At 46.8% G+C, this 115,343-nt stretch carries 94 protein-coding genes and 1 tRNA gene (2 of these 95 cut by a window edge); 44 read left to right on the top strand and 51 right to left on the bottom strand.

Annotated elements, in window-relative coordinates; translation table 11 throughout:
- Nucleotides 1-346 carry the 5' portion of a DUF983 domain-containing protein gene (locus D9Y29_RS18520; RefSeq protein WP_241237979.1) on the bottom strand. The gene continues 2 nt to the left of window position 1, outside the view, so the window shows 346 of its 348 coding nt (coding positions 1-346); it begins with the start codon at nt 344-346; only part of the stop codon is in view: it crosses the left edge, with 1 base visible at nt 1.
- A 245-nt stretch (nt 347-591) separates the two neighbouring features.
- The gene (locus tag D9Y29_RS18525) at nt 592-2,397 is read right to left on the bottom strand and encodes an ABC transporter ATP-binding protein (protein WP_127130983.1); all 1,806 of its coding nucleotides are present in this window, start codon (nt 2,395-2,397) and stop codon (nt 592-594) included.
- Between the two features lie 625 nt (nt 2,398-3,022).
- Here D9Y29_RS18525 and D9Y29_RS18530 point away from each other — a divergent pair.
- Both D9Y29_RS18530 and D9Y29_RS18535 read left to right on the top strand, forming a co-directional pair.
- Entirely contained in the window at nt 3,023-3,685 is a 663-nt protein-coding gene (locus D9Y29_RS18530; RefSeq protein WP_164735473.1) for a sugar transferase, read from the top strand.
- Nucleotides 3,686-3,716: 31 nt separating this feature from the next.
- Nucleotides 3,717-5,009 (top strand): O-antigen ligase family protein, encoded by a 1,293-nt coding sequence (locus D9Y29_RS18535; protein WP_127130987.1) that lies wholly within the window; start codon nt 3,717-3,719, stop codon nt 5,007-5,009.
- Here the strand turns inward: D9Y29_RS18535 and D9Y29_RS18540 are convergent.
- From D9Y29_RS18540 to D9Y29_RS18555, 4 genes are all read right to left on the bottom strand, one after another.
- On the bottom strand, nt 5,003-5,740 hold the full coding sequence (locus tag D9Y29_RS18540) for an ABC transporter ATP-binding protein (RefSeq protein ID WP_127130989.1): 738 nt from the start codon (nt 5,738-5,740) through the stop codon (nt 5,003-5,005). The two genes, D9Y29_RS18535 and D9Y29_RS18540, sit on opposite strands and share 7 nt — an antisense overlap.
- 2 nt (nt 5,741-5,742) lie before the next feature.
- On the bottom strand, nt 5,743-6,540 hold the full coding sequence (locus D9Y29_RS18545; protein WP_127130991.1) for an ABC transporter permease: 798 nt from the start codon (nt 6,538-6,540) through the stop codon (nt 5,743-5,745).
- 1 nt (nt 6,541) lies between these two features.
- Entirely contained in the window at nt 6,542-8,716 is a 2,175-nt protein-coding gene (locus D9Y29_RS18550) for a glycosyltransferase (protein WP_127130993.1), read from the bottom strand.
- Nucleotides 8,717-9,339: 623 nt separating this feature from the next.
- A complete protein-coding gene (locus D9Y29_RS18555; RefSeq protein WP_127130995.1) occupies nt 9,340-11,547 on the bottom strand; it encodes a glycosyltransferase in 2,208 nt (735 codons plus the stop codon).
- 117 nt (nt 11,548-11,664) lie between these two features.
- Between D9Y29_RS18555 and D9Y29_RS18560 the strand changes: the two genes are divergently transcribed.
- Both D9Y29_RS18560 and D9Y29_RS18565 read left to right on the top strand, forming a co-directional pair.
- Nucleotides 11,665-12,573, top strand: a complete 909-nt coding sequence (locus tag D9Y29_RS18560; protein ID WP_127130997.1) for a hypothetical protein — start codon at nt 11,665-11,667, stop codon at nt 12,571-12,573.
- 273 nt (nt 12,574-12,846) lie between these two features.
- Nucleotides 12,847-14,115: a DUF6020 family protein gene (locus D9Y29_RS18565; RefSeq protein ID WP_277601134.1), complete on the top strand. Its 1,269-nt coding sequence runs from the start codon at nt 12,847-12,849 to the stop codon at nt 14,113-14,115.
- 12 nt (nt 14,116-14,127) lie between these two features.
- On the opposite strand, the gene D9Y29_RS18570 is transcribed toward D9Y29_RS18565, so the two are convergent.
- Together D9Y29_RS18570 and D9Y29_RS18575 are read right to left on the bottom strand one after the other, a co-directional pair.
- A complete protein-coding gene (locus tag D9Y29_RS18570) occupies nt 14,128-15,231 on the bottom strand; it encodes a glycosyltransferase (protein ID WP_127131001.1) in 1,104 nt (367 codons plus the stop codon).
- A gap of 98 nt (nt 15,232-15,329) precedes the next feature.
- Nucleotides 15,330-16,127, bottom strand: coding sequence for a glycosyltransferase (locus D9Y29_RS18575; protein ID WP_127131003.1), 798 nt, complete (start codon nt 16,125-16,127; stop codon nt 15,330-15,332).
- Between the two features lie 331 nt (nt 16,128-16,458).
- Between D9Y29_RS18575 and D9Y29_RS26930 the strand changes: the two genes are divergently transcribed.
- On the top strand, nt 16,459-16,593 hold the full coding sequence (locus D9Y29_RS26930) for a hypothetical protein (protein WP_277601132.1): 135 nt from the start codon (nt 16,459-16,461) through the stop codon (nt 16,591-16,593).
- 30 nt (nt 16,594-16,623) lie between these two features.
- Here D9Y29_RS26930 and D9Y29_RS18580 read toward each other — a convergent pair whose 3' ends face one another.
- The 4 genes from D9Y29_RS18580 to D9Y29_RS18595 form a co-directional block, all read right to left on the bottom strand.
- Nucleotides 16,624-18,165, bottom strand: coding sequence for a YifB family Mg chelatase-like AAA ATPase (locus D9Y29_RS18580; protein WP_127131005.1), 1,542 nt, complete (start codon nt 18,163-18,165; stop codon nt 16,624-16,626).
- Nucleotides 18,166-18,474: 309 nt separating this feature from the next.
- Entirely contained in the window at nt 18,475-20,079 is a 1,605-nt protein-coding gene (locus D9Y29_RS18585) for a M1 family metallopeptidase (RefSeq protein WP_127131008.1), read from the bottom strand.
- A 21-nt stretch (nt 20,080-20,100) separates the two neighbouring features.
- Nucleotides 20,101-21,411 carry a MutS-related protein gene (locus D9Y29_RS18590; protein WP_127131010.1) on the bottom strand — a complete coding sequence of 437 codons (1,311 nt, stop codon included), beginning with the start codon at nt 21,409-21,411 and terminating at the stop codon, nt 20,101-20,103.
- A 24-nt stretch (nt 21,412-21,435) separates the two neighbouring features.
- Nucleotides 21,436-22,776 carry a dihydroorotase gene (locus D9Y29_RS18595; protein ID WP_127131012.1) on the bottom strand — a complete coding sequence of 447 codons (1,341 nt, stop codon included), beginning with the start codon at nt 22,774-22,776 and terminating at the stop codon, nt 21,436-21,438.
- A 38-nt stretch (nt 22,777-22,814) separates the two neighbouring features.
- Between D9Y29_RS18595 and D9Y29_RS18600 the strand changes: the two genes are divergently transcribed.
- Nucleotides 22,815-24,506 carry a hypothetical protein gene (locus D9Y29_RS18600; protein ID WP_127131014.1) on the top strand — a complete coding sequence of 564 codons (1,692 nt, stop codon included), beginning with the start codon at nt 22,815-22,817 and terminating at the stop codon, nt 24,504-24,506.
- 677 nt (nt 24,507-25,183) lie between these two features.
- Here the strand turns inward: D9Y29_RS18600 and porT are convergent.
- Together porT and ubiE are read right to left on the bottom strand one after the other, a co-directional pair.
- Nucleotides 25,184-25,927, bottom strand: coding sequence for a type IX secretion/gliding motility protein PorT/SprT (gene porT, locus D9Y29_RS18605; RefSeq protein WP_127131016.1), 744 nt, complete (start codon nt 25,925-25,927; stop codon nt 25,184-25,186).
- On the bottom strand, nt 25,891-26,643 hold the full coding sequence (ubiE, locus tag D9Y29_RS18610; protein ID WP_127131018.1) for a bifunctional demethylmenaquinone methyltransferase/2-methoxy-6-polyprenyl-1,4-benzoquinol methylase UbiE: 753 nt from the start codon (nt 26,641-26,643) through the stop codon (nt 25,891-25,893). Before ubiE ends, porT begins: the two co-directional genes overlap by 37 nt.
- 84 nt (nt 26,644-26,727) lie before the next feature.
- Between ubiE and D9Y29_RS18615 the strand changes: the two genes are divergently transcribed.
- A complete protein-coding gene (locus tag D9Y29_RS18615; RefSeq protein WP_127131020.1) occupies nt 26,728-27,405 on the top strand; it encodes a GTP-binding protein in 678 nt (225 codons plus the stop codon).
- A gap of 177 nt (nt 27,406-27,582) precedes the next feature.
- On the opposite strand, the gene D9Y29_RS18620 is transcribed toward D9Y29_RS18615, so the two are convergent.
- The 7 genes from D9Y29_RS18620 to D9Y29_RS18650 all read right to left on the bottom strand — a co-directional run bounded on the left by D9Y29_RS18620 (nt 27,583) and on the right by D9Y29_RS18650 (nt 32,981).
- Nucleotides 27,583-28,056, bottom strand: a complete 474-nt coding sequence (locus D9Y29_RS18620) for a ribonuclease H-like YkuK family protein (RefSeq protein ID WP_127131022.1) — start codon at nt 28,054-28,056, stop codon at nt 27,583-27,585.
- A gap of 59 nt (nt 28,057-28,115) precedes the next feature.
- Nucleotides 28,116-29,693, bottom strand: coding sequence for a T9SS type A sorting domain-containing protein (locus D9Y29_RS18625; RefSeq protein ID WP_127131024.1), 1,578 nt, complete (start codon nt 29,691-29,693; stop codon nt 28,116-28,118).
- A 78-nt stretch (nt 29,694-29,771) separates the two neighbouring features.
- The gene (locus tag D9Y29_RS18630; RefSeq protein ID WP_127131026.1) at nt 29,772-30,227 is read right to left on the bottom strand and encodes a hypothetical protein; all 456 of its coding nucleotides are present in this window, start codon (nt 30,225-30,227) and stop codon (nt 29,772-29,774) included.
- 219 nt (nt 30,228-30,446) lie between these two features.
- On the bottom strand, nt 30,447-30,815 hold the full coding sequence (locus tag D9Y29_RS18635; RefSeq protein WP_127131028.1) for a CoA-binding protein: 369 nt from the start codon (nt 30,813-30,815) through the stop codon (nt 30,447-30,449).
- 9 nt (nt 30,816-30,824) lie between these two features.
- Entirely contained in the window at nt 30,825-31,955 is a 1,131-nt protein-coding gene (locus tag D9Y29_RS18640; protein ID WP_127131030.1) for an epimerase, read from the bottom strand.
- Between the two features lie 75 nt (nt 31,956-32,030).
- Entirely contained in the window at nt 32,031-32,459 is a 429-nt protein-coding gene (locus D9Y29_RS18645; protein WP_127131032.1) for a hypothetical protein, read from the bottom strand.
- A 15-nt stretch (nt 32,460-32,474) separates the two neighbouring features.
- A complete protein-coding gene (locus tag D9Y29_RS18650) occupies nt 32,475-32,981 on the bottom strand; it encodes a GbsR/MarR family transcriptional regulator (RefSeq protein WP_127131034.1) in 507 nt (168 codons plus the stop codon).
- 132 nt (nt 32,982-33,113) lie between these two features.
- On the opposite strand from D9Y29_RS18650, the gene D9Y29_RS18655 reads away from it, so the two are divergent.
- Nucleotides 33,114-33,608 carry an SRPBCC family protein gene (locus D9Y29_RS18655; RefSeq protein WP_127131036.1) on the top strand — a complete coding sequence of 165 codons (495 nt, stop codon included), beginning with the start codon at nt 33,114-33,116 and terminating at the stop codon, nt 33,606-33,608.
- 10 nt (nt 33,609-33,618) lie between these two features.
- On the opposite strand, the gene D9Y29_RS18660 is transcribed toward D9Y29_RS18655, so the two are convergent.
- The 5 genes from D9Y29_RS18660 to D9Y29_RS18680 are packed head-to-tail and all read right to left on the bottom strand — an operon-like array spanning nt 33,619 to nt 38,919.
- Complete coding sequence (locus D9Y29_RS18660; protein WP_127131038.1) at nt 33,619-35,079, bottom strand: hypothetical protein; 1,461 nt, start codon at nt 35,077-35,079, stop codon at nt 33,619-33,621.
- 5 nt (nt 35,080-35,084) lie between these two features.
- Nucleotides 35,085-36,224 (bottom strand): NAD(P)/FAD-dependent oxidoreductase, encoded by a 1,140-nt coding sequence (locus D9Y29_RS18665; protein ID WP_127131043.1) that lies wholly within the window; start codon nt 36,222-36,224, stop codon nt 35,085-35,087.
- A 47-nt stretch (nt 36,225-36,271) separates the two neighbouring features.
- Nucleotides 36,272-36,970, bottom strand: coding sequence for a methyltransferase domain-containing protein (locus D9Y29_RS18670; RefSeq protein ID WP_127131045.1), 699 nt, complete (start codon nt 36,968-36,970; stop codon nt 36,272-36,274).
- Nucleotides 36,971-38,062: a type III polyketide synthase gene (locus D9Y29_RS18675; RefSeq protein WP_127131047.1), complete on the bottom strand. Its 1,092-nt coding sequence runs from the start codon at nt 38,060-38,062 to the stop codon at nt 36,971-36,973.
- Entirely contained in the window at nt 38,059-38,919 is an 861-nt protein-coding gene (locus tag D9Y29_RS18680) for a UbiA family prenyltransferase (RefSeq protein WP_127131049.1), read from the bottom strand. Before D9Y29_RS18680 ends, D9Y29_RS18675 begins: the two co-directional genes overlap by 4 nt.
- 209 nt (nt 38,920-39,128) lie before the next feature.
- Between D9Y29_RS18680 and D9Y29_RS18685 the strand changes: the two genes are divergently transcribed.
- The gene (locus D9Y29_RS18685; protein ID WP_127131051.1) at nt 39,129-40,118 is read left to right on the top strand and encodes an alpha/beta hydrolase family protein; all 990 of its coding nucleotides are present in this window, start codon (nt 39,129-39,131) and stop codon (nt 40,116-40,118) included.
- A gap of 204 nt (nt 40,119-40,322) precedes the next feature.
- Here D9Y29_RS18685 and D9Y29_RS18690 read toward each other — a convergent pair whose 3' ends face one another.
- Both D9Y29_RS18690 and D9Y29_RS18695 read right to left on the bottom strand, forming a co-directional pair.
- Nucleotides 40,323-41,993, bottom strand: coding sequence for a pyruvate dehydrogenase complex dihydrolipoamide acetyltransferase (locus tag D9Y29_RS18690; protein ID WP_127131053.1), 1,671 nt, complete (start codon nt 41,991-41,993; stop codon nt 40,323-40,325).
- Between the two features lie 146 nt (nt 41,994-42,139).
- Nucleotides 42,140-43,936, bottom strand: coding sequence for a DNA polymerase III subunit gamma/tau (locus D9Y29_RS18695; protein ID WP_127131055.1), 1,797 nt, complete (start codon nt 43,934-43,936; stop codon nt 42,140-42,142).
- A 92-nt stretch (nt 43,937-44,028) separates the two neighbouring features.
- Here D9Y29_RS18695 and D9Y29_RS18700 point away from each other — a divergent pair, with 92 nt between their 5' ends.
- A complete protein-coding gene (locus tag D9Y29_RS18700) occupies nt 44,029-45,204 on the top strand; it encodes a class I SAM-dependent rRNA methyltransferase (RefSeq protein ID WP_127131057.1) in 1,176 nt (391 codons plus the stop codon).
- 42 nt (nt 45,205-45,246) lie between these two features.
- On the opposite strand, the gene D9Y29_RS18705 is transcribed toward D9Y29_RS18700, so the two are convergent.
- The 6 genes from D9Y29_RS18705 to D9Y29_RS18730 form a co-directional block, all read right to left on the bottom strand.
- Nucleotides 45,247-45,585, bottom strand: a complete 339-nt coding sequence (locus tag D9Y29_RS18705; RefSeq protein WP_127131060.1) for a T9SS type A sorting domain-containing protein — start codon at nt 45,583-45,585, stop codon at nt 45,247-45,249.
- Between the two features lie 217 nt (nt 45,586-45,802).
- The gene (locus D9Y29_RS18710) at nt 45,803-46,273 is read right to left on the bottom strand and encodes a peroxiredoxin (protein WP_127131062.1); all 471 of its coding nucleotides are present in this window, start codon (nt 46,271-46,273) and stop codon (nt 45,803-45,805) included.
- A 35-nt stretch (nt 46,274-46,308) separates the two neighbouring features.
- Nucleotides 46,309-47,349, bottom strand: a complete 1,041-nt coding sequence (locus D9Y29_RS18715; RefSeq protein WP_127131064.1) for a PorP/SprF family type IX secretion system membrane protein — start codon at nt 47,347-47,349, stop codon at nt 46,309-46,311.
- A gap of 57 nt (nt 47,350-47,406) precedes the next feature.
- A complete protein-coding gene (locus tag D9Y29_RS18720) occupies nt 47,407-51,723 on the bottom strand; it encodes a PKD domain-containing protein (protein WP_127131066.1) in 4,317 nt (1,438 codons plus the stop codon).
- A 77-nt stretch (nt 51,724-51,800) separates the two neighbouring features.
- Entirely contained in the window at nt 51,801-56,600 is a 4,800-nt protein-coding gene (locus tag D9Y29_RS18725; RefSeq protein ID WP_127131068.1) for a PKD domain-containing protein, read from the bottom strand.
- 259 nt (nt 56,601-56,859) lie between these two features.
- Nucleotides 56,860-58,368, bottom strand: a complete 1,509-nt coding sequence (locus tag D9Y29_RS18730; RefSeq protein ID WP_241237981.1) for a carboxypeptidase M32 — start codon at nt 58,366-58,368, stop codon at nt 56,860-56,862.
- Between the two features lie 148 nt (nt 58,369-58,516).
- Here D9Y29_RS18730 and D9Y29_RS18735 point away from each other — a divergent pair, with 148 nt between their 5' ends.
- The 10 genes from D9Y29_RS18735 to D9Y29_RS18780 all read left to right on the top strand — a co-directional run bounded on the left by D9Y29_RS18735 (nt 58,517) and on the right by D9Y29_RS18780 (nt 74,998).
- A complete protein-coding gene (locus tag D9Y29_RS18735) occupies nt 58,517-60,934 on the top strand; it encodes a hypothetical protein (protein WP_127131070.1) in 2,418 nt (805 codons plus the stop codon).
- Between the two features lie 198 nt (nt 60,935-61,132).
- Complete coding sequence (locus D9Y29_RS18740; protein ID WP_164735475.1) at nt 61,133-61,729, top strand: RNA polymerase sigma factor; 597 nt, start codon at nt 61,133-61,135, stop codon at nt 61,727-61,729.
- Between the two features lie 203 nt (nt 61,730-61,932).
- A complete protein-coding gene (locus tag D9Y29_RS18745) occupies nt 61,933-63,027 on the top strand; it encodes a FecR family protein (protein ID WP_164735476.1) in 1,095 nt (364 codons plus the stop codon).
- A 160-nt stretch (nt 63,028-63,187) separates the two neighbouring features.
- On the top strand, nt 63,188-66,592 hold the full coding sequence (locus tag D9Y29_RS18750; protein WP_127131076.1) for a SusC/RagA family TonB-linked outer membrane protein: 3,405 nt from the start codon (nt 63,188-63,190) through the stop codon (nt 66,590-66,592).
- A gap of 10 nt (nt 66,593-66,602) precedes the next feature.
- Nucleotides 66,603-68,099 carry a RagB/SusD family nutrient uptake outer membrane protein gene (locus D9Y29_RS18755; protein ID WP_127131078.1) on the top strand — a complete coding sequence of 499 codons (1,497 nt, stop codon included), beginning with the start codon at nt 66,603-66,605 and terminating at the stop codon, nt 68,097-68,099.
- A 45-nt stretch (nt 68,100-68,144) separates the two neighbouring features.
- Nucleotides 68,145-68,954 carry a DUF4397 domain-containing protein gene (locus D9Y29_RS18760; protein WP_127131080.1) on the top strand — a complete coding sequence of 270 codons (810 nt, stop codon included), beginning with the start codon at nt 68,145-68,147 and terminating at the stop codon, nt 68,952-68,954.
- Nucleotides 68,955-68,996: 42 nt separating this feature from the next.
- A complete protein-coding gene (locus tag D9Y29_RS18765) occupies nt 68,997-69,920 on the top strand; it encodes an ABC transporter ATP-binding protein (protein ID WP_127131082.1) in 924 nt (307 codons plus the stop codon).
- A 12-nt stretch (nt 69,921-69,932) separates the two neighbouring features.
- A complete protein-coding gene (locus tag D9Y29_RS18770) occupies nt 69,933-72,260 on the top strand; it encodes an ABC transporter permease subunit (RefSeq protein ID WP_127131084.1) in 2,328 nt (775 codons plus the stop codon).
- A gap of 8 nt (nt 72,261-72,268) precedes the next feature.
- A complete protein-coding gene (locus D9Y29_RS18775) occupies nt 72,269-73,594 on the top strand; it encodes a MutS-related protein (protein ID WP_127131086.1) in 1,326 nt (441 codons plus the stop codon).
- Between the two features lie 75 nt (nt 73,595-73,669).
- A complete protein-coding gene (locus D9Y29_RS18780; protein ID WP_127131088.1) occupies nt 73,670-74,998 on the top strand; it encodes a MutS-related protein in 1,329 nt (442 codons plus the stop codon).
- Between the two features lie 72 nt (nt 74,999-75,070).
- Here D9Y29_RS18780 and D9Y29_RS18785 read toward each other — a convergent pair whose 3' ends face one another.
- The gene (locus tag D9Y29_RS18785) at nt 75,071-75,637 is read right to left on the bottom strand and encodes a hypothetical protein (protein ID WP_127131090.1); all 567 of its coding nucleotides are present in this window, start codon (nt 75,635-75,637) and stop codon (nt 75,071-75,073) included.
- A gap of 193 nt (nt 75,638-75,830) precedes the next feature.
- Between D9Y29_RS18785 and D9Y29_RS18790 the strand changes: the two genes are divergently transcribed.
- The 3 genes from D9Y29_RS18790 (at nt 75,831) to D9Y29_RS18800 (ending at nt 76,928) form a co-directional block, all read left to right on the top strand.
- The gene (locus tag D9Y29_RS18790; protein WP_127131092.1) at nt 75,831-76,022 is read left to right on the top strand and encodes a hypothetical protein; all 192 of its coding nucleotides are present in this window, start codon (nt 75,831-75,833) and stop codon (nt 76,020-76,022) included.
- Between the two features lie 170 nt (nt 76,023-76,192).
- Nucleotides 76,193-76,423, top strand: a complete 231-nt coding sequence (locus tag D9Y29_RS18795) for a hypothetical protein (protein ID WP_127131094.1) — start codon at nt 76,193-76,195, stop codon at nt 76,421-76,423.
- Nucleotides 76,424-76,697: 274 nt separating this feature from the next.
- Entirely contained in the window at nt 76,698-76,928 is a 231-nt protein-coding gene (locus D9Y29_RS18800; protein WP_127131096.1) for a hypothetical protein, read from the top strand.
- A 204-nt stretch (nt 76,929-77,132) separates the two neighbouring features.
- On the opposite strand, the gene D9Y29_RS18805 is transcribed toward D9Y29_RS18800, so the two are convergent.
- The 4 genes from D9Y29_RS18805 to D9Y29_RS18820 all read right to left on the bottom strand — a co-directional run bounded on the left by D9Y29_RS18805 (nt 77,133) and on the right by D9Y29_RS18820 (nt 83,255).
- The gene (locus D9Y29_RS18805) at nt 77,133-77,396 is read right to left on the bottom strand and encodes a helix-turn-helix domain-containing protein (protein ID WP_164735477.1); all 264 of its coding nucleotides are present in this window, start codon (nt 77,394-77,396) and stop codon (nt 77,133-77,135) included.
- Between the two features lie 65 nt (nt 77,397-77,461).
- The gene (locus D9Y29_RS18810; protein ID WP_127131100.1) at nt 77,462-79,639 is read right to left on the bottom strand and encodes a peptidase domain-containing ABC transporter; all 2,178 of its coding nucleotides are present in this window, start codon (nt 79,637-79,639) and stop codon (nt 77,462-77,464) included.
- A 17-nt stretch (nt 79,640-79,656) separates the two neighbouring features.
- Nucleotides 79,657-80,820 carry an HlyD family secretion protein gene (locus tag D9Y29_RS18815; protein ID WP_127131102.1) on the bottom strand — a complete coding sequence of 388 codons (1,164 nt, stop codon included), beginning with the start codon at nt 80,818-80,820 and terminating at the stop codon, nt 79,657-79,659.
- 689 nt (nt 80,821-81,509) lie between these two features.
- Complete coding sequence (locus D9Y29_RS18820; RefSeq protein WP_127131104.1) at nt 81,510-83,255, bottom strand: tetratricopeptide repeat protein; 1,746 nt, start codon at nt 83,253-83,255, stop codon at nt 81,510-81,512.
- A gap of 111 nt (nt 83,256-83,366) precedes the next feature.
- On the opposite strand from D9Y29_RS18820, the gene D9Y29_RS18825 reads away from it, so the two are divergent.
- The 5 genes from D9Y29_RS18825 to D9Y29_RS18845 all read left to right on the top strand — a co-directional run bounded on the left by D9Y29_RS18825 (nt 83,367) and on the right by D9Y29_RS18845 (nt 89,621).
- A complete protein-coding gene (locus D9Y29_RS18825; protein ID WP_127131106.1) occupies nt 83,367-84,464 on the top strand; it encodes a Nif3-like dinuclear metal center hexameric protein in 1,098 nt (365 codons plus the stop codon).
- Nucleotides 84,465-84,509: 45 nt separating this feature from the next.
- Nucleotides 84,510-85,265, top strand: coding sequence for a zinc ribbon domain-containing protein (locus tag D9Y29_RS18830; RefSeq protein WP_127131108.1), 756 nt, complete (start codon nt 84,510-84,512; stop codon nt 85,263-85,265).
- A gap of 101 nt (nt 85,266-85,366) precedes the next feature.
- Complete coding sequence (locus tag D9Y29_RS18835; RefSeq protein WP_241237982.1) at nt 85,367-86,890, top strand: tetratricopeptide repeat protein; 1,524 nt, start codon at nt 85,367-85,369, stop codon at nt 86,888-86,890.
- A gap of 195 nt (nt 86,891-87,085) precedes the next feature.
- Complete coding sequence (gene recN / locus D9Y29_RS18840) at nt 87,086-88,744, top strand: DNA repair protein RecN (protein ID WP_127131110.1); 1,659 nt, start codon at nt 87,086-87,088, stop codon at nt 88,742-88,744.
- A gap of 64 nt (nt 88,745-88,808) precedes the next feature.
- Complete coding sequence (locus D9Y29_RS18845) at nt 88,809-89,621, top strand: enoyl-ACP reductase FabI (RefSeq protein WP_127131112.1); 813 nt, start codon at nt 88,809-88,811, stop codon at nt 89,619-89,621.
- A 272-nt stretch (nt 89,622-89,893) separates the two neighbouring features.
- Here the strand turns inward: D9Y29_RS18845 and D9Y29_RS18850 are convergent, their stop codons facing one another.
- Nucleotides 89,894-90,115, bottom strand: coding sequence for a DUF2795 domain-containing protein (locus tag D9Y29_RS18850; RefSeq protein WP_014221625.1), 222 nt, complete (start codon nt 90,113-90,115; stop codon nt 89,894-89,896).
- Between the two features lie 228 nt (nt 90,116-90,343).
- Here D9Y29_RS18850 and D9Y29_RS18855 point away from each other — a divergent pair, with 228 nt between their 5' ends.
- The gene (locus tag D9Y29_RS18855; RefSeq protein WP_127131114.1) at nt 90,344-90,994 is read left to right on the top strand and encodes an ABC transporter ATP-binding protein; all 651 of its coding nucleotides are present in this window, start codon (nt 90,344-90,346) and stop codon (nt 90,992-90,994) included.
- Here D9Y29_RS18855 and D9Y29_RS18860 read toward each other — a convergent pair.
- The 3 genes from D9Y29_RS18860 to gatC are packed head-to-tail and all read right to left on the bottom strand — an operon-like array spanning nt 90,991 to nt 92,589.
- Nucleotides 90,991-91,551: a cob(I)yrinic acid a,c-diamide adenosyltransferase gene (locus tag D9Y29_RS18860; RefSeq protein WP_127131116.1), complete on the bottom strand. Its 561-nt coding sequence runs from the start codon at nt 91,549-91,551 to the stop codon at nt 90,991-90,993. The genes D9Y29_RS18855 and D9Y29_RS18860 overlap by 4 nt on opposite strands.
- Before the next feature lie 26 nt (nt 91,552-91,577).
- Complete coding sequence (locus tag D9Y29_RS18865; RefSeq protein WP_127131118.1) at nt 91,578-92,282, bottom strand: ABC transporter ATP-binding protein; 705 nt, start codon at nt 92,280-92,282, stop codon at nt 91,578-91,580.
- Between the two features lie 10 nt (nt 92,283-92,292).
- Entirely contained in the window at nt 92,293-92,589 is a 297-nt protein-coding gene (gatC, locus tag D9Y29_RS18870) for an Asp-tRNA(Asn)/Glu-tRNA(Gln) amidotransferase subunit GatC (protein ID WP_127131120.1), read from the bottom strand.
- Nucleotides 92,590-92,689: 100 nt separating this feature from the next.
- Between gatC and trpS the strand changes: the two genes are divergently transcribed.
- Both trpS and D9Y29_RS18880 read left to right on the top strand, forming a co-directional pair.
- On the top strand, nt 92,690-93,700 hold the full coding sequence (gene trpS, locus D9Y29_RS18875; RefSeq protein WP_241237983.1) for a tryptophan--tRNA ligase: 1,011 nt from the start codon (nt 92,690-92,692) through the stop codon (nt 93,698-93,700).
- Between the two features lie 124 nt (nt 93,701-93,824).
- Nucleotides 93,825-94,460: a deoxynucleoside kinase gene (locus D9Y29_RS18880; protein WP_127131122.1), complete on the top strand. Its 636-nt coding sequence runs from the start codon at nt 93,825-93,827 to the stop codon at nt 94,458-94,460.
- Between the two features lies 1 nt (nt 94,461).
- Here D9Y29_RS18880 and D9Y29_RS18885 read toward each other — a convergent pair whose 3' ends face one another.
- Together D9Y29_RS18885 and pckA are read right to left on the bottom strand one after the other, a co-directional pair.
- A complete protein-coding gene (locus D9Y29_RS18885) occupies nt 94,462-95,013 on the bottom strand; it encodes a DUF922 domain-containing protein (RefSeq protein ID WP_127131124.1) in 552 nt (183 codons plus the stop codon).
- Between the two features lie 143 nt (nt 95,014-95,156).
- Entirely contained in the window at nt 95,157-96,761 is a 1,605-nt protein-coding gene (pckA, locus tag D9Y29_RS18890; RefSeq protein WP_127131126.1) for a phosphoenolpyruvate carboxykinase (ATP), read from the bottom strand.
- A 227-nt stretch (nt 96,762-96,988) separates the two neighbouring features.
- Here pckA and D9Y29_RS18895 point away from each other — a divergent pair, with 227 nt between their 5' ends.
- From D9Y29_RS18895 to D9Y29_RS18930, 8 genes are all read left to right on the top strand, one after another.
- Complete coding sequence (locus D9Y29_RS18895) at nt 96,989-98,281, top strand: aminopeptidase P family protein (RefSeq protein ID WP_127131128.1); 1,293 nt, start codon at nt 96,989-96,991, stop codon at nt 98,279-98,281.
- Nucleotides 98,282-98,296: 15 nt separating this feature from the next.
- Nucleotides 98,297-99,070 carry a CDP-alcohol phosphatidyltransferase family protein gene (locus D9Y29_RS18900; protein ID WP_127131130.1) on the top strand — a complete coding sequence of 258 codons (774 nt, stop codon included), beginning with the start codon at nt 98,297-98,299 and terminating at the stop codon, nt 99,068-99,070.
- A 45-nt stretch (nt 99,071-99,115) separates the two neighbouring features.
- A complete protein-coding gene (gene purS / locus D9Y29_RS18905; protein ID WP_127131132.1) occupies nt 99,116-99,364 on the top strand; it encodes a phosphoribosylformylglycinamidine synthase subunit PurS in 249 nt (82 codons plus the stop codon).
- Nucleotides 99,364-100,029, top strand: a complete 666-nt coding sequence (gene rsmI / locus D9Y29_RS18910; protein WP_127131134.1) for a 16S rRNA (cytidine(1402)-2'-O)-methyltransferase — start codon at nt 99,364-99,366, stop codon at nt 100,027-100,029. Before purS ends, rsmI begins: the two co-directional genes overlap by 1 nt.
- A gap of 59 nt (nt 100,030-100,088) precedes the next feature.
- The gene (locus D9Y29_RS18915; protein WP_127131136.1) at nt 100,089-100,541 is read left to right on the top strand and encodes a PepSY-like domain-containing protein; all 453 of its coding nucleotides are present in this window, start codon (nt 100,089-100,091) and stop codon (nt 100,539-100,541) included.
- 115 nt (nt 100,542-100,656) lie between these two features.
- Nucleotides 100,657-101,577: a ketopantoate reductase family protein gene (locus D9Y29_RS18920; protein ID WP_206513827.1), complete on the top strand. Its 921-nt coding sequence runs from the start codon at nt 100,657-100,659 to the stop codon at nt 101,575-101,577.
- Nucleotides 101,574-102,317, top strand: coding sequence for an SDR family oxidoreductase (locus D9Y29_RS18925; RefSeq protein ID WP_127131140.1), 744 nt, complete (start codon nt 101,574-101,576; stop codon nt 102,315-102,317). Before D9Y29_RS18920 ends, D9Y29_RS18925 begins: the two co-directional genes overlap by 4 nt.
- Nucleotides 102,318-102,405: 88 nt before the next feature.
- Nucleotides 102,406-104,430: a M1 family metallopeptidase gene (locus D9Y29_RS18930; protein WP_127131142.1), complete on the top strand. Its 2,025-nt coding sequence runs from the start codon at nt 102,406-102,408 to the stop codon at nt 104,428-104,430.
- Between the two features lie 388 nt (nt 104,431-104,818).
- On the opposite strand, the gene D9Y29_RS18935 is transcribed toward D9Y29_RS18930, so the two are convergent.
- The 3 genes from D9Y29_RS18935 to D9Y29_RS18945 all read right to left on the bottom strand — a co-directional run bounded on the left by D9Y29_RS18935 (nt 104,819) and on the right by D9Y29_RS18945 (nt 107,301).
- Entirely contained in the window at nt 104,819-105,466 is a 648-nt protein-coding gene (locus D9Y29_RS18935; RefSeq protein ID WP_127131144.1) for a response regulator, read from the bottom strand.
- A gap of 84 nt (nt 105,467-105,550) precedes the next feature.
- Nucleotides 105,551-106,198 (bottom strand): 16S rRNA (guanine(527)-N(7))-methyltransferase RsmG, encoded by a 648-nt coding sequence (gene rsmG / locus D9Y29_RS18940; RefSeq protein ID WP_241237984.1) that lies wholly within the window; start codon nt 106,196-106,198, stop codon nt 105,551-105,553.
- Complete coding sequence (locus D9Y29_RS18945) at nt 106,168-107,301, bottom strand: glycosyltransferase (protein WP_241237985.1); 1,134 nt, start codon at nt 107,299-107,301, stop codon at nt 106,168-106,170. The genes rsmG and D9Y29_RS18945 overlap by 31 nt, the downstream gene beginning before the upstream one ends.
- Before the next feature lie 208 nt (nt 107,302-107,509).
- Here D9Y29_RS18945 and tgt point away from each other — a divergent pair, with 208 nt between their 5' ends.
- The 5 genes from tgt (at nt 107,510) to D9Y29_RS18970 (ending at nt 112,321) form a co-directional block, all read left to right on the top strand.
- Nucleotides 107,510-108,649, top strand: coding sequence for a tRNA guanosine(34) transglycosylase Tgt (tgt, locus tag D9Y29_RS18950; protein ID WP_127131146.1), 1,140 nt, complete (start codon nt 107,510-107,512; stop codon nt 108,647-108,649).
- Between the two features lie 103 nt (nt 108,650-108,752).
- Nucleotides 108,753-109,853, top strand: a complete 1,101-nt coding sequence (locus D9Y29_RS18955) for an LptF/LptG family permease (protein WP_127131148.1) — start codon at nt 108,753-108,755, stop codon at nt 109,851-109,853.
- A 149-nt stretch (nt 109,854-110,002) separates the two neighbouring features.
- Entirely contained in the window at nt 110,003-111,328 is a 1,326-nt protein-coding gene (locus D9Y29_RS18960) for a citrate (Si)-synthase, eukaryotic (protein ID WP_127131150.1), read from the top strand.
- Nucleotides 111,329-111,595: 267 nt separating this feature from the next.
- Nucleotides 111,596-112,123 (top strand): YceI family protein, encoded by a 528-nt coding sequence (locus D9Y29_RS18965; protein WP_127131152.1) that lies wholly within the window; start codon nt 111,596-111,598, stop codon nt 112,121-112,123.
- Between the two features lie 124 nt (nt 112,124-112,247).
- A tRNA-Ala gene (locus D9Y29_RS18970) sits at nt 112,248-112,321 on the top strand.
- Between the two features lie 222 nt (nt 112,322-112,543).
- On the opposite strand, the gene D9Y29_RS18975 is transcribed toward D9Y29_RS18970, so the two are convergent.
- From D9Y29_RS18975 to D9Y29_RS18985, 3 genes are all read right to left on the bottom strand, one after another.
- Nucleotides 112,544-114,211 (bottom strand): recombinase family protein, encoded by a 1,668-nt coding sequence (locus D9Y29_RS18975; RefSeq protein ID WP_127131154.1) that lies wholly within the window; start codon nt 114,209-114,211, stop codon nt 112,544-112,546.
- Nucleotides 114,212-114,313: 102 nt separating this feature from the next.
- Nucleotides 114,314-114,850 (bottom strand): restriction endonuclease, encoded by a 537-nt coding sequence (locus D9Y29_RS18980; RefSeq protein WP_127131156.1) that lies wholly within the window; start codon nt 114,848-114,850, stop codon nt 114,314-114,316.
- A gap of 3 nt (nt 114,851-114,853) precedes the next feature.
- Nucleotides 114,854-115,343: the 3' portion of a TIR domain-containing protein gene (locus tag D9Y29_RS18985; protein WP_127131158.1), read on the bottom strand. 398 nt of this gene lie beyond the right edge of the window; 490 of the gene's 888 nt are visible here — the last part of the coding sequence; its start codon lies beyond the right edge, outside the window — the gene reads right to left on this strand; the stop codon is at nt 114,854-114,856.

Consider the following 115,343-nt stretch of genomic DNA (forward strand, 5'->3'; position numbering starts at 1 on the left):
AGAGCTCGTTCACCGGCTCTTCGGTCTCGTAATTGGGATTGTATTTCACAAAGAAATAGAGATAGATAACACGGCTCAATCGCATCAGCCAGGGCTGCAAAAAGACCAGTAAAAAGATATTGATCCCCAGCCACCAGAAGAAGCGCGTATCATGGGCAGACATGCCAATCAATACGATCCAGGCTACGAAGGTAGCTACAGAAAGAGCCACAGACAAAGCATAACTCACATAGCCTGTTCCATACCAGAAGCCCACTTCAATTTCATACCGCTGTGCACAAACCGGACAGGTTTCCGGCATATCGAAAACCTTCTTCAGGTTCCAGGGATTTTTATTATTGAACATATTGCCGCGTCGGCAACGTGGGCATTTCATAGTGAGGATGCTCCAAAAAAAATTTGGCCTGGATACTTGATTGCTCATAATCCGGCAAAGATAATCACTTTATTTCTACAGGAAATTGACCTTTGTCACGCTCGCCTCCGGCGACGCTGAGTTCGCCGGAGGCGAACAAATATAAGTCACTCTCCGGGAGGGGGAGCGACTGGCGGCCCTCCGCCCTTTTTAGTCAGCCTCTGGCAACACGCTGTTTAAGCAGTAATACCGTTCTCTGAGGCCGCAACCGGCTTCTTGCGTTCACCGATCTGCTGGCGCCACATGGCGTAGTACAGACCCTTCTCTTCCAGAAGGCTCTCGTGTGTGCCCGTTTCTACCACATCACCACGCTCCAGCACATAAATGCGGTCTGCATGCATGATTGTACTCAGCCTGTGTGCGATCAGGATCGTGATCTGACTGCCTTTGGATGAAACATCCTTGATGGTATTGGTGATCTCGTCTTCGGTCAGGCTATCCAGTGAGGAAGTGGCTTCATCGAAGATCAGGAGATGGGGATTACGGAGCAATGCACGGGCAATGGACAATCGCTGTTTCTCTCCACCGGACAATTTCAATCCACCTTCCCCGATCATGGTGTCCAATCCTTTTTCTGCTCTTTCAAGCAGACGTGTTACAGCTGCTTTCTTCAGGGCATTGAGCAGGTCTTCATCCGATGCTGATGGATTTACAAAGAGCAGGTTCTCGCGGATGGTGCCGGAAAACAACTGCGTGTCCTGCGTTACAAACCCGATCTGGTTACGCAGGTCTTCAAAATCTATATTGTTCTCGTCGATGCCATTGTAAAGGATCCGTCCTTCCTGTGGGCGATACAGTCCCACCAGCATCTTCATCAGGGTAGACTTACCGGAACCCGATGGTCCTACAAATGCGATGGTCTCACCGGTCCTTGCAGTAAAGCTGATATTTTCAATGGCGCGGGTTTGCGCGCTCTGGTGTTTGAAAGCCACCTGCTGGAATTCGAGCGTCTGGATATTACCCAGGTGTTTGGGATTGGCAGGTTGCGATTCTGGTTTCTTGTTCATCAGGTCCCTGAAATTATTCAGCGATGCTTCCGCCACACGGTAGGAGAGCAGGATGCTGCCGATATCCTGTAAGGGACCAAAGATGAAGAAGGAATAGATCTGCATGGTCACCAGTTGTCCGCCTGTTATGCCATGCTGATGGTACACCAGGTACATCAGGATGAAAAGGATCACCTGTCGAAGCGTATTCACGAGGGTGCCTTGCACAAAGCTGATACTTCTTACTTTTTTCACTTTCGTGAGCTCAAGGCCGAGGATCTTGTAGGTATTCTTGTTCAGTCTTTCCACTTCCTGGTTGGTGAGGCCGAGGCTTTTCACCAGTTCGATATTTCTTAGCGACTCCGTGGTGGAGCCCGCCAGGCTGGTAGTTTGACTGACGATCGTTTTCTGGATAGCCTTGATCTTCTTACTCAATAAATTGGTGATGGTTGTCAGTAAGAAGATGCCGGCCAGGTACACAATGGGAACGGTCCAGTGGATGTTGATGGCAGCATACACCATTACGATCACAATGCCCACCAATACGCCAAACAGGATATTGATGAAATTGGTGATGAACCTTTCCGTATCGGTCCTCACGTTCTGCAATACACTAAGCGTTTCCCCGCTGCGCTGGTCTTCAAACTCCTGGTAGGGAAGTTTCATGGCATGCTTCAATCCATCGGTAAAGACCTTTGCACCGAATTTCTGGATCACCACATTGAGGAAATAGTCCTGGATATTCTTGGCGATGCGGCTGATCATGGCAATAGTGATGCTGGCCAGTAATAGCCAGAGCACACCATTATATGCCTGTGTGAAGAATTGGTTCCAGGTATAGTTGCCCGTGTTTTTATGATAATCGTTGGTAAGGTCAACCAGTTTTCCAAAGATGATCGGGTCCATTAATGCAAAACCTGAGTTGATGGCTGCCAGAACAAGGGTTAAGGCCACCAGCCATTTATATGGTTTGAGGTAGGTAAAAAGAATTTTCATATTCTGTCAAAGCTTGGGGAAATTTTTGAGTATAACTTCAGGATGTATCAACAATTCTACAATATTGTACAAATATATCATGGATAATATGAATGTCCGAACAATACGCTACATCATAACAAGCAAGGGGCAGTCTTGTTTAGCCAAAGTTTTATGAATCTTTTCGGACGATGGTCAATGTGTAATCAATACTTATTGAGAACCAGCTATTTTGGAGGCATTAAAATGGTATTAACAGAATTTGGGCACGTATGTTGCTTTTATACACACAATCCTGGGCAAAGAGGATGTTAAAAGCTAAGCAGTTTAAAAATAAATACCGGCAAGCAACGTTTAGATTGCGCGCTTTGTCACACGAAGAGTGAGTTTCCAGGTTGGAAAACATTGTTTTAAATATATCTTAGAACTGTTTAGTCTTATGGTTATAAATAAAATTTGTTTACTTTGCTGCCTCAAGGCGTAAGTAGGAAATTTTTTGAATGACCCTCTGATTTGAGGAAAAGCCTTAATTACGATGATGATAACGTCCTTTTCGCCGGTCCATTCCTTTGAAAGAAAAACCGGATTTAATAGTAATACTGTCGCCTTCAGGACTTACGTAGAAGAAAAGCGTAACTACCTTATTGTGAAAAGGGTATTTGATATTGTGCTTTCCCTGCTGGTGATTGTTGGAATTCTTAGCTGGCTGATCCCCATTATTGCAATATTGATCAGGCTGGACTCTCCCGGGCCCGTATTTTTTGTACAGCGCAGGGTTGGTCGTTTCGGAAGAAGCTTCCGCTGTTTGAAATTCCGCACTATGGTTGTGAATGAATATGCCAACACGCGTCAGGCTTCTGAAGATGATATTCGCATTACCAGGGTAGGTAATTTTCTCCGGATCTCTAATCTTGATGAATTTCCCCAGTTCCTTAATGTGTTCTTAGGACAGATGAGTGTGGTTGGCCCAAGGCCGCATATGCATGCCGATTGTAATGTTTTTTCATCCGTGATCACTCATTACAAATTCAGGAACATGATGAAACCTGGTATTACCGGTCTGGCACAAGTGAAAGGGTTCAGAGGACCTACAAAGAATTTCGAGAGCATCTTCCATCGTTATCAGTTCGATGCCTTTTATATCCGTAATGCCAATTTTTGGTTAGACATGCGTATTGTGCGTAAGACGGCGGCTCAGACTGCCAGTACTTTCTGGCATAAGTTCTCCGGTAAAGATGCTTCTCAACCAGCGCTGCCCGCGCCCAAATCAAACTGGGCCGCTACTGTTCAGGTAAAAAACCTGAATTAGTAAAGGCTCCTATCTGTTTTCAATCTTCTTTATGCGATCCATATTTCTGACAGATCCGGAAGGACTGCAAATCCCCGTCAAAGAAAAGGGATTGTATGCCCTGTTTGCCGGATTCATGATCAGTTTCTTTTTACCTGGCATGCCTGTGGTAAACAATATATTATTCGGGCTGCTCTTCGTTTATAGTTTCCTGTTCAATTCTATGGCCGAGAAAGGTGCGTTGCTACGTCGCCGGTTTGCCATCATTGGGATGCTCCTGTTTTTCCTTTTGCAGATTTTAAGTATTGTGTATTCTGATAATAAATCTGAAGCAATAGAAATGTTGGTGATGCGATTACCAATACTCATGTTTCCAATTGCATTAGGAACAATCAGCATTGGGAGTCTTTTAAGGAAAAGAATAATGGTCCTATGGGTCATGGTGATCTTGCTGGCATCCATCGTTAGTACCATTGTTGGGATTATGAATGTTGCCAAAACCGGTGAAACCTCCTGGCTTTACAATGATTCGTTAACGGGACCTGCTCTTGCATGGCAATCGTCATATTTTGCCATGCTGCTTACTGTTACTTTTTTTATGCTCGCCTATCTGATAAATACCGGGGCGTGGCCAGTACGTCGGACTGGCACTTATATTATCTGTATTTTCCTGTTGATCTTTCATTTTTTACTGGCAAGCAGGGCCTCTATTCTGTTATTGTATTCTTCTATCCTTCTCTATGCTATTTATATCATAGTCCTCCGCAAAAAAATCAAATTGGGTTTATTGGTCATTGGAGGCTTAGTAATGGGAGGAGTATTGCTTGTAAGTGTATTCCCAAAAACGATCAATCGATTTAGAGAGCTGGGATATCGTCACTATGAATATTCAAATAAGGGTGCAGAAAGCCATTACAATATGGAAGTAAAGGAAGGTCAATGGAACGGAGCAAATATCAGGTTGGCCGTATGGCAATGCGGTTGGGAACTGGTTCAGCTTAATCCTATACTGGGCACGGGACTTGGTGATAAAATGGACGACCTACTGGAAGTGTATAAAAGAAATGGATTTGTAATGGGAGTTGAAACAAGGCGAAACTTGCATAATACTTATTTGGACGTGCTGGTGTCTACTGGTTTTGTTGGCTTGCTGCTATTCCTGCTATCCTGGGTATTCCTGCCATTGACCTACTGTTTTAAGAACAGGGATTGGGTAGGAGCCTGCATTATTGGTGCTATTGCATTCGGCTGTATCACTGAAACTTATATTGACCGCAGTCAGGGTAATTATATGTTTAGTTTCCTGATCACTTTCATAATTAGTACGCGCAAACAGGATCAATGATTGTCTGAAATATACATGTCTATGGCTGTTTGCGTATCTCCATAGAATTCAAGAGTACCATTTTTCATGAATGCGCAGCGGTTGCAGTACTGTTTGATCACATCCATCGAATGGCTTACAAGGATAACGGTTTTTCCTGCGATCCAACTACTTTCGAAAACTTTTACTGCTTTTTCCTGGAACCTCATATCGCCCACAGCGAAGATCTCATCCAGGAACATAATATCCGCACCAGCATTCACTGCTATGGAGAAACCAAGTCTGGCAACCATTCCGGATGAAAAGAATCGGATCTTTGTATCAACAAATTCCCGCAGTTCTGCAAAGTCGATGATCTTATCGAAGATCTTATCGATCTCCTTAATTGTAAGCCCGAGTACCGATGCTGATACGTAAACATTTTCGCGAGCTGTCAATTGGTGGCTCATTCCTACTCCCAGGTTCATCAGTAAGGTAGTGCCGTTGATATTGATCTCTCCGGTATCTATAGGGTAAACACCTGCGAGCAACCTGATCAGTGTTGATTTTCCACAGCCGTTCCTTCCCAGGATACCGATGCACTCTCCTTTGTAAATATCGAAGTTCATCGGTTTGATCGCCTCCACGCGTTTGGCCCGCATTGGCGTGAAGAGATTGAATAATCTGTGCTTAACCGTATTGTGACTATCTTCCGTTATGCGGAATGTCTTACTAATATTCCTGGCTTCTATTGCGAGTTCTTTGTTCAGCATAATTATAATTTTTCGGCTGCCTTAACACCCAGTTTATTCAATAATGAAAGACCTATCAAAAGCAATAGGAGCGCGTATCCAAAATCAACCAGCAGCAACTTGAAGTCCGGGGTCTGCCCTTCCATCATCACTCTTCTTGCATTGATTATGATACCGGCAATAGGGTTCGCAAATTCTAAAGCAGGCAAAGATGTTTTGAAGGTGGTCAGCTTATAAAAAATGGGGGAAAGAAAGAAAAGGAAGGTGGTGAACGCAACCCAGATTTGAGAAATGTCCTTGGCAACAATGTAAATATTGGAAAGTATCAGGGAAACGCCTAACGACAAAATGAAAAGATTTATGAACAGGAATAGCATCCACAGATTGGATAGTGAAAACGCCAGGGTCTGCAATTCAATCAGGTTGTAAAACAGCAGGAACATTACGAAATTGAAAAGGAAGCCGATGGAATTAGCCATCAAAGTAGAGAGGTAGATCTCAAACTTATTCATGTTGCTATATTCATACAGGTATTTTTTCGTGTATAGAAGTTGTATAGTACCTGTAGTACATTCCATAAAAAAGTTCCAGATGATCAAACCTATGAAAAGATAAGATGCGAAATTGGGTACATCTGTTTTCAGGATAGTTTTGAAAGCAATGTAATACACCGCCATATCCATCATCGGTTTGAAAAGCGCCCATAAGAGACCGAGCCTGTTCTCGTAATATCTTAGTTTGAACTCAATCTTCGCCAGTAACCAGATCCTTTCAATTTTATTTTTGCTTTTGGCCCAGTCTTTTATGAGTTTTTGAAACATGCTATTCTATTAGTCTTTTTACTTTTAAAGCGAACTTTTTTAAATAATAGTTTTTGGCAACAATTTTCCTGAGCCTTCTATTTATGAAACTTCTCGTAACTGCCGGCACAGATCCATTCCAGGGTTCAAGGGTCGGATTATCTATATTCACTCCTGAACCATTTGTGTTCAGGATATTCATTATATCAGCCGTATATTTCGAATAGAAGTCATTGTGTTTATTAGTAATGTATGAATGTAGAAAATATGTTTGAGTCTTTGAAATACTCCTAAACAAAGAATCCTTTCTTACCCTGTAATTAAACAAAGCCTCCGGTAATGACGCTCCAGTTAAGCCTTTTGCAGTCATATGCACAATACATTCCCAATCTTCCATACCCTGAAATGACATATTGGGATCATTACCAGCCTGCAGATAAGAGGCTTTTTTGAATACCAATGCGCTGCTATTCATTGTATTATGAATAAGAAAGTAAGGTGGCTCAGGCATAAATGACGCCCAATATCCTGTATTACCTTCAAAATATTTAAACCAGCAACCTACAAAGTGTACATTATCATAATGCTTTAATACTCTCAGGGCCTTTTCATAATAGGTCTCGTCAATAGTATCGTCTGCATCCAGAAAGGCCAGGTACTCTCCATTGGCAAAGCCTGCACCGTAATTTCTGGCAGCCGCCAGGCCCCCGTTGGGCTTGTGCACCACCTGAACCTTCGGATAATTCTTTTTCAACAGTTCCAGCGCTTCAATACTTTCAGGATTGGTTGACCCGTCATCGATTACCAGTATCTCCAGATTTTTGTAAGTCGACTGCAGAATTGAATCTACTGTTTCAATTACAAGATTGCCAAGATTGTAATAAGGTATAACAACAGAGACGAGCTCCTTCTTGCTTCCATTTATACTCAGGCTTTCCGGCTGTACAGTAAGGGGAATAGGCCTGATATAAGGAAAGGTTCTGGAATTTGCAGGGAGCTGGTTCCTGTATTTTTCAATTACCCGCATTTTTTGCGTGTAAATGGTTGCGAAATTATAACCATTTACGATCTTTTCATAGGCTTTTTTGCCTATAGCTACAATTTCTTCATTTGTCAAGGAAATGATGTGCTGAAGCTTATTGTAGAAGGTCTGTGGGCTATTATGGTCAAACAAAAAGCCGTCTATACCATCTTCAATCACTTCAATATGGCCCCCCTGGCTAGACGCCAGTACCAATTTCCCTTCCTGCATAGTTTCCAATACAGTATAAGGAAGATTGTCTACCAGACTTGGAATGATCACAACATGAGCCTTTTCAAGATACTTCTTGATCTCAGGAGATCTTAACTTGCCAGTTAATATGAGTAAACCTTTTTCTATGTATTTCCTGTACTTCTTATATATATACTCTCTTGCCGGCATGTCTTCTGCATGCAAAATAAAATCTGTTTCACCTATGATGGTAAGGGGATGTGGAAATCCCTGATCCCACAAGGTTTTGAAGTACTCTATCAACTGGAACCCGCCTTTCATATAAACCATCTTACCGAAAAACACGATCTTATTCCTCTCGAAGTGAGGACGGGGCGGTTGAGAGCTTGTGTGAATTGGATTTGGAACAACAATTACTTCTTTATCGTTGATCCGGAAATCCTCGGCCAGCCTGTCTACAAGGTACTGACTGGGAGAGATCAGTATGTCACTGGCGAGAATGGAAAACTTTTCCATCTCTCCGGTCCAGAAAGTGGGCAATTTATAAATGGCTTCCCTGTTCACACGCTGGTAAAGATAGGAAGTGGAATGTAGCGTTGTAAGTATACACAGATCGCGGAAATGTTCATATTGGAGCGTTTTGAAAAGCTGCAGGTAATAACCGATACCCTGATAGTCCTGAACTTCTACTATATCCGGCTTTGGCTCCTTCTGCAAATATTCTCCGATTGTATAAGCAAACTCATAGCTTAGGTACGCCTGTCTGCCAAGAACAGAAACTTTATCGGTCCTGTTGGTTGCAAAGCGGATCAGTTTGATATTATCAGAGTTGCTGATAACATCTTCAATAAGTGTTGAGTCAGGAACAAAAACAGTAACATTGTGCCCCTTTTCCGATAACATCCTTGCTGTAAAAAAACAATAAGTGCTGATGCCTCCTCCAAAGAATGGTGGGTACTCGGTAGTTAAGATCCAATACTTCATGGATTAAGTTTTTCAGGTTTTCTTGAACATTCTAGTGAAATAGATTTCTCATGAGAATAGAATTAATTCTCAGATGCAGCAGAATTTTCAATTGATAGGTGCAGATTACAGCTTTATGATTTTCTGCAGGGGCTGAAAGCAGAGCATAAGAGCGAAATAGCAACAATTGAACAAGTAAATTAAGAGGTTCAGTCTCTCAAAAAGCTTGGATAAGGTATTGTTTACTTCATATTGGTCTTTCATAATTTCGGATTACTCATTTTATCTCATCATTAATATGAAAAGTATTTTCTTCTTTCTGCATGCTTGATATATTTTATTTCAGAAGCGCTGCATCAGTATGGAAAATCTTGGCAAAATTTATACCCGAATGCCAGGCATATAGCTTACTGTATCAATTCTCTCTTCTGCGGTTAAACATTAAGGAAACTTTAGTGACATGAAATGTCACTACAATGCAGATCACAATTATGCAATAAGTGTACAGCTACAGGATTAGATTAAAATTCGATGAAAATTTGGGTTGTAAATAAATTGAAACAAACAATCTGTTGGTAGTACTTGTTCCGGGTCAGGAAGGATGCGAACTATCGCCGTTCATATCGTGAACGTATAAACGAAAATTACTTCCCGAGCAATTTTTTTAATTTTAACGCATACTTTTTCAAGTAGTAATTCCTGGAGATGATCCTTTTCAATTTGGCAACTATTCTTGAGGAGAAGCTACCAAAAGCTTCACGGGTTGGATTGTCAAGATTGATCCCTGAACCATTTGAGTTTAGAATATTTACGATGTCTGCAGTGTATTTTGAATAGAAGGCAGCATGTTTATTGACTATATATGAATGAAGAAAAAAAGATTGCACTTTGGATATTTGTCTAAACATTGAATTCTTCCTAACCCTATAATTGAAAAGGGGCTCCGGGAGAGAGGCGCCGGTAAGTCCTTTGGAAGTCATATTCACAATACATTCCCAATCCTCCAAGCCCTGAAAAGACATTTCTGTATCATTACCGGCCTGAAGGAAGGAGGCTTTCCTGAAAATAAGTGCACTGCTGTTCATCGTATTATGGATCAGGAAAAATGGAGGTTCGGGCATGTTAGATACCCAGTATCCTTTGTTGCCTTCAAAATATTTACACCAACAACCAACAAAGTGTACATTTTCATATTGCTCCAAAACCCTTACAGCTTTTTCATAATAGCTTGGGTGGATAGTATCATCTGCGTCTAGAATTGCAAGATATTCACCAGAAGCATGAGCCGCCCCATAATTTCTTGTATGTCCAAGTCCTCCATTGGGTTTATGTAATACACGCACCGTTGGATAAGCCTTTTTCAGGTTATCCAAAGTTGCAATACTTACAGGATCGGTGGAGCCATCATCAACTACGAGTATTTCAAGCTTCTCATATGTTGACTGCAATACTGATTCAATTGTTTCTTCCACCAGCTTGCCAAGATTGTAATAAGGAATTACAACGGAAACCAACCCTCTTTTATCATTATTCAATGCCAGCGATTCAGTAGGCGCCGTGAGTGGAATTGGTCTGATATAAGGAAAGATATCAGACGCAACAGCAGGCTGGCTTTTGTAATTTTCGATAACCTGCATTTTTTGTGCATAGATGGTTTCAAAATTGTAGCCATTAATGATCTTACTGTGTGCATTCCTGCCTATCGTATAAATCTCTTCATCAGATAAAGAGAGTACTTTTTCTAATTGTTCAAAGAAAGTTGAAGGTTGGTTATGATCGAACAAAAATCCGTCCACTCCATTCTCAATTACTTCCACATGACCACCCTGTTTGGAGGCAAGGACCAGCTTTCCCTCCAGCATTGTTTCAAGCACTGTGTATGGTAGATTATCCACTAAGCTTGGAATAACCACTACATGTGCTTTTTCAAGGTACTTCCTGATTTCCTGTGATTTCAATTTGCCGGTGAGTACAAGCAGTCCACTTTCAACAAATTTGCCATACTTTTTATTGATGAAATCTCTCGCTAACATATCCTCAGTGTGCAGGGCGAAGTCTGCATCACCAATAATGGTCAGAGGGTGGGCAAATCCCTGATTCCACAACTTTTTGAAATATTCTATCAATTGGAACCCTCCCTTCGTATATACCATTTTGCCGAAAAAAACGATATTGTTCCTTTCAAAACTTGTATCCTTCAGGGGAGAAGTTGACAGGATGGGATTGGGTATCACAATAACTTCCCTGTCGTTAATGCGGAAATCTTCAGCCAGCCTGTCTACCAGGTATTGGCTGGGGGAGATCAGTATATCGCTGGCGAGGATGGCAAACTTTTCCATTTCACCCACCCAGAAAGTTGGAAATTTGTAGATCGCTTCCCTGTTAACTCTTTGGTATAATAATGCAGTTGAATGTAATGTAGTTAGGGTGCAAAGGTCCCGGAAATTTTCGTAACCCAGCTTTTTGAAAAGGTGCAAATAATAACCGAGGCCCTGGTAGTCCTGCACTTCAACTATGTCAGGCTTTGCTTCATTGTTAAGATATTCCCGTATCGTAATTGCCAGCTCATAACTTACCAGCGCATTGTAACCAAGATTTGAGTCCATGCCAGACTTGTTAATAGCAAACCGTACCAGTCTGATATGGTCAGATTCACTGATAACATCAGCAGAAAGAGTATTGTCTGGCACAAATACTGTTACAGAATGCCCTTTTTCTGACAACATTTTCGCAGTGAAGAAACAATAGGTACTAATGCCGCCTCCATAAAACGGAGGATATTCTGTTGTTAAAAGCCAATATTTCACAATCTTGATATATTCTGCAAATGTATGGTTTGTGGGGCATTGCATCAAGCCTGTACTAAGCAGGGCAACGATGCAGGGGACTGGCAAACATGTAAAAAATGCCTATTTTAGGAGCTTTAAATGCTATCTGCGCAATTTCAAATCCAATTCATTCAACAATTCATGAAATTCTTACTGCGTGCTGCAATCTACCTGACCGCATCCGCTTTCTGTGTTATTGCAGCGAAAAGCCGTTTTGGGGGCTCAGTTTGGTTGGCGCTATTGATTGGAGTAGCTACCTTTTCCTTCCTGTGGTATGCATACAAGGATTTCCAGTTTTCACAACTTAAGGTAAATAGTCGCAAGACAGGAAAGGCAATCGTGTTTTCTACAATAGTTTTTGCTGCCGCCTGGAATTGTTTTGCTCCGAAACCTGCTACAGGGAAGGCATATGCGAAAGTAACATTATCAGGACTTGCTGAAAAATCGCCTATTTCCCAGGCTAGCGAAGTTTGGGTGCTGGAAATTATCAATAAGGATTCAGGTTATGATCTGAGTAAAATTAAAACAGAAGGTACAGAATGGGAAATGAAAGATGGGAAACTTCTGTTCAACCGGAGTAAATCTGCTTCAATAGATATTCTCATAGAGGACCCTGTAGCGCCATCTATCCGGTTCCTCGCTCATTCCTGGTCGGGGAAGGTTCGAATACAGGAAGGGAAGAAAGATACTATTCTCGATCTGGGGGCTGCTTCAGAATCCTATATCAATTATCCAGTCACAGACCCGGCTGCATTCTATCAGGATCTTCCAAGGCCTGTTTACCATTTAATGATCTTTGTAGGGGCTTTGCTCACTATGATATTGATCACAATGGGGGTTCTATGGCTTCCGCGGGAGCCCATGATTGTTGCAGGAGTAATGATCTGGAGTGGATTGGTATTGTTCCTGCTTAGTGATCAACTTACACTCACCAGGGATGAAAAATGGGTACTGCCAATACTAACTGTTCTTATTGGTGTTTGGGCCGGGAAGGGATTGGATAAAGGAGTGATCAGTTCGTATTCAAGGAAACAGCAACTGGGATTATAGCTGGTGGCTGCTTATGCTGCATTTGCCTCAGCAGGCAGCACTTTATTTCTATCCGCGCCCGATGCTACAGTAACTGTGCAAATACTGGCTAATTATTTTCTGACTGCTCTTTGGTGGTGGGTGGCGATAATAGCCTTCCTGTATGCAACTGATCGTTTGCGTGATCTTGTACTCAGACATGGGAACAAGCATACAAGTGAGGATGTAAAAAAATCCGGCATATGGTGGAAATTCTTCTTAATACCTTTCCTTGTGTGGAGCATCTGGCTTCTTATGTTTTATCCCGGGATACTTTCTGATGATTCGCATGTACAATGGGCAATTGCTACAGGCAAATCTCAATGGAATGACTGGCATCCGGTATTGCATACATTATTCAACAAATTGGCCCTGCTTATTTGGGAAAGTCCGGCAAGTGCAGTACTGCTTCAGATTGTTTTAATGTCGGTGATCATTTCCAGGGTTGGATGTTTTTTTTACAGAAAAGGAGTTGGTAAGAGAGCATTATACATATTGATTACCGGATTTTCGCTATCTGCCAATAACGGTATTTTGATGATCACACTTTGGAAAGACGTTCCATTTGCAGCTGCTGTGCTCTGGCTTAATTTTGTGATCATAAGGATCCTTTGTAACGATTATCAAAGCAGATCAAAATTGATTACTGATCTGGCCATTTCACTTTTTCTTACCACATTGTTTAGGCATAATGGGATCATCATCTTCGCTTTTGTTTGTGCAGGGGTGTTGTGGTTTTCCTGGAAGCAAAGGAGCAAAACTGTATTTGCGGGACTGGTTCTCTCCGTTTTACTTATTTTTTCCTTTAAGCTGTTATTGGTGAACAGTGGTCACGTGATCCCTAACCCTCCATCCATTAAACTTGTTCCGCCAGTTAAAGGAATTGCTTCGGTAATAAAATATAATGGAAAACTTCCTGCATCCGCTACGTTCATGGAAACTGTTCTCCCTTATGATGAATGGATAAACAAATATGATCCATATTCGCCAGACCTCTTCATGTTCAAAACAAATGGGGTGATGCTGAATAATCTGGATAAGGTGTCAGCGAATACTGTGATCGGAACTTATCTGCAGTGTTTTAAAGACAACCCGCGATTGATCATCTGGGACAAACTTTTGGGCGCAGACATCGCATGGAGTGTGCCACAACCCGATCATGGTACCTTTCGATATCTGACCAATATTACACCGAATGAAAACAGTTTGGAGTCCCACCCATGGGAGCCCGGTGCTAAAATTGCCAAAGCCTGGCTGAAAATAACCGAGAAAGCAGGGATCACTGTTTTCTGGCGAATCGGTCTCATCAATATCCTGTTGCTCGTACTGGCAATTTATATGAGTGGAAGAAACATAAAATACTCCTGGATCATGTTCCTGCCATGGCTGGCAGGAGTTCTTTCCCTCGTCATCGCTTCTTTGGAGCAGGATTTCAGATTCGTCTACTTTGTATTTGTATCGTTCTGGTTCCAGTGGTTCTTTATCATGACCACTAAAAAGAAAGAAAGCGATGCGAAGGAATAATCAATTACATGATCACTTTTTCCGGGCATAGAGTTCCCGATAGCTTTTTCTCATATTATCTATATTGAAAGCTTCATAGCAATAATCACCGGAATGCTTTCCCATTGCGGCGAGCATCTCCCGGTTATTATTGTATTCCAGGATTCTCTCCACCGCCTCTGCTGCTGTATTGAAAAGATGTCCATTCATGCCATGATCGATCATATCCCGGTTGCCAACACGATCAGAAAGCAGAACCGGTTTCCTGAGCGATAAGGCTTCCAGCACTGCAAAGGGCAGTCCTTCAAAACGTGCGGTGGACATATATACATCACCGGTAGCCACTTTGCTTTTTGCTTCTTCGGGAGTGAGCCATCCTGTAATATGAAAATTATTTGCCGTGATCATGTCGGCATCAGGGCCATATCCGATCCAGATGAATTCTATATCTGTATGGGATTCCAGCTCTTTGGCAATTGAGTTGAAGAGGGCAGGATCTTTCTGATCCAGTATTCTGCCACTGGTTACGATACGCAGTTTCCTTTTCCTACTTACCAGCGCTTGTTGTGATGCTTCGTCATTGGTAAACTCCGCGCTTACGTTTACTCCATTGTTGATCTGTATTGCTTTGATACCTGCTTCCTGGTATGCATGCAGCTCTGAACCGGAGCAGCAAACCACTGTTCCGTTGAACAAGGAACCAAACCATTCCAGTTTTTTATAAGCGAAATTAGAGAAGGCCGATTGTCCAACCAGGAAGGGAGCTCCATTCGGCGTATAGATCACATTACGGATCCCCAGCAGCTGACAGACCATCCGGCCAATGAAACCGCTTTTGGAAGAATGCATATGCACGGCATCGATCAGCTGCTGTTTTTTCAGCCGCTTCAGAATTTTGTACAGCTCGATGAATGCTTTCAGGTCCCTGATGGGATGGATGCTTCTTTGTGCAGATCTCCAGTGGATGTATTTTACCCGGGGCGATCTCAATTGCTTTTTTGCATCGGCCAGCTTTACCACATGCGCCCGCTCTCCATGTACAATAATATGGTTATCCCCGGAAGGATCTTCAACAAGGGATTTCAGAAAAGCGACAATCCCGCCCGCAAATGGTTCAACAACATGCACAATGTTCATAAAGAAAATGTCTCCTGTGAGGATAAACAGGGTGCAAATATACGAAAGCGGGAATGGCTTTTGGCGATGGACCCTGTTATTGTGTTATTGCCTGAAACTCAGGAGTAGAGCCCTTTTTTGATAGGCAGTAAAATTCTTTGCGGCACCAACATCAGCAAACCGAGTTTGATGGTGCCCATCATCGTTAGCCACCAGCTGTTCCCATACTTCCTGATAACCCGCATCCTGCTTTTATACTGCGCCTGCCTGTTAGAAATGGAAATGCCTTTTTCATTGATCTCGCAGGTGACCATGAATTCAGGGATCACTGCGCCGGCGCCATGTTTCAGCAATTCATAAAAGATCCCATAGTCTTCAGCGTGAGGGAAATCATAAGGATAATATACAGGGGATGAACTATTGAAGCGCCACATCACAGTTGGATGAATGAATACATTCTTGAAATACATCTTCCTTTGTATCTCTTTATCGGCTACTGGTGTCCGATACTTGTAGTTTTCTCCGGTGGTGAAATTTTTGAAATAGCACCAACTGCCCAGCAATTGTACCTCAGGGTTGGACTGGAGAAAACTGACCTGCTTCTCAAACCGGTCAGGGGTACAGAGATCGCCACAGTCCAATCTGGCGATAAACCCATCAGCTGCCTGGCTGTAAATGGCTTCCAGTCCGGTGTTGAGCGCAAGGGTGATGCCTCCGTTCGTTGGCTGCCGGATCACCTGCACCTGCAGTTCCGGAGATAGTTTTTCCAGCAGCAGTTTATCTGATACAGGCTCCCTGCTGCCATCATCCACAACCACCACTTTATACCGGTGCATGGAATACTGCACTGATTGAAGCGACCGTATCAGTCCTTCTGTATTATTGTAGCAGGGTATCAGTAAAAAGAAATCCGGCATTGCTGAATGATGTGGTGCGAAGGTACAATAAACGGAACTATGCCAACTGAACAATGACTGAACTACCGAATGACATGGTGATTAATTTGAAATTGAATAACCTGAAACTCTTTGTGGGTAACACTTTTCGTAGTTTTTATTTGTTTTTTCATAAATTTTATTTCCTGTTTATGCAGTGCAATAAAAACTCTCTAATTTGGTTTTCGTTCTTCACATGAGTGTCTCTTTGCTATTAACATCCCTGTACTACACCTGATTATATTTTCCGGCCCATATTGGCTGCATCTGTATAGGTCGGCGTTTTTTTTATTTAATACCTAAACATTTATCTATGAAAAAGATCTTATTATCCCTAATGGCAGCGGTATGCATACTGCTGTTGGGCTACGGTCAGTCCAACGGCGTTGCAATCAACAAAACAGGCGCATTCCCCGGAGAGTTCGTCCAGGGCGACAGCAACCAGTAAGCGCGTGCGGAAGGGAGCGTAACATCACCTTCATTCCCCCCAATTCTCCCTGTCCAGACTCCTGTATTGAATGGCTTCTGCCAGATGCACGGAACTGATCAATTCACTGCCTGCCAGGTCTGCAATGGTCCTGCTTACTTTCAGTATCCTGTCGTAAGCCCTTGCTGATAGTTTCAGTTTTTCCATCGCCGATCTCAATAATTGTTTTCCCTCACTGTCTACCGTGCAAATCTGCCGGAATATTTTTTTATTCATTTGTGCATTGCAATAAACGCCTGGCATCAGCCGGTATCTCCCGGCCTGTAAGGTCCTTGCCCTGATCACGCGTTCCCGGATCTGAGCGGATGATTCCACGTCTTCTTCATTTTCCAGTTGACTGAAAGGAACAGGTGTTACCTCCACGTGCAGATCGATGCGGTCAAGCAACGGCGCAGAGATCTTGCTGAGGTAATGCCGTACGGCGCTGGGATGGCAACTGCATTGTTTCTGGGGATGATTATAGTAGCCGCATGGGCAGGGGTTCATCGCAGCCAATAACATGAAGCTGGCGGGAAAATCAACAGACATTCTTGCGCGGGAGATGGTGAGCTTTCTTTCTTCCATCGGTTGCCGCATAACTTCGAGGGCTGTTCTTCTGAACTCGGGGAATTCATCCATGAACAACACGCCGTTGTGTGATAAGGATATTTCGCCTGGTTGCGGAATGCTGCCGCCTCCCACCAGGCTCATATCGCTTGCTGTATGATGCGGTGCGCGGAATGGACGTGCAGTGATCAATGTAGCATCGGATAAGAGTTTACCAGCCACTGAATAGATCTTGGTGGTTTCCAGGGCTTCTTCCAAAGTAAGTGGAGGCAGGATGGTGGGCAGACGGGAGGCGAGCATAGTCTTGCCGGCGCCTGGTGGACCAATGAGAATGGCATTGTGTCCGCCAGCCGCGGCGATCTCCAGTGCGCGTTTGATATTCTGCTGGCCTTTCACATCCAGGAAATCACCTTCCGCTTCCGAGTAGTTGGAGCTAAAGGCGGCGGTAATATCAACTGTTGTTGGCGTAATGATCTTCTCTCCCTTGAAATGATCGATGACCTCATTGATATGGCCTACGCCGTATACATTCAGGCCTTCCACAACGCCTGCTTCGCGGGCATTCTGTTGTGGCACGAAAAGATCGGTGAAACCATGATTCTTCGCATTGATGGCAATGGGGAGGGCGCCCTTGATGGGACGAATAACACCATCAAGCTGCAATTCACCTTTCAAAACAACACGGAGCAATGATTCGGGATTGGGTATTTGTTCCGTGGCGGCAAGGATACCGATGGCGATTGCCAGGTCGAAGGCTGTACCGGTTTTCCGGATAGCGGCAGGTGCGAGGTTCACCACCAGCTTCCGGCGCGGCATATAGTAGCCATTGGTCTTGAGTGCACTCTCCACGCGCTGGAAACTTTCTTTCACGGCGCTGTCCGGAAGTCCCACCAGGTAGTATTCCCGTCCTGCCATTTCATTCACTTCCACTTCAATGGTAATGGCGTCTACGCCCGATACCGCGCTGCCGAATGTTTTTACAAGCATGCTGCAAGGTAAGAGGCGGCGAAACAATTTTCGTTTCGTATATCTATTCAGGTTAGATTATCGCTGAAGGGTTTGTTTTACAACAACAGAGGATAGTTTAGAAAGCGGAGAGCCCAGTCGCTCGCCTTCCGGCGAGTGAGTTTTGTTTAGTCGCCTCTGGCGACGCGGTGTTCGCCGGAGGCGAACAAATATAAGTCACTCGCCGGAGGCGAGCGACTGCCAGCTCTCTGTCCTTTTAGTCACCCCCAAATACAGATCACTCGCCGGGATGATGCTACCGGGCTCCCCGAAAATATAAACAGCAGTTGGCTATTTCTCTTCTTTCGCTGTTCCCTCGAACAATAAATGCACACCGGGGTCTATCACAAAATGGGAAGGTTGTGCTTTTACGGGAAAACTGAAGTTTGTTTCGCCTTCTTTCACACGTAGCGTGATCACAGTTGGATTTGATCCTCCGGCTTCGATCCACGAAAGGTCCAGCGGAAAATCAAAAGGCGTGGCTTGCAATTGATGTATGGTGCCGGAGATCAGGTTGCTGGCCGCATCGTATTTCCAACGGACATCCAGTTTGGGCTGGCCGGGCGTGTAAAGCCATTGTTTGAAGAATTTATTCAAGTCCCTGCGCGAAGCTTTTTCCATTATTCGTTGCAGGTCTTCCGTTACGGCATTCCTGCCGGCGAAAGCTGCGTAGTAATTGCGGATGCCGCGGAGAAAGGCGCTGTCGCCGATCTCCGTACGAAGCATATGCAAGATCCATCCCCCTTTTTGATAGGAGTTGGCATTGAGCAACTGGAGATAATCGGTAACGGTAGTATCCACCACCGGCTCATTGTATTTCCGGCTGAAAGTGATGACGGTCTTGCGGTCCTTCGCGCGCATTTCTGCTGCTGTGTCCTGCCCATGTGTTCTCTCGAAATACCAGATGGTCATATACGTTGCAAATCCTTCGCTGAGCCAGATATGGCTCCAATCGGCTTCCGTGGCCATATTGCCAAACCATTGATGGGCAATCTCATGAGCAATCAGGCCTTCACATTTCCGTGTGCCGGTGACGGATTTTTCAGCATAAAAAATTGCGCTGGCGTTTTCCATACCGCCGAACATGGTAGTTGATTGTACGTTGGCTAATTTCTTGTAAGCGTAAGGACCCACCAGGTTGATGAAGTAAGAAAGGATATCTTTCGCCATCGCATAATCGTAGAAGCCTTTTTCCTTATTCTCGGGGTAGATCCAGCTATACACGGGAACACAGCCTACTTCACCTGCATATTGTACTGCGAAATCCGCCGCACCAATCACCATGATCTTTGTAGGTAGCGGCACAGTTTCCTTATAATGGGTCAGCTTCTTTTTGTCGGGAAGGGAGGATTCTTCCAGTTGCATGCCGTTGGCTACCACCTGGTAGTGATCGGGGGCTGTGATGATGAATTCCACGCCAGCCTTATCTGCCGGGTGATCATTACAGGGGATCCAGTTGCGGGCCCGGTTGGGCCAGTTATCACTGAAGAAGCCACGATGGCCATATAAATTCCTGCTGATGATCAGTCCATCGGCGGGAATGCCTTCATAGCTGATCACAACAGACCGGGATTCATCTTTCTTTGCCGGAGCATCCAGTGTAATGATGAGTGTATCACGTAAATGAGTAAACGATAATGGCTTGTTATTCTCCGTAACCCTGGTCACCTTCATGCCTTTCCCTTTACTATTGGCGCTGATAAGGTCAAGCTGTAACAGGTTTCCTGCCTGCAGGAACCGGACATCCACTGTTGCCTTACCGGTGATCTGATCATTGAGATCGTTCAGTTCCAGTTCGAAGATATAATTGTTCACGTCGATCACGGATCCCGGGCGTTGCGCCATGGCCGGGTACAGGATAAGCGAAGCCAGCAGCAGTGTGATGCCTTTTTTCATTGAATAAGTATTTAATACCAGCTAGAGTTTCTCCAGCAATTCCACCACCTTCTCCCTTTTGAGGATCAGGTAACCAAGACGATCATTGCTGATGCCATCTTTCAGCTGGTAACTGAAATGCAATTGGTCGCCATTCACAGTTGTTTCGAAATATTTGAATGAAATGTTAGGATATGCTTTGAGCTCATCGCCGATCTCGTACAGGTGAGTACTGAGAATGAACAATGAGTTTTTGATCTTGATCAGTCCCTTGATCACGGTGCTGGAGCATTTCATAGCGTCCTGCACATTGGTGCCTTTGAACAGTTCGTCTATCAGCACCAGCCATTTCCTGCCATCATTGATCTTGATGATGGTATCGCGGATGCGCTGTACTTCGTTGAAGAAATAGCTTTCTCCTTTCACGATATTATCCACCACATTGATATTGCTGAGCAGTCCGTCGAAAAGCGATAAGGTCATGGAAGCCGCCGGCACTCCCATGCCCAGGTGTGCGAGAAAAACAGAGGAGCCGACGGCTTTGATGAAAGTGCTTTTGCCGGCCATATTGGCGCCGGTGAGGAATACAAAATTGCTGTCTTTACTCATCTGTACATCGTAGCTCACAGGTGTAGGCAGCAGGATATGGTACAATTGTTTCGCATCGATCATTGGCAGCGGCGAATCGGAGAAGGAAGGGAAGCTTAGATTGAAATGCTTCATGGCGCGTGCCATGGAATACCAGGCATCGAACCTTCCATAAATGCTGATCAGTTCAAAAGCGGCTGATTTGAATTCATCTTTCAGGTAGCGGCCATAATAGATCACTTCGGTGGCGCTGAGTTTCTTTCCCTGCTCTCTTTGTGCCAGCTCAACCAGGATGGGCCTGTTGATCAGTTGTCTTGCCCTGTGCAGGTAGCTGCGCACCAGCAGTGGGGCTTCTTCATTGAACAGATTGATCAGTGCATCGATACCCCGCGCGAAGTCCGCGAAATGGGAAATGGAATATCGGACCAGTGAATAGTCCGCCACATGAAAGAGGCGGTAACCAAGTGCATTCACGGGGCCTGCGGCTGGAATAGCATCAACATGACTATCATAGAACTTTTCTATCACCATCAGTGTGCCATTGGAAATGGTTTTCGGCCATGTGTCCAGGTTAGCAAGGATCACACGGAGTGTCTGCTGTGTCTGGACGATCTGTTGCAGATCACTGAAGGGATTGGAAAAATACTTCAGCAGCCATTCCCTTCCCTCCACGGTTTGAGAGAAGTTGAGGCGGTGGAAGATGGAGAATTCCTCTTCATGCTGAATGATGGATAGGTCGTTAAATGTGGTGTTGTCTATTTGCATAGCCGCGATTAGGTAATATAAGAGTTAGCGGGCAAACAAAAGCCGCTGTCCTCTCTGTGATTCATCCCATTGCCCGTTTCCATACACGAGGTGACCATTAACGAAAGTATGTGTGATGGCCGCGGGTGCGGTGAATCCTTCCAGCGGGCTCCAGCCGCATTTGTACAGTATGTTTTCTTTGCTCACGGTTGTGCTTTGGTTCAGATCAACCAGTACAAGGTCTGCATGATAGCCTTCGCGGATAAAGCCGCGGTTGGCCACCTGGTAACATCTTGCCACTGCATGGCTCATTTTCTCCACCACTTTCTCGATACTGATCTTTCCCTGCTTTACATAGTGCAGCATCAACAGCAGCGAATGTTGTACCAGGGGAAGTCCGGCATGTGCTTTTTCATAAGGTTCTTCTTTTTCTGCCCAGGTGTGAGGAGCATGATCTGTGGCAATTACATCCAGCCTGTCGTCCAGCAATGCATTCCACAATGCTTCGCGGTTATGGGGCGCTTTGATGGCGGGATTGCATTTGATAAGGTTGCCTTTGGCTGCATAATCATCGCTGGTGAAGTGGAGGTGATGAACACATACTTCGGCAGTGATACGTTTGTCTTCCAGCGGCAACATATTAGTGAACAGTTGCAGTTCACGTTCTGTGCTGATATGCAGGATATGCAGGCGGGTATTGTATTTCTTGGCGATCTGGATGGCTGAGAAGCTGGATTCGAAGCAGGCGTTCTCATCGCGGATGATGGGGTGGTCCGCAGGTTCGAGTATTCCTTTTTCTTTTTTAAGTCTTTCAAAATTGGCTTTGATGATCTTCTCATCTTCACAATGCGTGGCGATGAGCACTTCGCTTTCGCGGAAGATCTTGTCGATGGTAAGATAATTATCTACCAGCAATCCTCCGGTGGAAGAGCCCATGAAGATCTTGATTCCGGCAATCTCGTTCTTATGATCGTTGGTGCGCAGGGCCTCATCGGCATTGTCGTTGGATGTGCCCATATAAAAGGAGTAGTTGGCCAGGGACGATTGTGAAGCGACCTGGTATTTGTTTTCCAGTAATTCCTGGGTAAACACAGGAGGTATGGTATTCGGCATTTCCATAAAGGAGGTAACGCCTCCTGCCACAGCGGCTTTGGCTTCAGTATAAATGGTGGCTTTGTGGGTGAGGCCGGGCTCACGGAAATGCACCTGATCATCGATAGCGCCGGGCAGCAGGTGCTTGCCGGTTCCATCGATCTCTATAACGGGTACAGATGGTTGAATACTGCCTGCAATTTTTTCTATCCTGCCTTTGGAGATCAGCACATCTTTGGCCTCCAATTTGCCTTCATTCACTACTATTACGTTCTTAATCAGGTAATTTTGCATAACTTGAATTTCAATAGCCAATTAATAAACAATCCAACATGCAATTTATTGTAAAAACCGTTCTCGGCCTTTCAATTGCAATTTTTCCCCTCATTTCCCGGTCTCAAAGTACATACCTGCCGCAGAGTAATAAACACCAGCCTTTTCTGGACCGGCTGGAGATCATGCTTCAGCGTAACCTGGAGCTGAACGTGGAAACTGCAAAATCGCTGAACAGGCGCACTGCCGTTAAGGCGAGTGAGTATGCGGATTCTTTGGGTAAGGCAGGCGCATTGCAGTTATCGAAGGTAGATCAGTACAATCTCCGGAGCGTACTGATGAACAACAGTGAATGGGTGCAGGGAGACAAGTCGGGCTTCGAAAGCCGCAAAAGCTTGTGGAATACATTCTATAAAACTAAGGCCAATCTTTTTGAGGTGGACGAAAAGGATTTCTACCTGGCAGTGAATCCCGTATTCCAGGGACAGTTATCCGAAGAAACCGACTACAATGGCAAGCGCCAGTTCCTGAATACGAAGGGCGTTACTTTTCGCGGACTGATCGCAAACAGGCTGGGCTTCTCCGCTTACCTGGTAGATAACCAGGAGCGTGGCCCATTGTTCATGCAGGAGCGGATCGCGCAGTACAATGCCGTTCCGGGCGTTGGGTTTTACAAACGTTTCCAGGAAACCGGTGTTGATTATTTCGATGCGCGGGGATCTATCAATTTCTCAGCTGTAAAAAATTATCTCGACTTCCAGTTCGGTTATGACAAGATGTTTGTTGGAAATGGCTACCGCAGTCTTTTCCTGAGCGATTTTGGTAACAGTTATCTTTTCCTGAAGATCAGTACCCGCATCTGGAAGTTCAATTATACCAATGTATGGATGGAACTTACACCGCAGACCATCCGCATCAACCAGGGCAACAAGTTGCTTGATAAGAAATATGCTGCTATCAGGCACCTCAGCCTGCAGGCCACACAATGGTTGAATGTTGGATTGTTTGAAGCGGTGACCTTTGGAAGAAAGAACCATTTCGATTTCACCTATCTCAATCCCGTGATCTTCCTGCGTGTGAGCGAGCAGCAGAACGGCAGTGCTGACAATGCGATTGTAGGCTTTGATTTCAAAGCCAATGTGGCGAAGAAATTACAGTTTTATGGACAAGTGATGATAGATGAATTTGTGCAGAAAGAGCTCAGGGCCGGCAATGGCTGGTGGGGCAACAAATTTGGATTGCAGTTGGGCGGTAAATATATCAATGCTTTCAAAATTAATAACCTCGACTTACAGGGCGAAGTGAACCTGGTCCGTCCATTCTCGTATTCACACTATGATTCCGTAGCCAACTACACACATTACAATCAACCGATGGCGCATCCGCTGGGAGCCAATTTCGTGGAGGCGATCGGGATAGTTAGGTACCAGCCGATCCCGAAATTGACCACGTCTGCACGACTGATACTCTGGAAGCAGGGCGTGGATACGGCCAACAGCAATGTGGGATCGGATATTTTCAAGATGTATACAACCCGTAGCAGCGATTATGGATACAAGTTACCCGCAGGCCCCAGGGCTACAGGTGTGAATGCACAACTTTTAGTGTCGTACGAACTGAAAGAAAACCTTTTTGTGGATGGTTCCGTACTGGTAAGGAGATTAAGCTCCGATGTAATAACAGAGCGGAACTCCAGTTATTTTACCCTGGGATTGCGGTTAAATATGAACAGGAGAGAATACGACTATTGAGTTTGTTCAATAGATGGACTGAACCTTTTTTTTAATTTTTTGGAACCGGAGTTAGCATTGGAGGCCAATGGGCCGGATGTTTAATTCCGGTTTTTTGCGTCTCGTAACTGGAAAAAAAGGGCTAACACGACAGGTCCTATGGTTATTCTCTACCGGAAATGCGTATTTGCAGAAAATTAGTGCCTGGAAGTATAGTGTTGATAATAAGCTATTTGTGAGGGATTTTGCTCAGGTATGGGCAAAAAAAAGTGCCGCTTTTCGGCGGCACTTCACTAATCAAATACCATTAACCATTAAACCTTATCCTATGATGTAAAATTAATGATTTTTTATTCGCAACATAATATTTGTGACAAAAGTTTTATACACTTTGTATACATTTTTATACGCTGTGTGGTTAATATACCTTTTTCAAGGATGAACAGGATCAATCCGGCGGCTAACGATTGTTTGGGGATTAGGGTTGAGCTGAAAAACAGCTGCGTAAATGGTACCATTCGTGGCCGATTAACTGTTCCTGGAAGAACGCGATGGGTTGATACAACTCATACCGGCACTGGAAAGCGGTTTACCATCACTGATAGTTGCCAGGCCGTTTTTGCAAAGTCTTCCAAGCTGAAGACTGGCTCTCTCTGAAGAGCGGAGTTTTGTTTCTTTGGGGTTATATCAACGGTAAATTATCCCTCAAAAATAAGCGAGAAAATGATCATCCTGGACTGCAATTTGTCGATGGTGCCGGAGTATTTCAGGTTGGCATCCCTGGAGTGCACATTCATCAGGCCATTGCTGATCTTGATCTCCGGGGAGAGTATGAAAACCGGGAAATAGAAATTGAAACCGATGCCTGCTTCAACGCCGAGATCATATTTTTTCAATTTGATCAGGTCTTCGGCGCGGCGGGCTGTGGAGTTGGAAGTAAGATCGTATTCGAACTTGCCACCAGCGAACATGTATACACGGAAATTATCGATACGGTCTGATCGGAATTTCAGGTGAACAGGAAATCCGAGCAGGATGGATTCCACTTTTTTGGTCATCACCTTTTGCTCTTCCTTAATGGGGTCGGGGGTTTTGAGGTGATAGGTGAGGTTCTTGTAAGAGAAGAGGAGCTGGGGGAAAATGGCCCTGATCTCGAAGCGATGATTGAGACGAAGGGTATGGATACCTGCCAGCCCGAAACCACCGGCATTCTCCGGGTCAACAACCTGCACACTGTCCTGCCCCAGGAAACTGGGATGATGGCTCAGGTTGAACCGGCTGGTATTGTACATGAGTGCAATACCGAGATAATATTTCTTATCGTCGTGATTGGGGAGATACAACTCACGTTGAGCAACGCTTCTCAGGGAAGCGATCAACAGAATTGAAACGGATGCCAGGCGTATCAGCCGGCTTTTTTGCTGCCGCAGTAAATTGTGCATATACCTAAACTCAACCTTTTTAAGCTGGTGTCAGAAAATCCGGCTTGTTGTAAAATGTGTAGAAATGTTTCGCCTTCGGGGAATGCTTTTACTGAGTTGTTTAAATATTGATACGCGTCTTTATTTTTCGATAGCCATTGTCCCGCTTTGGGGGCAACAACATTCAAATATAAGTTATATAATCCTTTGAATGCAACCTGTTTGGGTTTGGAGAATTCCAGGATCATGGCTTTTCCGCCTGGCTTCAGTACGCGGTACATTTCTGCCAGGCCTTTATCGAGATCCTCGAAATTCCGCACGCCAAAGGCCACTGTAATGGCATCAAACGTGTTGTCCGGAAAATTTATTGCCTCGGAATCGCCTTTACGGAGCTCGATCCGGTCATTTAACCCGAGTTTAGCAACCTTGGTCCTTCCCACGGCCAGCATTTGCTCTGAAATATCTATGCCAATGATCTTATCCGGCTGTAAAATTTTCCGGGTCATTATAGCCACATCGGCTGTTCCTGTAGCTACATCCAGCACCAGCTTCGGATTGATGCTTTTCAGTTCACGGATACCTTTCTTTCTCCAGCCTTTGTCGATCCCGATACTCAGGAAACGGTTAAGCAGGTCGTACCGGCCTGCGATCTGATCGAACATTGCTTCCACCTGCTGTTTCTTTCCCGCCCCGGATTGGTCATAGGGGACTATCGTATCGTGCGTAAACTTTGCCATGAGGCAGCGAAGATACAGGAAGTTTCGGGATCAGTTGCCCGGTGGAACGCAGTATCCGTATCTTGCAACCTTAATTGCAGTTCCATGTTGATCAAAAAAGCAAGTTATCTTATCAGTTGTCCGGATATCAAACAATGCCCTGCGGGCGACAGGCCCGAGTATGCCTTCATCGGCCGCAGTAATGTGGGCAAGAGCTCACTGATCAATATGCTGAGCGGGCATCAGAAACTGGCGAAGACATCCGGTACGCCGGGAAAGACACAACTGATCAATTTCTTCGAGATCGAAAGCCTGAAAGGTTCCCTGCAGGAAGGGGCCGACCGTGATAAAAAAGGGCAGACCGGCCCTGCCAGCAAATGGTTCATTGTTGACCTTCCCGGTTATGGTTTTGCCAAAGTGAGCCAGAATCAGCGGAACCAATGGGAGAAGATGATCGAAAATTATCTCCGCCAGCGGGAGAACCTGGTAAACGTTTTCCTCCTGATCGATTCACGTCATGAACCGCAGAAGATCGACCTGGAGTTTGCCAATAAGCTGGGAGAATGGGAGATCCCTTTCGCCCTCACTTTCACGAAGGCCGATAAAGAAACACAGAAAGTTGTGGCTAAGAATGTGAAATCTTTTCTCGATGCAATGCGCGCCACCTGGCAATTCCTTCCGAGGAATTTCGTGACGAGCGCTGAAAAGAAAATGGGACGTGACAAGGTCCTCGGATTTATCGAAGAATGCAATGAAGCATTCGAGAAACCAGAGCATCATTGAATTCCGGGGGAGCCCACTCGTGAATACCGGGGAGCCCACTCGCTCGCCTCTGGCGAGTGAGTTTTATTCTGTCGCCTCTGGCGACACAGTGTTCGCCGGAGGCGAGCGGCTGCCGGCACTCAGACTTTTAAGAAACGCTCATAAAACTAAAAACCTCCGCTGACGATGCGGAGGTTTTTAGTTTACTACCTTATTGGCGCAGCTACTGCTGGCAAAGGCTTCCGGTTTGGCTTTGAAGGCGAAACCCATCCCCAGGATATAGCCCATTGCTTCCTTCAGTGCGTCGTTACTTTTGAAGTGCGGATTGGTATTGATGTCTGCATGTACCTCCATGTCCACATTGTATTGTGTGAAGAGATTACAGAGCTCATACGCAATCTCGATGCTTCTGGCCACTTCCACCAGCATACGTTCCTTGATAGTGTATTGCTGCCTTGTTTTTTCATTGTGGATGAACATGAAACCTCCATGTCCTTCACGCAGGAAAACGATCACGGTAGCAAATTCTGTCTCGGAACCTTTCACTTGTGAGTCAGTGCCAATGCATACTTTCAGGTGGTACCCTTTTTCAGATTCACGCCTGATGGCATTTTCAACAGCATCGATGATGGGAATTTCAATCGGGTCGCCATTAAATTTTCTCCATAGCATAATAAAACGGGTTTGTGTAATTTACCGAAAAACCCGCTCATAACCAAAAGGGTCACCTATTATTGTTTTATTAACTTCTCGCTATGGACCTCATTTTCAGCCTGCAAGCGAAGTAAAAGAACACCTCTTTTTGCTCCATACACATCAATTCGATTATACCCCGCCGCTACCTTGCCCTGTTGCAGCAATCTGCCTGTTGCGTCCATCAGCTGATACGCATATGCTTTACCGGTAGTTAATTCGATGACGTTGCTGATAAGGTTGCTATGCAGCTTTATTTCTTCGGAAGCTGCAGGCTGCAGGGTCACAACATTGGAATAATAAGCCCGCTCATCGGCTACTGTGATGGCCTGGGCACGATAATACATTCTGCCTTGAGAGGAAGGCATCCAGCTGAATTGCCTGTTGTTTGTACCGGCATCCACCAGGTTGCTGAAATGTACGCCATCGGCAGAGTATTGGATATTGATGGTTTTGATAGGCTCATCGGCATCATATACCCAATTGAAGAGATGCCTGTTGTTGCTGATCCTTCCGGTGAGATGGAAACGATACACAGGCAATGCCTGTGCAATGCTGCCGGTGACAGCATAGTAACCAAGACTGGCATAATCACTGAGATTGGTATTGCCCACGCCATCCACTACCAGGAAATAATTGCCGGTATTTAGAATGCTGTCAACGCCTGCGTTCAGCAATTCGGCAGGATTGTAGCGGCCAACTGTATCACCGAGATTATCCAGCAGTGATACTTTGATATCGAGATTGGCGCCTTCATTGGCGGGCCCGATGCTTTGCGGATTGGCGCGGATGCGGAACCTGGCTGTTGAATGTACGCGGAAAGAAAAAACATCGCGGTCAGTTTCTGTATTGATGATGCCTGTGGCGGCAAACTCGCTTCCCATCATGCTCACGGGTGTTGCATCGTTAAGAATAGCTGCATGTTCATCTTCGCGGAGGCCAACATATTTGGCGATGACTTCGATATCGTTTTGAATGGTAGTGCAACTCCTGGCATTGGTGCCGGTATGCCAGGTGCTGAGGTTCTTGTTGTAGCTCACGCCCATCAGCGGTCCCCAGCCGATCTGACCGGTTCCCTGTCCTTCTGCATATTCCTTCGTTTTTACACAGGCTGCGTCCCAAACACTCTGGTGCTGCAGGCCGAGTGTATGTCCTGCTTCATGGGAGATACAATCAGCCACGGATTGCACTTTATTGCCGAGCAGGCTGCTGAATACCCATGCAGGCGTATCATCGCCCCATTTCATCGAGCTCACATAAGAAATGCCGCCTACTTTTTTTGCATACCATTCCCAGGTTGGGGTAACGATCACGCGTGTACGCTTTGTAGCAGGCGCAGCAAAGAAAACAGTGGAATCGGTGGTGATATTGATATTGAAGATGCGGTAGTCTTCCGCCACACGATTGAAGATTTCGGTTATAGCTTCGGGTGAGAAACCTGATGAGGCCGCCTGGATTGGGCCGTCCCAGTTCCAGGCGGTGCCCCGAACAGATTGTCCATCGAAATCCAGGAACACCGTTGCTGTCGCTTGCGGGTAGCTGTTGAGTATAGGGGTTTGGGAGAAGCTGTGCAAGGTGATGCCCAGGAAAGCGAAAACAGACAAAATGCCTTTCATAGTTATGCGGGATTGGAATCAGCAAATAGTGTTTTGAACAAAGGGTACGATCAACAAGGGGTACGATCAACAAAGCGACTATTCGGCCAGGAAGAACTGCTGTTCTTCTTTACGGAAGATGTATTTATTTTCTTCCTGCACCAGCACCATCACATCTCCTTTTTTCGGATGAAGGATCCGGGCGCGGATGGCCTGTTCAACCTCGGCAGCAGTATTGTGACTGATATGCATCATGGCGCCTTCAAACTGGAGCCCACGGATATTAAGCGTAAGCAGGTTGGGAGATTGCTGCACTTTGTCTGTGATCACCCCGGCAAAAGCATGCTTTTTGCTCAGCTGGATACGAACGGTATCGCCAATGCCGGCTGAAAAGGCTTTCAGGAGTTGCCACTGGTCAACTTCAAAACTGTTGGGGAACTGATGGAAGACTGCCGGGTGGACAGTGCGGTGCTGCTGCACCTGGATGGCTTGCTGCGCTGTGGCAGATGATTGGGACAATAGGAATACCACTAAGCCAGAGTAGAATAGTTTCATGCTACTGGTTTTTACGAATGATAATTGGATACAACTCTTTCTTAGGGTACGATCAGCAAGCTTTGGGAACAATGGAGTTTATACGATCAAATTCAGCCTTGTTGCCCGGATAAGGAATAATAAATAAAGGGGATACATATGCGAAAACGCCAATTGCATGCGATTATTATGCAGAAGATTTTTATTTGATATAAATCAAATGGATATGCGCAATATGCGTTAGAACTGGCCGGTGCTTAGCAATACCAGGGTACAGGCTTCCATCGTCTGGATACCTTTCTCTTTGGCTTTTGCTTCCAGTTCATCATTTTCCGTGCCTGGATTGAAGATGATGCGTTTCGGATTCAGGGAAAGGATATAATCGTAATATTCTTTTTGACGGCCCGGATTGAGGTAGAGCGAAACTGTATCCACTTCTTCAAATGGTTTCTTTTCTGTGTCTACCGTAATATCGGCTACCTGTACCGGCTTGAGGCCGATGGCCACCACGGGATGACCTGCATTGCGAAGCCGGTTCACAGCCAGGAAGCTGTATCGTTCCGGATTATTGGATGCGCCGATCACCAGCGTCTTTTTGGGAGTTTTCATGATATAATATTACAAATTTGCCGCCACCTTTGTTCGGTGAAAGAGGTGGTAACAACTTTGAGGCGTTTGCTGTACAATGTTTTGCAGCGCATCTTCAATCTGTGTATAGCGGAAGCGGAAACCGGCTTCCAGCAAACGGCCGGGATAAACCCAGCGGCTTTTCAGGATCAGCTCCGTTTCGGTGCCGATCAGGGTGGCGCCCAATTCCAGCATCCAGTCGTATGCAGGCAGTCCGAACTTATGACCGGTGAGTTTCCGAAGTGTTGCCATGAAAGCGGTATTGGGAATGGCGTTGGGAGCAGCAAGATTGTATACGCCTTCAGTTCCGGGATGATCATAACACCATTCGATAGCAGCACAAACATCGTTGATGTGCACCCAGCTGAACATTTGATTGCCGTCACCCTGTCTGCCTCCCAGCCCCCATTTGGACAGGTTGAGGAAGGGGACCATTACACCGCCTTTTCCCAATGTGATTGCAGTACGGAAGATAATTTTTCGGGTGTGCGGTACAGTTATTTCGTTCATGGCTTTTTCCCAGGCCAGGCAAACCTGGATAGAGAAATCTTTTTCCAACTCTCTGAATGCATTTGAGTTTTTTCTACCACGCAATGTCAGTGTGCATTTGTTGAAATTCCTCCTGCAACGGTCCAGGAAAGAATAGGGCATGTTCATGTCTTTCTCTTCACAGATCTCTCCGTTGAATTCATCCTGTGGATGGTCCTGCGCATGCCGGTAGATAGTAGCTGAAGCAGTATTGATCCAGAGTTGCGGAGGGCGGGTTGACTGTTTGATGGCTTTACCCAATGCACGCGTGGCATCAACTCGACTGCTGATGATCTTTGCGCGGTTCTTTTGATTGTAACGGCAGTTGACGGATTTGCCGGCGAGGTTGATCACGATATCGCTTCCGTCCACTTCATTGGCCCAGTGCTTTTCTACATGCTTTCCATCCCATCTCCAGTAAGTGATATTGTAACCATCCGCAGCCGTGAGCAGTTTGTTGCTGTACCGGTTATTGCTGCCTTGAACAGATTTCCTGGTGAGGATCACTACATGGTTATCTTTCCCGAAATGACGAGCCAGTTCCTGACCAATGAAACCGGTGCCGCCGGCAAGGATGATCTTTTTATTTTTCATAAGTTCAAAAAGTTTTGAAAGTTCATGTCTTTAAAAAAACCGGGAGACCGGTTTGTATTGTTGATAGTTTTTTATTCAGCTTTCCTGCGAGAGCAGATCATCGTTACCCGCAGTAGACTGATCGTTTGTCTGAGCCGGAGCAGCAAGTTTGTATTGTTGCCATTCCCGGTAACAGGTGGCCAGGTAAAAAATGGCCATTACAGGAGAAAAGAACAACAAGCCCAGCAAGGAATAAATGATGGCTTCTGTTGGAACAGAGATGATCAGTATCACCAGCACGAGCAATAAAGTCACCAGGTATATCTTTCTCATGGCGCCGAAGCGGAAACCTTCACCCACCAGGTGTACGATCACACTGAAGATCTGCCAGCCTCCAACAAGGAAATAAGGCACAAACATATAATCGCTTTGGATGGAGTTGCTGGCTACAGCCAGTCCTATCGCTATCCCGATTATGATCAGGACCACTTGTATCGCTACATCCAATCTTGCAAATGCTTTCATGAAAATTGAATTGAACTATTTAAAGAATTTCATCAGGCTGCCGATGAACCAGTTCTCGTCTGCCTTCACCATCACATCCATCATCCGGTCTGCCTGTCTGCCGAAGCTTTTGATACTGCTGATGGTGTCGGTGAACTGTTTATGGTTCTTATCTTTTTTATCGCCTTCGATGTTTTCGAGGGATTCCACCACTTTCATCATGGGATCGAACTCACGTTTCTTGCGTTCGCGGAGGATCTGCGTGGCCACTTTCCAGATATCTTTTTCTGCAACGAAGAACTCCCTGCGCTCACCGGGAATGATGATGCGTTCCACCAGTCCCCAGTCGATCAGTTCACGGATATTCATGTTCGCATTGCCGCGGCTTACGTTCAGTTGCTCCATAATATCATCCTGGCTGAGCGGGTCAGCGCTGATAAGGAGGAGGGCATGGACCTGCGCCATGGTTCGGTTGATGCCCCAATGGGATCCGAATGCGCCCCATTTATTGATAAATTCATTGCGTGCGTCTGCGAGTTTCATATGTTGTAATTAACGGGTGTAACAGCTTTTATCAAAGTTAATGTCTGTTTCTGAATTTTCAAAACTTTGTGAAAGTTCGTTTTGGGAAAGAGGCATAATTTTTTTAGGCTTACATTCAGTAAAACAGTTGCTATGACTGATTTCTCCAATAGAACCGACAAGGCATCATTATTGATCAGGGCATCCCCGGAAAAGATTTACGATGCCTTTCTGGATCCGGATGCCATTGCATCCTGGCGGCCGCCATCGGGTATGAGTTGCGAGATATTTGAATTCGATCCCAGGGAGGGCGGCAGATACAGGATGGTATTCCGGTATAATGATACGCAGCAAGGAGCTTCCGGCAAAACTTCAATGCATGAGGACGAGTTCACGGGCAAATTCAAATTGCTGGAGCCGAACCAAAAGATCGTAGAGGAAGTGGTATTCAAATCCGATGATCCTGCTTTTGCGGGGAACATGATCATCACAACAACGCTTCAACAGGCTCCCGGCGGAACGCAGGTGAACATTGTTGCAGAGCAGGTGCCGGCAGGGATCAGCCGGGAAGATCATTACGCGGGGATGATGTCGAGCCTGAAGAACCTTGCCCTGTATACGGAGCAGGAGCCGGATATCACGGTATAGTGTATGTGATCTACCACTCCGGGCAATCGTACTGCCGCAGCTTGCGGTCTCTTTTCCCTTTCGACACTTCTTTCTTTTTACCCGGTTTGATCACCAGCGCCAGGTATCCGCCTCCATTCTGTAAATTATTCTTCGTAAAAATATAAGCGAGGTTATGCAGGCCGAATAATACCGGGCCAGCCTTTACGGCAGCGCCCACCCAGAATTTCTTTTCATCATTGAACTGGACGGGCAGGTAGAAACCGAACTTCCGTGTTTCCCATCTCGGTGTAATGGTGATGAAGTTCATCTCTTTGGTATATAGTCTTCGGTCACCAACGAGCGGCGCGAGGTTCACAGATATTTCCCCGTTCACATAGAATGCCTGCGTTATGAACCTGTCTACATTCAACACTGCACGCGTTGGATTGATCACCTGGAAAATGCCGGAGGGAATGCGCACATTATTGAAAAGGGTAGCGGCGCTGTCGTTGAAACCGCGGATGCCGCTGACGGTCCCGAATTTCTGATCGAAATCTGTGGCTATAATGCCTGTTTTGAGTGTGCGGTACATCCTGCTGTTATTGCTGTAACGGTACTGGTTGTATCCGATATCGAGCACTGACAGTCCAACCTTCCAGGTATAGTCCCAGTATTCATCATCACTATCATTAAAGGAGCGGATACCGCCTTCCTTTACCAGGAATTCTATACCTGCATCCACTGAAATGCCACCCTGTGCATTGCTGATAAAATTCCTGATATTGGTGGATTGGGGAAGATCATTGTCCCACTTATCGAAATTGGCAGAATAAGCATAGAAGGCTTCGAGGCCATTAATCTGGAATTGAGGTTCAGGGCCGCCGGGAATGGGCGTGACGGTGCCGCTGACGAGATTGCTGTAGCCACCTGCCAATCCGCGTGTGACCCTCACTGTTATACCGGCATTGAGCCTGCTCTGGTCATTATCCCAGATGGTGCGTGCATAACTGCCGTACACTTCAATCCAGTTGCTGCTGATCACATCATTTGAGAATGGGATATTTCCCTGGTTGATGGTAAGGAACTGGTCCAGGTTATGGAGTGTATCCAGGTAAGCAAAGCGGCTGGTGTTGTTGCGGGTATAGCCGCGGATATTGATGCCTGCGGCTACTGCATTCTTCCTGTTGATGGAATAGCGGGCATTGAGCAGGTTGATATTGTAATTGAGATTTGCATACCGTTCTTCATTCTTTGGATTGATCTGGTACCGTGCATCACCGGGTGGGGTGATGAGTGAGTAGTTGCGGACGGTAAAAATATTGGTAGTGGCTTTTGCCTGAACGCCAAAGACGGTGAGGTCCCAGGGCCAGGGGGTATTCACAATGGAGGCGGGATTGTTGCCGGTGCCTAAACTTCCTGCATAATTTGAACCATTGACCGCATGATAGTTCTGACCGGTGACTGCTATGCTGATCATACAGCATAAAACAGACAGCAGATGGTATCGCATGTTTTTTAGAAGGGTCTTCCGTGAGTTTGTCTGATCAAAAATGAAACCAGTGACGGAAAAGGTTTAAGGGATGCAATCAGGTAGTTGCTCAGGATGCCGTTGCCGAAGAACTGCTGCAAAACACGTCCGGTCTGAAGCCTGCGGTTGAAATTTTTTTCCCATTGCTGGGTGTACTGCGTTTCCATTTCGTACCGGTTGATCCTGCCTTGCAGAAACTGATCGATCTCATCGAAGGCCAGTTTACTGCTATGCAGGGCCATGCTCATTCCATTGCCACAAAGGGGCGTGATCATGCCTGCAGCGTCGCCAAGCATCAGCAGGTGATTTTCCACCTGGGTCTTTCTGTTGAAGGATATGCGGGATACTGTAACAGGTTCTTTGTACAGGAAGCGGGCTGAGGAAAAGATCTTATCGAGAAATGGATTCTTGCGAAGAATCTGATCTTCCATCTGTTTGATCTCATTTCCACTCTTCCTGAGATTGGATGCCGTTGTAAGATAGCACAAACAATACTTATTATCCTCAATTTTTGAAATCCCGCAATAACCATTTTCAAAATTATGAAGGGCAATAAGGTCGTCGGGGAAAAAAGTCTGTATATGGTATTTTACGCCGATGAGGTGATTGAGGGAATTGGGCTTGATGCGCGTGAAATCCCTTTTCCATTTTGCATCGAGATTGGAGCGCTTTCCGTATGAGCCAACAACTACGGTGGACTCAATGGCGCCCCGGGTACTGAATACCACGCTGGCGTGATGCCGGTACACCACGTCATTCACGCGGGTATCTTCCAGTAAGGTAACACCTTCTCTCCTGGCGATCCCGGCCAGCAGGTGATCGAGTGTAAACCGGCTGATACCGAAACCTCCCAGCGGTAGATTGCTTTCCACAAACCGGCCATTGGGAGAACTGATCAATACACGGTTGATGATGGGTAACTGCATATCGCTGAGCGGCACACCCAGGTCCTGGAGAAAGTTCCAGCTTTCCAGGCTAACATATTCACCACAGACCTTATGAAATGGGTATTGTTCTTTTTCAAAGAGGATGGTCTTGTATCCTGCCCTTGCAGATTGAATGGACAAGGCAAGGCCTGCCAGTCCACCACCGATAATGGCAATATCATATGTAGCTTCTCTATTCAAGAATCTTTCCCATTTACCGGTATTACACAAATAAGGTTTAATATAAACTACCCAACTACCACCAACCAGCGAAATGCCCATTTCCAATGTACAGAAAATGTATCGATTCCCACCTCTTCCAATAATAATAACCAGTCAGATTTAACAAAACTTCTTTTTACAGAAAGGGGCGCATCGTTTTTTACGAGATAGCTGCGGCTGAAAAGTTTAGTGAGTATTTTGATGGAATGATAGGCGATGGGATGCCGGTGGAGGTCGTTGATGAAAAAGCCCATCCGGGTATGCTTTTGCATCCATTGAAGTTGTATAACCAGTTCTTCCCTGGAAAAATGATGGCAGAAGAGGGAAGAGAAAATGATATCGAACCTTTCGCCGGGTTGCACCAGTTCATAATCTGAAGTGATGAAGTTGATGGGAGCAATGCTGGCCAGGGATGGATCCTTTTTCCATTTTTCCATGGCAGTTTGGATACAAAAAGGATTGATGTCGATGCCAGTGAGGGTAACCGAGATCCCTTTCTTCCGGCACCAGCTGGCGATAGCCGCCAGGTTATCCCCGCCTCCGCAGCCAATTTCGCATATAGATAACTGTTTTTCGTCCTTTGCCAGCTTTTTCAATCCTGCAATGGTGATGGCATGGCCACCAAGCCATTTATTGATCTGGTCCAGTTCTTCCATATTGCGCCGGATATCGTGCTGTGGAATACCGGGCATATCAAGCAATTCTTTTTCGGCTGACCGTTGCATTCAGGGTGATTGATGTTGTGCGATGAAAGTTTCCATGGTCAGTCCGGGGCCGAATGCCGCACCAAAAATGCGGGCATCTGTATGGACTTGCTGCATCATGTTCTTCAGTACAAACAGAATTGTTGATGAACTCATATTTCCGAATTGATCCAGCACCTGGTAACTGTATTGAAGCGCATCATCATTCAAATGCAGACTGTTGCTGATCACTTCCAGGATCTTTTTACCACCGGGATGGATGCACCAGTGGGTGATCGCATCTGTTGACAGTCCTGCATGTTGCAATGCCCTTCCGGTGAGGGCTTCGAAGTCTTCCGCTATCAGTGAGGGCACATAGTTGCTGAGTGTCATCTGGAAGCCGGAGGAAGAAAGTTCCCACGACATATCTTTTTTCCCTTTCGGGACCACTTCGCTGTAAAAATTTGTGATGGCAAGTCCGCGATGTTCATGTTGATCGTTTACAACCAGTGCAGCGGCGCTGCCATCTGCAAACAAGAGGCTGCTGGCGATATTGTCCGGAGTAGGCTCCCGTTGGAAATGCAGGGTGCAAAGCTCAGTACAAACGATCAGTACTTTGGCTGCGGGATCGTTGTTGCAAATGGCATCAGCCATTTTGAGTGCATGGATTGCGGCATAACACCCCATGAAGTTCACGGAAGTTCTCCAGGTGTTGCGGGGCAGGTCCAGCAATTCCACCAATTGTAAATCCAGGCCCGGTGCGCTCATACCAGTGCAACTCACAGTTATGAGGTGAGTGATGGAGGTGTGCTTTAATGGCCCCTGGAGGCAGTCGCGCACTGCATCCACAGATAAGGGGGCAGCATGACGGTTATACCATTGCATCCTTGTTTCCAGTGTGGGAAAGGGGTCCAGGTTTTCTGTCTGCGGGTAGAATTTCCATTCTGCTATCGGCCTGCTGTAATCCGGTATCACGGAATAGCGGGTGCTGATAGCGCTCTGGTGATAAAGGAATCTTATTTTTCGTGTGTCCGGACCAGTTAGTGAATAGGCCGGAAGCATGAAAGAAAGAATATCTTCCTGCCTGTGCTTCCAGGCAGGAACAGCTGTTCCTATTGAAATTATTTTACTCAAATCCACCTCCCGGTTAAAATGATGAGGAATGCCAGGTTAGAGCACAGGGATGCCAACAGGTTCATGCGCATGGTATGGGTAAAGTCTGCTACAGAAATATTGTTCCATACCTCCTTTGCCCATATGAAAAAATATACGAGAGCGGGTAGCATTACGGTTGCTATTACCAATAGTTTCATTGGCTGTTCCCGCTGAAAAAACAGCCAGCTGAGCGTCAGCATGGCTGCGAGATATAGTATTGCAGTAAAAATAAACGTACCACGGTAACCCAAAAGCCTGCTGATGGTGTTAACGCCATCTTTTTTATCGGCTTCATGCTGGTAAATCTGGGTAATGGGATAGAATGCTCCGATGAGAAGTCCTGCCGCCAGGATGCCCGCAAGCGGAACCTTAGTGGTCTTATCCATACTGCATCCGTGATACACCAAAAAGAAAGTTGCGCAGCCCTGGAAGAGTACTACTGTGAGGTAACCAATAACGGGATATTGTTTCAGTCTGATCCCCCTGTAACTGTAAGCCCTGGATGCGAGGATATAGGCTGTAATACCAATGGCGAATAAATTGCTGATGATGATACTGAGCGCAATGGCTATGATGTCCATCAAAACTGTGATGTATAACAGTTGCCTTGTTGGCTGCATGGGGTTTGCCAGGCCGCCGATACTGCTTTCATCTTTGTCCATATATGAGTTGTATCCGTTACTGGAGGGATATACGAGCAAATGAAGGATGATAAATAACAGCCATGCATCTTTAGAATCGATCACGGGCACCAGTCCCAGTGCAAACAGGTATACCGGCAGCAGGAAGAAAGAAAATGGAAAACGCAACAACTGAATGGTAGATCGTTGCAGCATGGTGATAGTTTGTTCCTGTAATTTATGCTTTTTAAATAAGAAGCAGGGTGTTGCCAGTCGCTCGCCTCCGGCGAGTGACTTCTATTTGTTCGCCTCCGGCGAACGCTGCGTCGCCGGAGGCGACTAAACAAAAGTCACTCGCCGGAGGCGAGCGACTGGCAACACTCCGACCAGATTGTTGTACCTTGTTCACTCATAAACCTGATTGTATGAAGTTGAGTTGTATTACTGTTTGCGGATTATTAATGATACTTTTCGTATTACCTGCCAAAGCGCAGGAAAAGGATTCAGTAGTGTTGAAAACCGCTACCGGAGATATTTACGGAACGCTCAACGTGCCGGATGCAAAAGGGCCAGTGCCTGTAGCGCTGTTCATCGCCGGTTCCGGACCTACTGACCGCGATGGCAATAACCCGATGATGAAGAACAATTCACTCAAATTTCTTGGAGATACTTTGAATTCATTGGGCATCGCCACCCTGCGTTATGATAAACGCGGCATAGCTGCCAGCAAGAATGCCATGAAGGTTGAAACAGATATCCGTTTCAATATGCTGGTGGATGATGCCTCGGAAATGATCAAAAAGCTGAAAGCCGACAAGCGTTTTTCCAAAGTGATAGTAATAGGGCATAGTGAAGGTTCTACCATAGGACTGAAAGCTGCCGCGGAGAGCGGTGCTGATGGGATGGTGTCTATTGCTGGTCCCGGCCAGTCTGCGGATAAAGTGTTGAGAAGGCAGCTGGATGCAAGTCTCGATCCGGCAAAAGCTGTCAGCGAGCAAGCGGCTGAACAAATGAGGAATATGAGAGCAATGGCGAATAAATTCATCGATACACTTTCAAAAGGTGATACGCTTCATAATCCACCTGTGAGCATGAATTCATTATTCCGACCTTCTGTTCAACCCTATCTGATCAGCTGGTTCAAATATGACCCGCAGCAGTTGATCAAAGAGTTGAAAGTGCCTGTGCTGATCATACAGGGTAATACAGATCTCCAGGTAACGGAAGCCGATGCCATGATGCTATTGAAAGCCAATCCCGAAGCGAAAGTGTTGATCATCGACAGAATGAACCATGTGCTGAAGCATAGTGAGGCGGAGCAGCGGGCCAATCATGCCACTTATTTCAATCCTGATCTGCCGGTGGTTCCGGACCTGGTGACTGCAATTGCGGATTTCATTAAGAAGCTGCGTTGATATCTGATCAATAATGCGGGGAGCTGGCAGTCGCTCGCCTCCCGGCGAGTGACTTCTATTTGTTCGCCTCCGGCGAACACCGTGTCGCCAGAGGCGACTAAACAAAACTCACTCGCCAGAGGCGAGCGAGTGGGCTCCACGAAATTCTAAGATGGTAGCTTTTAGGTCAGCCCCGTAATTCAATTATTCGTTTACCTGTGCGGGTTATACCAGCATAGTGAGGGGTTCTTCCAGCAGTCCCTGCAGTGTTTGCAGGAATGCAGCGCCGGAAGCTCCGTCTACAACGCGGTGATCGCAGCTCAGGGTTACTTTCATGATATTGCCTACAACGATCTGTCCATCTTTCACAACAGGCACCTGGTTGATGGCGCCGATAGCGAGGATGCAGGCATCGGGCGGGTTGATGATGGCAGTGAATTCATCAACGCCAAACATTCCCAGGTTGGAGATGGTGAAGGTATTGCCTTCCCAGTCTGCCGGTTGCAGTTTTTTGTCTTTCGCTTTCTGAGCAGCCACTTTCACTTCAGCCGCGATCTGGCTCAGTGATTTAGTGTCTGCAAAACGAACAACGGGAACGAGCAGACCTTCTTCCACGGCCACAGCTACGCCGATGTTCACGTGGTGGTTGATGCGGATCTTATCGCCCAGCCAGCTGCTGTTCACTTTCGGATGTTTCTTCAGTGCGATGGCGCATGCTTTCAGCACCATGTCATTGAAAGATATTTTGGCGGGAGAAACTTCATTGAGTTTTGCCCTGCTGGCCACTGCTTTGTCCATGTTGATGTTCATGGTAACATAGAAGTGAGGGGCAGAGAACTTGCTTTCAGCAAGGCGTTTCGCAATCACTTTACGCATTTGTGAAACGGGCACTTCTTCAAAGCTTACCTGTCCGGCAGGAGCAGCAGGTGCAGTAGCGGCGGCTGTAGCAGGAGCGCTGGTTGCTGCGCCGGGGACATAGTTATCGATATCTTTCTTCACGATACGGCCACCGTCTCCGCTTCCGGAAACTTTAGACAGATCGATGCCTTTATCGCTGGCGATCTTTTTAGCGAGGGGAGAAGCTTTCACGCGGCCATCTTCTGATGTGGAAGCGGCGGCAGGAGCGGGAGCGCTGGAAGCGGCAGGCTGGGCAGCTTGTTGAGGCTGTTCAGCTGGTTGCGGTTGTGCGGCGCCGGCAGCAGCGGGAGCGGGCCCACCTTTGGCAGCAGCAACGATGGCATTTACGTCAACCTTGCTTTCATCTCCGATGATGCAGAGCAGTGCATTCACAGGAACTTTATCACCTTTCTGCGCACCGATGTATAATAATTTACCTTCCTTATAGCTTTCCAGTTCCATGGTGGCCTTGTCTGTTTCCACATCGGCCAGCAGGTCGCCCTTCTTCACGGTATCACCTACTTTCTTGTGCCATTCTGCAATCACACCTTCCGTCATAGTATCGCTGAGACGTGGCATGAGGATCACTTCAGGAACAGTTGAGAGATCGATGGGACCGCCGGATGCAGGTGCAGCGGCAGGAGCGGCTTGTTGTTGAGGTTGTGGCTGAGGTGCAGCGGCTTGTTGGGGTGCTGCTGGTTTCTCAGCAGCAGGAGCAGTTGCGGCAGCGCCGCCTTTGATCAGGGAGCTGATGTCTTCGCCGGGTGTTCCGATGATGGCCAGCAGGTCGTTCACCTGGAGCTTTCCGCCTTTATCCGTTCCGATATGTAATAAGGTACCGTCTTTATAACTTTCCAGCTCCATGGTAGCTTTATCGGTTTCCACTTCTGCCAGGAGGTCGCCTTTTTTCACAGGGTCGCCTACTTTTTTATGCCAGGCCGCAATCACTCCTTCGGTCATCGTATCACTCAGGCGGGGCATTAGGATCACTTCAGCCATAACTTTATTCCAGTTTATAATTTGGGATGTTCAAATTTCTATTGAGTGCCGAAATTACAGCAAAATAGGGAATTGACAATGCGGAACACGCATTGAACTGTATTCAATACATTATGTAAAATTGGCAAGTTGCCAGGCGCAATGTATTAAAGATCAAGTTCCAGTCTCAGTCTGTCTTTCAGCTCCCGGATCAACGGGTATTCTTCAGCTATGGCAATGAATTTATCCCGGCTCGACATTGGTTTATCAGCCGGTTCCTGGTAAACCACGTTCTCGTCCACTTCTATTACGAAGAGCAGAGCCCGGTTATTGAACACCTTGCAGAGGTATTCACTCAGCGGTCTTCTTTCGCCTTCGATGAACTTTTGTTCCAGGTTATTATTGGTGACAATCGTGAAATGTGCGCTGTTGTTGATTTGCAGCCTTGCCATCACAAAGGATTGGGAAGCGGGGTTCTTGGAATCACGCAGTTGTTGGGTGAATGCTTCCCAGGCGGCATGCAGCCTGGATTCTTCCAATGGAACTACTTCACCGGCTGAAGCAAGACCCTTGCCAACGAATTGCTGACGGATACTGGCCAGTCCACCGATCTTTACTTTTGGTTGTTCTGCGGCCACCTGCTCCTGCTTTACAGGTTGAACGGGCGGCACCACGGCCTGTGATGAAGGTCTGGACTGAGGTTGATCTTCGATGATCAGTTTGGCTCCGGTTGGCGGGGCTTCAGCTTTGGGTTTGGCGGCTGCCTGTTTTGGAGCAGCTCCAATAACCGGTATCTGGCGGAAGGCTACCGGTTTGGCTGAGTCAACTAATTTTTTTTTTCCGTCGTCTGCGCCGGCGCCCAGTTCGATAGCTTGTTGCAGGTAGCTGAGTTTGATCAGCACCAGCTCTATGTGCAATCGCTTGTTGCGTGCGGCTTTGAAGCTCATCTCGGCTTCATTCAGAATATTGAGGGCGTTGATCAGCCAGGCCACGGAAACCTGTTTGCCCATGGCGATGTAGCGTTCTTTGAAACTTTCCACCACCTGCAGCAGGTTCGCTACTTTCTGGTCTTTACATACCAGCAGGTTTCGGACGAATTCGGCAAAGCCGTTCAATACGAGGTCTCCTTCGAAACCTTTACGGTCGATATCATCATAAAGGAGCATGGCTCCGCCAAGGTCCTGCGCCAGCATGCTTTCCATGAAACGGAAGTAGTAGTCGGCATCCAGGATATTGAGGTGTTCGAGTGTATTCTGATAACTGACGGTACCATTGGTGAAGCTCACGATCTTGTCCATGATACTGAGCGCATCGCGCATGCAGCCTTCACTTTTCTGAGCGATGAGGTGCAGTGCGGCGCGGTCTGCGTTCACTTCTTCTTTATTACAGATCTGTTCAAGATGGTCAACGGTATCGTTGGTGGTGATGCGTTTGAAATCGAAGATCTGGCACCGGCTCAGGATCGTTGGAAGGATCTTGTGCTTTTCAGTGGTAGCCAGGATGAAGATAGCGTATGGCGGCGGCTCTTCCAGTGTTTTCAGGAAGGCGTTGAAGGCCGAAGAGCTAAGCATGTGCACCTCATCGATGATGTACACTTTGTAGGTGCCGGCCTGTGGTGCAAAGCGGACCTGTTCCACCAGGGTACGGATATCATCCACTGAGTTGTTGCTGGCAGCATCCAGCTCATGGATGTTGAGCGAAGTGCCTTCATTGAATGAAACGCAGCTGTGGCAAACGTTACAGGCTTCTCCGTCTTCTCCGGGTCTCTCACAGTTGATGGTTTTGGCAAGGATACGGGCACAGGTGGTTTTACCAACGCCCCTGGGACCGCAGAACAGGAAGGCGTGCGCCAGTTGCTGGTTCCTGATCGCATTCTTGAGGGTAGTAGTGATATGCCCTTGTCCTACAACCGTGTCGAAGGTCTGGGGCCTGTACTTTCTGGCCGAAACGATAAACTTTTCCATTATGGGTGCAATTTAAGAAACGCCGCATTAATGCCCGGAAGCAAAATTTAAACTTGTGAATAATTTGTAAGGAAGTGAGTTACTTTTGCGCCATGATAAAAGCGATCCTTAAGAAGAAGATCAGCCAGCGTGTAGTGGTGAACGGCCATCCCTGGATCTTTGCCAATGAAGTGAACCTGGTAGACGGGGAAGTGGAGCCCGGTGATATCGTGGAAGTGTACACACATGATAAAAAGTTTGTAGGTAAAGGATATATCAACCCGGCCAGCCAGATCCTGGTCCGCTTGCTTACGCGCGATAAGAACGAGACCATCAACGAGGATTTCTTTTACAACCGCCTGCTCAAAGCCTGGCATTACCGTCAGCAGATCGGGTATATCGAGAACTGCCGCCTTATCTTCGGTGAAGCGGATTACCTGCCCCAGCTCATCATCGATAAGTTCAATGATTATTTTGTGATCCAGACACTGGCGCTGGGGATCGATAAATGGAAACCGGCTATCGTAGCGGCCCTGGAAAAGATCTTCCAACCCAAAGGCATATACGAAAGGAACGATGTTCCCGTACGTGAGCTGGAAGGCTTGAAGCAACAGAAAGGATTTCTCTCCGCCCCCTTCGATACAAAGATCACCATCACGGAGAACGGTTTGAAATTCCTGGTGGACATCGAGAACGGACAAAAGACCGGCTACTTCCTGGACCAGCAGGATAACCGCCGCGCTATCCAGCATATCGTTAAAGGCGCTGATGTATTGGGAGCTTTCACCTATACCGGCACTTTCGAGATCCATGCAGCGGCCTATGGCGCCAAAAGCGTACTGGGACTGGATATCAGCGAGAACGCCGTTGCACAGGCCAATCGAAATGCGGCGCTGAACGGCGTTGAAAAGATTGTGAAGTTCGAAGCGGAAAATGCTTTCGATAAACTGAAGCTTTGGGCGAAGGAAGGAAAACAATATGATGTTGTGATGCTGGACCCTCCCAGCTTCACCAAAACAAGGGAGAATATCCAGAAGGCAATCACCGGATACAAGGAGATCAATCTCCGCGGTATGAAACTGGTGAAGCCCGGAGGGTTCCTGGTCACTTCCAGTTGCACCAATCTCATTCAACCTGATCTTTTCCTGGAGATCATCCAGATGGCGGCCAAAGATGCCAGAAGAAAGATCCGCCAGGTTTGTTTCCAAACACAAAGCGCCGATCACCCGATCGTGTGGGGATGGGAGAATACACAATACCTGAAATTCCTGATCATTCAGGTGGACTAATCTGATAAGGTCGGCGAGCGACCGGGCACATCCAAAAATTTATTATTTACTTACCTGGAACTTTCCGGAATCTATCAGTTTGCCTGATTTGTCTTTCAGTTGGAAAATGTACAATCCGCGGAAGAAGTCGGAGAGGCTGATCACGTTCCTGGCGGAAACGTTATTGGTCTCGTATACTTTTTTACCCAGCATATTAAATATCTGGAAAGTGTAATTCTTGTTGGATTCCTTTTGAATATCGAAGGTAATATAAGAAGTGGCGGGGTTTGGATAGAACTTAACCACTTTAGTCACCGGTTTCTCCGGTGATGGCGTCCTTTCCTGGCTGCTTGCCTGAAGGGTAGTGAACAGGATAATGGATAGTGCGTAAAAAATCTTCATGCAGCAAGATATTTTTCTCGTCTGATCCAAAATAGGTCCTTTTATCCAAATTTACAACTGATTTCCCAATTCTACCTACATGCCTGACTACAAATCAGTCTTTTAAGGGGCTTTAACAAATCTTTTTATGTGTACCTGCTTTAAATTGAAACTCCCTGATAGTCAGAGCATTTCAATATTTTTATAAATCGAATTTGATTTCGGTCAAATAAAAACATTATTTCAGCGTGGCCAGAACAGCATCGATTGCTTTGAAGTCAGGAATGTCTGCGGCGTTCTCCAGCACCTGGGCATACCTGACGATCCCTTCGCTGTCCACCACAAAAGCGGATCGTTTACTCACGCCCTTCATATCGAACACGAAATTCTCGTAAAGGCTGCCATAATCATCAGATACTTCTTTATTGAAATCGCTGAGCAGGGGGAAATTGAGTTGTTGTTCTTGCTTGTATTTAGCCAGGGTAAAAATGGAGTCCACGCTGATGCCTAATACCTGTGCATTCACGTTGTTGTAATCCTCAATATGATCTCTTACGCTGCAGAGTTCTTTGGTGCAGGTGCCGGTGAATGCCTGGGGGAAGAATAACAAGAGTACGTTTTTGCCTTTGAAGTCGGAGAGCCCTACTTTATTTTTCTCGGAATCATACAAAACAAAATCCGGGGCTTTCTGTCCAGTTTCAATTTTCATGATGCGCTATTTCCTTTGATGGGTTTCAAATGTAATCAGAATTTTGGACACAGCACCTGATCCCTGTCAGGATTGTTGCGGTCCAGAAACCCTATCCAGCAAAGGCTCAATTCAAATCCACCCCGTCCCTGGCTGGCGGTCTTGAGCTGGCTTACGTTCACATCGTAACTGATGGCGATGGAAAGTGGATGTCTTTCCAGTTTGATCACGGGTATCAATGCGTCTTTCAAGCGGAGGAAGGCGCCGCCGTGGATCACGTATTCCGGATTGTCCGGATCATCACCCAGTTTGTAACCATAAAGGGCGCCCGCGATGGTTTCATTGAAACTGCCCTGGATGCTCTGGTCTGCCTGTATGGTGAAAAATGTATAATCATCTACTTCGAACTTCACTCCGGCCGAGATCACATATTTCGGTTGTAATTCAACGTTAGGGTTCTTATAGAATGAATTCTTTGGTCTGTTGAGGTGATGATATGCCGCGCCAAGGAACATGCTGTTTCGTTGGTTTTCACCGAATGTAGTGTTGAAGCTCATACCTACGCTGGCATCCCAGGTGGTAAAATTGGGCGTATTGAGAGGTTCGCCATTGGGAAGTGTGGGATCGAATCCGCCGGGCCCGTACTGATCGTCTGTGGTGATCTTGGCGAGGTCCAGGCTCTTGCGGATCATGCCACCCATGAAGCCCAGCGAGAGGTACATCACTTTTTGATTGCTGAGTGATTTATGGTAATTGAGGGCGGGCAGCAGGTGGGTGGTGGTCAGGCCAACAGTGCCGGCTTTGTCGTACAGCGCCTGTATGCCCACGGTCATGAAATCATCTCCCTTTCCTACGGGCATTTTGTATTCGGCATTGAAGGAGCCCGTTCGATAGGCATTGGTGACGCTGTTCCACTGATCGCGGTAAACGCCCTGCACACGGATATCACCGGTGTAGATACCGGCAAGGCTGGGATTGCGCAGCAGTGGCGCTTCAAAGAATTGAGAAAAATGGATGTCCTGTGCCCAGGAGCAACCTGCGGCGCACATCAATGAGATGAGCAAAGCAATTCTCTTCGGTTTCATTCGGGTTCTCATAGAAATTCATTTCAATATTGAATAATGGCATCACAGGATCAGGTTCAGTGTTCAGGTTTATTTCAACAGCATCACGTTGCCGCGGAACGGCACGATAGCTGCATTTTCGCAAATGAATTCGATCACATAAATATAAACGTCAGGGACGGCGGCCTTGCCTTTGGCAGTACCATCCCAACCGGCAGCCGGATCATTGGCTGCAAAATTCCTTCTCTCGAATAACAACTCTCCCCAGCGGTTGAAGATCTTCATGCTGTTGATTCGCGTGATATTATTTCCCCGCGGATAGAAGCGGTCGTTATGTCCATCGTTATTGGGAGAGAAGGTATTGGGAACGAAATAATTTTTGTCGTTGCACTGCACAGTCACAGTAATGTCCTGGTTATTCGTACATCCGTACTGGTCAGTTACCTGTACAACATATTTGGTGGTAAATTTCGGATTGGCCACAGGGTTAGGACAATCAATGCAACTCAGATCCTTAGCCGGCACCCAGTTCCAGGAAACGATATCTCCGGAATAAGTTACCGGCAGTGTAATGCTGCTTCCTACGGGAATCACCGGGTCCTGTTGAACAGTAATAACAGGCAGTGGCGGAACAACTATATCGGTGCTGGTATTTCCACTGCAGCCTAGCAGGTTGGTGGCCTGCAGTCTGACTGTGTAAGTGCCACTGGCGCCATACTTCACGGTGGATGTTTCACCATTGCCGCCTGGTTCCCATTTCCAGGTGATAGCGGTATCGGGTACTTGTAATGTTGCGCGTAATGGAAGCTCGCCATTGATGCAGACTGTGGGGCCTCCATCGATAAGCGGTGAAGGAGTACGGAACACGCGAACCGTATCCACCATCACGCTGTTGCAGCCAGCTCCGGTTACGGCTGTGAGTGTAGGATAATAAGTGCCGGGTTCAGTGTAACGATGTGAAGGATGATCTTCTGTTGAAGTAACGCCATCCCCGAAATCCCATTCACGCGAAAGGATGGGATCGAAACGCGGGCGGGTATAATCAGTGAAGAAGATTTCCCCTTCGTCGCAGAATCTTTTTCTATCCATACCAAACAACACTTCAGCGCCGAGGATCTGTATTGTGCTGGCAGCTCCTCTGGTCACCTGGCAACCCATATTGTCTCTCAATACGATTGAGGGCCTGTAATTATTGGGCGCTGTATACATATGCTGCAGGCTCTTCGATTGTGTATTGTCAGTAGCGCCATCGCCAAAATTGAATGTAAAGGAAGTGTAATCGGGAGTAGTGATGGTAAAGTCAACTATCAATGTATCGCAGGCAGAAGTTGGACTGAAAGCTATATTTGTATTGGCTGCGGGATCGATTACTCTCACTGTACGGCTGGTTGAATCCAGGCAACCACCTATTCCAACCACATAGAGCTTGGCAGTGTAAGTGCCGAAGTTATTATAAAAATGGGTAGGTTCATCCAGCGAGGAGGCTCCGCCATCGCCAAAATCCCAATAGAAAGATTCAAAGTCCTGCGACCTGTTGTAGAAACTTGTTTCAAGGGGTGGGCAAATGGTGGTGGTATCCTCGATATCGAAAGCCGGAGTCGGCTTTTTCAGTGTGATATAACTGGATCGGGTAACCGAATCCTGGCATCCGTTTGGATTGGTTACAACCAGTTTCACATCGAAAGTATTGCCATCATCGCCGCGGTAGATATGGGCAGGATCTTGTGTATTGCTGCTATTGCCATCTCCAAATTCCCATCTCCAGGCGGAAGCTCCAAATGAAGTATCAGTAAACTGAAGATTGGAACCGGGACAAATGGTTAGGTATTCAGATTTGAAACCTGCGTATGGGCTTGTTACATGAATTGTGTCTGTAGTTTCATAGGTACCCGCGCAATTATTATTATCTCTTACGGTCAGGGTTACCACAAACTTACCTGTGTCTGTATAGGTATGCGTAAAGGGAGGCGCGGTAAATGTTTGCGTTTGTCCATCACCGAAATCGAAGGTCCATGACTGAAGTGGCAATGCTGAGACTGTTTGATCTGTAAAGCTTACAGGCATATTGCGGCATGCGTTCCGGGAAACAGGCCTGAACCTGGCTTGCGGACCGGTTATCCGAACGGCGTTGTTGATGGTCCTTTCAGCACCGCAGCCAGTTCTGTACGTTATTCTCAGCGTGATATTGTAGTTGCCGGCAACCGGCCTGGATACCTGAACGCTTCTTTGAGCTCCGCGGGCAACGCGCACGCCATTGAAAAACCAATCATAGATTGATACATTGGCAGGATCACTGCCTATTGCAGTCAGGGTGATCAGTTCATTAATACAAGCTGTAGCAGTTGACACCGTGAAATCAGCAGGCTCGGAAATAAATTCAACCCTATGGGTCACCGTATGTGTGCAGGTTCCGTTGGTGATGGTAAGCCTGATGGTATATGGTCCCTGACCGGGGTAATCAATTGTGCCAGGTTCAGCAGCAGAGGAAGAAGGTATGGAAGGATCACCGAAATCCCAGTGATAGGTAACAGGCAATGCTGCATTGATTTGAGAGATATTATCGATCAATACCCTGCCCCTGTTAATACAGTCGAGCGTGGTAGTGAAAGCAGCCAATGGCGGGTTCACAGTAACCGGAGTGGTTGCAGAAACGCTGGGGCATCCATTATTGTAAGTGGTCAGGCGAACCGGGAAAGTGCCGGTACCGGTATACCTGTGAACAGGATCTTCCTGATCAGATGTATTGCCATCACCAAAATCCCATGACCACTTATCAGATACCGGCGTGGTATTGGTGAATCTGACATTTTGAGTAACACAGGCATCAGTGGGAACAACTGTAAAGCTGGCAGGAGAAGGCGTTCCGGTCCTGATACCCTGCGGTAGGAATGTTTCACCGGTACAGCCTCCGTTGGTAATAACGGTAAGGCGTAAGGGAAAAGTGCCGGCTGTTGCATAGGTGACTGCCGGAGGATTGGGGCCTGTGGCAGTTACACCATTTCCGAAATCCCAGGCATAACTCCTGACTCCGTCAGGGGCATTCACCGATTGTCCTGGCGTATATACAAAAGGGATACAGCCCCCTGCCGGTGCATTGGTGATACGCACCACGGGCCTGCGGATGTTTACAAAGGCATTGCGGGTAAGGGTATTGCTGCAGCCATTGGCTGTGGTAATGGTAAGGCCAACATTGAAACTGCCTTCTGAAGTATAGGTATGTGATGAACCGGAGCCTGTTGCACTTCCTCCATCCCCGAAGTTCCATTGACAGGAAACGGCATCGGGTGATGTACTATTGAATGTTACTGTTTGAGGTGTTTGACAACCGGAAGTGAGTGGCGAAGTGAAACTGACCACCGGAAGACCTGTAATGGTGATTGATTTTGTAATTGAATCCGTACAATTGGTGTAGGTATTCACCAGTTTTACGTTATAGGTACCGGGTGTTGAATAGGTATGAGTGGCGTTTATATCATTGGATGTAGCGCCATCGCCGAAATACCAGGTGGCAGCAACAGGTGCTGAACTATTGGCAAATGTGAGGGCAGTATTGATACAGGATGTTGAAGGCGCAGTAAAGTCAGTGGGCGTAATATTGAGCGTAACGGCTTTGGTAATGGAATGAGAACAACCATATTCACTGGTGGCCCTAAGCGTAACATTAAAAGTGCCGGCTGCCGCGTAGGTGGCAACAGGGTCCTGGTCAGTAGAATTTGTACTGTTCCCGAAATTCCATTGATAGGTTAAGTTTCCCGGTCCGCTGGTCTGGTTAGTGAAACTGGCTGAAAAAGGAGGACGGCAAACTGGTGCAATTATATTGGTGAAGTCGGCGGTAACGCCGCCGGTTATGCGGATCATTCTTCCTACGGACCTCGATGCCACACAGCCTGATGCTGACGTAACCCTCAGAGAAACGGTGTAGAACCCTGGTTCTGTATACGACTTTAACGGGTTTTGAACGTTGGAGGTGGTGCCATCCCCGAAATCCCAGTACCATTCTGTGATGGGACTGTTGTTGGGGACACTTCTGTCTGTGAACTGAATGGAAGAAGGAGCACAGGCAATAGTCTGACTGGCGATAAAATTTGCCTGTGGCGATTCACTCACAGTAATGTAACCGGTTCTGGTAACGGAGTGCGTTCCGTCTCCGTTCCTAACGGTGAGGGTTACGTTATAAGTGCCTGGTTGGGCATAAGTGACGCTGGGGTTTTGCAGATTGGAGAATTGTCCATTCCCGAAATCCCAGCTCCAATATTTGGGGCTATTGGTGGATTGGTCCCTGAAAGCCACTCCCAGTGGCGCGCATCCTGTTTGCCGGTTGGAAGTAAATGCGGCTACAGGAGCCTGTGCCGCAGCCTGCTGCAACAAAGCCAGTAATACTAACGTACAAAGCCAGAGTCTTTTCAAGCAAGAAGTATTTTGGTCACAAAAAGGTAACTGAGCTAACTGGGTTTTGAACAGGGTACGGATTAAAAAAAGGGCAACTACCGGATAAGTGTTATGTTACCTTTCTCATTGAATATTGTATTGTTGGTACAAACTACTTCCAGGGTATAGATATATACATCGGGTGGTGCGATCTTCCCTTTGTGCATACCGTTCCAGCCTGCGGTAATATCGTTGGGCTGGAAATTGGTCCTTTCGAACACCAGGTCTCCCCAGCGGTTGAACACGCGGAAGGAGCGGATACTGAACACGCCCTTTCCTCTTGGATAGAATACGTCATTATGCCCGTCTGAGTTGGGCGAGAACGTATTCGGGATAAACAGGTTGCTATTATCGCAAAATACGTGTAAGCTAACCATATCCCTGCTTAAACAGCCGCCTTCATTGCCGGCCTCCAGCGTGTACATAATGGTTTGCCTGGGAGCCGCTACAGGTGTAAGGCAGTCAGTGCAACTCAATCCTGCTGCCGGCGTCCACCTGAAGAATGTGGCATCGGGCGAAATACTGCCTTTCAGGGTAACTGATGATCCTGTTCCCACTTTCTGGTCCTCACCTGCATTGACCACCGGCCACGGATAAACGACAACCGGCACATAAGCCGTATCAGTAAAACAATTCCTGTCATCTTTCCCCACAACACGATAGGTCACAGAAGCATCTGGCCTTGCCTTCGGCCGGTCTGCATCTGCCCTGTCTAGCCCTGTGGCAGGATACCATTCATACAACTCTGCTCCATTTGCGAAGAGGTTTACACTTTCTCCCTTGCAGAGCGTATCTCCCAAATGGGCCTGAACTGTGAATGGTTGCTTAACGGATACGCGTATTGTATCAGTGGCTTCGCAACCAAATCCGTTGATACCCCTCACCTGGTAGGTGGTATTCACCAAAGGTGATGCCAAAGGCGTTGGACATTGAAGACAATTCAGGGTATTATCGGTCCGCCATTGATAAGTATTGGCTCCGGAAGCGGTGAGTGAAGCAGTAGCACCGCGACAAATAACCTGGTCAGGACCTGCGTCCAGCGCAGGGAGAGGATAAGCATGTATATTTTTCAGAACAGTATCTGCGCATCCGGTTGAGTTAGTAACGATCAATTGAACGGCATATTGCCCGGCATTGGTAAATGTGATGGAACCCGGGCTTTGCAGTGTTGAAGTATTCCCATTCCGGAAATCCCATTTCCAGCGAAGGGAAGATGTATCGGGCTGTAACAGTTTACCATCAAAACTCAGCACGGCTGGTATACAGGCGCCTGCAACGCTCGCAATATCGGCCACAGGAGCCGCCACGATCTTCACCGGAAGCGGAATTTGCGCTACATCTGTACAACCCATCCTGGTGGTCACTTTCAGGGATACAGTATGAAGGCCGGGCTGTTTATAGAAATGGACGGGATTTCTTACACCGGCACTGCTGCCGTCTCCGAAATTCCAATCATAACCGGTGATCAGGTCATTAGACAATGACTGGTCATTGAACATTACCCTGCCTGAATCGCAGAGTACCTGCAGGTTATTGCTGAATGCTGCATCAACATCGAAGATCCGGATAGTGTCTTTACCGGGAATGGGAACGCGGCAACCCTGCGGATCTTCCAGGATCATTTTGGGGAGATAAACTCCCATTGTTGAATATGCGTGGCTGGATGAGGCGCCATCGCTGGTATTGGTGGTACCATCATTGAAATCCCATATGAATTTTGCGGCATTGGCGCTGGTGCCAGTAAACCTGATGGAGGTGGGTGCACAGCCGGAAGTATTATCGTATGTAAAACTTCCTGTTGGTCCTTTCACATCCATGGTGGCAAATGCGGAATCCTTACAACCACCTGCGCTGGTGATCAGTAGTTTTGCGCGATAGGTGCCGGGATACGTATAGAAATGTGATGGGGTTGGCAGGTTGGAACCAGTGCCATCGCCAAAATCCCAAACCGCCCTGGTGAAGTGCTGGCTTTCATTGGTGAAAGCGGAAACCAGTGGCGGACAATTGGTGGTGGTCTTATCTACTGAGAATGCTGCTTTCGGATTACGGATAGCAATATACGAAGTACGGACCAGGGAATCTGAGCAACCGATCCTGTCTTTCACTACCAGTTTGATGGTGTATAAACCCTCAGCCTGGAATGCATGTGAAGGGGCTTTGGCAGCCGAACCAGAACCGTCGCCAAAATCCCAGGTGTATTGTCCGGCATCAGAACTTGTCTGATCAAGAAAACGTACCGGAGCCCCTACGCAGCTGAGAGTGTCGGGGGCGCTGAATTTTACCACCGGCCTGGAAATGTTCACAGCTTTTGAAAGGGTGCGGCTGTGTGAACAACCTTTTGAGTCCGTTACAGTAAGCTGGATATTGTAGATGCCCGGTGTGGTATAAGTGTGTTCAAATGGAGCGGTGTTGCGGGTTTCGGTGGCGCCATCGCCATAGTTCCATGTCCATTTGCTGATGGCATTGATACCATCGGAAACAGATTGGTCGTTGAGAGTAATGGTAGCGCCGGGGCATACCGCCGGATTAGCCGGAGCAAAGGCGGCGGTTGGACCATTTACCCTGAGCACATCTGTTTTGGTGATGGCATCGCCGCAGCCGTTTCTATCGGTAATGGTCAGTCGAATAGAATAATTGCCGGATTCATTGAAGGTAACCCTTGGCTTTTGACCGGTTGGACTGGCATAAGTTGCACCGTTACGAAGTATGGTCCAGCTCCAGGCAGTGATCTGTTGCGGATTGTTTGTGATGGCATTCAGTGTAACGGAGCTTCCTTTGCAGATATCCGTATTACTGATAGTGAAATCGGCTTTTTCGTTGATCACAACTACCTGCCGTTGACTGGTGTGTTCGCAGGTTCCGTTGGTAACGGTTAGCCTGACGGTATAATTTCCCGGTTGTGCATAGGTGTGAACAGGGTTTTGTGTGGCGGAGGTTTGTCCATCGCCGAAGTCCCATTTCCATCCTGTTGCGCCTTTGGACTTATCTGTGAAGGAGCGTGTGAGTTTATCGATACAATTCGCGGGAACAGTGAACAGGGAGATTGGCGGGCGGATATGCACGATGTTTCGAATGGTCAGCGAATCTTTACATCCATTGCTGGTTACCACCAGTTTTGTGTGGAAGTAGCCAGTGTCTGTGAAATAATGTCCTGGGTGCTGGATATTGGCATAGCCGCCATCACTGAAATACCAGTCCCATTCATCAATTACTGCGCCGGTGCTTTCGTCCCTGAAAAAAATCTGTTGATTGGCGCAGGCATCGGCCGGATTGGCGGAGAATGCCGGAACAGGCTTGAGGCCTGCTTTAACAGCATCCTGCACCACAACGGAATCTGTACAGCCTCCGGCCGTTGTGTATACTAATTTTACAGTGAAAGTGCCGGCGCTGGTGTAAGTGTGCTGTGCATTCATCTGACTGGCGGTGCCGCCATCGCCGTAATACCATTGCCAGCTTACGATGGGATCTACGGATGTAACGGAAGCGGATGGTTGAAATACCAGGGGAACACAACCTTCAACGGGAAGGTTCTCAATCTTTACCACAGGTGCGCTTACCTGTACCAGTTGTTTTTTCTCGAGGGTATCTGTACAACCGGCAGCATTGGTCACTACCAGTTTTACATTGTACGTGCCATTGGAGGTATAGGTATGGGAGGTAGTGGCGCCGGTTCCCTTGCTGCCATCTCCGAAGAACCATTCCCAGCCTACAGCTCCGGTTGTCTGGTCTGTAAAGTTAACGGTATGCGGGGCTTTGCAACCTACAGCATTAGTGGCCGTGAATGCAGTGGCTGGCCTGGCCAGCACCTGTACAGGTTTGGTGATGCTGTCTTTACAATTACCAAAATCAGCCACCAGTTTGATGGTGAAATTCCCCGGTTGACTGAATACTTTTATTGGGTGCAATGCTGTAGAGCTGCTGCCATCACTGAAGGTCCAGACTGAACCTACCGGAGCAGGAACGGAAGCATTATTGATGGTGACCGGCTGGCCTGCACAGATCTGGGCGGGTGTATTGAAATCGGCATTGGTATTTCCGATGTTGATGGTATTCACTTTTATGAGGGAATCGCTGCAACCGGTAGCGTTCCTCACTACCAGCTTTACGGTGTAAGTGCCGTTAGCCGAATAGATATGCGCAGGATTGAGGTCGGTAGAAGTTTGTCCGTCACCAAAATCCCAGAGATAGTTCAAAGTTCCGGTACCTGAGCTGCGATTGGTAAAGCGGATAGTTGCCGGTGCATTGCAACTGTTGGGAGAAGAGAAGGTGAAATTGGCCTTCACGCCATTTTGCAGGCTGATATAATTTGTTCTTGTGAGCGTTTGCTCGCAACCGTTAGAGTTCTTCACCCTGAGCGAGATATTGAACTGACCGGCTGTAGTGTAGGTGTGAGCAGGGTGCTGGTCAGTGGAGATCGTACCGTCCCCAAAATCCCATTGCCAGTTGGTGATAGTACCGCTGCCTGGATCACTGAGGTCTGAAAGCTGTACTGGCAGTGGAAAGCAGCCCGTTGTGGAGGATGCAGAGAAGTTCACTGTTGGTAATGCATCAACCGTGATATAACCTGTGAGTGTAACCGAATCTTTCCAGGTATCGTTTCCTGCAACAAGTTTTACCGTGTAAGTGCCGGGATTGAAATAAGTGGTGGCGGGGTGCTGGAGAAATGAGACGGTGCCGTTACCGAGGTCCCACCTCCACCAGGTGGGATTGCCTTTGGAGGCATCGTTGAATTGCACTATAACAGGTGCGCAACCTTTTTGGACGCTTGCTGTGAAGGCAGCAGACATTTGCGCATAAGCCACACTGTTACACATGATAACAGTCAGGCATAGGTTTAGCCAGGCGGTACGTGTCATGATGGTGTTCCCTTATAAGATATTTGGATGATCCGAACCCGGAAGGTAGGAATTTTCTAAGGGTTTACCCGTAAATACAGCCTGGTATTATAAAAAAATAATTTGAGTAAAATCCTCTACAGGAAAGAGTCTTAGTGGTTTATAAGTGTTTTTATTTATTTGTTTGATTTAAGTCAATTTGTTTTTGGCGGTCTGTTTATTTTTTTCGAAGATGAAGGCCGTCTTTGCTGCCCTGAATGCTGATTTCGGCTTCTGCATGTTATGCATAAATATTCCCGTACTTACGTTGCAGGTACTGCAGAAAATAGCTGATGTTCAGCGTTTCCCCCGTTACCTTACGGCATAACTCCTCGCTGTTGTACATCCTGCCGTGACGGTGGACCTGTTCACGCAGCCAGGATAATAAAGGATGCGTCTCTCCTTTTTGTATCTGTATATCCAGTCCGGGAATGCTTTTTTCTGCCATGGCAAAGAATTGTGCAGCATAAAAGCTTCCTAAGCTGTAGGTTGGGAAATAACCGAAACTTCCGTGGCTCCAGTGTACGTCCTGCAGGCAGCCCAGTTTATCATTGGGGATCTTCACGTTCATATATTTCATGTAACGCTCATTCCAGAAGGTGGGAATATCGGCAGTAGTGATAGTGTTTTCCAGCAGTGCTTTTTCCAGCTCATACCGGATCATCACGTGGAAATGATAAGTGAGCTCATCGGCCTCGGTGCGGATAAGCGAAGGCGTTACCTGGTTGATACCTTTGTAAAACTGTTCGGCATTCACAGCCTGCAATTGTTCGGGGAAATATTGTTGCAGAACCGGCAGGTAATGTTTACACCAGGCCAGGCTTCTACCAACATGATTTTCCCAGAGGCGTGATTGGGATTCATGAATGGTGAGTGAAGCAGCTTCGCCCAGCGGCAGGCCATACTGTAATTCGGGCAATCCCTGTTCATACATGGCGTGACCGGCCTCGTGGATACAGCTCCATACCATATTGCCGAGATCGTTCACATCTATGCGGGTGGTAACGCGTACATCCAGGCTGTTGAAATTGGTGGTGAAAGGATGTTCTGAAATATCCTGACGCCCGGCTTCCAAATCATAACCGAGTTCACGGATCAGCTGCATACCGAAATCCCATTGTTTGTCTTTCGGAAAATGTTGTTGCAGGAAACTGTTGTTCACTTGCGGGCGTCCCTGGATTTTCTGTAATAATTCCTTAAGTGGCTCACGGATGGTATCGAACGTTTTATCGAGTAATTGTACATTTGATCCTTTATCGTAATCATTGAGCAGTGCATCGTAGCAATGATGCTGGTAACCCAGGATCTCTGCTTCTTCTTTCTTCAATTTCACCAGTTCGGCCAGGTCGCCTGCAAAAACACTGAAGCTATTGGCTTTGCGGGCTTCGATCCAGCTATGGTAACTTTTGTTGATCACTTCCGTAAGGTGACGAACAAAAGCGGCGGTGAATTTTTTGTTCCGGTTGTAATCTTCCATCGTGAGCGCCACATTCCGTTGCTGTTCTGCATCCAGGTCGTGCCGCGAAGAAAGCTCCTGCAACAGTACTCCCAGTTTGTCAGCAGTGAATTCCTCATGCGCTATTTCTGAAAGTGTGGCCAGTTGCTGACCACGGAAGCCTGCACCTTTGGGAGGAAGATAAGTTTCCTGGTCCCATTGCAAAACGGCTGATGCATAACGAATATCCGCAATGCGACGCATGGCAGACTGATACTGGCTATATAGTTCGGCTGAATTGGTTGATGTGATCATAGTGCCCAAATATCATTATTATTTGCCATAATCACGGAAGCGCAGGAAGGGGTACTGCATAACAACATCTCTTTAACAGGCCGGAGGTAAAAAAAATTGCTAAGTTTCAATGATAAACGCAGTAATTTGTTGCCTAGAAGTGATACTCATGAAACGATTTATTCTTCCTTACCTGGCAATCTTACTGCTGATGGTGTGCGCCATCCCTTCCCACGCACAAAAAGTGGATTCCATGATCAATGTTTATGGAGAGCAATATCCACAGGAAAAGATCTACGTGCATTTCGACAAGGGAGTGTACAATCCTGGTGAAACCATCTGGTTCAAAGCCTATATCCAGGCCGGATTCCTACCCTCGAATATCAGCCGGAATTTCTATGCAGAGCTGATCGATCCGTCCAACGGAAAATTATTGCAACGGAAAGTGATCCCTGTATTTGAGTCTTCAACGGCTTCTCATTTTGATCTGCCTTTGAACATGGATATCCCTGAAGTGGTGTTCCGGGCCTATACCAACTGGATGATGAACTTCGATTCATCTTTTCTTTATACAAAAACATTACGTGTTGTTACCAAAAGCGATGCCGGTATGGCAAAGGCGGTTGCTCCGCCAGTGCTGAAGTTCTTTCCGGAAGGTGGGGACCTGATAGCTGGCCTCGCCACCAACGTGGCTTTCAAGGGAACAGACAGTCGCGGTTTCCCAATCAAAGTACAGGGCGTGGTGAAAGATGCGAAAGGCGCTACAGTGGCCAGCTTCAAAAGCATACATAATGGCATGGGCAAATTTGAACTGGAGCCTGTTGCCGGAGCTGCTTACACAGCTGAATGGAAGGATGAAAAAGGTACGTCCTATAAAGCGGAACTGCCTGCTGTGAAGAAAAGCGGTGCCACTCTGCAGATCAATGGGACCGGCCCACGCCGCTCCTTTGTAGTAAAACGTTCCATGGACGCTGGCCCGGAAATGAACAAAGTATTCATTGTAGCCAATATCTACTCGCAGGTGGTGTACAAGGCAACAGTGGATCTCAGCACCAATTTCATGACCAGCGGTCTGATCCCTACCGACAATCTCCCCAGCGGCATCCTGCAGGTGACCCTGTTCAACAGCAACTGGCAGGCTGTAGCGGAGCGGATCACCTTCGTCAACAATAATGATTATCTCTTTTTCACAGATCTGATCGATCTCGGAAAGAATCTCAACAAGCGCGGCAAGAATATAATCAGTGTGGAAGTACCGGACACACTTCGTTCCAATCTTTCTGTTTCGGTAACAGACCTGGCAGTGAGTGACGAAGGAAAGGAAGACATTTTCAGCCGTTTCATGCTCACCGATGAATTAAGAGGTTTCATCTATCAACCCGCCTATTATTTTTCTTCTACCGCAGATTCCGTGCAACAACACCTGGAACTGGTGATGCTCACCCACGGATGGCGCCGCTTCAAATGGGAAGACCTTGCTGCAGGTAAAGTGCCGCAGATCAAATACCCCATCGAGAATTATTTATCGCTCAAGGGTGAGCTGGCAGGTCTGAACCCCAGCCAGATCCCAAATGGAACGCTGCTGAACCTGTTCATGGAAGCGAAGGATTCCTCCAGGCAGTTGTTCATGTTACCAGTGGACAATAAAGGAAGATTTGAAGAAAAAGGACTGGTATTTTTCGATACTGTTAAACTGTATTATTCTTTCAACAAGAACCAGAAGCTGACGGAATCAGCTGTAGTGAACTTCAATAACGGATCGATGCCATCGCCGAAGCTGGTTACTTTTAACCCGCTCTGGCGCATCTATAACCCGCTGGACTCAAATGCGGTTAAGCGTAGTCGTTATATTGCCTCCGAGGCTGAAAGACTGAGACCTGAGATCGCAAAGCGAGTGAAAACGCTCGAAGCGGTAACGGTAACCGCCAGGCAAAAATCAAAATCACAGCTGATGGACGACAGGTATACCAGTGGCCTGTTCTCAGGAGGCGATGCCTATTCTTTTGATATGGTGGATGATCCTTTTGCCATGTCTGCCCGTGATGTGTTCACTTATCTTCAGGGCCGTGTACCTGGCCTGCAGATCACCGGCGCCGGCGGACCTGATGGACCGGGACTGACCTGGCGCGGACAAACACCTACACTCTTCCTGAACGAAATGCAGGTGGATGCGAACATGCTGTCAAGTACTCCGGTAGCAGATATCGCTTATGTGAAAGTGTTCCGTCCTCCGTTCTTCGGGGCGTTCGGCGGTGGCGCTGGCGGCGCTATTGCAGTATACACCAAGAAGGGTGGTGAAGGGAGATCCAATACCAATGTGCCAGGTGGTATGGAGCGCAGAACAATGGTTGGGTATTCCGCACCAAAGGAATTTTATGCTCCCGATTATTCCAAAGAGAATGCACTCTATGATGTACTGGATGTGCGCACTACTTTATACTGGGCGCCTTATCTGCTAACAGATAAGAGCAACCGAAAAGTGACATTCACATTCTATAACAACGATATTTCCAAGAAACTGAAAGTGATTGTGGAAGGAATGAATGAAGAAGGAAGAATGACGAGGGTTGAGAAGATCCTGGAATAATCACATTTAATCAGCACTATTCTAAATGCGCCAGTCTGAATGGATTGGCGCATTTCTTTTTAACCCGGGATGGTATGCTCAAAATATAAAACTGGAATAAATATCATGCGGGTAGCCGCAAAAATTCAAAAATCATTATTTTGTGTGCCTGACGGGCTAGGTTTGAAATATTTAATCGAGAAATACCCCTGAATTATTTTGAACAAAGAGTTACCCAATGAAAAAGAATTGCTTCATCTCATTTCCGAAGGTGACGAAACTGCTTTTGCCCGGTTGTTCGACCGCTTTAAAGATGATCTATACTATCTCACTTTAAGCCTCACCAAATCCGCCGCTGCCGCGGAAGATGTGTTGCAGGAGGTATTCCTGAAGATTTGGCTGAACAGGAAAGAGCTTCCATCCATTGACAACTTCCATGGGTACCTTGTTGTAATGACACGTCGTGTGATCCTGAATCAATTGCGCAAACTTGAAAGGCAAAAGAACCGGGAATTGACGGTCCAACAATCGATGCCTACTGAAATCACTGATGATGCGGTAGACAGATTGCAGGCAAAGCAATATGATTCCCTTCTCCAATCTGTGCTTGAGTTGATCCCTACTCAACAAGCTGCCGTATTCCGTTTGGTCAAGCTTCGTGGGCTGAGCCGGGAGGAAACTGCCAGCGAAATGGGGCTGTCTCCTGAAACAGTAAAGAAACACCTGGAAAGGGCCATGAAAAGCATCAGGGCCATGCTGCTGGTGCGTATGGAAGATGCATTGTTATTGATGCTGGCCATTATTTTCAAAATGTAAAGAGCAACTGGCCGATATCCGGAAAAAATCTTTAAAAAATAATTTCGCTCAGGTAACCCGTCCCTGTTTTCAGTGGTGTCATTATTAACAGCGTCTGCATTATGATTAATATGTCGTCAGATAGATTACAGTATTTGTATAAAAAGTGTATTGGGCAGGATATAACCAATGAGGAGCTTTCAGAGCTGCGGGAAATGTTGTTGATGCCTGAACATGAAGATGCTTTTGCTGTGTTGGTGGCTGCTTCTTTGTCTGATGGTATCAACAGGAAAGGGTTGGGCCTGGGAGATGAGCAGCGCAGCAATATCCTGGAGAGCATATTTCTTGCAGGCAGGCAGCAGGAAACTGCCGTGGAAATGCCATCGATCACCCCGGTAAGGAAAATAGCGCGCAACATCCGATGGGTAGCCGCAGCATCCATACTCCTGTTGCTGGCATCCGGCGCTTATTTTTGGATCTGGCGCCCTGTTGTTTCCAATAATCCGGCAGCAGTAGTTGCCGCCGGGGACCTGCCTCCCGGGAAAGATGGAGCAGTATTGACCCTGGCCAATGGATCGCAGGTATTACTCGATACCATGCAGCAGGGTAATATAACCTTGCAGGGTGGAGCAATGGCAAAGATTGAAGGCGGTAAGCTGGTATACGAACAGAAAGGAGAAGCAGTAGTTTACAATACTATGTCAACCCCCAATGGCCGGCAATTCCGGTTAACCCTCCCTGATAGAACAGAAGTTTGGTTGAATGCGGCCAGCTCCATCAGGTACCCAACCATATTCAGCGGGAAAGAACGGAAAGTGGAGGTTACGGGAGAGGCTTACTTTGAAGTGGCGAAAAATGCTTCGATGCCATTTATAGTGGATGTAGACCGAAGGGCCACAGTGGAAGTATTGGGTACCAGTTTCAATGTAAATGCGTATAAGGATGAGGGTAATATTAACGCCACACTGCTGGATGGCAGTATCAAAGTGAAAAATGAAAAGCAGTCCATGGTGCTGAAACCTGGTGAGCGTGCAAATATTGCCGAGCAGGATATGGACCGTATCACCCATGCCAATGTTGAAATGGTCATGGCATGGAAGCGGGGAACATTTCAGTTCAATTATACTGCTCTGGATGTGGTGATGCGGCAACTGGCCCGGTGGTACGATATAGAAGTAGTATACCACGGCCGCAAACCTGAAATAACATTCAACGGAGAAATAAAAAGAGATCTCAACCTGTCAGAGGCGCTTGTTGTACTGAGCAAAATGGGGCTGGTATGCAAGCTGGAAGGCCGCACGCTGATGGTTATGCCCTGACAGCTCATTAAACCAAATCCCAACAGTTTTTAGTTAAAAAGCAGTCCATGATACATATGGCTGCCAGGCAATATTGCGCTATACAGCGCAGGTGGACTGCTATGCCTGCTACTACCGGAAACTATTTAATGAACCTGCAAATTCAAACCAAACTAACATTATGCAACGATTGATTATGCACCTCTGGACCTGCCGCCATCACGGTGCTGCCGGCTGCAGAAAGAAGCCTGTTTTCCTTTTCCGGCTTTTATCGCTGATTGTGATGATGGCCCTGACAACTTTTTCTTCTTCAGCACAAACAATAACGTATAAGAACAAACGCACAACACTTGAGAAGATTTTCCAGGAGATCAGGAAACAAACCGATTTTGTTGTGGTGTACGATCCCAAACAGGTTGATCATGCTGCCACGGTATCCGTGAATACAGATAAGTTGCCGCTACCGGATTTCATGCGAGAGCTGCTGAAGGACCTGCCGTTGTCGTTTTCCATCGTCAATACTACTATCGTGGTTTTTCCGACGGAAAAAACGGTTGTAGATATCAAAAGTGCTCCCCGGTCAATACTCAGGATTCAGGAGCCGGAGATAAGTGGTGTAGTGCTGGAAGCCGGTACAGGCCAGCCTATCGCCAACGCCAGTGTTACCGTGAAGGAAACCGGTAAAGGTATTCAGACTGATAAGAAGGGAAGTTTTGTGCTTAAGGATGCTGATGAGAAGCATACTATAGTGATCTCATTTGTTGGTTATCAAACCAAAGAGATAACTGTGCGTTCTTGCAAACCAGGTATGCGTGTGATACTGGAATTGGCTACCAGCGAGCTGGACCAGGCAGTGGTACAGGCTTACGGGATCACCAGCAAAAGACTGGCCACCGGAAATATTGCCAGGATCAGTGGCGACGAGATCCGCATTCAACCTGTTTCCAATCCATTACTGGCGCTGGAAGGCCGGGTGCCCGGAATGCAAATCACACCCACCAGCGGCTATGCCAGCGCTCCAGTAAAAGTGGAGATAAGGGGTAGGAGCACACTCAACGAGTTCTTCCCGGCATCCCCGCTATATGTGATCGATGGCATTGCTCAAACCCAGGTAGACCTGAATACTTCCTTCCGGCAAGACGCATCCATATCAGGCGGATTGGTGCAGGCCGGCATTTCCAATGCCGGTGGTATGAGCCCGCTCTTTGGCATGAATACAGAAGACATTGAAAGTATTGAAGTATTGAAGGATGGTGATGCAACTGCCATCTATGGTTCCAGGGCCGCCAACGGTGTGATCCTGATCACTACCAAAAAACCAAAGAACAATAAGGCTGGTTATAGTTTTCTCATCAGGCAGGGCCTGAATATGATTCCTTCAAAAAGAAAGATGCTCACTACTGAAGAATATCTCGAGATCCGCCGGGAAGCCTTGCGCAATGATGGACTGAAACCCAATGCCTTCATTTCACCGGACCTTGTACTATGGGATACCACCCGGTATACAAACTGGCAGGAAGAACTGATGAAAGTGGGAAGGGTAACATCTGCATCAGCATCCTATTCCGGCGGCGACAGGTTCAACGCATTCAGGTTAAGCGCCAACTACTCCAGACAAAAATCCATTTTCAATCGTACCGGCTCGGAAAACTCTGTTAATACTTCACTGAATATTACGCACCGGAGCCCTAACCAACGTTTGACTATGGACGTGATTGTTTCATTCATGTATTCCCATGCAGACGCCATTAATAACAGGGGACAATTCAATCAGCCTCCCAATGCGCCACCCATCTTTGATGAAAAAGGTGATCTGAATTATGAAGGATGGCAGAATGGGAACACTCAGATCGAATTTCCATTCTCCAGTCTGCTCATGCCCAGCGAATCCAACTACAATCAATGGCGGGCTATACTGGCCATCAACTATGAATTGGCCAGGGGATTGAAGCTGGTGATCAATTCAGGATATAATAGTGCAAATGGGACCTCTGATTGGTTTCAAACCATCGCTTCACAAAACCCCAATACCATGAGAGCCGGTATGGCCGCCTTCGGTAGTAGCAGGAATAATTCCTGGACCATGGAGCCTCAAATGAATTATACCAGGCAAATTGGCGGCGGAAATCTGAACCTGATGTTGGGCGGAACTTATAACTCCACCATTACCGGAGGCTCCACGAGTATGGGTACCGGCTATTCGGATGATGGCCTGATCCGTAGTATCAGCAATGCTCCCTTTCAAAATGTTGTAGAAGATTATGTAGAGAACCGGTTTGCCTCGCTCTTTGCCAGGCTAAACTATGTATGGGGCGGTAAGTACATTGCGAATGTCAATGTGAGGCGAGATGGATCTTCCCGCTTTGCGCCAGGCAGCAGGTATGGTAACTTCGGTTCTGCAGCTGTTGCCTGGATTGCATCGGAAGAGGAATGGGTGAAGCAACTCCTGCCATCCTGGTGGTCCCTGGTCAAGTTCAGGGCCAGTTATGCCGTTACGGGCAGTGACGCCGCGGGCGATTATCAATATCTCTCTCAATGGTCACCAGGAGGAACATCAGGTGCAGGCCAGTTTTTCAATTACAATGGCATCAGGCCTTATATCCCCACACATGCGTTCAACCAGGAATATCATTGGGAAGAAAAAAGAAAACTGGAAGCGGCCATGAACCTCTCATTTCTCAATGAAAGGATCAGCCTTGACCTTGCTTATTACCGTGATCGCTGTGATAACCAACTGACCCATATTCCTACGCCTCAATACTCAGGATTTTCAACGGTGTTCGCTAACCTGAATGCCAATATACAGAATGCCGGTTTTGAAGCTTCTTTTGCGGCCACGCTGGTCAGAAAAAAAGACTTCTCCCTGTCTGCACGTTTCAATATTGGTATCAACCGGAATAAACTGCTCGCCTATCCGGACCTTGAGCGTTCGCCCTATGCTACGAGGTATGTTGTAGGGCAATCCCTCAACACACGCTTTGTGCTGAAATTTCTAGGCATAGACCCGCTCACCGGTGAACCTGCATTTGATGATCATAATAAAGACGGAGAGATCGCTGTTGTTACGAACCGACCGCCGTTTTCAGGTGCTGATGACCGTTATATAGTCCTGAACCTCGATCCCAGGTACAGCGGTGGCGCTACCCTGGCAGTCCAATACAAGCGGTGTAACATTCAAATGAATGTCAATTTCGTGAACAAGTTGATGAATGACCCGCTTGCCAGCGCCACTCCCGGCCGCATGGAGAACCTGTACAGGCCGGCAGACGGGTGGGACCAGTTCTGGCGAAAACCGGGAGATCAGGCGCGGTACAGGAAGTTCTCCACTATACCTGTTAAATACCTTTCCTCTTCTGACGGCAACTTTACCAACGGGTCTTTCATACGGTTGAATACGGTAGCTTTTATGTACAACCTTCCGGACAAACTTGTAAAGAAAGCAGGATTGACAGGTTGCCAGTTTTCCGTGAATGTTCAGAATGTGTTCACCATTTCCAGGTTCACCGGTATCGATCCCAATTTAACCAACCTTATCACTCCTCCACAGCAAAGAGTGATCACCAGTCAGCTTTCCTTCAACTTCTAAATCCTGAAATATGTATTCTGCTATAAGATATATTCAAAGATTGTCTGTTGGTTGTTTAATACTGGCAGGTATTTCCTGCCAGAAACTGGTAGAAGTAGATCCTCCCCGCAATACCATCACCAGTGTACAGGTATTTAAAACGGAGGCGCAGACCGAAGGAGCGCTTGCCGGTATCTACTCAAGGATGATCAACGGAGATGTGGCGGGCTCTGTGGATGAAAATGCCAGGAATTCATTCGCAGCAGGACTGGTGACCGTCCTTGGGGGGCTCTCTGCGGATGAAATGAGGGCCAGCAATGATGCTTCAACTACCGGTTGGATTCCATTTGAATCCAATACACTTACTTTTGAGACCAGCAGAGCGGCTGATAATATTTGGAAAACGGCTTATACTGCAATATATGGCGCCAATGCGGTTATTGAAGGGATCGCCGGATCAAAGTCTGACCAGTTCAGTGCGCAGGCAAAGCATGCCCTTTCAGGTGAAGCCAAAATGATACGGGCATTTTCATATTTCTACCTGGTGAATCTTTTTGGTGATGTGCCCCTGGCGCTGACCATAGATTTCAATCAAACCATTCATATTCCCCGTACGCCCGAAGCAAAGGTTTATGAACAGATCATTGCAGATCTGAAAGATGCCATTCAGCAAATGCCCGAAAATTATGATTACGGCCTGCAGGAAAGAGTAAGGCCCAATAAATGGGCTGCGATGGCACTGCTGGCCAGAGTGTATTTGTTCAATGGAGACTATGAACAGGCTGCCATCGCTGCCAGTACTGTGATCAGTCAGCAAAATTTATATGGCATTGAACTGGATCTAAGTAAAGCCTTCCTCAGGAATAGCAGGGAAGCGATCTGGCAATTGAAACAAACCAATGAACAGAATGAACTACGGAATGCTACGCCAGAAGGTTATCTGTTTCAGCCAGTACCTGCATTTACCGGCGCTATTCCTTTCCGGCTTACGCCATCATTACAGGATGCTTTTGAACCGGGAGATAAACGATGGGCGTTTTGGGTAGACAGTACAGATCATAGTTTTTCAATCAATCTTCCCCCAGGTATTTTTTATTATCCTGCCAAATATAAGGTTGGCCGGTCAAACGGTGCGCCCGGCGCATCTTCCCCAGAGTATTACATGATGCTCAGGCTGGCGGAAATGTACCTGGTAAGAGCCGAAGCTGTGGTGCGCGGGCCTGCACAGGATATCAGTGAAGCCGTACGCAACCTCAACACGCTCCGGTTCAGAGCCGGTATTCCCGACCTGCCGCTAACACTCACGAAAGAAGAAGTACTGGCCGCCATTGAAAAAGAAAGGCAAACTGAACTGTTCGCTGAATGGGGGCATCGATGGTTAGATCTGAAAAGGACTGGAAGAGCGCAAATTGTTCTTCCGGCGTTACCCTATAAACAGCCCTGGATGGGAAATTACCAGTTGAAATATCCTATACCCGAATCCGAGATCAGGTTTAATAGCGCTTTGGTTCAAAATGATGAATACTGATATAACTGAGATCTATAAACGATTATTTCATAAAAAATTTTGATCATGTTCAATTTCTTCAATAAAGGAAAAAGATTGCCGGGCCTGCTGCTTTTCTCATTGGCGACCCTGTCTTTGTTTTCCTGTGGAAAGGATATAGATGTACCAGGCGCATCCTCCCTTGCCGTCATCAACTGCGTGGTGGGGAGCCGGCCGCTGGTCACCAACTTTAATGGTAGTGGAAAACATATCGCGTACCTGCAGGCTAACAGGATGGCCTATCATTCCTACCAGACGAACAACAACCTTTTCGGCTCCTATACAGGCATGCAGAAACTGGCCCTGTTTCAGTATCCCGACACACTCGAAAAAGACCAGCCGCTGCTTGATCTCCGCCTTCACCTGCCACCCGGCTCCATCAATACCTTGTTCCTCACAGGAACGGTTGATGAACCGGATACCCTGTTCAGAACAGAGGAGATACCTTATATCCCTTCGGGAGACAGCATAATGCGCATCAGGTTCGTGAACCTTTCTCCCGGATCTGAACCCTTTAGTGTGAACCTGGCTGGCAACCCACCGGGATCGCTCGCCGCCGGCATCAGCTACAGATCTATGAACGGTTACACCAGCTTGCCGGTAAGCGTGAACCTGCCTGAGTACATATTCGAATTAAGGGATGCCGCTACAGGTGTACTCATCGCAACCTATACAACCAAAGGAATTAATAACGATGGTGAATACAAGCCCAATGCCGGCAATTATGCCAATACATGGGTTTACCGTCATTTCACCCTGGCGTTGACAGGCCTGCCGAAAGGAACAGGAGATGCTGCGCCATCTGTTTTACTCATTCCTCATCAGCCTTTGATTTAGCATTGGCCAAAAAAATACCGACATTCTTTTACCAATATTATCATGAATACAATTTTGAAAATCGACCGGCTCTCGCACCGGTATGCAAGCTCCTGGGCCGTCCGCGACATCAACCTGGAGATCAACCAGACTGGCGTGATCGGATTGCTGGGGTCTAACGGTGCAGGGAAATCCACCACCATGAATATCATCTGTGGTGTATTGAACCAGACGGAAGGAAATGTTTACATCAATGGCATCGATACAAGGAAGCAACCTGAAGAAGCAAAAAAGGGGATTGGCTTTCTTCCCCAAAATCCGCCGGTCTATACAGATCTTACTGTAGATGAATACCTGAGCTACTGCGCAGAATTACGGCTGATGGAAAAAAATGCCATCAGGCAGGCCGTGGAGGAGGCAAAAGAAAAATGCGGTATTGCGCATTTCAGCAGCCGCCTGATCCGCAACCTGTCCGGGGGATACAGACAGCGTGTAGGTATTGCGCAGGCCATCATCCATAAACCACAACTCGTAGTGATGGATGAACCCACCAATGGGCTCGATCCCAACCAGCTCATTGAAGCGCGGAAACTGATCCGTGAAATTTCGCAGGACAGGACTGTACTGTTATCTTCCCATATCCTTTCCGAGATACACCTGCTTTGTAAAGATGTGATCATGATCGAAGGGGGGCGCATCATCTTTTCCGACTCCATGGACGCTTTCAACAACTACGTGCAACCGAGAAGCATTCTCGCCAGAATGGAAAACCCTCCCCAGGAGGCAGACCTCATGAGGGTCGAAGGTGTTACCAGGGTGGAATTCCTCAATGGCCAGCAGGCCCGCATCTTCTTCGACGGCGATGAAGGCATTACGGAAAAACTGATAGACGCCAGCGTGAAATATCAATGGAGAATGCGTGAGATCAATCTGGAGAAAGGATTGCTCGACGATGTGTTCAAACAATTATCTACCCAATCCTTATAATAAAGTATAGCCATGAAAATGATATTCAAAATTGCAAGAACGGAGATCAAAAATCTGTTCTATTCACCCGTAGCCTGGTTTCTTACAATCGCTTTCCTTGTTCAATGCGGTTATTTCTTTACGGAGGCGATCAATGGAATTTCAAAATTCCAGGATCTGCAGGTCAGGAACAATCCCGGTTTCAAGGGATTTGAAGGCTCGCTGACAGGCTATGTTTTTTTGGGTAATGAAAGTATATTCAAGAATGTTTTGCAGAACCTGTACCTGTTCATTCCCTTGCTCACGATGGGCCTGATCAGCCGTGAGATCAGCAATGGCACCGTCAAGCTTTTGTATTCCTCTCCTGTGAAGACCCGGCAGATCGTGCTGGGAAAATACCTGGCTATCATGGCTTATAACCTGATGCTGTTATTGATCGTGGGTGTATTCATGAGTATAGGCGCATTGTCTATTAAAGATGTGGATTATGGTTTGTTGCTTTCCGCAGCCCTCGGCTTCTACCTGCTGGTTTGCGCTTATACTGCTATCGGTATGTTCATGTCGAGCCTCACCACTTATCAGATCGTATCGGCGCTCGCTACTTTTTTATTCATATTCATACTAACCCGGATCGGTACGCTGTGGCAGCAATATGATTTCATACGCGACCTCACTTACTTCCTGTCGCTTGCCGGAAGGACCAACAAAATGCTGGAGGGACTAATCACTACCAGGGACGTGATCTACTTTGTGCTGGTTACCACCATGTTCGTTGCATTCACGGTCTTCAGGCTCAGGGGCACCCGTGAATCCAAACCCTGGTACATCAAGGGAAGCCGCTATCTCGCTATGGTGCTGGCCGTGCTGGCTATCGGGTATATAACATCAAGGCCGGGAAATATTGGCTACCTGGATGCTACTGCCAGGAAGATCAATACCATTCACGAAAGAACCCAGGATATTATCAATAAAATGGATGGACCAATGGAGATCATCCTGTACACCAACCTGCTGGGAGATGGTCTTGGCCGTGCCTTGCCTGAGTCGAGGAACCATTATATCTGGGATTTCTGGGAGAGGTATTTTCGATTCAAACCCGATATCAAATACAGTTATGCGATGTATTATGATGTAGCAGATAATAATACCCGCATTTTCAAAACCTATCCCAATAAGACATTGAAAGAGATTGCGCAGGAGAACACAAATTTTCGTGGCTACAAATTGGACCGCTGGATGGAACCGGCCGAGATCCGGAAAAAGATCGATCTAAAAGACGAATATTACCGGGTAGTCATGCAGGTGAAGTACAATGGTAGAACTGCCTTCCTGCGCACATTCAACGATAACCAGTTCTGGCCTGATGAGGAAATCATTGCTGCTACATTCAAGAAGTTACTGATAGGGGAAGGGCCGAAGGTCTATTTTTCAACAGGCAGCCTGGAACGGAGCATACATAAAACCGGCGAGCGGGAGTACTATTCACATGCGCTCGCTAAAAATAACAGGCGGGCCCTGATCAACCTGGCCTTTCAATTCGATACCGTGTCGCTTGACCAGCGTGATGTTCCCAAAGACGCCACACTACTGGTCCTGGCTGATCCAAAGGTGGAATTGAGCCCTGTGAAATTACGGCGGCTGGAAAAATATGTGAACGATGGAGGTGACCTGTTTGCGCTGACGGAGCCCGGCAAGCAAGCAGTAATGAACCCTGTCATTCAACAATTGGGAGCCCGATATATGGATGGCACCCTTGTGGAGATCACCAAAGATGAAATGCCCCATATGATCAAGCCCTATATCACTCCTGCATTCTCTATGAAGTCCGAAGAGTCGGCAATGTTCGCTGTGAGGCGTAAGATGATAGAAGCGGATACTTCCAGGAGGCTATTGCCAGGCGCTGCAGGCATTGCCGTGAATGATAGTGCAGGATTTCAAATCAATCACCTGCTTGTAACCACCAAAGGCAGGAATACCTGGGCGAAAGTGGGCAAATTGGTGGTGGATTCGGCAGCGCCCGTTTTTTCAACAGCAACAGGTGATTACAAAATGGATACCTTCAGCACTGCTGTTTCCTTAAACAGGAAGATCAATAACAGGGCGCAGCGGATCGTTCTGGCTGGCGACGCAGATTGGATGAGCACTCACCGCAACGGTGGGGATTATATTAGCAGAACCATCTATAGCTGGATCGATAATAACAGGTTCCCGGTGTATACTCCACGGCCTGCCCCGGAAGATAACCTGCTGACCGTTTCAGTAGGTGGCACGTCGGCCATGAAAACCATTTTCCGATGGATCATTCCCGCTGCCGTGCTGGCGCTGGCCATTGTATTACTGATCAGAAGAAAAAGACAATAACTATTTACATGTACCTACTAACAGACGATCAAACCATCGAGGACCTCAGGCTCTTCAGCAAGCGGGAAAGGAGCGGTATCTATGATCTCTACAATCACACGCATACACGCGGAGGGGAAGCAGTGCTGGAAGAAATGTTCCGGCGCCCGCTGGGCAACAAGGACGCCATCAGGAAAAGAAGCGAGATCATTGCCTGCTTCGCAGAGAAAGGAACGCATTTCCCTTTCAGCGCTTCGATCTTCGATATGGCTGAAAAATACCTGCTGAACGATCAGGAAATGAACAGGACTGCGCAGGCCCAAACAATACTCAGTGAAAAGGATATCAATAATGGAGTAGGAGCTGTGATCGAATTGTTGCAGTTATTGCAGGCGTTCATATTGCAGGATGATGTAACTGCCAATTCCGCATTTGCACAGGACCTGGCCGCCATTCAAAGTCTCCTGGCAGACCCTGCCCTGCAGCCGGTATTCAAGGAGCTACACAAAGGAAAGTTGTCATACGCCGCTGTCACAGCATTCGATCTTTTGTTCAGGATCAGGGAACGGAATAAGATACAGCAGCTATTGGGGCTGGTATACCAGTTGGATGTTTATCTGTCCGTGGCCAGGGTGGCGGTGGAAAGAGGTTTTGTTTTTCCGAAAGTATTACCTGAAGGGAGCAAACGCCTGGTGCTGGAAGGAGTATATCATCCGGAGTTGAAGCAGCCCGTTGGAAATTCCGTCTGGATGAGCAATAACCGGAATCTGATATTCCTGACCGGGGCCAATATGGCGGGCAAGTCCACCTTCCTCCGGGCTTTCAGTACCGCTGTGTATGTGGCGCATATGGGATTTCCTGTAGCCGCCCGCAGTATGGAATTTACAGTGTTGGATGGATTGTTCACTACCATCAACCTGCCGGATAATCTAGGTATTGGCGCCAGTCATTTTTATGCCGAGGTACTGCGTGTGAAGAAAGTGGCTACAGAACTGCATGCAGGCAGGTCGTTGCTGATCGTTTTCGATGAGTTGTTCCGGGGCACCAATGTAAAGGATGCACACGAAGCAACTGTTGCCATTACCAGGTCCTTTGCGGAAAAGCAAAACAGTTTCTTCATCATCTCATCCCATATTGTGGAGGCGGGAGAAGAACTGGCCGAAGCGCCCACCATTGCTTTCCATTACTTACCCACGCGTATGAACGGGCATGTACCCGAATACACCTATACACTGGAAGAAGGGATCACGGCAGACAGGCATGGAATGATCATCATCCGGAATGAAAAGATCCTTGATATCCTCCGGGAGGGAAGGAAAAATAATAGAAAGAAAGAACTGGTACAATCCAGGTGACTACCGTAGCAATGCTGGCCGGGTTTACCTTTTCGGTTACCCGGCCTGTTTATATAACCATTTACAGTGCATAACATGAATTTCAGTATAGACCGGCAGACGCTGGATGAATTGAACCTGCTGGGAAAGTTCCGGCAGGGTTCCGTATACCATCTGTTCAACCGGGTGAAAACAAGGGGAGGTGAACGCTTGCTGGACGCTATGTTCCAGCATCCGCTTACAGACCGTAATGCCATCAATGAGCGGAGTGGCATATTCAGTTATTTTCAAAAGGCAGCACTGGTTTTTCCCTTTGATGTTCAACAGCTCAACCTCATGCAGGAATTTCTGGATGCAGGTTACGGGAGTACCGGCATCGGTGTATTTTCGACTACCTATTTCCGTAAGGTATTATCGGCGCTCACCCGCGATGAAAGGCACAGGAAAAATATCCAGGGGATTCAGGCGGTGATCGTTACACTGAACAAATGCGCATCATTTCTTGAGATCATGCCGGGAACAGGCGGTCTGTTTGGAGAAAAGATGAATGCCATCCGCAGGGTGCTGGGGGGGACACAACTGGAGAAGCTTTGCCAGATGGATATTTACAAAGACCTTCCACTCCGTTTGATGGCGCAGTACAATCACCTTCTCAAGAACAAGCTGGCCAATGAGCTGGAAGAAGTGATACAATTCATACATGAGCTGGATGTGTACATAGCAGTTAGTGAAGTGGCGGAAAGAGCTGGTTTTACCTATGCAAGTGCGGAAGATCCTGCGTTGAATTTCCTGGAGGGGGAAGAGCTGCGACATCCCTGCCTGCAGGGCGCCATAGGTAATGATCTGCGCATGGACCAGAACAGCAATGTTATTTTTTTGACCGGCGCCAATATGGCGGGGAAGTCGACCCTCATGAAATCCATCGGCATCAATCTCTACCTGGCACATATGGGCTTCCCCGTTGCCGCTGGAAAGTTCAGTTTCTCTGTCAGGGATGGAATGTACAGTTCCATCAACGTGGCGGATAATATCGGATTGGGCTATAGCCACTTTTATGCGGAAGTGGTACGCGTTAAGCAGGCTGCAGAAGCTGCCGCCAGTGGCAAAAGGCTGATGCTGATGTTTGACGAACTTTTCAAGGGTACGAATGTGAAAGATGCCTATGATGGCACACTGGCCGTTACAGAAGGATTTGCCGAATACCAGGATTGCCTGTTCATCGTTTCCACCCATATTATTGAAGTAGGCGAAGCCTTAAAAGGAACAGACAATATTCAATTCGTATTTATGCCAACCATTATGGACGGATTACATCCAACTTATACCTACAGACTGGCGCAAGGGATCACGGAGGATAGGCAGGGGATGATGATTATCCGCAACGAGGGGATATTGGAATTGATAGCGGCAACGCCGGTTAACTAACGGTCTGATGTATACGTAATTATGATCTATGCGAATGCGAAGATGGGCTGGTCTGGAAACAGGCCGGCTTTTTTATTTATCAATAATGGTGATCAGTTTCTCCGCTTTCAGCATGCTGCTGTCTGCCGACTTGAGGGAATCCGGGATCCGGGCATTATAGCTCAGCACAAAAGCTCCGTACATTTTCATCATGGGGCCGCTGAAATCGAGCTTCCCGTTCTGGCTGTCCACCACTCCGTTCAATTGTAAAGTGTTGTTGCCGGGATCGGGCTCAAGGTCCAGTGTGATGCCGAAAGGCTGGCCTTTGGCTGGTTGACTGATCTCGATATCATAGAAATACTGGTGATCATAATCGATATAGAAGGTGGCTGACCTGTGCCCGTTGAAAGCGCGGAGAGCGCTGTCCGGCGGAATGATCCTGAGTGGAGTTGAATCCTGGTTGGTCCAGCCATTGCCTCTGAAATAGACCTGGGCTGGATTGTAGGCTACATATAGCGTTGTTTTCGTTCTGATGGAATCGGGAGTATCGCCAAAGGAAATAGTATTATGGACTGTTGTTTTGTTTGGCTTTTTGGCCAGGTAATACATGATGCCACCGATCAGCAGCATCAATACCAGAATGATCCAGGTAGTACGCATGTGATTTGGAGATTGTGTGAATAATTTACCACATTTTATGCAATTAGCATGCCTTGATATGACTACAGTATGTTTTCATAATCAAAACAGCTACAACCAACAGCTATAATTTAGCTTTTTCATGGTTAGGTAATGACCTTTCAAAGCATCAACTTTATGCCTGAAATCCTCCTCATTTCTAAAAAAGTATGTTATGAAAAACTGTAATCAATTCACTCCTCTGACAGAGAAAGAAGCTCTGGAAATCAATGGCGGTGGTGCTCTCGATGGCATCCTGGACACACTTACCGGACTGGTAAGCGCCCTTCCGATCGTAGGGCCCATCCTCGGCACTGTATTGAATCTGGTAAAAGGACTGCTGGGAAATCTCCCGCTGCCTGTTTAACCGGATGGATCATTTGCGGGAGTCCTTACAGGGCTTCCCGCAATTGATCAGCAAGTATCGGGTTTTAATGTATGTAAATGGGAAAGTATAGCCATTAACGTACTGCAAAAAGACCCGTAGACAGCTGCGGGTCTTTTTTTGCTCCCGGTAAATCTCAACAATCAATAATCATGAATACAAACCTTCAATCACTCACTGACCAGCAATGCCAGGAGATCAATGGCGGCTATTCCGTATCCATCAGTTTGCTGGGCATTCCTGTTAACCTCGATCTCACAGATCTGAATACCACTGCTTCCAGCCTGGGTGGATCACTTGTAAATGTATCCACTGCAGTAAGCGGCCTGCTGGTTAATGTTGGTAATATGGTAGGTAACCTGCTGGGTAACCTGGGCAAATAATTACAACACACTACCGGATGGCTTAGTGCTAACGGTAACGAATAACCGGAGTTCCCGTCTTCCGGCAATGCTTACCGCTGAAACTTTTTGGACGGGGAATATAGTATCTGGCCATGGTTTTCAGATACTGTAAAAGGGCTCCAGGTTCATGGGGCCTTTTTCTATTAAATACAACATTCATCTATAATTTAAACTATTCATGGTTAGGTAAATAAGTGGAATAGGAGCAATTTTAATACGCTAAATCTTCCTTCACTTTTTAAAAAATGTAATCATGAAAAGCTTAGATCAATTCAACGGCCTCTCTAACCAGGAGCTTATGGAAATCAATGGCGGCGCTGGTCTGAATGACCTGCTCGCTACGCTGAACAGTGTATTGACACCTACAGTAGCTGCAACTTCTGCCAGCATGTTGATCCTGACTTCAGGAGCGTCTACAGCGCTGAACACCATCGCTGGTGGACTGGCTGCATTCCTCTCTAAACTCAGTATTCCATCTCTGTAAAAAGATTTTCAATGTATTGGCTGTTTCCTGAAAGGCAAAGGAGCAGCCGAAAGAAACCATCCCGGACATTGGATGGGGTTGTAGTGGAGACACTATAACTGTCAGGCATACGTGTAAAAAAGGGCTGGGAATTCTCCCGGCCCTTTTGCTTTACATTTGCATAGGAATTTCTTGAGACCTGTGTTTGCATGAAATGAGGCTCAGTCAATATCTCGCGCGCTGCCATTCCTGTACAACAGCAACTTCTTCTGATTCCAGCAGCGTAGCCGGATTGGTTTGAAGGATGGTGCCGATCTGGTAGAGCCTGTCGATAGTAATCGGCGTTTTGCCGTTTTCCAGCCTGCTGTATGCATTCTGCGAAATATTCAACAGCAATGCCATATACTCCTGGGAGTACTCCCTGTTCCTTCTCAGTGTACGGATCTTGGTTGCCACACGTGCTGTATGGGAAATTGTGGTTTGTAACATATTCAGAGGGTTTCGTACATAGAATGTTGTTTTAATCGATCTCAGTTTATGTAGGTTGTAAAGGATTATCCTGCTGTTCCCACCATCATACCCTGGTGGTGTTGCCATAATTCGGCATAAGTGGTATTGCCTTCCAGCAATTGTGAATGCGATCCCTGCCCCTGCAATTGTCCATTCTTCAATACAACGATCTTATCTGCGTTCATCACTGTACTGAGGCGATGGGCGATCACAATGATCGTCTTCCCATTCCTTCTCAGTCTTTGCAATACCAATTGCACCATCTGGTCTGCAATGGGATCAAGCGATGAAGTGGCTTCGTCCAGGATCAGGATGTCCGGGTCACGGTAAAGCGCACGCGCAATTGCCAGCCTTTGTCGCTGGCCTCCGGACAGGTTCACGCCATGCTCGCCCAGCCAGGTATTGAAGCCGCCAGGCAACTGTTCAACAAATTCCAGGATGCCGAGTTGGCGGCTAATATCTATCACACGTTGCATATCGGGTTCAAACTCTCCCACGGCAATGTTCTCCAGTACCGATCCCGCAAAAAGATCAATTTGCTGCGGCACCACGCTAACGCGCTGGCGCAGGCTTTCATTATCAAAGTAACGTATATCGGTATCCCCGATAGTGATATGCCCGCTTCTTAATGGATAAAGGTTTTGCAGCAGGGAGATCATCGTGGATTTACCGCTGCCGCTTTCGCCAACAATGGCTGTGATACTGTTGCGGGGGATATTGAGATCGAGGTTTTTGAAAACATCCACCCTTGTGCCATAGCGAAAGCTCACCTGGTGGAAACTGATATCGCCTGTTTTGCCAGCTTCCAGTTTTATCTTGTTGGTACTGTCTTCCTGTTCCAGGTCCATGATCTCGAAGAGACGGTCGGCTGCGATCAATGCATCCTGCATGCTTTTATTGGCGCCGATGATGCTCATGGCCGGTCCGGTGAAATAGCCCACCAGCGCATAGAAGGAAAGCAGCTCGCCGGCGCTGAGTGACCTGCCTACCACCATGTAAGCGCCTGCCCAGAGCAGGGCCACTATCAGCAGACCATTCACAAATGCAGCGGCATTGCCGAGATGTACATTGAAAACGCCTGTATGGAAAATGCTTTTGAGCAGTTTGATGAAACGGGATTCGGTTTTCAGGTTGGCATGTTCTTCCAGTCCGAATCTCTTGATAGTAGTGATGGTATTGAGTGATTCAACCAGCTGACTGCCGAGCTCGGCATTGTCTTCCATCATTTTCCTTTGCCATTTTTTGTTGAAGCGATTACTGATGGCATACATGATGAGGTAGAGGGGGATTACGGCCATCACCAGGAAAGCCAGCTTCCACTGGTAGATGAACATCACGATGAATGAGAAGATCACGATGAATGCATTTACGATCAGTCCCATGGCAGTATCGTTGATGAACACACGAATTTTTACCGCATCTGTGATCCGGCTGGTGATCTCTCCCACACGCATGGTGTCGAAGAAAGTCTGTGGCAGTTTCAGCAGGTGCTTGTAATAGCCCAGGATCAGGCTGGCATCCAGGTGCTGGCTGGTTTTGAGTGCAAAGATATTTTTCAGGCTGCCGATGAAGAACTGGAGCATCAGGATCATGACCATTGTCACGCCCATCAGGTTCAGCAGTCTTGTGTTGCCACCGATCAGTACATGGTCCACAATATTCTGAACGTAAAGAGAAACGGAAAGGCCGAGGATGGTATAAACCGCAGCGCCAAACAATACCTGGAGTGATACGGCCTTATGCGGACGCAACAATGTCCAGAATCTGCGGAGGTGCGACACTTTTTCGTTCCCTTCGCGGAAGGTCTCTGCAGGCAGCAGCAATACCAGTACGGAAGTCCAGGTTTTCAGGAAATCTTCTTTTTTGATCGTGTGCGCCTGTCCGTCTATCGGGTCCATCACCACTACTTCTTCAGGTGTTACCTTATAGATCACTACATAGTGTACGATGCGCTGCTGTACAATCACGTGTGCGATGGCAGGAACGGGCATATCCAGCATCGCTTCATAGCTTCCTTTCACCCCTTTGGCTTCAAAGCCCAGTTTCTGTGCAGCTTCCACCAGTCCGAGGATATTGGTGCCCTTGGTATCTGTACCGGCCATCTGCCGGATCTGCGCGATGGGTAATTGCAGGTTGTAATGGGCTGCGATGGATTGAAGACAGGCCGCGCCGCAGTCCGTAATATCGTGTTGCTTTACTTTGGTGTTTTTCTTCAGGTGCATAGGATTTGCTTAGATGGTTATTTCACGGGGACTTCCCTGCCATGTTTGGAATTAGGATTGATCCAGCTATCTGTTCTTTCATAAAGTAATTGCAGTAATCCTCTCCTCGCCAGGATGAAGCGGCATTGCAACGTCATTCCTTTTTTGAGTTTCCCTTCCACGCCATTGGGGAGTGTAAGGGAGGTGTTATCGAGCGCGCATCTTACTTTGAAGAAGGGCTGTTCATTCATGATGGTGAAATCATTATCGATGCTGATCACCTTTCCGTTCAACGTTCCCCAGGAATTGTAATTGAATGCATCCACCTGGAATTTCACAGGCATATCCAGGTAGATATAGCCGATATCTGCAGGTGAAACGAATGTTTCTGCTATCATACCGGAATCAGGTGAAACATAGCCGAGCAGCTCGCCGGTCTGTACACTACCGCCTGCATATCTTCCATTGAACTGTTGTACGGTGCCGCTTACGGGAGCTTTGATCTCCAGCAGGTCCCTTTCACGCTGCAACTGGTCTTTGCCGGAGCTGTATTGCTGTGCTTCCACACGGGCCTGTTCCAGTTCCTGCTGCCAGCGGGCATTCTGTTCGGCTATTCTTGCCTGGTAGTTTGCCTTTGCCTGTTCGTAAGCATATTTCTTTTCGATGAATTCTTTTTTGGCAATCACCTTCTCGTCATAGAGTTTGGTGTACATATTGAAATCGGAGCGGAGTTTTTCCAGGGCTGCCTTTTGCTCAGACAGTGAAGCCTGGTGCAGCAGGTATTGCTGGCGGTATTGACCTGATTTGATTCGATGGCCTGCCCCGCTGGCCAGTAACCTCAGATCGTTGATATATGACTGACGTTTGTTGAGTTCATAGCTGGCCTGGTTCAGCTTACTGTTGGTGATATCCTGTTGCATCAGCAAAAGCGTTTGTCCCTGCCTGACAGTTTCACCGTCTTTCACCAGCACTTTGGCAATAGAACCGGTGGTGAGGCTGCGGAGTTCGGTCTTTTCAGTAATGGGACGAATGATGCCGGGAACATTCACACTAACATCAACTTTGATAAAGATGGCTGCGATCAATGTGACCACAATAGCAGCCAACACGGTGGTATAGATGATCTGGCTTTTCACTTTGATGCGGGGTAGCCAGGTATAAGCAGATTGCTGCATTACCTCGGCTGGCAGGATCCTGGACATGGGATTCGTGTTTTATATACAAACAATTATTCAGGCTTACTTTACTAAGGGTAAGCGGAAAAAATTTTTGGACAGACTGCGGCTTGGGGGAGTTATCAGTTTTCTAAAGAGACGGAAATGATTATACGGGCAAATTACCAGTTCAGATTTAATTTATTCACGAAATGGATATTTTGACCTGATGAGGGGTGGGAACTGGAATGATCCGGGTATAAATGATGGGATGTCAAAACAAAAAATGGCGGTAAACACCGCCATTTTTAAACCCTTTAAATAACCCTGTTCATTAAACAGGATCAAGGACAACGATCAGATTGGTCTTGATAGGCATTGAATCCAGGGCTCATTGGATATAGATCTGGATTGTCTTCGATAGAATGATGGATATTGCCCTTGTGCCCTGCCCTTTAACCTTTGCTATGATCTATAGCGGAAAATGGAACAGTAATTTTTGTGATAGGATCTTGGATGTTCTTGTTGGTAGGCAAATCTTGCGAAATATCAACTCTTTTCAAAAAAACAGCGGAGGACAAATAGTAGATCATTGGAAAAAACTCCATTTGAGGTAGTCAATAAGGGGACAATGAATGGGATCGGGCTGATAATTACAGAAAAATATATAATCGATTGTTTGTATCCGTTAGGCGGTTTTTTCTGAATGATTGTGGCGGGCCGCTTTTGTTCCAGGATTATTGCAGCTGTTCGAGATAAGACCTTAAACTTTCTTCCTCCGTCAGTTTCAATTTTTTCTTCAGCCTGTACCTGGCTTTTTTCACACTCTCAGGCTCAACCGAAAACACACCGGCGATCTCTTTGTTGTTCATCCCTGCTAAAATGAAGCAGGTCAGTTTTACTTCATTGGAAGTGAGATCAGGATGCTTTTTTGTGATCTTGTCGATTGTATGCTGATGCAGCAGGTTGAAGCTGCGGATGAATTCACCCCAGTAATCGTTGTCGCCGATATTACTCCTGATCTCTTTTGCAAAACGACGGCAATCTTCATTATTGCTGGTATGAAGTTTCTCCTGCAACTGTTGCAGGTAATCTGTTTTATTGGCCAGCAGTACGGAACTGGTGGCAATCTGCGCCTGCAGGGTCCTGGCTTCCTCCCTCACTTTTTCTACAAGTCCCCTGGCTTCATGTACAGCAACTTCTTTTTCTTTTTCCAGTTGTTCATATGCTTCGCGGAGAGCGATCTGTTTTTCCTGTTCTGCTACCAGCCTGGCAGTTTCGAGAGCTGCTGCTTTTTCCCGGCTGATATTGGCTTTCATCTTTCTGTACCGGAACCAGATCACAACGCTCAGGCTGCCGAATGCAAGCAACAGGAGTGGCGTCAACCTGCCCTGCCAGTTGTTGAGTCCGCCGATGCTGCTTTTCTTATATGGAAGCACACCCGGATAAGATACGCTCTGGATGGGCATCATAGCGGCTTTTCCTTTCGCAGACATGCTGTCGCGCAGCATTTTTGATTGTCTTTCGTAAGACTGGCTCAATATATTATCGTTGAGCTTGCGATAACAGGTAGCAAGGCCATCGAGGATGGAAGGCTTTAGATAATTGAAGGTACCTGCGCTGTTGATGCTGTTCAGTGTGCGGCGGAGATAATCGACAGCGCGGTTTACGCTGTCAAGCGTCAGGTAGATATCGGCCCTGTCTTTCATGGCCAAAATCGCATAGTGCTCATTGTTATGCTCCATGAAAAGCCGGATAGCGGCTTCGTTTAGCGGCAATGCCTTTGCCCACTCTTTGCGATGGCTCCAGAAATACTGCAGTTCATAATTGTAGAAGGCTAAGAGTGGAAGGGCTTCCGCTTTTTTTGCTGTACCCAGTAGTAAATCGATCTGTTGAAATGCTTTGTCTTCCTGTTCCGCTTCAAAATAGCAGAAAGCCTGGAACAGCGCTGCTTTGGGGCGGATCACCTGTTGTTCCGGTGAGCCGGCCAGCGATGCATGCTGTAAATAAGTAAGGGCTTCCGCATATCTGTCCAGCCGGCAAAGCGCTACACCAATATGATAGTTAAGTTCAGGAAGTATTTCTGCCATGTCTGACTCTACAGCCGTTTTCTGAGCTTCCTGGTAAAATAGCTGTGCCTGCATGTAATTGCGCTGCTGCTCATACAGCGCCGCCAGTTGCCGGTAGCTGGTCACCAATGAAGCTGTATTGCTCGTTTTCATTCCGATGTCGATGGCAGACATCATGTATTTTTCAGCTTCATGAATGTTTTCGTATCGGGAGATCTGGTAGAGTTGGTGAAGGATGGCGATCTGTTGGTCAGGCTTTTTTGTGCGCGAAAGTTTGTTCGTCAGGGAATCACCGGTATGGGCAATACCTGGCCAGAATGCAAACAGCATCAGCAGTGTCATGAGGAATACGGCAGTAGTCCCGGGTTTCAGGTTCAGCATCTTTTTCTTAGGATTATAGATACAGGGATCCAATAAGCGGTTTTTCCGGGGAATTGGTGAGCGAAATAAAGAAAAAACCGATTAAAACACGCTTAAAAAGATTATAATATTATTAAAAGCGGCCGGGTTGCCTACCTTCGCAACATGACCATTCAACAAGTGATCAGTTATCTTGAAGGGATCGCCCCGCCTGCATTGCAGGAGAGTTATGATAATGCGGGACTTCTTACCGGACAGGCCGGATGGCAGTGTACAGGCGTACTCTGTACATTGGATGCCACTGAAGATGTGATGCTTGAAGCTATCGACAAGCGATGCAACCTGGTAGTGGCGCATCATCCCATCATTTTCGGAGGGCTGAAAAAGATCAATGGAAAGAATTATGTAGAAAAGACTGTTATCACAGCCATCAAGAATGATATTGCCATTTATGCCATACATACTAACCTGGACCATGTGATCTGTGGTGTGAATGGCCGGATGGCAGACAGGCTGGACCTGATCAACCGCCGGATCTTATCTCCCAAAGAAGGCACCCTGAAAAAATTATTCACTTTTGTTCCGCATGCCCATGCAGAGAAAGTGCGGGATGCCCTCTTCCATGCCGGGGCCGGAGAGATCGGTAAATACAGTGAATGTAGTTTCGGAGTGGAGGGCACTGGCACATTCAGGGCAGGCGAAGGGGCCAATCCTTTTGTAGGTGAGCAGGGCAAGCGCCACCAGGAAAGGGAAACCAAACTTGAAGTGATTTTCCCCGCCTGGCTGCAATCCGCCGTGGTGCAGGCTTTGATTAAGTCGCACCCCTATGAGGAAGTGGCTTATGATGTGGTGAGCCTGGCCAATGCCCATCCCGGGCAGGGCGCCGGATTGATCGGCGAGCTGGCTGCCCCCAAAACTGAACCAGAGTTTCTTGGCTTCCTGAAAGAGCGTTTCGACCTCCATGTGATCCGCCATACGCCTTTTACCGGGAAACCGGTCAGGAAGGTGGCTCTTTGCGGAGGCGCGGGCAGTTTTCTGGTTTTCAAGGCATTAGGAGCCGGCGCGGATATTTATATTACCGGCGATATGAAGTACCACGAGTTCTTCGATGCCAATGGAAGGATGATAATCGCAGATATTGGCCATTTTGAAAGCGAACAGTTTACCACAGACCTGCTGGTTGATATTTTGCGGGAAAAATTCACTACCTTTGCCGTCCTTAAATCGGGTGTACCAACCAACCCGGTCAATTACTTTTATTGATCCTGTTGGGCCCGGAAATAAACTTTATAATCTTTATCAAACAATATGGCGAACGTAAAAGAATATTCTGTTGAGGAAAAATTATCCTCACTGGTTTCTCTGCAAAAAGTTGAGTCTAAAATAGACGAGATCCAGATCCTGAAAGGTGAGTTGCCGATGGAAGTGAGCGATCTGGAAGATGAAATCCAGGGACTGAATGCCCGCCAGACACGTATTGAGGAAGAGATCAACGGTATTCAGGAGTTCATCAACTCCAAGAAGAACCTGATCAAGGAAGCAGAAGCCCTGATCAAGAAATACGAAAAGCAAAGCGAGAATGTAAAGAACAGCCGCGAGTTCGAAGCGATCAACAAAGAGATCGAAATGCAGCAACTGGAGATGAAGCTGGCTGAAAAACATATCCGCGATGCAAACGAAGAGATCGCAGACAAAGTGGTGGTACTCGACAAAGCAAAAAAGAACATCGCTAATAAAGATGGTGTATTGAACACCAAAAAAGCAGAACTGGAAAAGATCATCGCCGGAACTGAGAAAGAAGAAAAACACTTCGCCAAGCTGGCTTCCGATGCCCGCGAGAAAGTGGAAGAGCGCCTGCTCGTTTCTTTCGACCGCATCCGTAAGAACTACCGCAATGGCCTGGCCGTTGTACCGGTAGAACGTGATGCCTGCGGTGGTTGCTTCAATGCGATCCCCCCTCAGCGTCAGAGTGAGATCCGTCAACGCAAAAAGATCATCGTTTGTGAGAACTGCGGACGTATCCTCGTTGACAGGGACCTGTTCGATTCAGTTGATGTGAAGTAAGGCCCGCGAACAGCACGACTTCGTGTTTTTGTACCTTAGTAATATTTTGGCAGTAAACTCCTCCCTCATGGGGGGAGTTTTTTTATGTACTATATTGCAGCATGACGAATGTGCTGCTCTATGCCTCCCATCGCCAATATCTTCGCTTGCTTGCTGCAAGCATGTTCTTCTGTCTCTTTACCTTTTCCTCCCGGGCGCAAAAGGTTTTCGATTTCAATAATGAATGCCGTACCGCTTACAAAGAGATCCTGAGCCTCAAACTGCAGAACGGACAAAAGATGCTGGATGAAGAAAAACAAAAGCATCCCAATAACCTGGTGCCTTACCTGCTGGAAAACTATATCGATTTCTTCGTGCTCTTCTTCAATGAAGACCCGAAAGAATTTGAGAAAAGATTTCCGAACCGCGATCAGCGACTGGCCCTTTTCGACCAGGGGCCCACAGATTCGCCTTTCTTCCTGTACTCCAAAGCAGTGGTCCATTTTCAATGGGCTGCTATCAGGATCAAATTCGGTTATAGATGGGATGCAGGTTGGGAGTTCCGCCGCTCCTTTTTGCAGGCAAAAGAGAATCTCGAAAATTTCCCTTCGTTCTCACCCAATAAATTGTACCACGGAGCTATGCAGGTAACGGTTGGCACTATTCCCGATGGTTACAAATGGCTTTCCAACCTGCTCGGTATGAAAGGCAATATCAAAGAAGGAATGAGAAGTGTTGAACAATTCGTGAGGGGAAACGATGAATGGGAAAACCTCTTTCACGATGAATCCATCTTTTATTACTGCTATCTACAATTCTATATTCAGAACAATAAAGAAGGCGTTGCAAAATTTATTAAAAGCCAGCAGCTGGACCTGGTGAACAATCATCTCTTTGCATACCTTGCCAGTAACCTTGCATTGAATAATCAGGACAGTGAACGTGCAGAGGATATTCTGGAAAAAAGGAATAAAGGGTCCGAATATCTTTCCACTTCCATATGGGACCTGGAAATGGGTTATGTGAAATTGCACAAACTGCAGCCCGATGCCGCACAATATTTCGATAAGTTCCTGAAAAATTTCAAAGGGAAATTCTACGTTAAGGATGTCTTACAAAAACTGAGCTGGCATTATTACCTGGCGGGAGACCAGGAGAAAGCCAACTGGTACCGTGCCGAAGTGCTCAAACGTGGCAATACAGATACGGAAGCAGACAAGCAGGCGCAGAAAGAAGCGAAGACCGGCAGGTGGCCCAACAAGACTTTATTACAGGCCAGGTTGTTGAACGATGGCGGTTATTATAAAGAAGCGCTTCGCCTCCTGCATGGAAAATCAGTTTCAGATTATCATGCCGTGGAAGATAAATTGGAGCTGTCGTATCGTGTTGGAAGATTGTATGATGATATGGGAGCAGATACGGCAGCCATTCCATTTTATAAGGAAGCCATCAAATTGGGAGAACTCCGGAAAGAATATTTCGCCGCCCGTGCGGCATTGCAATTGGGCATGCTCTATGAAGGGAAGGGAGATAAAACAACCGCCATTACCTGGTACGAGCGTTGTATGAAAATGCCCGACCATGATTATAAGAACTCTCTGGACCAGCGCGCCAAGGCAGGAGTAGCCAGGTGCAAGGGAAATTAGTGGGCTGGGGAAATTAGAGGGCTGGCTGTCGCTCGCCTCCTGGCGAGTGACTTCTATTTTGTCGCCTCCGGCGACGCAGTGTTCGCCGGAGGCGAACCAATACTGGTCACTCGCCGGGAGGCGAGCGACTGCAGCAACCTGATGTTGCGTGAATTTTTCCGATTCTCAGTTTTTCAAATTAATTTGCCTCCACCTATGCTTAAACGTCTTCACATCCAGAATTACGCCATCATCGATGAGCTGGAGATCGCATTCTCTGCAAAGCTGAATATCATCACCGGTGAAACAGGCGCTGGTAAATCAATACTCATGGGTGCTTTGTCGCTGATACTCGGCGACCGTGCAGATCCATCTGTTCTGCTGAACAAGGAAAAGAAATGTGTGGTGGAAGGCACCTTTGCTACCGAAGGCAGGAAGGTGATCAAACAATTCCTGCGCGAGCATGATCTTGATGCCGAAGAGGAACTGGTGATCCGCCGCGAGATCGCTGCCAATGGCAAGAGCCGCGCCTTTGTGAACGATACCCCAGTTAACCTGGAGCAACTGCGTCAACTCAGCAATGTACTGGTTGACCTGCATCGTCAGTTCGATACACTGGAACTGGGTGAAAGTCTTTTCCAGCGCGAAGTGATCGATGCCATGGCCGGTACTGCCGATCAGCTGCAGCAATACAAAACTGTATTCCAGCACTGGTATCATACCAAACAGGAACTGGAAGAATTGCTGCAACAGAAAAATCAATTCACCAAAGAATTCGATTACAACAAATTCCTGTTCGACGAATTGCAGGAAGCAGGGCTTCGTGAAAATGAACTGGAGGAAGCAGAAGCCCATCTTAAATTGCTCAGTAATGCAGAAGGCATCAAGAATACACTCAATAAGGTTTCATTTGAATTGAGTGAAGGCGAGCAACCGATGGTGCAGCAACTCAAAGCGCTCTGTCATCAGTTGCAGTCGTTCTCCGAATTGCACACAGCCATTCCCGTTATCCTGCAAAGATTACAATCCGCGCAGATAGAGATCCAGGATATTGCCGATGAGATCGAAGGACTGAATGATAAAGTGAATTTCGATCCGCAGCAACTGGAGCAACTCAATGATAGGATCTCCACTGGTTACAAACTCCTGAAGAAACATGGTGTGAAAACCACCAATGAACTGTTGGAGATCCGTGATCAGCTCGATAATAAATTACAGGCTGTACTGAATATCGATGATGCGATCCTTAGTAAAGAAAAAGCCGCTGCCCAACTGCAGGATGAAGCTGTTGCATTAGCGGCCAAACTCACTGCGCAACGTCAGAAGCAGGTGAAGCCTTTGCAGGACACGGTGAACAAGCTGCTGGCGCAGGTAGGTATGCCGAATGCGAGATTGCAGGTGGATATTCAGCCTTGTGCTAACCTGCAGGACCATGGGGCAGACAATATCGAATTCCTCTTCGATGCCAATAAAAGCAACCGGTTTGAGCCCATCCGGAAAGTGGCAAGTGGTGGTGAATTGAGCAGGCTGATGCTTTGCATCAAATCGCTGGTGGCTCAATCGCTTGACCTGGCCACGCTGATCTTTGATGAGATCGATACCGGTATTTCCGGTGAGGCGGCTAAACAAGTGGGCATTATAATGAAGGACCTGGCAAAGAAACGTCAGGTGATCAGTATCACCCACCAGCCGCAGATCGCCGGAAAGGCCGATGCACACTACTTCGTGTACAAAGAGATAAGGGGCGGGCAGATCAAAACGAATATCAGGGAACTAAGCAGGGAAGAGCGCATCACTGCCATCGCGCAGATGCTGAGCGGGGAGAAACCTACGGCTGCTGCGTTGGAGAATGCCCGTGAAATGGTGATGAACTAAAGTGTAAATGTTATACATTTACCGCCGCTAACGAAAAACCTATAATAAAGTACAAACAACCATTATGTCGTACAACTTACTCAAAGGAAAGAAAGGGATCATCTTCGGAGCACTGGATGAAAAGTCTATTGCCTGGAGAACTGCACTGCGTTGTCATGAAGAAGGAGCCCAGCTCGTGTTGACCAATGCGCCTGTAGCCATGCGCATGGGAGAGATCAACAAACTGGCAGAAGCAGTGAACGCCCCTGTAATTCCTGCTGATGTAACCAATATGGACGATCTGAAGAAACTGTTCGAAGGAGCGATGGCGCATTTCGGTGGTAAGATCGATTTTGTTCTTCACTCCGTTGCCATGGGCATGAACGTGCGTAAAGGAAAACATTACACTGATCTCGATTATAATTTCAGTCAGAAAACACTCGATATATCTTCCCTCAGTCTTCACCGTGTGCTGAAAACAGCCTGGGATATGGATGCGCTGAATGAGTGGGGAAGCGTAGCTGCATTAACTTATATCGCTGCACAACGTGTATTCCCTGATTACAATGAAATGGCTGATGCCAAAGCATTGCTGGAAAGCGTAGCGCGCAGCTTTGGATATCATTATGGTGTACGTAAGAAAGTACGCGTGAATACCGTGTCACAAAGCCCGGTAAAAACAACTGCAGGCGGTGGTGTGAAAGGGTTTGATGGCTTCATGAGCTATGCTGAAAAGATGAGCCCGCTGGGGAATGCTTCAGCAGACAATTGCGCTGATTACCTGGTAACACTTTTCAGTGATCTCACCAAAATGGTGACTATGCAAAATCTCTTCCACGATGGTGGATTCTCATTCACCGGCGTTACACAAGAGGTGATTGATCAAATGGAAAAATAAACGCTGTTATTGATAGTTGAAGGTTTTACAATAAAGGGCTGACCAAACAGGTTGGCCCTTTTACTTTGAGTGTGGCCAGTCGCTCGCCTCTGGCGAGTGACTTCTGTTTAGTCGCCTCCGGCGACGCGGTGTTCGCCGGAGGCGAACAAATACAAGTCACTCGCCAGAGGCGAGCGACTGGCCACACGCTGATTTCTTACGGGCATAAAAAAGACTGCCTGTAATCAGACAGCCTTCACTCATTCAATAATTTTAAGATCCGCGCCCGGGGATCAATACTCGTCTTCGTTGAAGAAAAAGTCATCCTGGCTGGGATAATCGGGCCATATGTCCTCAATACCCTCATAGATCTCCCCCTCGTCTTCCAACTCCTGAAGGTTCTCTACTACCTCAATGGGTGCGCCGCTGCGGATAGCATAGTCAATCAGCTCGTCTTTGGTTGCAGGCCAGGGAGCATCTTCCAGGTAGGAGGCTAATTCAAGTGTCCAAAACATGTCTGCCTGTTTTAATTGTTTATCTGGAAATTAGAGAAATTTTTAAAAAAGATACGATACCTCAGGATACCAATTTTTTCGCAAAAGTAACCCTCTAATTGAAAAAACCAAATCTATCTTTAAGAAGTGGACGGAACATTTTCTTAAATTTTCCCGCTCCCCATTTCAACTGGCTTCCGGGCCGATGGATTGTAGTATCTTGACGCCTTATTCGTTAATCCTCAACGTATGTTATCTGCCACAGGTATTCAGAAGAATTACGGTCAGTTATGGGTGTTGAAAGGAGTGGACATCAATATCGCCCAGGGCGAAATTGCCAGCATTGTAGGCCCTTCCGGATCCGGGAAAAGTACACTCCTGCATATACTCGGCACCCTTGATAAGCCGGATAAAGGCCAGGTTTCTATCAACGGGCAGGCCATCAATTTCCTGAACGACCGGCAGGTTGCGGCATTCCGTAACAAGCATATCGGATTCGTTTTCCAATTCCACCACCTCCTTCCGGAATTCTCAGCTTTGGAAAATGTGTGTATCCCCGGCTGGATCGCCGGAAGAAAAAAGAAGGAAGTAGCGGACCGCGCCGTACATCTCCTGCAAACCCTGGGCCTGGGAGACCGCACCAATAACAAACCCAATGAGCTCTCCGGCGGTGAACAGCAACGTGTAGCCGTAGCCCGCGCCCTGATCAACAGTCCCAGGATCGTATTTGCGGATGAGCCTACCGGTAACCTGGACTCAGCCAATGCAAGGGAGCTTCACCAGCTCTTCTTCGACCTGCGCAAACAATTCAACCAGACCTTCCTGATTGTTACGCATAACGAAGAACTGGCGCAGATGAGCGACAGGATCCTTCACATGAAAGATGGGAATATCATCTAACCCCGGGGCTTCCACGCAATCTCGGAAATGCCCATGGTATGGCCAACATAGCGGCCCAATACAAAAAGATAATCGCTAAGGCGGTTGAGGTATTGTAAAATGATGGGTTCTACTTCATGACTTTCCAGCTCCAGCCTCACACAACAGCGTTCGGCCCTCCGGCAGACGCAACGTGCAATGTGTAACTGCGATACAGCAGGATGACCGCCCGGCAGGATGAAGAATTTCATCACGGGCAGTGTTTCATTCATTTTGTCGATCGCTTTTTCCAGTGCGGTAACATCGTCCGGCAATAAATCCGGGATCTTCATTTTGGGTTCCTTTTCGGGATCGCAGGCAAGTGCTGCGCCTACAACAAAGAGCCTGTCCTGCACGGATTGCAGCAACTCACGCGCCGGCTCATCCGAAATGAGGTCGCGGCTGAGACCGATGAATGAATTGAGCTCATCCACCGTTCCATATGCTTCTATGCGGAGATCTGATTTGGGAACTTTGGTGCCGCCGATCAGGGAAGTGTTTCCTTTGTCGCCGGTTTTTGTATAGATCTTGAGTGACATGATATTGGTGTTGAAAAGTGCTGCGCTTACGCATGCTGAAGAGTGCCTGCCTGCGTTTTGTCGCTTTCAATGAGGCCGTCACGCAGTCGCACAATGCGTTTTGCGTGGTTGGCGATATCTTCTTCGTGGGTTACCAGTACAACCGTGTTGCCACCAGCCTGGATCTTCCCGAAGATATCCATGATCTCGATAGAAGTTTTCGTATCCAGGTTACCGGTGGGTTCATCAGCAAGGATCAGTGAAGGATTGTTCACCAGCGCACGCGCGATGGCTACACGCTGACACTGACCACCGGACAATTCATTTGGTTTATGATGGCTTCTGTCTTGCAATCCAACTTTCCCGATCACGTCCATGGCCATTTCCGTTCTCTGTTTGCGGCCGATACCGGCATACACCAGTGGCAGGGCTACATTTTCGAGTGCAGTCAGGCGGGGGAGGAGATTGAATTGCTGGAATACGAAACCGATCTCCCTGTTACGGATATCCGCCAGGCTATCGTCTGCCATCTTGCTTACATCATGTCCGTTCAATACGTATTTACCACCTGTGGGTGAGTCCAGGCAACCGAGGATATTCATGAGGGTACTCTTGCCCGAGCCGGAAGGGCCCATCAGTGCTACGTACTCATTTTTCATAATATCCAGGTCGATACCTTTCAGTACCTGTAATTCCTGTTTGCCCATGTAATAACTCTTGCGGATACCTTCGAGGTGGATGATTGATTGCATGCGGATCGGTTTAGCCTTCTTTTCTGATTACTTTAGGCACTTTGAAGAAAACACCATCGGTGCCGGGAGCATTCTTCAGGCCTTCTGCTCTTGAGATGGAACCTTTGACCTCATCTTCCCTCAATACATTAAAGTTGTCTGTCATGTGTAAGAGGGGAGGCACACCCGTTGTGTCCAGCTCATTCAGTTTGTCGACGAAAGCGATCATTCGTTGCAGGTCATTCGAAATAATTTCTTTTTCCGCTTCGCTGAACTGGAGCCGCGCCAGGTTGGCCAGGTTCTCTACCATTGCGTCATTTACTTCCATACTTAACAAAAATAACTGGTTTTGCCAGACTTTTCGGGAGAATAGGATAAAAGGTTTGTTACACTTTAAAAACGCCAACGTTTCTTATCTTCGCCCCCTTATGGAAAAAGGAGCAGAACAACAGATAGTCATGAGTGGCATCAGGCCAACGGGATTTCTTCACCTGGGGAATTATTTTGGCGCCCTGCGCAATTACGTTCGTATGCAGAACGAGTTCACCTGCTATTTCATGGTTGCTGATCTGCACGCCCTTACCACCCTCACAGAAACAAAAGAGCTGAAGTCGAACGTTGCCCGTGTACTGGCGGAGAACATTGCCTGCGGCCTCGATCCTGATAAAGCTGCTCTCTATTGCCAGAGCCATGTTTACGAAACCAATGAACTCTACCTGCTCCTGAATATGCTGGCTTACAAGGGTGAGCTGGAAAAAACAGTCACCTTCAAGGAAAAAGCAAAACTACATCCCGATAATGTGAATGCAGGGTTGCTCACTTATCCGGTACTCCAGGCAGCGGATATCCTTTTACACCGCGCTACATTAGTGCCTGTGGGAAAAGACCAGGAACAACATCTCGAAATGAGCCGCAATTTCGGCAACCGTTTCAATCATCGTTTTGGTGAAGTGTTCCCTGAACCGCACGCTTTCAACTACGGTGATGAGCTGGTGAAAGTGCCCAGCCTCGACGGCGCCGGAAAAATGAGCAAGAGCGAAAACCAGTTTGCTACCATTTATCTTTCCGATGATGATGCTTTGATCCGCAAAAAAGTAATGAAAGCTGTAACAGATAGTGGCGCACCAGAACCCGGCGCTCCGATGAGTACGAATATTTCAAACCTGTTCAGCCTGATGAAACTGGTTTGCACTCCTGATGTGATAGAGCATTTCATGAACACTTTCAATAACGGCACCATCCGTTATGGCGATCTCAAAAAACAACTGGCGGAAGACATGGTGAAATTCATCAGTCCCATCCGCGAGAAAGCCGAAGCTATCCGCACAGACGAAAAATACCTCAGGGAGATCATGGAAAAAGGAGCCGCCAAAGCACGCAAAAGTGCACAGGCCACCATGCTGCTGGTGAGAGATGCCATGGGCCTGAACTATTATTAAAAAAGCCCGGTGCTAAAGTCCAAATTCCAAAAAGAATCGATACCTTAATTTCTCATTGCCAGGGCAGTTACAACTGCTGCAAGGGGGTGAGGCATTTACCATATTCTTATCATTCAACACAAAAATGGCAAAGAGCAAGAAACCAAAGCATATCGCGATTGCAGGTAATATCGGTGCCGGGAAAACTACCCTCACAGAACTGCTCAGCAAGCATTACCGCTGGATCCCTCAGTTTGAAGATGTAGACCACAATCCCTATCTGCTGGATTTCTATGAAGACATGCCGCGCTGGAGCTTCAATCTCCAGATCTACTTCCTAAACAGCCGTCTCAATCAGTTGCTCGATATTCATCGTGGTACCGAAACCGTTATACAGGACCGCACCATTTATGAAGATGCCTATATTTTCGCACCCAACCTTCACGAAATGGGTCTCATGAGCAAACGTGATTTCGATAATTATTTCCTTTTCTTCGAAACACTCAAGAGCATGGTGCAGCCGCCTGATCTCATGATCTACCTCCGCGCCTCAGTGCCCACACTGGTGGCGCAGATCCAGAAGCGCGGACGCGAATACGAAGAGAATATCCGGCTGGACTATCTCAAACGCCTCAACGATTTTTACAATAAATGGATCGATGGATACAAGGAAGGTCCATTGCTGGTGATCGATATAGACAAGAATAAATTCCCGGAAAATGAAGAGCACCTGGGAGAGATCATCAGCAAGATCGATTCACAACTCTACGGTTTGTTCTAAGCTATTTCTTAATGGAGATCACCTGTTGTTTGCCATAAGCGGCAAATGCTTCCAGTGATTTGAGATCAGTGCTGATCTTTGTGAGCCATTCCGCCTGTTTCTCCTTGTTGCGGCTGAAATCGGTTTCCTGGTCGTACAGTTGCTGTTTTTTCTGGTATACGGCCATGATACGGTCGTAAATATTGTTTACATCATGCTGTACTGTGCCGGGATTGAATCGGTACGACTTCATTTCCTTTGCCAGTTTCCGGGCAAAGATCTCGGCAATATCGAAATGTCCCTGCTCGTGTTGGAGCACAGGAGCGGTTCTAACCTTTACCCATGAACGATTTTTATCGAAGCGGCAGCTGATGGTGTAATCAAGACTGGTTTCATCGAAATTGAATTCGATATTGATGATGCTGTTGGTCATGGCAGCATTGGCTGAAGCTGCGTCTGGGCGCGCTTTGAAGTCGTCCCAGCTCAGCTTGCGCGTTTCACTCCAGGATATGGAGGGCGGCTGTTGTTGTACGGATTGCCAGCTCAGTAACCAGATCAGGATGAATGTTTGCATAATTAGCGTAAAGCTAAGAAAATAAAAAAAACTCCATCCGGGGATGGAGTTTCATTGGCAAAAATCGTTGGAGGCCGGTTGTCCGGGAAATTTGGGCTATCTAATGTCATGAAAAAACATGATATAGAATAGCTATTTCCGGACTAAATTTTAGGCGCAGCGGCCAGGATTTCCTCCTGAACGCCGGAGGCATATTTTTCAAAATTCTTTACGAACTGGGCGGCCAGGTTTTTGGCTGCTTTGTCGTAAGCGGCTTTATCGGCCCAGGTATTGCGTGGGTCAAGCAGTGCCGCAGGTACACCAGGGCATCCTTCCGGAATAGCGATGCCGAAGATGGGGTGGTGATGGTACTCCATATTGTCCAGCTTGCCTTCCAGCGCAGCAGAGATCATGGCGCGGGTGTAAGACAGTTTCATACGGCTGCCGGTTCCATAAGGGCCGCCCGTCCAGCCGGTATTGATCAGCCACACGCGCACGCGGTGCCTCTTCATCTTATCGCCCAACATGGCAGCATACTGACCAGGGTGGAGTGGAAGGAAGGGCGCTCCGAAACAGGCGCTGAATGTGGATTTCGGCTCGGTTACACCGGCTTCTGTTCCGGCTACCTTGGCCGTATAGCCGCTGATGAACTGGTACATGGCCTGTGCAGGCGTGAGCTTTGAAATAGGAGGCAGTACACCGGATGCATCGCAGGTGAGGAAGAAAATATTCTGCGGGATCTCACCGATAGATGGCTCCAGTGCATTGCTGATATAATTGAGGGGATAGGAAACCCTTGTGTTCTCTGTGATCTGTTTGCTGGAGAAATCGATGGTTTTGGTGCCGGGGAAGAAAGTGGTGTTCTCTACCAGGGCGCCGGGACGGATAGCATGAAAGATCTCAGGCTCTTTCTCTTCGCTCAGGTCGATGGTCTTTGCATAGCAACCACCTTCAAAATTGAAGATATTGTCGCTGGTCCAGCCATGCTCGTCATCTCCAATCAGTTTACGGTTGGGATCTGCGCTCAGTGTGGTTTTGCCGGTTCCGCTCAATCCGAAGAACAATGCTGTGTCTCCATTCTCACCCATATTGGCGGAGCAGTGCATACTCAGTACGCCTTTATCGTGAGGCAGGATATAGTTCAGTACAGAGAAGATACCTTTCTTGGTTTCACCGGTATAACCGGTGCCGGCAATGAGGATCATTTTGTGTTTGAAGCTGACAACGGCAGCATTGTGCTGACGGGTGCCGCATTCCTGTGGGTCCAGTTTCAGTTCAGGAGCCGAGAGGATGGTCCACTCAGGCTGGAAGTTTTCCAGTTCTTCTTCCGTTGGGCGAAGGAACATATTGTAAGCGAAAAGATTGGTAAATGCCTTTTCGTTCACCACGCGGATGTTCAAACGATACCTCGGATCGGCGCAGGCATAGCAATCGCGCACCCACAATTCATTGGCCTTGTTCAGGTGGGCCACGATCTTTTCGCGGATCACATGAAAATATTTTTCTTCGATAGGGAGGTTGAAATCGTTCCAGTTCACAGTGCTTTCTGTGGTCTCATCTTTCACAGTGAATTTATCCTTCGGACTGCGGCCGGTAAATTCGCCGGTTTGAATCACCAGTGCCCCTGTATCGTTGAGAACGCCTTCTCCGGTGCGCAGCGAGTCCTGCACAAGCTCCTCGGGGCTTAGTTGATAGTGGAGTGTAGCAGTCTCCTTTAACCCAAGCCTGGTTAATTCTTGAATGGGAATGTTAACAGTTGGTACTGACATAAAACAAGCATTGTTTAAGTTAGGCGACAAAGGTAGAATTTAAAAATATTCAAAACAAAGCCCCATATTCCGGTAAAATTGAATGAAATGCATGTTTTTGGGGGCTTGTATTGAATATTATTCAACTAACAATTGTTCGTTGTAGCAATTTACAAAACCTTATGCAATTGGTTGAATAAATACTAAATACTCATTTTATTACATTTACACCTTCAATTCACTACATAATGAAATATCTTCCTCTTAATCAGGACATTTTCGTGCAGAACAGGAAGCGATTTGTGGCCAGTATGGATAAAAATTCGATCGCTATCTTCAACAGTAATGATGAACTCCCCACCAATGGCGATGCCATCCATACCTTCAAACAGAACTCTGATCTGTTCTGGCTCAGTGGAATAGACCAGGAAGATTCCATGATAGTGCTCTTCCCTGATAATCCCGACCCCCGTTTCCGCGAAGTACTGGTGCTGGTACGACCAAATGAAATGAAAGAAAAATGGGACGGTAAAAGACTGAGGGCAGAAGAAGCGCGCCAGATCTCCGGCATCAAAACCATCATCTGGCTCGATATGCTGGATGCACTTCTCCAAACCTGGATCCATCTCGCAGATACCATTTATCTCAATTCAAATGAGAACGACCGAAAGGCGAACCTGGTACCGGTTAGGGATTACCGTTATATCCAGGAGATGAAGCAGCGTTACCCGCTTCACAACTACAAACGCAGCGCCCGCATCATGAAAGATCTGCGCGCCATCAAAACACCGCTGGAAGTGGAAGTGATGCAGCAGGCTATCGATATTACAAAAGATACGTTCATCGATCTTCTCAAATTCATCCGCCCCGGCGTGATGGAATATGAGATCGAAGCGAAGATCTGGCATGGATTTCTCAGTCGCCGTGCAACAAGGCCCGGCTATGGTTCCATCATTGCCAGTGGAGACAATGCGCGCATACTCCACTACGTTAACAATAACCAGGAATGTAAGGACGGCGAACTGATCCTGATGGATTTCGGTGCAGAGTATGGTGGCTACAATGCAGACCTGACGCGTACTGTACCCGTGAATGGTAAATTCAGCAAACGCCAGAAAGAAGTATACAACGGTTGTTTGCAGATCCATAATTACTGCAAAAGCATTCTCAAACCCGGTATTACCATCAACGATTATACTGAGAAAGCAGGCGATGAAGCCACTAAAGTTTTCATCAAGCTTGGATTGCTCAGCAAGGAAGAGGTGAAGAACGAAGACAAGGATAATCGCGCTTATCGTAAGTATCTCTATCATGGAATCAGCCACCACCTGGGTATAGATGTGCATGACCTGGGAACGAGAACTGCTCCCATCAAAGCCGGCATGGTATTTACGATCGAACCCGGCATTTACATTGAACAGGAAAAAATGGGCATCCGCATCGAGAACAATGTGTGGGTGACCAAAACCGGCAATAAAGACCTGATGGCAAAGATCCCCATCACAGTAGAAGAGATCGAAGCATTGATGAAGAAAAAATAACCTTCCAACCAACTTATGAAACAGATCCCCAATTTATTTACACTGCTGAACCTCGTGTTCGGGTGTATGGCCATTATCCTGATCCTTCAAACCGGCGAAACCCTTGTTACCAGTAGTGAGCAGGGCACATGGGTGGCGCAATTGCCAGAAAAGATCTGGTGGGGATCTGTATGCATCGGCATTGCCGCCATTGTTGATTTCCTGGATGGTTTCGTGGCCAGGATCTTCAAAGCCACTTCGGAGATCGGCGCTCAATTGGATTCACTTGCTGATGTGGTGAGCTTTGGCGTTGCGCCGGGCATGATCTTCTATCAATTGCTGCGCATCAGTTTTATCGGAACTGAAGATGGGCTGGATGTTTCTGTATGGGCGCTCATGCCTGCCGTGATTTTTCCCTGTGCAGGTGCGTACAGGCTGGCGCGTTTCAATGTAGATAAGTCGCAGTCCTACGGATTCAAAGGCGTGCCCATACCCGCTGCCGGCCTGGTAGTGGCTTCATTGCCGCTGATCCTGCTCTACAATTATTTTGATCTGAATGGAGTGTTGCTTTATAAATGGACCCTGTATGCCATGATCATTGTATTGAGCTGGCTGATGGTAAGCACGCTGCCATTGATGGCGCTCAAGTTCAGGGATTTTTCAATTAAGAATAACCTGCCGAAACTTATTTTACTGATTGTAGCAATAGTAGCGGGCATCTTTTTGAAATGGCTGGCAGTGCCTGTAGTGTTCCTGCTGTATGTGATACTCTCACTGGCAGTGGCAAAAAAGGAAGCAGCCGCGCACTAAAACTCATCAATTTCACATAGTTTTGCGCCTTAAAATCGCACAAAAATGACCTATACAGTTCAGGTGACCGTAATGCCGCTGAAAGAATTACTCGACCCTCAGGGAAAAGCAGTGATAGGAGGTTTACAGAACCTGGGGATCACCGCCATCCAGGATGTACGTATCGGAAAAAGCATTACCCTGCAGGTAGAAGCTGAAAATGCAGACAAGGCAAAGCAGGTTGCAGAAGAAGCCACCAAAAAACTGTTGGCCAATCAAGTGATGGAATATTTTGAAATCCACGTTCAACAATAGTGCTATACATTGTTCCTACTCCTATCGGTAATCTCCAGGACATTACTTTAAGAGCCCTGGAAGTGTTGAAACAGGTGGATCTGATACTGGCTGAGGATACCCGTACCACGGTGAAACTGCTCAACCACTATCAGATCCAGCGGCCGATAAGTCCTTACCATCAGCACAATGAACACCAGGTTTTACAGCACCTGGTGAATCAATTGCAGGGTGGAAAGAAAATAGCGATGGTGTCGGATGCAGGAACGCCCGGCATTTCAGACGCTGCCTTTCTGTTAGTGCGCGAATGCGCCAAAGCAGGTGTGAAAGTGGAAAGTCTCCCCGGCGCCACAGCTTTTGTTCCTGCACTCGTGAACAGCGGACTCCCCACCAACCGCTTTACATTCGAAGGTTTCCTCCCGCTCAAGAAAGGTCGTCAGACCATGATGAAAAAACTGGCCGTGGAAGAACGCACCATGATCTTCTACGAATCCCCGCACCGCCTGGTGAAAACACTGGAAGAGTTCATTACTTATTTCGGGCCGGACCGCCAATGCAGCGTCAGCCGCGAACTCACCAAGATGTTCGAAGAAAATGCACGCGGTACACTTACTGAGGTAGCCACTCACTTCAAACAAAAAGAAGTGAAAGGCGAGATCGTGATCGTTGTGGCAGGTGTGGATTAAGATTCCCTTATCATTTTGCGGTTTGATATTTGCATCTTCTTCATTAAACAATAATCGATATGAAGAAGAGCATCGCTTTGTTCATGACCATCGCATTGCTGGTTGTGGCGCAAAATACCCTCTTTGCTCAATTGCGGAAAGTTCCTGCAGCAGTAACAGAGGCATTCAAAAAGAAATATCCCAATGCACAGGATGTGGAATGGAAAGATAAGATGACCGTTTTTGTGGCCGAATTCAAGGAAGGCGAAACGGAGTATGAAGCAAGGTTCTCCAATAAGGGAGAATGGAAAAGTACCGAAAGCGAAATTGGTGTAACCGATGTTCCCGGCGAAGTGAAAGACGGCTTCAGCAAGAGCAAATATGCTGAATGGGAACTGGATGAAGCTTACAAGATACAGGTTCCGGGAGATAAGGTTGAATACCGTTTGCATATCAGGAAAAGCGATCTGCAAAAGAAGAACCTGTTGTTCAGCAGCGATGGAAGATTGCTGAAAGACAATATCACTTTGTAGACAATTATCAATCAGCATACATGAATGCCAGCCGTATGATGCGGCTGGCATTTCCTTTTATTTTGAATTATGTAGTTCGCTACATATATTTGTTTACACCGGAAATCTACCCATTATGAAGAAAATTTATATTATCGGGTATGGAGCAATCGGTAAAGTGCTGGCAGTAGCCCTCAAACTCAATGGCCATGAGGTTTGTATCATTCGTGGAAGTGTTGCCGATGCCCCGCCGCAGTTACAGGAGATAGTTGTAGAATCACCTTCCGGCAAATGGCCGCCAACAGAAATTTCCATTAGTTCCCTTCAAGAATTCCAGTCGCTGGAAGATGGTATCATCGTACTTGCCAATAAATCATTTGGCAATGCGCAATTGAGCGAAACGCTGCAATCCAAACTGTTGAATGCTCCCATTGTGATCATGCAAAATGGTCTGGGTGTTGAAAGACCCTTTCTCGAAAAAGGGTTCAGCAATGTTTTCCGGACGGTACTTTTTGCCACCAGTCAAAACCTTGATACCGGTCTTGTGCGTTTCAAGCCTGTTGCAGCTTCGGCAATGGGTGTTGTCAAAGGCAATGAGCAGTTGCTGAATGAAACAGCAGAGCAGTTGAATACCGTTCAGTTTCCTTTCAGAGCGGAGAAAAGTATCCAACCTGTGATCTGGAAGAAAGCGATCAGTAATTGTGTTTTCAATTCCATTTGTCCATTGCTGGAAACCGATAACGGAATTTTCCATCGCGATGAAAATGCGCTTGCGCTTGCAAAAAGGGTGATTGCAGAATGTGTTGAAATAGCTGCAGCGGAAGGTATTCGTTTGCATTCGGACGAAGTGGAAGCAAGTCTGTTACAGATCAGCCGTTCATCGGATGGACAGCTGATATCAACCTACCAGGATATTCTGAACAAACGGGAAACGGAAATAGAAACGCTTAACCTGGAAGTGGCGGCCATTGCCCAGAGATTGCACAAACAACATCTGGTTCGTGAAACCCGCCTGCTGGGCGAACTCACACTACTTAAATCAAAACTCCATCGATGAAGATCATGCTGATTACCGGCGGCAGCCGCGGCATTGGCGCTGCAACAGCTTTGCTGGCCGCTGCTAACGGGTATGCCGTAGCGCTGAATTACAACAAGAACAAACCTGCAGCGGATACTGTGGTGAATAAGATCAAAGCCAGTGGGGGTAATGCCATTGCCATACAGGCTGATATTAGCGTTGAAGCTGAAGTGGTGCGGCTCTTTGAAGAAACGGACAGGCAACCTGGAACATTGGATTGCCTTGTCAACAATGCAGGCATACTGGAAAAACAAATGCGGGTGGAAAACATGACGGCAGACAGGTTGAACCGCATCTTTGCAGCCAATATCACCGGACAGATCATTTGTGCGCGTGAAGCCATTAAAAGAATGTCTACGAAACATGGAGGCAAAGGTGGCACTATCATCAATGTATCTTCTATTGCTGCCAGGCTGGGCTCGCCTGATGAGTATGTGGATTACGCTGCCAGCAAAGGCGCCATCGATACATTCACCATCGGTCTTTCAAAAGAAGTAGCTGCAGAAGGGATCCGCGTGAATGCAGTTCGGCCCGGGCTGATCTATACAGATATTCATGCAGATGGCGGAGAGCGGGGACGTGTAGACAGATTGAAAGCATCCCTGCCGATGAAACGCGGAGGCCAGCCCGAAGAAATTGCCGAAGCCATACTTTGGCTTGCATCTGATAAATCTTCTTATGCAACAGGCAGTTTCATCGATCTCGGCGGCGGACGTTGAAATGTTTTGTTAAGCCGCCCATCTTTTTGCTTTTTTGCCTACCTTAACCCGCTATTTGGGAAATTTCAACATCTAAACTGAGGAAAAAATGCGAAAACACATTCTCTTATTTGTCATGGGATTCAGCGCAGTGGCCACTTCCCGGGCACAGGCCGACAGGTGGCAGCAACGTGTTAAATACACTATGGACATTAACATGGATGTGAACACGAACCAATTCACCGGCAAACAAAAACTGGAATACACCAATAATTCTCCTGACACACTTAAACGCGTTTTCTATCATCTTTACTGGAATGCGTTTCAGCCTGGCAGTATGATGGATGTGCGCAGCCGCGAAATGGGCACCAATTCCCCCACAAGAAGACCTGATTGGGATTCACGTGTGAAAGACAGGATCCAACATCTCAAACCCGATGAGATCGGTTATCAGAAAGTGCTTTCTCTTACCATGAATGGAGAGAAACAGCAATACATCATGCATGAAACCATCCTGGAAGTAGTGCTCAGCAAACCCATCCTGCCGAAATCAAAGGTTGTGTTCGATATGAACTTTGAGTCGCAGGTGCCTTTGCAGATCCGCCGTGCAGGAAGGGACAACCCGAATACGGGTGTCCGTTACTCCATGAGCCAGTGGTATCCCAAACTGTGTGAATATGATTTTGAAGGATGGCATGCCGATCCTTATATCGCTCGTGAGTTTTACGGTGTATGGGGCGATTATGATGTGAACATCACCATCGATAAGAACTACACTATCGGTGGAACAGGTTATCTTCTCAATGCACAACAGATCGGTCATGGATACGAAGCGCCGGGTACCAAACCACCTGCTGCTTCCGGCAAAACCCTCACCTGGAAATTCAATGCGCCTAATGTGCATGATTTCATGTGGGCTGCAGATCCTGATTACAAGCATATCAGTCGTCAGGTCCAGAACGGTCCAACCATTCATGTGCTGTTCAAATCCGGTGACGGCTTCCTGAAAGCGCAATATGACCGTCTCTCAGAAACTGTAAAACAGAACAGCTATAAGGGAAAATATGAAAACTATGTGAAGGACTATGAAGCAAAATGGACAACTGTTGCCGATGCTGCAGTAACTGTTCTGCCTTTCATTGAAGCTAATTTCGGCGCTTATCCCTACAAACAATATTCATTCATTCACGGGGGCGATGGCGGCATGGAATATCCAATGTCCACTTTACTTGTAAGCTCAAGCCTCGGAACTGTTTTCCACGAATGGCTGCACAGCTGGTACCAGGGAATGCTGGCTACTAACGAGTCTGAGTATGCGTGGATGGACGAAGGCTTCACCAGCTATGCAGAAGCTCTGGTATCTGAATACTACAGGGGCGTTTCCAAAACTGTGGTGGAGCAAAGCACAACCGGAACGGGTCCCCGCAAGAAAACCATCGACAAAGGCTACAAACGCGCAGATATTTTCAATGGCGATGATAACCCTCACTCCGACTCTTATGAAGGGTATATCAATCTCGCCAGAAGCCGGTTTGAAGAGCCACTTACAACGCATGCAGATCACTTCGAAACCAATTACGGCTACAGTGTTGCCGCTTATTCAAAAGGAGAAGTGTTCATGGAGCAACTTGGCTATATTGTAGGCGCTCCTGTTCGCGACAGGATCCTGCATGAATACTATAATACCTGGAAGTTCAAGCATCCCAATGTGAACGACTTCATCCGTGTTGCAGAAAAGGAAAGCAATATGCAGCTCGACTGGTACCGCGAATATTTCGTTAACACCACCAAAACCATCAACTACAAGATCGATAGTATCTGGAGCGAAGGAAAGGGTACCAAAGTGCGTCTCAGACGTGTTGGTTATTTTCCCATGCCTATTGACCTGATGGCCACTTTCAAAGATGGAAGCAAACATCTTGCATACATTCCAATGTATCTCATGTTCGGCGCAAAAGAGAATGAATATGCAAAAGCATCTTTCACCAAACATGAGCCCTGGAGATGGACCAATCCCACTTATGAAGTGTTGATCGATAAACCGCTGACTGAGATCAGCAGCCTGGAGATCGATCCTTCCAAAAGATTGGCGGATATAGACAGGAACGATAATAAACTGGAGTTCAAATGGTAGATTGATCGGAGCGTTGCCAGGGGCTGACTAAATAGGCCGGAGTGCTGCCAGTCGCTCGCCTCTGGCGAGTGACTTGTATTTAGTCGCCTCCGGCGACGCAGTGTTCGCCGGAGGCGAACCAATAGAACTCACTCGCCGGAGGCGAGCAACTGGGCCCCCCGAACTCCCTCTTATTATACAAAAAGAACAGCCCGCCCAAATGGACGGACTGTTCCGGTTAAAGATAAGGTAAGGTTAATGTTCTGTGTTCCCAGGTTTCTTGCACAGAAAAAAACGTACAATCAGCAATGCCGATCAATATTTTGATTTGGCTATACGATGCCTTTCCCGGAAGGTTAACAAAGGTAAACGGATGTTGCAGGTACTGCAATACCACTTTGTGGTAAGCCTATCTGCCGAAGAATTTGTTGATGGCTTCAACGCGGTTGTTCACGTGCAGTTTCTCGTAGATATGATACACATGCTTGCGGACTGTTTCCTGGCTGATGAATAAGCTGGCGGCTATTTCTTTGTACAACATGCCTTTGGCCAGTAATTCAAGAATTTCTTTTTCCCTGTTAGAGAGAACATTCAGTGTAGATGATTCCGGAGCTTCTGTGGGATTCTTTTGCTTTTGCTGAAAAGCCGCCACTACTTTTCTGGCGATCTGGCTGCTCATCGGAGCGCCTCCATCCTGTAATTCGCGGATTGCTTCCAGTAGTTTATGCGGTGCTGTCTTTTTCAATATATAACCATTTGCACCTGCACTCAATGCTTCAAATATCTTTTCATCATCTTCATAAACCGTACACATCATGAACAGAATGTCTTTGTATTCGGACTTCAGTTGACGCACACAATCTATGCCATTTTCACCTTCACCAAGATTTATGTCCATCAGAACAATATCCGGTTTCAGTTTTGGTATCTGGTCCATGGCTTCCGCTGCGGAGCCCACACTTCCGATCAAACGATACCCTTCAGACATGATAATGATCTGTTCGAGTGCGGACCGGATATCCTTATTATCGTCAACGATACAAATTGTAATGTCCATTCAGCAAATTTCAAACTTTTCGATACACCAATAATACCACTTTGTGGTAGTTTTTCGATGGATGAAATGGGGCTGTTGCGGAAATTACACAGATACGTACAGCAGGTATTTCTCTTTGAAATATTCTTCTCCGAAGATCTCATGTACTTCCATAATGCGTGGTTTACAACCACTTTCGGAAATTTCCTGCGCGAGATCTCCTCCTTTGAGGCAGATGAGACCGGGCTTTTGTTCCTGGTTGGGCTGTGCTTTTTTAAGCAAGGGCTTGCTCCAGGTCCAGAGCTCTTTCAGCGGCGCCACCGCTCTTGATACCACGAAATCGAATTTACGGTTCTTGATTTCTTCCATGCGCGCGTGTTGCGCCGTCACATTTTTCAAACCAAGACCTTCTGCAACAGCCTGCACCACTTTGATCTTTTTTCCTATGCTGTCTACCAGGTGGAACTTTACTTCAGGAAAGAAGATGGCCAGTGGTATGCCGGGAAATCCGCCACCAGTGCCGAGATCGCCGATCACGGCTCCGGGCTGGAACTCGAATGCAGCTGCAATGGCCAGTGAATGCAATACATGCTTTTCGTACAAACTGTCGAAGTCCTTGCGGGAGATCACATTGATCTTCTCGTTCCAGTCTGCATACAATGCTTCCAGTGCAGCCAGTTGCTGCAATTGTGTTTCGCTGAAATCACCAAAGTACTTGATGATCAGGCCCAGTTTTTTTTCGGCTTCTTCCATAATGCAGGAGCAAAGATGCAATAATAAATGAACATCCAGATATCCAGTAACCACCACCAGGCAAAGAGATCTTTCTCATTCAGTCTTGACATCGCTTTATAATACACGATCGCCTGCGTGATGGCGCGCACTGCAAAGATGCCGAGCGCCAGTCGCCAATCGAAGAAGATAAGGGTGAGTATGAATAATGGATAGAAAAGGAAATGCGTCATGGAATAAAGTCCAAGCAGGAACTTATGTTTGGACTTATAGAATTTTCCGGTAGTGAAATGCCTGTTCTTTTGGTGCATCCAGTTCCTGAATGTTTTCTTCGGTTCTGATAAGGTCACCGCTTCGGGATCCAGTACAATGGCTGTATTGGAGGCAGTAGCCACTTTGTTGATGAAGAGATCATCATCGCCACCCGGTACATGGTTCAATGCAGAGAATCCTTTATTGGCAAAGAACAATCCTTTTTTGTAAGAAAGATTTCTGCCAACACCCATATACGGCATACCTGCAAGTGCATACGAAAAATACTGCAGGGCGGAATGGAAGGTTTCAAAACGGATCAGCCTGTTCAGTAAACCCGGTCGTTTGTAATACGCTCCATATCCAAGTACGATATCGATACCCGGCGCATAGGCGTCCTGCATTTTCTGCACCCAGAATTCGGAAGCTGGCACACAGTCTGCATCCGTCAGCAGGATGACCTCATGCTTTGCTTCCTTGATGCCTATGGAGAGTGGGTATTTTTTACCGGGAATGCCTTTAGCCTCCTGTGAGAGGTTCACGGCATTGAGACTTTTGAATGTTTTCCTGAATTCTTCTAGGAGGAATTTCGTTTCATCCTGGCTGTTATGGTTCACCACAATCACTTCATGTGTGGAGCTATAGGTTTGAACCAGTACGCCGGGAAGGTTTCGTGCCAGGTTACCCGCTTCATCGCGGGCGCAGATAATGATGGAAACCGGGTGCTGCTGCGTTTTTTCGCGAACAGGCGCCTGGTACCAGGCCACCCTGCGGAAGAGGAGCCAGTAATATAATAATTGAACGAAAGCAACTGCGCAAAAGGCACAGAAAAGTATCAACCACCAATCTATGCTCATCAACAGTGATATCATGAAGGTTGCAATTTAGGGTCCAATGCAAGGAAATAATGCGCGAAAATAAGAAGGTAACTCCTGAAAGCAATACATCTAAGCATCCACACCTGTTGAAAAATAAAGATTTTTGTAATGTGTGTAATTTGATGGTAATCACCATAGCGAGGGTTCGTTACCCTGCAAACTGGCTGTAATCCGTATCTTGCAGCCCGATTTATCAAATATTATGGCGAGTTTACAATTTCAGTTACAGGCTACAGATGGGCATTCTGCGGCAAGAGCGGGTAAGGTTACAACAGATCACGGAGAGATCCTGACACCCATCTTCATGCCTGTGGGAACCGCGGGCAGCGTGAAAGCAGTGAGCCAGCAACAACTGAAAAATGATGTGCAGGCACAGATCATTTTGGGAAATACTTACCATCTCTATCTCCGCCCGGGCCTCGAAACCCTGGAGAAAGCCGGTGGCCTGCACAAATTCAATGGCTGGGACAGGCCCATTCTGACGGACAGTGGCGGCTACCAGGTTTTTTCGCTGGCATCCAGCCGTAAGATCACGGAAGAAGGGGTGGTGTTCCAAAGCCATATCGACGGATCGAAACATTTATTCACGCCCGAAAATGTGATGGACATCCAGCGCAGCATTGGTGGTGATATCATCATGGCCTTCGATGAATGTCCGCCCTATCCGAGTGAATACAAATATGCGGAGAAATCCATGCATCTCACCCACAGGTGGCTCGACAGGTGTTTCGAGCGTTTCAACAGCACACCTGACAGGTATGGTTATGCGCAAAATCTTTTTCCTATTGTGCAGGGAAGCACCTATGCTGATCTGCGCAAAGCGAGCTGCGAATACGTTGCATCAAAAAATGCTGCAGGCAATGCCATCGGCGGTCTCAGCGTAGGCGAGCCCGATAACATGATGTACGAGTTCACCCAACTTTGTTGCGAGAACCTGCCTGCGGAAAAGCCACGTTACCTCATGGGTGTGGGCACTCCCTGGAATATCCTGGAATGCATCGCACTGGGTGTTGATATGTTCGATTGTGTGATGCCCACGCGTAATGGCCGCAACGCCATGCTCTTCACCTCCAAAGGAGTGATCAATATCGATAATAAGAAATGGGAACACGATTATTCCCCGCTGGATGATGGCATCGACAGCCATATCAGCAACTACTACAGCAAGGCCTATCTCCGTCACCTGATGAAGGCGAAAGAGATCCTGGGACTTACCATCGCCAGCGTTCACAACCTGGCATTCTATCTCTGGCTGGTAGGAGAGGCGCGCAAACATATCCTGGCAGGGGATTTTATCAGTTGGAAGAATGAGCAGGTGGCCATCCTGCAACAACGCCTGTAAGTCTGAAAAATCAACCTGATTTGCAATAGTTTTAGGAATCCCGGGCTCTGAGGATCACAGTTTTTGGGCTACATTTGCCCGGCCGCCGGCTCAAAGGCATAGTATGAAAAAAATCGACTGGTACATTATCAAGAAATACCTCAGCACTACCATTTTCATGGTGCTGATCTTTAGCGTGATCGCTGTTGTGATCGATACCAGTGAGAAAGCCGATGATTTTGTAAAGAGCGGTCTTAGTTCCTGGCAGATCATTACCGATTATTATCTTGGTTTCGTTCCCTTCATCATCAGCATGATCTTTCCGCTGATGGTGTTCATTGCTGTTATCTTCTTTACCTCCAAAATGGCAGCACGTTCAGAGATCATCGCCATGCTGGCCAGTGGAGTTCGATATAACCGCGTGCTGGCGCCGTTCATGGCGGCTGCACTTTTCCTGGGCGGAATTTTCTGGGTGGCCACACAGATCTGGATCCCCAAAGCCGCCACCATCCGCGGAAATTTCCAGGCAACTTATATCGATAGTAAGAGTTCCTACGAACAAGGAGAGCTGGCCAAAAGAGGCAATAACTATTATCTCAAAGTAGACTCTGTAACCTTCGCGGGTTTCCGGGAGTACAACAATGACCGACAGATGGCCTACGGCGGTTTCTTCATGGACCGCATCAAAGGCACTCAATTAATATACAACCTGCGGGCCGACAATATCCGCTGGGACACGGCAAAGAAATCATGGGTGATCGAGAATGCGATTGAAAGACATATCGATGGTATCAAAGAGACGATTAAGAAGATCGATACCATGAAGCTGGCGCTGAATGTAAAGCCCACCGAGATCAAACCGGACAAATACCTGAAAGATAAAATGACCACCTCCGAGCTGAAAGCTTTCATACAGGCTGAGGCCAACAGGGGAACAGAAGGTCTGAACGATTTCAAAGTAGAAAGATACCGCCGTGACGCCACTCCTTTTTCTGTGCTGGTGCTGACATTGATCGGGTTTTCAGTGGCTGCGCGTAAAACCCGCGGTGGTAGCGGGCTGAACCTCGCTGTAGGGATCATCACTGCCGCGATATTTGTTGTGATGGATAAATTCTCCCTCACATTCTCCACTAAAAGTAACTTCCCGCCCATACTGGCCGCCTGGACACCCAATATTATTTTTACATGTATTGCTATCTGGTTACACAAGAAGGCGCCTAAATAAGAATTGGATGAGAAACTAATTAAATCAGTATTAATAATGGTTTAGTTTCTAACCTAAAACAACAATTTTTGTTCTATTGAGCGGTATTGTTATAACTTTAGCCATCGATTCTACACTTATTTTGCTTGTTTATATAATTATTCTACAACATGGGTATTCTTAAGGAAAGGTTCAAGGCAAAGGCAGATGAATCAGCCGTTGAAGTCAAGAATTTGCTGAAAGAGCACGGAACAAAAACGATCGGGGAAGTTCAGTTATCGCAGATCTATCAGGGGATGCGTGGTATCACCGGACTGGTAAGTGAAACATCCCTGCTGGATGCACAGGAAGGTATCCGTTTCCGTGGTTACTCCATCCCTGAATTGCAACAGAAACTCCCGAAAGCCAAAAATGGCAATGAACCTTTACCCGAAGGATTGTTCTACCTGATGCTGATTGGTGAATTGCCTACTGAAGAAGATGTTCATCATGTTACATCCGTATGGCAGCGTCGTTCACATGTACCCAACCATGTGTTTGCCGCCATCGATGCATTGCCGATCACTGCCCACCCGATGACCATGTTCGTAACCGGTATCATGGCTTTGCAAACGGAAAGCAATTTTGCCAAACGTTATGCAGAAGGCATCAACAAAAAAGACTACTGGGAACCTATTTTCGATGATGCAATGGACCTCATTGCACGTCTGCCCCGCGTAGCCGCTTATATCTACAGAAGGAAGTACAAGAATAATCAACATATCCAGCCTAATGGTTTGCTGGACTGGGCTGGTAACCTGGCGCATATGCTCGGTTTCGAGAACGAAAGCTTCAAGGAACTGATGCGTCTTTACATGACCATTCACGCAGATCACGAGGGAGGTAACGTTTCCGCACATGCGACACACCTGGTGGGTTCCGCTCTCAGCGATCCTTACCTGAGCTTAGCTGCAGGCATGAACGGTCTCGCAGGTCCCCTGCACGGCCTTGCCAACCAGGAGGTAGTGAAATGGATCTTCGAAATGCGCGAGGAGCTCAAAACTGAAACGCCTGCTAAAGACCAGATTGAAGAGTATGTGAAGAAAACACTTTCTGAAGGAAAAGTTGTTCCCGGATATGGTCATGCTGTGCTTCGCAAAACCGATCCACGCTTTACAGCACAAATGGAATTCGGTAAAAAGCATCTGGCTGAAGATCCACTGGTACAAACTGTTTGGAATGTTTATGATGCGGTGCCTCCAATTCTTCAGTCGCTCGGCAAGATCAAGAACCCATGGCCGAACGTGGATGCACACAGTGGGGCCCTGCTGGTTCACTACGGAATGGTGGAATATGAATTCTACACCGTGCTCTTCGGCGTGAGCCGCGCACTGGGAGTAATGAGCAGCCTGATCTGGGATCGCGCACTGGCGCTGCCTATAGAAAGGCCGAAGTCTGTAACTACAGAGAATGTAAAACAATGGTTGAAAGGCGAAGCTGAGATTTGGGGCGACTAGTTTCCTTACTCATCTTTCCACATTATAAAAATTAGCTCTGGTCCCTTGCGGGTCAGGGCTTTTTTTATGTGCATATTGGAAGATGCCACTAACCTTCAGGTTAGCAGGTATGGAAGTGAGCACTTCTGAATCCCGCTCTGGTAAAGGGTTTGATCTGGATGATGGTGTTGGCAGTCGATTTTCCAATGCTATTGGATTGTTAATTGCAGCTAAACTTTTTTGCACGATAATGTTTAAACATTAATTTTACATCCTAAACTTGATTTTATGGCAACATGGACAATTGATACAACACACTCAGAAGTTTCTTTTAAAGTAAAGCACCTGGTGATTTCCACTGTTACGGGGAAATTCAAAACATTTGAAGGCACAGTAGAATCTGATAAAGAGGATTTCACTGATGCGAAGATCAAATTCAATGTAAACATTAACAGTATCGATACCGGCAATGAAGGCCGCGATGGTCACCTGAAATCTGCTGACTTTTTTGATGCAGAGAAATTCCCTTCCATGAGTTTCGAATCCACCGAGCTGGTTAACCAGGGTGGTGGTGATTATGAAGTGAAGGGAAATCTTACTATCAAAGGCGTTACCAAACCTGTAGTGCTGGATGTTGAGTACGGTGGTATCCAGAAAGACTTTTACGGCAATACTGTTGCGGGTTTTGAAGTATCCGGCAAGATCAATCGCCAGGATTTCGGTCTTACCTGGAGTGCGGTTACAGAAACAGGCGGCATTGTGGTGAGCGATGAAGTGAAACTCCATATCAACGTGGAAGCGATCAAAAAAGCGTAATCGTAAATGCTCTCAATAAACAGATGTTTGAGCCGGTACAGTTTTCTGCACCGGCTTTTATTTTTTATTTGGACACAATGAACCATGCTCCTATATTTGCACTCCTGAAATCAGCCAGGTAAAAGGGGAATTAGCTCAGCTGGCTAGAGCGCTTGCATGGCATGCAAGAGGTCACCGGTTCGACTCCGGTATTCTCCACTTTTTTAAAACTGGTAGTACCAGAAACTAACAAAAAAACTGAAGGCAGCTCGTTATGAGCTGCCTTTTTTTAGTTTTATCTATCGTATTGAAAGTCAATTTCCTGCCTACTTGTTTTTTGAATATGAATCCCCTATATACCATCAATCTTTTGGGAAACATGAGACAAAACAAGCATTTAATGAGTCCTGCCTTACATTTGAGTTTACGAAAATCGAACACTTATGTTAGAAAGGAGATGAGCTTTCGTTCAATTGCTTGGTCTAAGATGATCTCAGATAATTTGCGAAAGTACGCAACAATATCTTTGCATTGCCTTACTGAACAAATTTTCAGTTTGTTAACTAATGTTTTGACTTCTTCTTTGATCTTGGGAGGCTCTTCCAGAAGTTTTTCTTCAATCTCGCTCAAAGTAGTTGATAGATTGGTAGGTATTTCTTGTTTTATGTAAATACATCTCAGAGGAACTGATAAGTCATTTTCGTCAATTCGATTGACATTACAAGTTATGCCATAAGGAAAAAGGTACTTGAATATTTCTTTCTTTTTATTAGTTGAATAGTTCTCAATAAGATCATTAAGATTTGAAATTTTTTCTTCTGATGTGGAGATTGCTAATGCGAGGAATTTGTTTTCCCTTGTTCCATTCTGCAATGCTTCTCCAAGGATGTTTATCTGGTTTTCACAGTTGGATCGGATAGTTTTATATTCTTTTGGATTTAGTGAACCGCCCAAAAGAAGCTCCCTAGCTTTATCTATTCTGAAGGTTAAATCCTCGATCTTTTTCAATAATCTTTGATGATTTAGTGAGTTTTGATCTATAGTTGCTTTCATGCTAGCTTCCAATACATAGGAGAATAATGGCTTAAAGTCTGGAAGGAGGTCAAATGAACTGGTGAATTTTTGGATGAGCATATGTACCTTGCTTACAGGGATTCTAACGCCGCATTTACTGATACAATGATAATAGTCATATTTTTTTCCTCTGCCTTGTGAACTACTTCCAGTCAAACTCTTCCCACATTTAGGGCAAATAAGAAGCCCTCGAAAAGGGAAAATAACATTCGTATGTGTATAACTGTAATGCTTTCTTTTCTTTGCTAGTACTTTTTGTACCTCCTGAAAGAGACTTTCTGAAATTAATGGATCGTGCTGGCCCACTGCGAACAACGCGTCTGCAGACTGTGACGTTTTCAGCTTGATGAGGCCACAATATGCAGGGTTTCTGAGCGCTTTCCAGAAACAGTTATAACTTCTTTGTAGACCGTTATCAAAAGCTTCATCGTATATTTCCTTGATTGAATAAATTCCATAGGCAATTTTCTGGAATGCCTGTTTCATAATCCCTGCTTGAGGTTCAACTGCCTGGATATACTTCTGGCCTGATTCCGATATTTTATTTCTGTATCCTACAGGAGCTGAACCAATCCATCGACCTTCTTTTTTAGCTCTCTCAATTCCTTCTTTTACATTTAGGGACCTTCTTGCATTCTCCACTTCTGGAATAGATAAGAAGAAAGCCATCATTATTTTATTTTCCGGGATTGTGAGATCTAGAGGTTGTTCGATAGCTTTTGCTTCAATGCCTAGTTTCAATAAATAGTTTATCATGTAGTAGGCATCACCTGTATTACGGCTAAAACGATCCCATTTAGTAACTAAAAGGAGTGAAAGGCCCTTGGGCTTTTTTATTTTATATTCAGCAATAAGCTTATTCCATTGAGGGCGATTGAAAGTTTTGGCTGAATAATCTTCAAAGAAGGTTTTTCGTATAATTATCCCATGTATTTCACAGTAGGTTCTTAGGACCTCTTCCTGATATCGTTGGGAATAGCCAGTTTGAGCTTGCTCTTCTGTACTTACTCTGATGTACAAGTCAGCAGTTTCCATGCTATTTAGTACGGTAGAAGCCAGAAAAGAGTTGCTTAGGAAGGGTTAAGCATGAAAAACGATCCATGCACGGAGTTCCTTTCCTAAGGCTTCTTCAAAATATTAGTCTAAAGTCCTTCTGAGTGTTAAATTCAGATATTTATCAGTTATCAAATTGATTAAATCATCAGTATTATTAAGTGCTAGAATTTCAGTCCTGTCAATGACAATTACTTTAATCCTATCTGCGGTCAGGGCATCCATTATTACAGAATTTGCAAATCTATAGCCGTTTAGTTGACCTGCAATTCCACTAGAGGTAATTAACAAACCTGTATTGGCTCCACGGCTTCTCAACTTTGCTACAAATTCCCTACATTTTGCACTGCTTAGTGGATTGGCCTCATTTTTACATTCCGAAATAAGAATCGGATCTAAAAAGTCGAACGGCGATCTTACTCGGTTGTTCCAGAATACAACATCAAGTTCTTGGGATCCAGTTGCATCTAGCACATTTCTTTCAGCTACTCTAACCCCATGGAATTTATCCATAAGATAAACTACAAGGTCTTCAAATATTCTTCCCTTGGCATCCGGATTGGCCGCCGCATCTGACCTGTTCAGGAAGTCTTGAATCCTTGCTTTACTGTAATTCGGCATGATTTAAGAGTTTCCGTGAACATTTTTATTTCTCTTTTCAATAAGTGTTCTTTCAAGCCCTTCGGAAGCGATGCCTTGTATAAAATCTTCCAAGTCAAAGAGAAGGATTGAATTGTATGCAGCTTTTATATCATCGAAACGTTTATTGTTTCGGTCAAGATAAAGGACAATAGCACCTTTGGCTTCTGTATTTTGTATATATCTCAAAAGTGCTTCTTCGGCTTCTAAAATCATATTGGCATTTAAGCTTCCAGCCTTAACTTCAATAAATATCGGATTGCCAAAATATGGTATAAGGTTCTTACTTCTAATTACGAGATCAACACCTCTATCAATGACTGATTCGCTTATTGAAACATTCTGAACATCAATTTTTGTAAAGGTTTCCTTTATTAGATCAAAGATTTCTCTTTCATTCGGATTCTTACGTAAGCCTGCTAGTTTGGCTAATATATTTGTTGTGTCATTTACAGATAATATATCTCTATCCTCC

The sequence above is a fragment of the Pseudoflavitalea rhizosphaerae genome (genome assembly GCF_003991355.1).
GTDB classification, from domain to species: domain Bacteria; phylum Bacteroidota; class Bacteroidia; order Chitinophagales; family Chitinophagaceae; genus Pseudobacter; species Pseudobacter rhizosphaerae.

Excerpts from the sequence above, each read along its gene's own strand:
- D9Y29_RS18525 (WP_127130983.1), bottom strand. The coding sequence starts at position 2,397 with ATGAAAATTCTTTTTACCTACCTCAAACCATATAAATGGCTGGTGGCC.
- D9Y29_RS18535 (WP_127130987.1), top strand. The coding sequence starts at position 3,717 with ATGCGATCCATATTTCTGACAGATCCGGAAGGACTGCAAATCCCCGTC.
- D9Y29_RS18540 (WP_127130989.1), bottom strand. The coding sequence starts at position 5,740 with ATGCTGAACAAAGAACTCGCAATAGAAGCCAGGAATATTAGTAAGACA.
- D9Y29_RS18545 (WP_127130991.1), bottom strand. The coding sequence starts at position 6,540 with ATGTTTCAAAAACTCATAAAAGACTGGGCCAAAAGCAAAAATAAAATT.
- D9Y29_RS18550 (WP_127130993.1), bottom strand. The coding sequence starts at position 8,716 with ATGAAGTATTGGATCTTAACTACCGAGTACCCACCATTCTTTGGAGGA.
- D9Y29_RS18555 (WP_127130995.1), bottom strand. The coding sequence starts at position 11,547 with ATGCAATGCCCCACAAACCATACATTTGCAGAATATATCAAGATTGTG.
- D9Y29_RS18560 (WP_127130997.1), top strand. The coding sequence starts at position 11,665 with ATGAAATTCTTACTGCGTGCTGCAATCTACCTGACCGCATCCGCTTTC.
- D9Y29_RS18565 (WP_277601134.1), top strand. The coding sequence starts at position 12,847 with ATGTTTTATCCCGGGATACTTTCTGATGATTCGCATGTACAATGGGCA.
- D9Y29_RS18570 (WP_127131001.1), bottom strand. The coding sequence starts at position 15,231 with ATGAACATTGTGCATGTTGTTGAACCATTTGCGGGCGGGATTGTCGCT.
- D9Y29_RS18575 (WP_127131003.1), bottom strand. The coding sequence starts at position 16,127 with ATGCCGGATTTCTTTTTACTGATACCCTGCTACAATAATACAGAAGGA.
- D9Y29_RS26930 (WP_277601132.1), top strand. The coding sequence starts at position 16,459 with ATGAAAAAGATCTTATTATCCCTAATGGCAGCGGTATGCATACTGCTG.
- D9Y29_RS18580 (WP_127131005.1), bottom strand. The coding sequence starts at position 18,165 with ATGCTTGTAAAAACATTCGGCAGCGCGGTATCGGGCGTAGACGCCATT.
- D9Y29_RS18585 (WP_127131008.1), bottom strand. The coding sequence starts at position 20,079 with ATGAAAAAAGGCATCACACTGCTGCTGGCTTCGCTTATCCTGTACCCG.
- D9Y29_RS18590 (WP_127131010.1), bottom strand. The coding sequence starts at position 21,411 with ATGCAAATAGACAACACCACATTTAACGACCTATCCATCATTCAGCAT.
- D9Y29_RS18595 (WP_127131012.1), bottom strand. The coding sequence starts at position 22,776 with ATGCAAAATTACCTGATTAAGAACGTAATAGTAGTGAATGAAGGCAAA.
- D9Y29_RS18600 (WP_127131014.1), top strand. The coding sequence starts at position 22,815 with ATGCAATTTATTGTAAAAACCGTTCTCGGCCTTTCAATTGCAATTTTT.
- porT (WP_127131016.1), bottom strand. The coding sequence starts at position 25,927 with ATGCACAATTTACTGCGGCAGCAAAAAAGCCGGCTGATACGCCTGGCA.
- ubiE (WP_127131018.1), bottom strand. The coding sequence starts at position 26,643 with ATGGCAAAGTTTACGCACGATACGATAGTCCCCTATGACCAATCCGGG.
- D9Y29_RS18615 (WP_127131020.1), top strand. The coding sequence starts at position 26,728 with ATGTTGATCAAAAAAGCAAGTTATCTTATCAGTTGTCCGGATATCAAA.
- D9Y29_RS18620 (WP_127131022.1), bottom strand. The coding sequence starts at position 28,056 with ATGCTATGGAGAAAATTTAATGGCGACCCGATTGAAATTCCCATCATC.
- D9Y29_RS18625 (WP_127131024.1), bottom strand. The coding sequence starts at position 29,693 with ATGAAAGGCATTTTGTCTGTTTTCGCTTTCCTGGGCATCACCTTGCAC.
- D9Y29_RS18630 (WP_127131026.1), bottom strand. The coding sequence starts at position 30,227 with ATGAAACTATTCTACTCTGGCTTAGTGGTATTCCTATTGTCCCAATCA.
- D9Y29_RS18635 (WP_127131028.1), bottom strand. The coding sequence starts at position 30,815 with ATGAAAACTCCCAAAAAGACGCTGGTGATCGGCGCATCCAATAATCCG.
- D9Y29_RS18640 (WP_127131030.1), bottom strand. The coding sequence starts at position 31,955 with ATGAAAAATAAAAAGATCATCCTTGCCGGCGGCACCGGTTTCATTGGT.
- D9Y29_RS18645 (WP_127131032.1), bottom strand. The coding sequence starts at position 32,459 with ATGAAAGCATTTGCAAGATTGGATGTAGCGATACAAGTGGTCCTGATC.
- D9Y29_RS18650 (WP_127131034.1), bottom strand. The coding sequence starts at position 32,981 with ATGAAACTCGCAGACGCACGCAATGAATTTATCAATAAATGGGGCGCA.
- D9Y29_RS18655 (WP_127131036.1), top strand. The coding sequence starts at position 33,114 with ATGACTGATTTCTCCAATAGAACCGACAAGGCATCATTATTGATCAGG.
- D9Y29_RS18660 (WP_127131038.1), bottom strand. The coding sequence starts at position 35,079 with ATGCGATACCATCTGCTGTCTGTTTTATGCTGTATGATCAGCATAGCA.
- D9Y29_RS18670 (WP_127131045.1), bottom strand. The coding sequence starts at position 36,970 with ATGCAACGGTCAGCCGAAAAAGAATTGCTTGATATGCCCGGTATTCCA.
- D9Y29_RS18680 (WP_127131049.1), bottom strand. The coding sequence starts at position 38,919 with ATGCTGCAACGATCTACCATTCAGTTGTTGCGTTTTCCATTTTCTTTC.
- D9Y29_RS18685 (WP_127131051.1), top strand. The coding sequence starts at position 39,129 with ATGAAGTTGAGTTGTATTACTGTTTGCGGATTATTAATGATACTTTTC.
- D9Y29_RS18690 (WP_127131053.1), bottom strand. The coding sequence starts at position 41,993 with ATGGCTGAAGTGATCCTAATGCCCCGCCTGAGTGATACGATGACCGAA.
- D9Y29_RS18695 (WP_127131055.1), bottom strand. The coding sequence starts at position 43,936 with ATGGAAAAGTTTATCGTTTCGGCCAGAAAGTACAGGCCCCAGACCTTC.
- D9Y29_RS18700 (WP_127131057.1), top strand. The coding sequence starts at position 44,029 with ATGATAAAAGCGATCCTTAAGAAGAAGATCAGCCAGCGTGTAGTGGTG.
- D9Y29_RS18705 (WP_127131060.1), bottom strand. The coding sequence starts at position 45,585 with ATGAAGATTTTTTACGCACTATCCATTATCCTGTTCACTACCCTTCAG.
- D9Y29_RS18710 (WP_127131062.1), bottom strand. The coding sequence starts at position 46,273 with ATGAAAATTGAAACTGGACAGAAAGCCCCGGATTTTGTTTTGTATGAT.
- D9Y29_RS18715 (WP_127131064.1), bottom strand. The coding sequence starts at position 47,349 with ATGAGAACCCGAATGAAACCGAAGAGAATTGCTTTGCTCATCTCATTG.
- D9Y29_RS18725 (WP_127131068.1), bottom strand. The coding sequence starts at position 56,600 with ATGACACGTACCGCCTGGCTAAACCTATGCCTGACTGTTATCATGTGT.
- D9Y29_RS18730 (WP_241237981.1), bottom strand. The coding sequence starts at position 58,368 with ATGATCACATCAACCAATTCAGCCGAACTATATAGCCAGTATCAGTCT.
- D9Y29_RS18735 (WP_127131070.1), top strand. The coding sequence starts at position 58,517 with ATGAAACGATTTATTCTTCCTTACCTGGCAATCTTACTGCTGATGGTG.
- D9Y29_RS18745 (WP_164735476.1), top strand. The coding sequence starts at position 61,933 with ATGCCTGAACATGAAGATGCTTTTGCTGTGTTGGTGGCTGCTTCTTTG.
- D9Y29_RS18750 (WP_127131076.1), top strand. The coding sequence starts at position 63,188 with ATGCAACGATTGATTATGCACCTCTGGACCTGCCGCCATCACGGTGCT.
- D9Y29_RS18755 (WP_127131078.1), top strand. The coding sequence starts at position 66,603 with ATGTATTCTGCTATAAGATATATTCAAAGATTGTCTGTTGGTTGTTTA.
- D9Y29_RS18760 (WP_127131080.1), top strand. The coding sequence starts at position 68,145 with ATGTTCAATTTCTTCAATAAAGGAAAAAGATTGCCGGGCCTGCTGCTT.
- D9Y29_RS18765 (WP_127131082.1), top strand. The coding sequence starts at position 68,997 with ATGAATACAATTTTGAAAATCGACCGGCTCTCGCACCGGTATGCAAGC.
- D9Y29_RS18770 (WP_127131084.1), top strand. The coding sequence starts at position 69,933 with ATGAAAATGATATTCAAAATTGCAAGAACGGAGATCAAAAATCTGTTC.
- D9Y29_RS18775 (WP_127131086.1), top strand. The coding sequence starts at position 72,269 with ATGTACCTACTAACAGACGATCAAACCATCGAGGACCTCAGGCTCTTC.
- D9Y29_RS18780 (WP_127131088.1), top strand. The coding sequence starts at position 73,670 with ATGAATTTCAGTATAGACCGGCAGACGCTGGATGAATTGAACCTGCTG.
- D9Y29_RS18785 (WP_127131090.1), bottom strand. The coding sequence starts at position 75,637 with ATGCGTACTACCTGGATCATTCTGGTATTGATGCTGCTGATCGGTGGC.
- D9Y29_RS18790 (WP_127131092.1), top strand. The coding sequence starts at position 75,831 with ATGAAAAACTGTAATCAATTCACTCCTCTGACAGAGAAAGAAGCTCTG.
- D9Y29_RS18795 (WP_127131094.1), top strand. The coding sequence starts at position 76,193 with ATGAATACAAACCTTCAATCACTCACTGACCAGCAATGCCAGGAGATC.
- D9Y29_RS18800 (WP_127131096.1), top strand. The coding sequence starts at position 76,698 with ATGAAAAGCTTAGATCAATTCAACGGCCTCTCTAACCAGGAGCTTATG.
- D9Y29_RS18805 (WP_164735477.1), bottom strand. The coding sequence starts at position 77,396 with ATGTTACAAACCACAATTTCCCATACAGCACGTGTGGCAACCAAGATC.
- D9Y29_RS18810 (WP_127131100.1), bottom strand. The coding sequence starts at position 79,639 with ATGCACCTGAAGAAAAACACCAAAGTAAAGCAACACGATATTACGGAC.
- D9Y29_RS18815 (WP_127131102.1), bottom strand. The coding sequence starts at position 80,820 with ATGTCCAGGATCCTGCCAGCCGAGGTAATGCAGCAATCTGCTTATACC.
- D9Y29_RS18825 (WP_127131106.1), top strand. The coding sequence starts at position 83,367 with ATGACCATTCAACAAGTGATCAGTTATCTTGAAGGGATCGCCCCGCCT.
- D9Y29_RS18830 (WP_127131108.1), top strand. The coding sequence starts at position 84,510 with ATGGCGAACGTAAAAGAATATTCTGTTGAGGAAAAATTATCCTCACTG.
- D9Y29_RS18835 (WP_241237982.1), top strand. The coding sequence starts at position 85,367 with ATGACGAATGTGCTGCTCTATGCCTCCCATCGCCAATATCTTCGCTTG.
- recN (WP_127131110.1), top strand. The coding sequence starts at position 87,086 with ATGCTTAAACGTCTTCACATCCAGAATTACGCCATCATCGATGAGCTG.
- D9Y29_RS18845 (WP_127131112.1), top strand. The coding sequence starts at position 88,809 with ATGTCGTACAACTTACTCAAAGGAAAGAAAGGGATCATCTTCGGAGCA.
- D9Y29_RS18850 (WP_014221625.1), bottom strand. The coding sequence starts at position 90,115 with ATGTTTTGGACACTTGAATTAGCCTCCTACCTGGAAGATGCTCCCTGG.
- D9Y29_RS18855 (WP_127131114.1), top strand. The coding sequence starts at position 90,344 with ATGTTATCTGCCACAGGTATTCAGAAGAATTACGGTCAGTTATGGGTG.
- D9Y29_RS18860 (WP_127131116.1), bottom strand. The coding sequence starts at position 91,551 with ATGTCACTCAAGATCTATACAAAAACCGGCGACAAAGGAAACACTTCC.
- D9Y29_RS18865 (WP_127131118.1), bottom strand. The coding sequence starts at position 92,282 with ATGCAATCAATCATCCACCTCGAAGGTATCCGCAAGAGTTATTACATG.
- gatC (WP_127131120.1), bottom strand. The coding sequence starts at position 92,589 with ATGGAAGTAAATGACGCAATGGTAGAGAACCTGGCCAACCTGGCGCGG.
- trpS (WP_241237983.1), top strand. The coding sequence starts at position 92,690 with ATGGAAAAAGGAGCAGAACAACAGATAGTCATGAGTGGCATCAGGCCA.
- D9Y29_RS18880 (WP_127131122.1), top strand. The coding sequence starts at position 93,825 with ATGGCAAAGAGCAAGAAACCAAAGCATATCGCGATTGCAGGTAATATC.
- D9Y29_RS18885 (WP_127131124.1), bottom strand. The coding sequence starts at position 95,013 with ATGCAAACATTCATCCTGATCTGGTTACTGAGCTGGCAATCCGTACAA.
- pckA (WP_127131126.1), bottom strand. The coding sequence starts at position 96,761 with ATGTCAGTACCAACTGTTAACATTCCCATTCAAGAATTAACCAGGCTT.
- D9Y29_RS18895 (WP_127131128.1), top strand. The coding sequence starts at position 96,989 with ATGAAATATCTTCCTCTTAATCAGGACATTTTCGTGCAGAACAGGAAG.
- D9Y29_RS18900 (WP_127131130.1), top strand. The coding sequence starts at position 98,297 with ATGAAACAGATCCCCAATTTATTTACACTGCTGAACCTCGTGTTCGGG.
- purS (WP_127131132.1), top strand. The coding sequence starts at position 99,116 with ATGACCTATACAGTTCAGGTGACCGTAATGCCGCTGAAAGAATTACTC.
- D9Y29_RS18915 (WP_127131136.1), top strand. The coding sequence starts at position 100,089 with ATGAAGAAGAGCATCGCTTTGTTCATGACCATCGCATTGCTGGTTGTG.
- D9Y29_RS18920 (WP_206513827.1), top strand. The coding sequence starts at position 100,657 with ATGAAGAAAATTTATATTATCGGGTATGGAGCAATCGGTAAAGTGCTG.
- D9Y29_RS18925 (WP_127131140.1), top strand. The coding sequence starts at position 101,574 with ATGAAGATCATGCTGATTACCGGCGGCAGCCGCGGCATTGGCGCTGCA.
- D9Y29_RS18930 (WP_127131142.1), top strand. The coding sequence starts at position 102,406 with ATGCGAAAACACATTCTCTTATTTGTCATGGGATTCAGCGCAGTGGCC.
- D9Y29_RS18935 (WP_127131144.1), bottom strand. The coding sequence starts at position 105,466 with ATGGACATTACAATTTGTATCGTTGACGATAATAAGGATATCCGGTCC.
- rsmG (WP_241237984.1), bottom strand. The coding sequence starts at position 106,198 with ATGGAAGAAGCCGAAAAAAAACTGGGCCTGATCATCAAGTACTTTGGT.
- D9Y29_RS18945 (WP_241237985.1), bottom strand. The coding sequence starts at position 107,301 with ATGATATCACTGTTGATGAGCATAGATTGGTGGTTGATACTTTTCTGT.
- tgt (WP_127131146.1), top strand. The coding sequence starts at position 107,510 with ATGGCGAGTTTACAATTTCAGTTACAGGCTACAGATGGGCATTCTGCG.
- D9Y29_RS18955 (WP_127131148.1), top strand. The coding sequence starts at position 108,753 with ATGAAAAAAATCGACTGGTACATTATCAAGAAATACCTCAGCACTACC.
- D9Y29_RS18960 (WP_127131150.1), top strand. The coding sequence starts at position 110,003 with ATGGGTATTCTTAAGGAAAGGTTCAAGGCAAAGGCAGATGAATCAGCC.
- D9Y29_RS18965 (WP_127131152.1), top strand. The coding sequence starts at position 111,596 with ATGGCAACATGGACAATTGATACAACACACTCAGAAGTTTCTTTTAAA.
- D9Y29_RS18975 (WP_127131154.1), bottom strand. The coding sequence starts at position 114,211 with ATGGAAACTGCTGACTTGTACATCAGAGTAAGTACAGAAGAGCAAGCT.
- D9Y29_RS18980 (WP_127131156.1), bottom strand. The coding sequence starts at position 114,850 with ATGCCGAATTACAGTAAAGCAAGGATTCAAGACTTCCTGAACAGGTCA.